Origin of the sequence: Donghicola tyrosinivorans (assembly GCF_003003355.1) — a bacterium.
Classification (GTDB): Bacteria; Pseudomonadota; Alphaproteobacteria; order Rhodobacterales; family Rhodobacteraceae; genus Donghicola; species Donghicola tyrosinivorans.
Genome location: NZ_PVTQ01000001.1, coordinates 398,778 through 504,566, shown reverse-complemented (window position 1 = coordinate 504,566; position 105,789 = coordinate 398,778). Strand labels below are relative to the sequence as shown.

General features: G+C 57.8%; 97 protein-coding genes, 3 tRNA genes and 1 pseudogene (1 of these 101 cut by a window edge). 49 read left to right on the top strand and 52 right to left on the bottom strand.

Features of this window, described 5'->3' with window-relative positions:
• The first annotated feature begins 409 nt into the window (after window positions 1-409).
• The 4 genes from CLV74_RS02395 (at window position 410) to CLV74_RS02380 (ending at window position 5,070) form a co-directional block, all read left to right on the top strand.
• The gene (locus tag CLV74_RS02395; protein WP_106262596.1) at window positions 410-661 is read left to right on the top strand and encodes a hypothetical protein; all 252 of its coding nucleotides are present in this window, start codon (window positions 410-412) and stop codon (window positions 659-661) included.
• A 53-nt stretch (window positions 662-714) separates the two neighbouring features.
• On the top strand, window positions 715-1,977 hold the full coding sequence (locus CLV74_RS02390; protein ID WP_245888431.1) for a tyrosine-type recombinase/integrase: 1,263 nt from the start codon (window positions 715-717) through the stop codon (window positions 1,975-1,977).
• Window positions 1,978-2,080: 103 nt separating this feature from the next.
• Complete coding sequence (locus CLV74_RS22530) at window positions 2,081-2,464, top strand: helix-turn-helix transcriptional regulator (protein WP_146134893.1); 384 nt, start codon at window positions 2,081-2,083, stop codon at window positions 2,462-2,464.
• Window positions 2,465-2,529: 65 nt separating this feature from the next.
• The gene (locus CLV74_RS02380; protein WP_106262594.1) at window positions 2,530-5,070 is read left to right on the top strand and encodes an AAA family ATPase; all 2,541 of its coding nucleotides are present in this window, start codon (window positions 2,530-2,532) and stop codon (window positions 5,068-5,070) included.
• Between the two features lie 991 nt (window positions 5,071-6,061).
• Here the strand turns inward: CLV74_RS02380 and CLV74_RS02370 are convergent.
• The 4 genes from CLV74_RS02370 to CLV74_RS02360 all read right to left on the bottom strand — a co-directional run bounded on the left by CLV74_RS02370 (window position 6,062) and on the right by CLV74_RS02360 (window position 9,799).
• Window positions 6,062-6,586, bottom strand: coding sequence for a hypothetical protein (locus tag CLV74_RS02370; RefSeq protein WP_106262592.1), 525 nt, complete (start codon window positions 6,584-6,586; stop codon window positions 6,062-6,064).
• 382 nt (window positions 6,587-6,968) lie between these two features.
• On the bottom strand, window positions 6,969-7,199 hold the full coding sequence (locus tag CLV74_RS22525; RefSeq protein WP_146134892.1) for a hypothetical protein: 231 nt from the start codon (window positions 7,197-7,199) through the stop codon (window positions 6,969-6,971).
• Window positions 7,200-7,818: 619 nt separating this feature from the next.
• Window positions 7,819-9,411: a hypothetical protein gene (locus tag CLV74_RS02365; RefSeq protein ID WP_146134891.1), complete on the bottom strand. Its 1,593-nt coding sequence runs from the start codon at window positions 9,409-9,411 to the stop codon at window positions 7,819-7,821.
• A gap of 298 nt (window positions 9,412-9,709) precedes the next feature.
• A tRNA-Ser gene (locus CLV74_RS02360) sits at window positions 9,710-9,799 on the bottom strand.
• Between the two features lie 256 nt (window positions 9,800-10,055).
• Here CLV74_RS02360 and CLV74_RS02355 point away from each other — a divergent pair.
• The 7 genes from CLV74_RS02355 to CLV74_RS02325 are packed head-to-tail and all read left to right on the top strand — an operon-like array spanning window position 10,056 to window position 16,405.
• Window positions 10,056-10,913 (top strand): SPOR domain-containing protein, encoded by an 858-nt coding sequence (locus CLV74_RS02355; RefSeq protein WP_106262590.1) that lies wholly within the window; start codon window positions 10,056-10,058, stop codon window positions 10,911-10,913.
• Window positions 10,914-10,940: 27 nt separating this feature from the next.
• Window positions 10,941-12,104 (top strand): D-alanyl-D-alanine carboxypeptidase family protein, encoded by a 1,164-nt coding sequence (locus CLV74_RS02350; protein WP_106262589.1) that lies wholly within the window; start codon window positions 10,941-10,943, stop codon window positions 12,102-12,104.
• Window positions 12,104-12,745: a dTMP kinase gene (gene tmk, locus CLV74_RS02345; RefSeq protein WP_106262588.1), complete on the top strand. Its 642-nt coding sequence runs from the start codon at window positions 12,104-12,106 to the stop codon at window positions 12,743-12,745. Before CLV74_RS02350 ends, tmk begins: the two co-directional genes overlap by 1 nt.
• The gene (locus CLV74_RS02340; RefSeq protein WP_106262587.1) at window positions 12,742-13,875 is read left to right on the top strand and encodes a DNA polymerase III subunit delta'; all 1,134 of its coding nucleotides are present in this window, start codon (window positions 12,742-12,744) and stop codon (window positions 13,873-13,875) included. Before tmk ends, CLV74_RS02340 begins: the two co-directional genes overlap by 4 nt.
• Window positions 13,872-14,678, top strand: coding sequence for a TatD family hydrolase (locus CLV74_RS02335; RefSeq protein WP_106262586.1), 807 nt, complete (start codon window positions 13,872-13,874; stop codon window positions 14,676-14,678). The genes CLV74_RS02340 and CLV74_RS02335 overlap by 4 nt, the downstream gene beginning before the upstream one ends.
• A complete protein-coding gene (locus CLV74_RS02330; protein WP_106262585.1) occupies window positions 14,679-15,476 on the top strand; it encodes an MBL fold metallo-hydrolase in 798 nt (265 codons plus the stop codon).
• Window positions 15,476-16,405, top strand: a complete 930-nt coding sequence (locus tag CLV74_RS02325; protein WP_106262584.1) for an AEC family transporter — start codon at window positions 15,476-15,478, stop codon at window positions 16,403-16,405. Before CLV74_RS02330 ends, CLV74_RS02325 begins: the two co-directional genes overlap by 1 nt.
• 311 nt (window positions 16,406-16,716) lie before the next feature.
• Here CLV74_RS02325 and CLV74_RS02320 read toward each other — a convergent pair whose 3' ends face one another.
• From CLV74_RS02320 to CLV74_RS02310, 3 genes are all read right to left on the bottom strand, one after another.
• Complete coding sequence (locus CLV74_RS02320) at window positions 16,717-17,349, bottom strand: recombinase family protein (RefSeq protein ID WP_106262583.1); 633 nt, start codon at window positions 17,347-17,349, stop codon at window positions 16,717-16,719.
• Window positions 17,350-17,948: 599 nt separating this feature from the next.
• A complete protein-coding gene (locus CLV74_RS02315) occupies window positions 17,949-19,631 on the bottom strand; it encodes a DUF262 domain-containing protein (protein WP_106262582.1) in 1,683 nt (560 codons plus the stop codon).
• A 388-nt stretch (window positions 19,632-20,019) separates the two neighbouring features.
• Window positions 20,020-20,424 carry a hypothetical protein gene (locus tag CLV74_RS02310; RefSeq protein ID WP_146134890.1) on the bottom strand — a complete coding sequence of 135 codons (405 nt, stop codon included), beginning with the start codon at window positions 20,422-20,424 and terminating at the stop codon, window positions 20,020-20,022.
• Window positions 20,425-21,642: 1,218 nt separating this feature from the next.
• Between CLV74_RS02310 and CLV74_RS02305 the strand changes: the two genes are divergently transcribed.
• Window positions 21,643-21,861 (top strand): hypothetical protein, encoded by a 219-nt coding sequence (locus tag CLV74_RS02305; protein WP_106262580.1) that lies wholly within the window; start codon window positions 21,643-21,645, stop codon window positions 21,859-21,861.
• A gap of 19 nt (window positions 21,862-21,880) precedes the next feature.
• Here CLV74_RS02305 and CLV74_RS02300 read toward each other — a convergent pair whose 3' ends face one another.
• The 3 genes from CLV74_RS02300 to CLV74_RS02290 all read right to left on the bottom strand — a co-directional run bounded on the left by CLV74_RS02300 (window position 21,881) and on the right by CLV74_RS02290 (window position 24,926).
• Window positions 21,881-23,278 (bottom strand): tyrosine-type recombinase/integrase, encoded by a 1,398-nt coding sequence (locus tag CLV74_RS02300; RefSeq protein ID WP_106262579.1) that lies wholly within the window; start codon window positions 23,276-23,278, stop codon window positions 21,881-21,883.
• Between the two features lie 92 nt (window positions 23,279-23,370).
• Window positions 23,371-23,457, bottom strand: a tRNA-Leu gene (locus CLV74_RS02295).
• A gap of 149 nt (window positions 23,458-23,606) precedes the next feature.
• Window positions 23,607-24,926, bottom strand: a complete 1,320-nt coding sequence (locus tag CLV74_RS02290; RefSeq protein ID WP_106262578.1) for a peptidoglycan-binding domain-containing protein — start codon at window positions 24,924-24,926, stop codon at window positions 23,607-23,609.
• Window positions 24,927-25,140: 214 nt separating this feature from the next.
• Between CLV74_RS02290 and lipB the strand changes: the two genes are divergently transcribed.
• The 5 genes from lipB (at window position 25,141) to CLV74_RS02265 (ending at window position 29,647) form a co-directional block, all read left to right on the top strand.
• Window positions 25,141-25,803, top strand: a complete 663-nt coding sequence (gene lipB, locus CLV74_RS02285; RefSeq protein ID WP_106262577.1) for a lipoyl(octanoyl) transferase LipB — start codon at window positions 25,141-25,143, stop codon at window positions 25,801-25,803.
• A 95-nt stretch (window positions 25,804-25,898) separates the two neighbouring features.
• Window positions 25,899-26,279, top strand: a complete 381-nt coding sequence (locus CLV74_RS02280) for a c-type cytochrome (RefSeq protein ID WP_106262576.1) — start codon at window positions 25,899-25,901, stop codon at window positions 26,277-26,279.
• Window positions 26,280-26,437: 158 nt separating this feature from the next.
• On the top strand, window positions 26,438-28,108 hold the full coding sequence (ctaD, locus tag CLV74_RS02275) for a cytochrome c oxidase subunit I (RefSeq protein WP_106262575.1): 1,671 nt from the start codon (window positions 26,438-26,440) through the stop codon (window positions 28,106-28,108).
• Window positions 28,109-28,199: 91 nt separating this feature from the next.
• On the top strand, window positions 28,200-28,724 hold the full coding sequence (locus tag CLV74_RS02270; RefSeq protein WP_106262574.1) for a DUF2244 domain-containing protein: 525 nt from the start codon (window positions 28,200-28,202) through the stop codon (window positions 28,722-28,724).
• Between the two features lie 8 nt (window positions 28,725-28,732).
• Complete coding sequence (locus CLV74_RS02265; protein WP_106262573.1) at window positions 28,733-29,647, top strand: hypothetical protein; 915 nt, start codon at window positions 28,733-28,735, stop codon at window positions 29,645-29,647.
• A 125-nt stretch (window positions 29,648-29,772) separates the two neighbouring features.
• On the opposite strand, the gene lpxB is transcribed toward CLV74_RS02265, so the two are convergent.
• From lpxB to pyrH, 13 genes are all read right to left on the bottom strand, one after another.
• On the bottom strand, window positions 29,773-30,936 hold the full coding sequence (gene lpxB, locus CLV74_RS02260; RefSeq protein WP_106262572.1) for a lipid-A-disaccharide synthase: 1,164 nt from the start codon (window positions 30,934-30,936) through the stop codon (window positions 29,773-29,775).
• Window positions 30,933-31,745, bottom strand: coding sequence for an LpxI family protein (locus CLV74_RS02255; RefSeq protein ID WP_106262571.1), 813 nt, complete (start codon window positions 31,743-31,745; stop codon window positions 30,933-30,935). Before CLV74_RS02255 ends, lpxB begins: the two co-directional genes overlap by 4 nt.
• 3 nt (window positions 31,746-31,748) lie before the next feature.
• Window positions 31,749-32,546: an acyl-ACP--UDP-N-acetylglucosamine O-acyltransferase gene (lpxA, locus tag CLV74_RS02250; protein ID WP_106262570.1), complete on the bottom strand. Its 798-nt coding sequence runs from the start codon at window positions 32,544-32,546 to the stop codon at window positions 31,749-31,751.
• A gap of 2 nt (window positions 32,547-32,548) precedes the next feature.
• On the bottom strand, window positions 32,549-33,022 hold the full coding sequence (gene fabZ, locus CLV74_RS02245; RefSeq protein ID WP_106262569.1) for a 3-hydroxyacyl-ACP dehydratase FabZ: 474 nt from the start codon (window positions 33,020-33,022) through the stop codon (window positions 32,549-32,551).
• Window positions 33,023-33,090: 68 nt separating this feature from the next.
• Window positions 33,091-33,675 (bottom strand): OmpH family outer membrane protein, encoded by a 585-nt coding sequence (locus CLV74_RS02240; protein WP_106262568.1) that lies wholly within the window; start codon window positions 33,673-33,675, stop codon window positions 33,091-33,093.
• A complete protein-coding gene (bamA, locus tag CLV74_RS02235) occupies window positions 33,675-36,002 on the bottom strand; it encodes an outer membrane protein assembly factor BamA (RefSeq protein WP_106262567.1) in 2,328 nt (775 codons plus the stop codon). Before bamA ends, CLV74_RS02240 begins: the two co-directional genes overlap by 1 nt.
• Window positions 36,003-36,105: 103 nt before the next feature.
• Complete coding sequence (locus CLV74_RS23345; RefSeq protein WP_281260635.1) at window positions 36,106-36,237, bottom strand: hypothetical protein; 132 nt, start codon at window positions 36,235-36,237, stop codon at window positions 36,106-36,108.
• Window positions 36,238-36,301: 64 nt separating this feature from the next.
• A complete protein-coding gene (rseP, locus tag CLV74_RS02230) occupies window positions 36,302-37,642 on the bottom strand; it encodes an RIP metalloprotease RseP (RefSeq protein ID WP_106262566.1) in 1,341 nt (446 codons plus the stop codon).
• A gap of 9 nt (window positions 37,643-37,651) precedes the next feature.
• Complete coding sequence (dxr, locus tag CLV74_RS02225; RefSeq protein ID WP_106262565.1) at window positions 37,652-38,821, bottom strand: 1-deoxy-D-xylulose-5-phosphate reductoisomerase; 1,170 nt, start codon at window positions 38,819-38,821, stop codon at window positions 37,652-37,654.
• Window positions 38,818-39,585: a phosphatidate cytidylyltransferase gene (locus CLV74_RS02220; protein WP_106262564.1), complete on the bottom strand. Its 768-nt coding sequence runs from the start codon at window positions 39,583-39,585 to the stop codon at window positions 38,818-38,820. Before CLV74_RS02220 ends, dxr begins: the two co-directional genes overlap by 4 nt.
• Window positions 39,582-40,307: an undecaprenyl pyrophosphate synthase gene (locus CLV74_RS02215; RefSeq protein WP_106262563.1), complete on the bottom strand. Its 726-nt coding sequence runs from the start codon at window positions 40,305-40,307 to the stop codon at window positions 39,582-39,584. Before CLV74_RS02215 ends, CLV74_RS02220 begins: the two co-directional genes overlap by 4 nt.
• 34 nt (window positions 40,308-40,341) lie before the next feature.
• Entirely contained in the window at window positions 40,342-40,905 is a 564-nt protein-coding gene (gene frr, locus CLV74_RS02210) for a ribosome recycling factor (RefSeq protein ID WP_106262562.1), read from the bottom strand.
• A gap of 75 nt (window positions 40,906-40,980) precedes the next feature.
• Complete coding sequence (pyrH, locus tag CLV74_RS02205) at window positions 40,981-41,715, bottom strand: UMP kinase (protein WP_106262561.1); 735 nt, start codon at window positions 41,713-41,715, stop codon at window positions 40,981-40,983.
• Window positions 41,716-41,754: 39 nt separating this feature from the next.
• Here pyrH and miaA point away from each other — a divergent pair, with 39 nt between their 5' ends.
• The 3 genes from miaA to CLV74_RS02190 all read left to right on the top strand — a co-directional run bounded on the left by miaA (window position 41,755) and on the right by CLV74_RS02190 (window position 45,504).
• The gene (gene miaA / locus CLV74_RS02200) at window positions 41,755-42,705 is read left to right on the top strand and encodes a tRNA (adenosine(37)-N6)-dimethylallyltransferase MiaA (RefSeq protein WP_106262560.1); all 951 of its coding nucleotides are present in this window, start codon (window positions 41,755-41,757) and stop codon (window positions 42,703-42,705) included.
• A 75-nt stretch (window positions 42,706-42,780) separates the two neighbouring features.
• Window positions 42,781-43,635: a helix-turn-helix domain-containing protein gene (locus CLV74_RS02195; RefSeq protein WP_106262559.1), complete on the top strand. Its 855-nt coding sequence runs from the start codon at window positions 42,781-42,783 to the stop codon at window positions 43,633-43,635.
• Between the two features lie 177 nt (window positions 43,636-43,812).
• Entirely contained in the window at window positions 43,813-45,504 is a 1,692-nt protein-coding gene (locus CLV74_RS02190) for an ABC transporter substrate-binding protein (protein WP_106262558.1), read from the top strand.
• A gap of 18 nt (window positions 45,505-45,522) precedes the next feature.
• Here the strand turns inward: CLV74_RS02190 and CLV74_RS02185 are convergent, their stop codons facing one another.
• Window positions 45,523-46,113, bottom strand: a complete 591-nt coding sequence (locus CLV74_RS02185; protein WP_245888428.1) for a lytic transglycosylase domain-containing protein — start codon at window positions 46,111-46,113, stop codon at window positions 45,523-45,525.
• Window positions 46,114-46,271: 158 nt separating this feature from the next.
• Here CLV74_RS02185 and ssb point away from each other — a divergent pair, with 158 nt between their 5' ends.
• The 4 genes from ssb (at window position 46,272) to CLV74_RS02165 (ending at window position 51,811) form a co-directional block, all read left to right on the top strand.
• Entirely contained in the window at window positions 46,272-46,781 is a 510-nt protein-coding gene (gene ssb / locus CLV74_RS02180; protein ID WP_106262557.1) for a single-stranded DNA-binding protein, read from the top strand.
• Window positions 46,782-46,903: 122 nt separating this feature from the next.
• On the top strand, window positions 46,904-48,169 hold the full coding sequence (locus CLV74_RS02175) for a tyrosine-type recombinase/integrase (protein WP_146134889.1): 1,266 nt from the start codon (window positions 46,904-46,906) through the stop codon (window positions 48,167-48,169).
• Between the two features lie 19 nt (window positions 48,170-48,188).
• Entirely contained in the window at window positions 48,189-49,706 is a 1,518-nt protein-coding gene (locus tag CLV74_RS02170; protein ID WP_106262555.1) for a site-specific integrase, read from the top strand.
• Complete coding sequence (locus CLV74_RS02165) at window positions 49,703-51,811, top strand: hypothetical protein (RefSeq protein ID WP_106262554.1); 2,109 nt, start codon at window positions 49,703-49,705, stop codon at window positions 51,809-51,811. The genes CLV74_RS02170 and CLV74_RS02165 overlap by 4 nt, the downstream gene beginning before the upstream one ends.
• 527 nt (window positions 51,812-52,338) lie before the next feature.
• On the opposite strand, the pseudogene CLV74_RS02155 reads toward CLV74_RS02165, so the two are convergent.
• Window positions 52,339-52,698: pseudogene (locus CLV74_RS02155) on the bottom strand (transposase); the annotation flags it as partial.
• Window positions 52,699-52,759: 61 nt separating this feature from the next.
• On the opposite strand from CLV74_RS02155, the gene CLV74_RS02150 reads away from it, so the two are divergent.
• A protein-coding gene (locus tag CLV74_RS02150) for an IS3 family transposase (RefSeq protein ID WP_425430962.1) occupies window positions 52,760-53,949 on the top strand; the annotation gives its coding sequence in 2 pieces (ribosomal slippage) (window positions 52,760-53,012 and window positions 53,012-53,949; 1,191 coding nt in all).
• Window positions 53,950-53,964: 15 nt separating this feature from the next.
• Here CLV74_RS02150 and CLV74_RS02145 read toward each other — a convergent pair.
• Window positions 53,965-54,465, bottom strand: a complete 501-nt coding sequence (locus CLV74_RS02145; protein WP_106262550.1) for an IS3 family transposase — start codon at window positions 54,463-54,465, stop codon at window positions 53,965-53,967.
• An 8-nt stretch (window positions 54,466-54,473) separates the two neighbouring features.
• Window positions 54,474-54,767 carry a transposase gene (locus CLV74_RS02140; protein ID WP_106262549.1) on the bottom strand — a complete coding sequence of 98 codons (294 nt, stop codon included), beginning with the start codon at window positions 54,765-54,767 and terminating at the stop codon, window positions 54,474-54,476.
• A 148-nt stretch (window positions 54,768-54,915) separates the two neighbouring features.
• Here CLV74_RS02140 and CLV74_RS22720 point away from each other — a divergent pair, with 148 nt between their 5' ends.
• Window positions 54,916-55,077, top strand: a complete 162-nt coding sequence (locus CLV74_RS22720) for a hypothetical protein (protein ID WP_170107956.1) — start codon at window positions 54,916-54,918, stop codon at window positions 55,075-55,077.
• 48 nt (window positions 55,078-55,125) lie between these two features.
• Here the strand turns inward: CLV74_RS22720 and brxL are convergent, their stop codons facing one another.
• Genes brxL through CLV74_RS02095 form a run of 9 tightly spaced genes read right to left on the bottom strand, consistent with a single transcriptional unit; the run spans window position 55,126 to window position 70,498 of the window.
• On the bottom strand, window positions 55,126-57,189 hold the full coding sequence (brxL, locus tag CLV74_RS02135; RefSeq protein WP_106262548.1) for a BREX system Lon protease-like protein BrxL: 2,064 nt from the start codon (window positions 57,187-57,189) through the stop codon (window positions 55,126-55,128).
• A gap of 9 nt (window positions 57,190-57,198) precedes the next feature.
• Window positions 57,199-59,697: a BREX-1 system phosphatase PglZ type A gene (gene pglZ / locus CLV74_RS02130; protein WP_106262547.1), complete on the bottom strand. Its 2,499-nt coding sequence runs from the start codon at window positions 59,695-59,697 to the stop codon at window positions 57,199-57,201.
• Window positions 59,694-63,203 carry a BREX-1 system adenine-specific DNA-methyltransferase PglX gene (pglX, locus tag CLV74_RS02125; protein WP_106262546.1) on the bottom strand — a complete coding sequence of 1,170 codons (3,510 nt, stop codon included), beginning with the start codon at window positions 63,201-63,203 and terminating at the stop codon, window positions 59,694-59,696. The genes pglZ and pglX overlap by 4 nt, the downstream gene beginning before the upstream one ends.
• On the bottom strand, window positions 63,203-63,694 hold the full coding sequence (locus CLV74_RS02120) for a hypothetical protein (protein WP_245888437.1): 492 nt from the start codon (window positions 63,692-63,694) through the stop codon (window positions 63,203-63,205). The genes pglX and CLV74_RS02120 overlap by 1 nt, the downstream gene beginning before the upstream one ends.
• A 5-nt stretch (window positions 63,695-63,699) precedes the next feature.
• Window positions 63,700-64,887, bottom strand: coding sequence for an AAA family ATPase (locus CLV74_RS02115; RefSeq protein WP_106262544.1), 1,188 nt, complete (start codon window positions 64,885-64,887; stop codon window positions 63,700-63,702).
• Window positions 64,887-68,405, bottom strand: coding sequence for a BREX system P-loop protein BrxC (brxC, locus tag CLV74_RS02110; RefSeq protein ID WP_106262543.1), 3,519 nt, complete (start codon window positions 68,403-68,405; stop codon window positions 64,887-64,889). Before brxC ends, CLV74_RS02115 begins: the two co-directional genes overlap by 1 nt.
• Before the next feature lie 3 nt (window positions 68,406-68,408).
• Complete coding sequence (locus CLV74_RS02105) at window positions 68,409-68,999, bottom strand: DUF1788 domain-containing protein (RefSeq protein ID WP_245888427.1); 591 nt, start codon at window positions 68,997-68,999, stop codon at window positions 68,409-68,411.
• A gap of 13 nt (window positions 69,000-69,012) precedes the next feature.
• On the bottom strand, window positions 69,013-69,621 hold the full coding sequence (locus tag CLV74_RS02100; protein ID WP_106262541.1) for a DUF1819 family protein: 609 nt from the start codon (window positions 69,619-69,621) through the stop codon (window positions 69,013-69,015).
• A 1-nt stretch (window position 69,622) separates the two neighbouring features.
• On the bottom strand, window positions 69,623-70,498 hold the full coding sequence (locus CLV74_RS02095) for a helix-turn-helix transcriptional regulator (protein ID WP_106262540.1): 876 nt from the start codon (window positions 70,496-70,498) through the stop codon (window positions 69,623-69,625).
• Between the two features lie 282 nt (window positions 70,499-70,780).
• Between CLV74_RS02095 and CLV74_RS02090 the strand changes: the two genes are divergently transcribed.
• A complete protein-coding gene (locus CLV74_RS02090; RefSeq protein WP_106262539.1) occupies window positions 70,781-71,416 on the top strand; it encodes an AbiU2 domain-containing protein in 636 nt (211 codons plus the stop codon).
• A gap of 1,098 nt (window positions 71,417-72,514) precedes the next feature.
• On the opposite strand, the gene aroB is transcribed toward CLV74_RS02090, so the two are convergent.
• Window positions 72,515-73,627 (bottom strand): 3-dehydroquinate synthase, encoded by a 1,113-nt coding sequence (aroB, locus tag CLV74_RS02085; protein WP_106262538.1) that lies wholly within the window; start codon window positions 73,625-73,627, stop codon window positions 72,515-72,517.
• 1 nt (window position 73,628) lies between these two features.
• Entirely contained in the window at window positions 73,629-74,171 is a 543-nt protein-coding gene (locus tag CLV74_RS02080; protein WP_106262537.1) for a shikimate kinase, read from the bottom strand.
• A 118-nt stretch (window positions 74,172-74,289) separates the two neighbouring features.
• Between CLV74_RS02080 and CLV74_RS22715 the strand changes: the two genes are divergently transcribed.
• From CLV74_RS22715 to CLV74_RS02065, 4 genes are read left to right on the top strand one after another with little or no spacing between them, the layout of a single operon-like run.
• The gene (locus CLV74_RS22715) at window positions 74,290-74,439 is read left to right on the top strand and encodes a hypothetical protein (protein ID WP_170107963.1); all 150 of its coding nucleotides are present in this window, start codon (window positions 74,290-74,292) and stop codon (window positions 74,437-74,439) included.
• On the top strand, window positions 74,429-75,949 hold the full coding sequence (locus CLV74_RS02075) for a hypothetical protein (protein ID WP_106262536.1): 1,521 nt from the start codon (window positions 74,429-74,431) through the stop codon (window positions 75,947-75,949). Before CLV74_RS22715 ends, CLV74_RS02075 begins: the two co-directional genes overlap by 11 nt.
• A 3-nt stretch (window positions 75,950-75,952) precedes the next feature.
• Window positions 75,953-76,882 carry a site-specific tyrosine recombinase XerD gene (locus tag CLV74_RS02070; RefSeq protein WP_106262535.1) on the top strand — a complete coding sequence of 310 codons (930 nt, stop codon included), beginning with the start codon at window positions 75,953-75,955 and terminating at the stop codon, window positions 76,880-76,882.
• A 36-nt stretch (window positions 76,883-76,918) separates the two neighbouring features.
• A complete protein-coding gene (locus CLV74_RS02065) occupies window positions 76,919-78,211 on the top strand; it encodes an HlyC/CorC family transporter (RefSeq protein ID WP_106262534.1) in 1,293 nt (430 codons plus the stop codon).
• Window positions 78,212-78,253: 42 nt separating this feature from the next.
• Here the strand turns inward: CLV74_RS02065 and CLV74_RS02060 are convergent, their stop codons facing one another.
• From CLV74_RS02060 to CLV74_RS02050, 3 genes are all read right to left on the bottom strand, one after another.
• Window positions 78,254-80,083, bottom strand: coding sequence for an ABC-F family ATP-binding cassette domain-containing protein (locus CLV74_RS02060; RefSeq protein WP_106262533.1), 1,830 nt, complete (start codon window positions 80,081-80,083; stop codon window positions 78,254-78,256).
• A 31-nt stretch (window positions 80,084-80,114) separates the two neighbouring features.
• Window positions 80,115-80,867, bottom strand: a complete 753-nt coding sequence (locus CLV74_RS02055) for a GNAT family N-acetyltransferase (protein WP_106262532.1) — start codon at window positions 80,865-80,867, stop codon at window positions 80,115-80,117.
• A 71-nt stretch (window positions 80,868-80,938) separates the two neighbouring features.
• On the bottom strand, window positions 80,939-81,391 hold the full coding sequence (locus CLV74_RS02050; RefSeq protein ID WP_106262531.1) for an outer membrane protein assembly factor BamE: 453 nt from the start codon (window positions 81,389-81,391) through the stop codon (window positions 80,939-80,941).
• A gap of 70 nt (window positions 81,392-81,461) precedes the next feature.
• Between CLV74_RS02050 and CLV74_RS02045 the strand changes: the two genes are divergently transcribed.
• The 8 genes from CLV74_RS02045 to CLV74_RS02010 all read left to right on the top strand — a co-directional run bounded on the left by CLV74_RS02045 (window position 81,462) and on the right by CLV74_RS02010 (window position 87,042).
• The gene (locus tag CLV74_RS02045; protein WP_106262530.1) at window positions 81,462-82,022 is read left to right on the top strand and encodes a YceD family protein; all 561 of its coding nucleotides are present in this window, start codon (window positions 81,462-81,464) and stop codon (window positions 82,020-82,022) included.
• Between the two features lie 174 nt (window positions 82,023-82,196).
• A complete protein-coding gene (gene rpmF / locus CLV74_RS02040; protein ID WP_106262529.1) occupies window positions 82,197-82,403 on the top strand; it encodes a 50S ribosomal protein L32 in 207 nt (68 codons plus the stop codon).
• A gap of 24 nt (window positions 82,404-82,427) precedes the next feature.
• Window positions 82,428-83,528, top strand: coding sequence for a phosphate acyltransferase PlsX (gene plsX, locus CLV74_RS02035; protein ID WP_106262528.1), 1,101 nt, complete (start codon window positions 82,428-82,430; stop codon window positions 83,526-83,528).
• Window positions 83,529-83,532: 4 nt separating this feature from the next.
• Entirely contained in the window at window positions 83,533-84,504 is a 972-nt protein-coding gene (locus CLV74_RS02030) for a beta-ketoacyl-ACP synthase III (RefSeq protein WP_106262527.1), read from the top strand.
• A gap of 84 nt (window positions 84,505-84,588) precedes the next feature.
• Window positions 84,589-84,891: an integration host factor subunit alpha gene (ihfA, locus tag CLV74_RS02025; RefSeq protein WP_106262526.1), complete on the top strand. Its 303-nt coding sequence runs from the start codon at window positions 84,589-84,591 to the stop codon at window positions 84,889-84,891.
• Between the two features lie 9 nt (window positions 84,892-84,900).
• Window positions 84,901-85,749: a MerR family transcriptional regulator gene (locus CLV74_RS23120; protein ID WP_245888426.1), complete on the top strand. Its 849-nt coding sequence runs from the start codon at window positions 84,901-84,903 to the stop codon at window positions 85,747-85,749.
• 61 nt (window positions 85,750-85,810) lie between these two features.
• Window positions 85,811-85,887: transfer RNA gene (locus CLV74_RS02015), tRNA-Pro, on the top strand.
• Between the two features lie 75 nt (window positions 85,888-85,962).
• Window positions 85,963-87,042: a 2'-deoxycytidine 5'-triphosphate deaminase gene (locus CLV74_RS02010; protein WP_106262525.1), complete on the top strand. Its 1,080-nt coding sequence runs from the start codon at window positions 85,963-85,965 to the stop codon at window positions 87,040-87,042.
• A 42-nt stretch (window positions 87,043-87,084) separates the two neighbouring features.
• Here the strand turns inward: CLV74_RS02010 and CLV74_RS02005 are convergent, their stop codons facing one another.
• From CLV74_RS02005 to CLV74_RS01970, 8 genes are all read right to left on the bottom strand, one after another.
• On the bottom strand, window positions 87,085-87,273 hold the full coding sequence (locus CLV74_RS02005) for a hypothetical protein (protein ID WP_106262524.1): 189 nt from the start codon (window positions 87,271-87,273) through the stop codon (window positions 87,085-87,087).
• Between the two features lie 82 nt (window positions 87,274-87,355).
• Entirely contained in the window at window positions 87,356-87,946 is a 591-nt protein-coding gene (gene scpB / locus CLV74_RS02000) for an SMC-Scp complex subunit ScpB (protein ID WP_106262627.1), read from the bottom strand.
• Window positions 87,947-88,004: 58 nt separating this feature from the next.
• On the bottom strand, window positions 88,005-88,817 hold the full coding sequence (locus tag CLV74_RS01995; protein ID WP_106262523.1) for a segregation and condensation protein A: 813 nt from the start codon (window positions 88,815-88,817) through the stop codon (window positions 88,005-88,007).
• A gap of 3 nt (window positions 88,818-88,820) precedes the next feature.
• Window positions 88,821-89,810 carry a glycoside hydrolase family 3 N-terminal domain-containing protein gene (locus CLV74_RS01990; RefSeq protein ID WP_106262522.1) on the bottom strand — a complete coding sequence of 330 codons (990 nt, stop codon included), beginning with the start codon at window positions 89,808-89,810 and terminating at the stop codon, window positions 88,821-88,823.
• A gap of 3 nt (window positions 89,811-89,813) precedes the next feature.
• A complete protein-coding gene (locus tag CLV74_RS01985) occupies window positions 89,814-90,890 on the bottom strand; it encodes an SPOR domain-containing protein (RefSeq protein ID WP_245888425.1) in 1,077 nt (358 codons plus the stop codon).
• A gap of 74 nt (window positions 90,891-90,964) precedes the next feature.
• On the bottom strand, window positions 90,965-92,710 hold the full coding sequence (gene argS, locus CLV74_RS01980) for an arginine--tRNA ligase (protein WP_106262521.1): 1,746 nt from the start codon (window positions 92,708-92,710) through the stop codon (window positions 90,965-90,967).
• A 52-nt stretch (window positions 92,711-92,762) separates the two neighbouring features.
• A complete protein-coding gene (locus CLV74_RS01975) occupies window positions 92,763-94,586 on the bottom strand; it encodes a cation:proton antiporter (protein ID WP_106262520.1) in 1,824 nt (607 codons plus the stop codon).
• Between the two features lie 13 nt (window positions 94,587-94,599).
• Window positions 94,600-95,781, bottom strand: a complete 1,182-nt coding sequence (locus CLV74_RS01970; RefSeq protein WP_106262519.1) for a deoxyguanosinetriphosphate triphosphohydrolase — start codon at window positions 95,779-95,781, stop codon at window positions 94,600-94,602.
• 74 nt (window positions 95,782-95,855) lie between these two features.
• Here CLV74_RS01970 and CLV74_RS01965 point away from each other — a divergent pair, with 74 nt between their 5' ends.
• Entirely contained in the window at window positions 95,856-96,179 is a 324-nt protein-coding gene (locus tag CLV74_RS01965; protein WP_106262518.1) for a HesB/IscA family protein, read from the top strand.
• Window positions 96,180-96,256: 77 nt separating this feature from the next.
• Here the strand turns inward: CLV74_RS01965 and CLV74_RS01960 are convergent, their stop codons facing one another.
• Window positions 96,257-97,264: a DUF6902 family protein gene (locus CLV74_RS01960; protein WP_146134888.1), complete on the bottom strand. Its 1,008-nt coding sequence runs from the start codon at window positions 97,262-97,264 to the stop codon at window positions 96,257-96,259.
• Window positions 97,265-97,622: 358 nt separating this feature from the next.
• Here CLV74_RS01960 and xth point away from each other — a divergent pair, with 358 nt between their 5' ends.
• Complete coding sequence (gene xth, locus CLV74_RS01955) at window positions 97,623-98,405, top strand: exodeoxyribonuclease III (protein ID WP_106262516.1); 783 nt, start codon at window positions 97,623-97,625, stop codon at window positions 98,403-98,405.
• 25 nt (window positions 98,406-98,430) lie between these two features.
• Here the strand turns inward: xth and CLV74_RS01950 are convergent, their stop codons facing one another.
• Window positions 98,431-99,615: an FAD-dependent monooxygenase gene (locus CLV74_RS01950; protein WP_106262515.1), complete on the bottom strand. Its 1,185-nt coding sequence runs from the start codon at window positions 99,613-99,615 to the stop codon at window positions 98,431-98,433.
• An 80-nt stretch (window positions 99,616-99,695) separates the two neighbouring features.
• On the bottom strand, window positions 99,696-100,169 hold the full coding sequence (dksA, locus tag CLV74_RS01945; RefSeq protein ID WP_106262514.1) for an RNA polymerase-binding protein DksA: 474 nt from the start codon (window positions 100,167-100,169) through the stop codon (window positions 99,696-99,698).
• A gap of 131 nt (window positions 100,170-100,300) precedes the next feature.
• Here dksA and CLV74_RS01940 point away from each other — a divergent pair, with 131 nt between their 5' ends.
• The 8 genes from CLV74_RS01940 to CLV74_RS01905 form a co-directional block, all read left to right on the top strand.
• The gene (locus tag CLV74_RS01940) at window positions 100,301-101,143 is read left to right on the top strand and encodes an AAA family ATPase (protein ID WP_106262513.1); all 843 of its coding nucleotides are present in this window, start codon (window positions 100,301-100,303) and stop codon (window positions 101,141-101,143) included.
• Window positions 101,144-101,359: 216 nt separating this feature from the next.
• A complete protein-coding gene (locus tag CLV74_RS01935) occupies window positions 101,360-102,715 on the top strand; it encodes a DUF2927 domain-containing protein (RefSeq protein WP_106262625.1) in 1,356 nt (451 codons plus the stop codon).
• A 47-nt stretch (window positions 102,716-102,762) separates the two neighbouring features.
• Window positions 102,763-102,933 carry an apolipoprotein acyltransferase gene (locus tag CLV74_RS01930; RefSeq protein ID WP_106262512.1) on the top strand — a complete coding sequence of 57 codons (171 nt, stop codon included), beginning with the start codon at window positions 102,763-102,765 and terminating at the stop codon, window positions 102,931-102,933.
• 3 nt (window positions 102,934-102,936) lie between these two features.
• Window positions 102,937-104,121, top strand: a complete 1,185-nt coding sequence (locus tag CLV74_RS01925) for a vWA domain-containing protein (protein ID WP_106262511.1) — start codon at window positions 102,937-102,939, stop codon at window positions 104,119-104,121.
• Window positions 104,118-104,483, top strand: a complete 366-nt coding sequence (locus CLV74_RS01920; RefSeq protein WP_106262510.1) for a hypothetical protein — start codon at window positions 104,118-104,120, stop codon at window positions 104,481-104,483. Before CLV74_RS01925 ends, CLV74_RS01920 begins: the two co-directional genes overlap by 4 nt.
• Entirely contained in the window at window positions 104,476-105,078 is a 603-nt protein-coding gene (locus CLV74_RS01915) for a DedA family protein (RefSeq protein WP_106262509.1), read from the top strand. Before CLV74_RS01920 ends, CLV74_RS01915 begins: the two co-directional genes overlap by 8 nt.
• A 69-nt stretch (window positions 105,079-105,147) precedes the next feature.
• The gene (locus tag CLV74_RS01910) at window positions 105,148-105,579 is read left to right on the top strand and encodes an OsmC family protein (RefSeq protein WP_106262508.1); all 432 of its coding nucleotides are present in this window, start codon (window positions 105,148-105,150) and stop codon (window positions 105,577-105,579) included.
• Window positions 105,580-105,713: 134 nt separating this feature from the next.
• Window positions 105,714-105,789: the beginning of a M48 family metallopeptidase gene (locus CLV74_RS01905; protein WP_106262507.1), read on the top strand. It continues 608 nt past the right edge of the window; only the first 76 of its 684 coding nucleotides appear in the window; its start codon is at window positions 105,714-105,716; the stop codon falls past the right edge of the window.

Below are 105,789 nucleotides of genomic sequence, written 5' to 3'. Positions count from 1 at the left end.
ACGGGTCTCGATGTTCGAGAAGCGGACAGGAACACGCCGCCGTAGATGGTACACGCCACCGCGTTTGACGACCGACATCGAGCGCCCTCCACTGCATCTTCGTGAACCAGATTGTGAACCAAAACAATGCAGGGGTACCGCAGGTACAGGCCGCGCGACGCTCAAGTCATTGATTTTATGGTGAAATAAAATTTCCACCGGAAATTTAATGGCGGAAGCGGTGTCCGCCCTTATAGAGGTTCACAGCGTATCACACGAACTCTTGGTAGATCAATTTATTCTGACAAAACAGACAAATAGAAGAAACACACAATCCATAGCGGATCACAAAGACTCTTGCAATTCCATCAAATAAGGGGGCAGATAAGGGGGCACTACACACAATGCCCCCTTAAAATGGACGTTCCCTATGCTTCACCCCGTGAACACCCCCGCACACACAAATTACGCCACTCTCGGCTCGTCGTTCGCCGAAGTGCTGGCGGCACTTCCCGGCCTGTCTGACGCTGCCGCCTCTGCACTTCCGGCAGAGTGGAACTCACTCGCTTCGCTTCTCTGGACGCTGATTGAAGATGAAGGCCACTCCACCGAAACGGCAGCACATGAAGCGGGCGTGCCCGCCTCGCTCGTTAGGGACTATCGCCGCCTCACCGGCCTTTGACCGCACCGCCCTGCGACAAGCCCAGCACAGGCGAGATAGAGAGAGGAAACCCGGTGACCCAAACGCAGCAATCGAAGCAGAGCCGTAGCCGCTCCTTGGCGCGGCTCACCGCCAAACAGGTCAACTCCGCCTCCGAACCCGGCTACTACATGGACGGAGGCGGACTGATCATGCACATCTCGAACAACGGCGGGAAACGCTGGCTGCTACGCTTCAACTCCCCCATCACAGGAAAGCGGCGCGAGATGGGGTTGGGCGCTGCCGGGCACGGAGGCGTTCTTTTGGCCGAAGTTCGCGACCAAGCCGAAGCCGCTAGGAAACTGGTACGTGCGGGTATCGACCCGATTGATGAACGCAACCGCAGCATTGAACAGCAACGCCAAGACGCCCAGCGCCAAAAGCCCGTGACGTTCGGCCAATTCTGCGATGAATGGATGGAGGCAAATTTACGCCAATACTCAAACGCCAAGCACCAAGCACAATGGCGCATGACCCTGACCGTTTACGCAGAACCGCTACGCTCAAAGGCAATTCAAGACATTGAGACGAACGATGTTTTGGAAGTCCTGAAACCAATCTGGGAAGAAAAGCCCGAAACCGCAAAGCGGACGCAGGGCCGGATTGAGCGTATGTTGGACGCGGCAACTGCAATGGGCATCCGCACAGGACCAAATCCAGCGACGTGGCGCGGGCATCTTTCAAATCTCCTACCCAAACAACCCAAGGGCAAACGCGGGCATCATGCCGCTATGCCTTGGCGCGCTCTGCCGGACTTCATCCCAAGCCTACGGGCACGGCAAGGGACGGCGGCAAGGGCGCTTGAATTCGCCATTCTGACCGCCGCACGGTCGGGCGAGGTTCGGGGCGCGACGTGGAATGAATTTGATCTAGACGCCCGCAGGTGGACCATTCCGGCATGGCGCATGAAGGCGAAGCAGGAACACAAAGTGCCTCTCACTGATCGTGCCATTGAAATCCTGAACGAAGTTGCAGCGCAACGGCCTGACAGTGACCAAACGGGGGCGGCACTCGTTTTCCCCGGAGCGCGGACTGGCTCAAAAATGTCGGACATGACTCTGGCCGCTGTCCTGAAACGGATGGACGTAGAAAACGCAACCCCGCACGGGTTCCGTTCTGCATTCAGGGATTGGGCCGAAGACTGCGCAGATGCACCTTATGGCGCGATCAAGGCAGCACTGGCCCATATGATTGGCGACAAGGTAGACGCCGCTTACCGGCGCGGGGACGCCTATCAACGGCGAATCAAACTGATGCAGGAATGGGCCGAATTCTTGGATAGCCGCCCGAAAAACTAGTGACGCTCAATACGAAATCCACTGTTACACGCGACACACCGACACAAGCCCTGACCACACTGTCAAAAGCTGCACCGCAGGCAACGCGGATGCAGCTTTTATTTTGCCCAGCCCTTCCCAAACCAAAGCCGTGAAAACAAAGGGGACACCGTGCAGCTTTGTCCATTTTGTCAAATATATCAATAACTTAACGAAACATCACGGCGCGGATTTCCTTGACACCAGCTTTCAAGATTCGGAATCTACGGGTGTTCACGGCGAACCATCACGCACCCAAATCGAAGGTAAACCCATGCAAAAAAAATCGCTCAAACTCTTGAAACGCTCTGATGTTATCGACCTGCTGGGCGTGTCCAAAAGCACGCTAGTCCGTTGGGTTCAGGCAGGGTGCTTCCCCCGGCCAATCTACCTGAGCGCAGACACCCCGCGCTGGGCACAGGACGACGTGAGCGACTGGCTTGCGAAACGTGAAGCCGCTTCCGCCTGAATGAAAAACGAAACGGCCCCGCCTGTGCCACCACGCACAAACAGGGCCAATTAGGATTTTACGCTATGCCGTATGATAACCCCACTCACGACACAGAACAAGAAGTTGTCGATAACAGCCACGCGCAAGATGAAATCTTGGCGTGGCTGAGTACTCTTGATGCCGCCAAGGACGCAGGAGCAATCCAAGCAGCAGACCACGGACAACTCCGCCACTTAGAAGCGGAATGCGCCATTGGTTTGATCTCGAACCAAAGCGCCCAAAGCCAAGCCGCTTCGCTTCTGGCAGGGGGTGGCGCTGCCGAATTGGCCCTGAACGCAATCGGACCTCTTTTTGACGCAGGGGACGTTGTAGAACTTTCAGCCCTTCACGCATCAAACGGCGGTGGTGCTCTTAGCCTGCACGCCCGCCTTAACGACCCGGAGGGGCGCAAAAAGGCGCTGGCCTTCATTCGCACCCATATCGGAAAACGGAACATTTATTTCGGCGCGAACCCGCGCCGGGAACACATGGACGGGACCGTAAGTCGGGCAAAAACCGAAGACGTGGCGGCTCGTCGCAGCTTCTTTTTTGACTTGGACAACAAGGACGCGCCCGCCAGCGATCCTGAATGGCGCAACACTGTGAAAGCCCTTCGCGATCTTGGCCCCGCGCTTGAATTGGACACCGGCAACGGGCGGCACATTTGGTTCCGTTTGCAGCAAAGTGAGGAAATTTCCGCAGAAGCTACCGCTTCGCTTCGCTCCCTGATGGAGACCCTTGGCGCGGACGACATGAGCGACGCGCCCCGCATTGCCCGCCTGCCCTACACTGTCAACATCCCCACCCCCAGCAAGAGGCGTCGCGGCGCAACCCCGCGTTTCACCTTGCCCGAAGCGCAGAACGCCAAGCCCAGCGCTCGGACAATGGGGGACACGCAAAGCGCTATTCAAAGCATCGCGTCGCGCCTCACGTTGCCCGGCAAGGGGCAGCCGAAGGCTGACAGCGGCAAAGCTAACTCTGGCAGCGCATCCAGCGGGTCTAAGACTGGATGGGAAGCGCCCAGCCTTCAAATCCTTGAACTCGCCCTGAGCGAACTGCCAAACAACGGCGCGTTTGATGATCGGGCCGAGTGGTCGCGGATCGGCCACGCAATCAAGGGGGCGGCTGTGGCGGCTGGGATCGACGCAGCAGCACGCGACCTCTGGCTGGCTTGGTGCGCCCGGTGGCCGGGGCACAGTGACGCCAGCGCTGATGAGAAGTTCTGGGACACTTGCGATCAACCCCACACTGGATGGGGCACGGTGATGCGGGAATTAGAGCGCACGAACCTTCAAGGTCACGCCCGCGTAAAGACGGCGACTGCGCAGCATGCATTCAGCCAAGAAGCTGCTGCAAACACCGCTGCCCTGACCTCCGCTGCTTTTACGCCTGTGACTGCAAGCACGCCTTCGCAAATCCCCCCTCGCCGCTTTCTTTACGGCAAGAGTGTGATTGGTGACGTCATTTCTATCGTCGCAGCGCCGGGCGGTTCGGGCAAATCTGCGCTCACCATGACGGAGGCTGTAGCAATGGCAACGGGCAAGGTTCTCTTGCCCGGCGACGCCCCACGTCGCCCTCTGAAGGTCTGGCTTCACAATGGTGAAGACGGAGCAGACGAATTGCAGCGCCGCCTTGCTGCGACGATGATGCACCACAAAATCAGCGACGCAGACCTCGGCGGACGCCTCTATATGACGAACGGACGCGACGAGAAAATCCTCTTGGCCCGGCAGGGGAAAGACGGGCCGGAACTCACTCCCGGCGTCGCGGAAGGGATCATTGAGCGCATCAAATCCGAAGGGATCGACGTCCTTATCTTGGACCCTCTGGGCGCATTCCACACCCTCCCTGAAAACTCCAACGAAGCTGTGAACATCCTCATGGACGGACTGCGCAAGATTGCGCATAGCACTGGCGTCGCAATCGTCCTTGTTCACCACGTCGGGAAACTTGCGGCTAAAGATATGGACGGCGCGGGTGCCGGTGCCGCACGCGGCGCGTCAGCATTTGTGGATGCGGCCCGTGTTGTCCGGCAGCTATCGCGCATGAGCGACACCGAAGCCCGCAAACTAGGTGTACCTCCGGCAGAGGCATGGCAGCACATTTGCGTCGCCAACGGCAAGGGCAACCTCGCGCCGCTCGAAGATCGGACGTGGTTCAAGCTGATCGGCGTAAAGCTGGGCAATAAGACGCGTGAATACCCCGACGGCGACGACGTGCAAACCGTCGAACGTTGGACGCCCCCCGCTCCCGCCAAGGCAACCCAAAATGATCTGGCAATTGCCCAGCACGCAATCAACGGAAAGCCCGAATTGGCGCGTGCCTCGGAACGTGCTGAACACTGGGCGGGCTACTTAATTGCGGATGCGCTGGGCTTGAACATTGGACGTCCGGGCACGCGTGCCGCGAACCTCACACAGGAACAACTTACCGCCCGTGCGCGCGTTCGGGGCATCATTGTAGAGGGGCTTGCATGCGGTGCTTTGATTGAGGTGCAAGAGTCGGACAGCGGGACGCGGAAAGGTCGCCCGTTTTTGCGGGCCGGGGAACCCGTTGTGTCGTGTGTCGGTAAAGATGAAAACTGAAAAGCCTCGTGACCGGCAGGGGCATTCTCAGTTGCGCCAGTTGCGCCAGTGCCACTGTCGCACCACTGGCGCAACTGGCGCAAACCGTCGCGAAACCAGCGCCCATGTGGGGGCCGACCTCAAGGGAGGCCCCCCATTGGCGGGTGCGACGCTCCAGTGAAACTACTTAGGAAACCACTGGAGCGTCGCAAAGAAATAAGGGTTTTTTTGCCCCCGTGCCGGGGGACTGGAGCAACCGCCGCGCTCCACCGTCGCACTGGCGCAAATACTGCTCAAAGTTCGTCGGGCACTGGCGCAATCAGCTTGAAAATGGGGGTCACAACCGAGCGGTTATGCTCCCCTTCTCCGACACATTGTCACAAAACACAGAAAGGCTGTTACAGTGTATACAGCGAAACTCCCCAACCACTTTAGCCTCGTGCGCGAATGGCACGACCTCATCACTGCGCCCTTGGCGTCCAAGCACCGCTTGGACTTGGACGTACTGCGGACACAACTGGACGCACGTCCAGACCTAGCAGAGATTGCAGTTGCTACGCAGCAAGAGAAGGAGCGCCCCTGCCCGACACTCATCGTTGCGCTACGCGTCCGCGCCTCCCTCCCCCGCGACAATGAGCCAAAGTGGACACCAGAACTGTTTGAGATTCACAACACAATCTATGCAGTGACTGAGCCTCTCGAATTCTACTGCGGATTTGCGGGCAAGTGGCCCCCGGCTACCGACGCCGATTTGGCAGGCTTCAACACGCACGTTGCACTTGGGCTTCGCAAGCGGGCAACCGAGCATTGGCAGACCTGCGCAATGTTGCGCCACATCATCCTGCCCGGTCGCACAGTGCCGCAGAACCAAGGCGACTGGCAGCGGGGGAAGTTGGACGGGCCCCACCCCGCACCAAAGCGGAAACGCCCTATGGTTTGGAAGAATGGGGATTGCTGGATGATGTAGAATGGCCGAAGCAGGTGCCAATGCGGGGGCAGCGGGTGCCCCGTATTATGTAACCCGCAACAGGCGCACATATTCGAGCCATTGCGCACGCGGGCCACTCTCTTGAGGATCGGCCTGAAAATCGCGCAACGCACGTAGAACCGCCAGACGCTCCGCTTCCCCCGCACATTGCCCAAGCATGGGGGAAAGAACTGCGCGGTTCTCCCGATAGATTTCCATCAAATCCCGCAATTCAATTTCTCCCGCATCCTGAGTTTTGGGACGCCCGCGTCGCCCATGTTTTTTAATTCGCACCACGGGAGGGGCTTTCGGCACGTCGTCACGCATGCGCGACGAACGCCCCTGTCCTGCATCGTCTTTGACCGTCCAGCAAGCGCCAGCCCCTTTTCCAAGAGGCGCGGCTTCAACATCGGCGGCGGGGCGCGGCCCAGCAGCGGCCAAACGTTCCGGCAGGCGCTCCAACAAGTCGCGCAGCCAAAGCGCCTCACTCTGCCGGTCAATTTGCGTCCTACGGTATCGCCAACGCAGCCAATCAGCGACTGCGGGCGGCATGGCTTCGACATTCAGCAAACGGCACGACAGTTCCGAACGGAAATCCTGCTCTGCCCCTGCCAGATCAACCGTAGAACCCGGCAACCACGGATTTGACCGCCAAGCACGCGCCAAACGATTGACCGCCCTGCGGGCTTCTGATCGCCTCCACGCATCCGCAGAGACCTTACCCGCCATAAAATCATCCCTTTGGCGCTGCCGGAATGCGCGTGCGGCATGCGGCCCCGCATGCCGCAAACAGCGCCCCTTACCTTCACGGATAGGAATCTGCTGGCATGCTGCCCCCGTACGCGTACGCGCCCCGCACACGGGCGCTTGGGCACCGCCACGCCGCACAAGTTCACTCGCCGATTTGAATGATTGCTCATGTTCTTGGCTATAAAACGTCATTTTAGCTTACCTAAAATCCAATGCCACTTGGCAGATCAACTAATTTTAGCATCACGACGTAAATTTTCAATTTATTACAATTAACAAATACGCCTGACATGGCTTCCAATTCACTCTGGACGGCAGCAGCAACGGGACTTGCAATGCTCAATAAAATTACAGCAACTGTCACGGCAACACAAAACACCGGCAGGGGGTTGATTTGAGCGGAGAGGTAGAAGGCAAACAGCAGACGAACCAAAAGAGTGTTTCCCGCAAGCTGAGTAAGATCAATTGGGGCAGAGGCGGATTTAGGCTCTGGATTTGCCTTGCAGTGCCTTGGACAATCTTCTTTCTAATTGCAGCGGGCGACGAACTGGCAGGTCAAAAGATCGCTCTTGCAGAACTATCAGATAAAAACTGGTGCCCATCGCACTTCAAATCCCTCCCGAAGGGCTTCGCTCCCGATAGCACAATTTACTACTTTTCATCTGAAATTCAGCGTTATTGCCACGTTACCACACCCCAATCCATGCTAAACCGTGCTTCCGGGGACGAGCCTTTGGTACGACTTACGGTAGCAACATTCCCATTCATTTTTCTACTAGGCTTCTTGATCTTGAAGCGTGTAGGCCTTTGGGTTTTCGCGGGCTTTCGCCCAACTTAGAACCCCGGCACGGGACGTTCTTTAATTTGTCTGAATCGTCAAAAAGTCCAGAACACACAAATTTTGCCGTGCTGGGGGATAAGAGAAAAACTGCGGCGTTCGGGGGAGGCCGGGGGGCGAAGCACGGTGCCCGCGACCCGACCGACCAAACAAAGGCCCAATAGCAAGCGTTCATAGAGAGGTTCCGAATATCTCACACCAGAACTTTCACCGCTCAACGAATGTCCAAACTAATATCTCTGCCCTCATTTACGGCACAGCCCAACTCTGAAAAGTTACCATTCAGCAGCACTGCATGTGGGTCGCTCAGGTTAGCCCGTACTTTCTCGAACTCCAAAACAACTAATTTTTTAAAAACTTCTATTGGCTGCCTAAAAGAAAATCGCTTCAAAATTCTTGAATTTGAGAAATAAAATACCTGCATATCATCAGCGCCACCTCTAGCCTTACATTCAAATTGGTAAATTGCGCCAATGCACCACCCGCCTACCTCCGTAAAACTATAGCCCAGCAATCCTGAGAAATTCTCGATTTCCCGTGCGAAAACGCCCTGAAAATTGAATGACCCCGCACCCACGATTGAGGCTACAAAATACATATCTTTCACGCACTTGTTAAATTCTACGTGACTTATCTCAACCTTGTCACATTTCCCCGGACCTATAATGTCCAAGATGTGAAGTCCTGCCACTGCCTGCATGTGCACCCAACTCTCCACTGGCGGCAATCCCGTCACTTCTCCGGAAAGAATTTCACCTTCTTCAATATACACTTCAAACTTGACCCCATCATCCACGCCCCAATCCAATAGGCACATAAGGCCAATTAATTGCCTCAAATTGCGTGGCTGGTTAACGTCTAACTTGTAATTAAACTCTTGCCTTTGATCACCAACAGATTGAAAAATATTGATGCCTCCGGCATCCACACGAAGGCGAAACTCTGGATCATCAACTTCGAGAAAAGAGGGGGTGAGAACAATAGCCGGTATCTCTATCGCTCGACCATCAGAAGAAACAAGCCTCAAGGTAGCGGGCATCTCCCTCCCTGAAATTTCAATGCGACCACCCCCAAGTTCGTCAGAAGTTTGGACTTCAATACCGAAGCGCCGATCAAAGAACTGGACCCTGCTCACCGGCAAATCATCAATCATTCCAAGTTGATGAGATACTAAATCCCTCAAAGAAGTCCCTGTGGGAAACTGCAACTTCCCTAGATGGGAAAACGGCTCATAGCCCACTGTCTCGACAACTTTAATCTTTGCCTTGGAGTAGCGCCCTGCACCCAAGCGCTCAACAGCTTTGAACATCCAGTCACTAGGGTGACCATCGACCATATCCCCTTGCCCAAATCGAAGATTTAAAAAAACTTTATGCAAAGGCTTTTGGGGTTCTTTCACAGAAACCTCGCGCGCCTTCTCTAGTATCCAGTTTATTTCATCTTCCCATATGTGACGACCGTAAAGCACAGGCACTTCATGCTCAGAGTATTGATGAAACAAGAATACAAAACTTGGGTTTGGCGATTTTGCAGCTTTTAGCGCGTTACTCAATTTAATGCGCGCGGCGACCTTCTCACCCCGCGTAGTTTTGATCTGCGCAAAACATTGAACCAAATGATCCGCAAGATCGGCAGGTTTATGCTTCATGGCATAAGGCACCAAGTCTACGACATGATCCCAACCATGTTCATCGTCTGAAGCCTTATTAACCACCGCCTCAACACCTGCCGATGGATTTTGGCAAAGTTCAGCGAAACGCGCCTCACCATAGCGCCCCTGTCGAGAATTACTCATCGTGACTGGCAATCGCATTTCTTTATGTGTCCCCTCAAACGAATTTGTTTAAAAAATGAACCACAAATAAGCATTCACCTGCCATGCAACCAATGCAAGCCTCCGGCAAGCTACAACAGGCAGCTGCGCCGCCTCACCTCAGCACTTAGTAGCTAGCTATTTCGTCGCTGTGTAGAAAGACAATCGCTTCACCGCAACATGTCGAAACAGCATGAGACGAAGACGAGTCCCTTAGCAATGCCAAGCAAGGGGGCACACAAGGGGGCAGACGCCAAATGATTGGTCTAAGCAATTGATTTTAAATAAGATTTGGCGGAAGCGGTGGGATTCGAACCCACGGTACGGTTCCCCGCACGCTAGTTTTCAAGACTAGAGCCTTAAACCACTCGGCCACACTTCCGCAGTCTTCGGTACCGCTGCAAAGCCGCAAGGTCCAAAGTGAAGGTCGGACTACCGCGACGGGAACGATTCGAAAAGGGGGCTCCTGCAAACTAAAGCTATTCAAAACATCAGAAGAATTCAGCCAACTGTTATCGGCAGACTTTCCAAGATCGGGGCTCTTGAGTAGAGTGCACCGCAAAGCCGCAAATCCTCAGGTGCGGCACCTGACATAAAGGTGCGAAAAGCACCGACAAAAAGGCAAAAGGGCAGTCCCGATGGCACATAACACCTTGAAATCGACCCTTGGCGGGGTGGCGATGATCGCGCTTTTGGCGGGTTGTATGGAAGGCGGCCTACCGCTTGGGCAGAGCAAGCCCGAGGCAGAAACCGCAGCGCCTTCGACCCGCATTGTCGAGCGTGATGTTGAAGCACCCGAGGTCTTTCAGGCTATGGAAAAAGGTCTATGGGACGGCCGCCCCTCGCTTGGCGGTGTTTGGGTTGCCCACCCCGACGTGTCCGAGCCCGAGCGGGTCATCATCCGCAATGAAGCAAACGGCAAGTTCGTGATCGGTGCCCTGTTCCGCCGCGAACGGGAAACCCCCGGCCCCCGCCTTGCAGTCTCGTCCGATGCGGCCGAGGCGCTGGGAATGCTGGCTGGTGCGCCTGCCGATCTGAACGTTGTCGCCCTGCGCCGTCAGGAAGTGGCCGAGCCTGAGGCCGCAATGCCCATGGATGCCGCGCCCTTGGACGGCGCACCGGAAATCGAAACAGCAGCACTTGATCCCATCGCCGCCGCCGAGGCCGCCATTGATGCGCCTGTTCCGGGCAGCGACGTGATTGCGGCCCCTGCCCCGATGGCACCTGTGGCACCGGCAGCGCCCGCGCCACAGGCGTCCTCGCTCTCGAAACCCTACATCCAGATCGGCATCTTCAGTGTGGAGGCGAACGCCACCCGCACCGCTGACCGGATGAGCAAGATCGGCATCGTCCCCAAGGTGACCAAGCACAACAGCAGCGGCAAAACCTTCTGGCGTGTCGTTGTCGGACCCGCAGCGAACAAATCGGAAAGAACGGATTTGTTGGCAAAAGTGAAGACCGAAGGCTTTACCGACGCCTATTTCGTGACAGACTAAGCAGCGACGCAGATAGGAGTTCTGGACATGCGTAAACTGGTACTGATCGCTGGCTTGCTGGCAAGTGTTGCCGCCACCCCGGTTCTGTCGTTTGAGACACGGGCGCGCGCAGCCTATGTCTATGACCAGACGACAGGCACCGTATTGCTGTCCAAGAACGCCGAGGAATCCCTGCCTCCGGCCTCGATGTCCAAGCTCATGACCCTGTTCATGACCTTCGAGGCCTTGGGCGACGGGCGTTTGACGCTGGATGAAAAGCTGCCTGTTTCGGCCCATGCCATGAGCTATGGCGGCTCGACCATGTTTCTGGATACCACCGACCGCGTGAAGGTCGAGGATTTGATCCGCGGCGTGATCGTTCTGTCGGGCAATGATGCCTGCGCGGTGCTGGCCGAGGCTCTGTCGCCGGACGGGACCGAAGCGGGCTTTGCCCGCATGATGACCGAACGGGGCCGCCAGATCGGCTTGGAAAACTCGACCTTCGCGAACTCGAACGGCTGGCCTGCTGCCGGACACCGGATGAGCATGAAGGATCTGGTGACACTGGGAAACCACCTGATGCAGGACTTCCCCCAGTACTATCCGCTGTTTTCCCAGAAAGTTTTCGAGTTTGACGGTCGTGCGCCCCAGAACAAGTACAACCGAAACCCCCTTCTTAGCTTGGGCATCGGCGCGGATGGTCTGAAGACCGGCCACACCGAAGAGGCGGGCTATGGTCTGGTCGGTTCGGCCAAGCAGAGCGACCGTCGCATCGTTTTCGCTATGAGCGGTCTTCCCTCGCAGCAAGCCCGCGCAGAGGAGGCTGAACGGATCGTTACTTGGGCCTTTCGCCAATTCGCAGAACGCCACATCGCCGCCCCCGAAGCGCCCCTAGCTACCGCCAAAGTCTGGATGGGAAACGAGACAACCGTTGATCTGGTCGCCGCCGAGGACGTGAAACTGCTACTGCCGGTTCTGGCGGGCAACGACATCCCCGCCGAGGTGATCTACGACAGCCCGATCGAGGCTCCGATCCAAAAGGGCCAAGCGGTGGCCGAACTGGTCCTGCGCCCCGAGGGTCTGCCTGAACGCCGCCTGCCGCTGGTCGCCAGTTCCAGCGTGGACCGCGCGGGCTTTGTAGGCCGCGTGCGCACCGCCGCGCAGGTGCTGCTGCGCCAGCTTGGTGAACAGGCCGAGGCTGCCGCGAACTAATGACTGACAAGACGACACGCGGCGGACTGTTCGTGACCTTTGAAGGGATCGACGGGTCCGGCAAATCCACGCAGGCCCGCCTCTTGGCCGAGGCACTGCGCGCTGAAGGCCGCGATGTGGTGCTGACCCGCGAACCGGGCGGTAGCCCGGGGGCCGAGGAAATCCGCGCACTTGTCCTGCAAGGGGACAAAGACCGCTGGAGCGCCGAGACCGAAATCTTGCTGTTCGCCGCCGCCCGCCGCGATCATCTGGAACGGGTGATCTGGCCCGCGGTGGCTGCTGGAAAAACTGTGATCTGTGATCGCTTTGCCGACAGCACCCGCATGTATCAGGGCCTCAGCCGTGGCGATCTGCGCGAAAAGGTAGATGCGCTGCACAGCCTGATGATCGGCCAAGAACCTGATCTGACGGTTCTGGTGGACATGCCACCAGAGGTGGGCCTTGCCCGCGCCTTGGGCCGTCAGGGCAGTGAAGAGCGGTTCGAAAGCTTCGGGGTGGAACTCCAGCAGAAAATGCGCGACGGTTTTCTTGGCCTTGCCCGCGAATTCGCGGATCGCTTTCGCATTGTGAATGGCGATCAACCGATTGACGATGTGGCCCGCCAGATCCGCACCCTTTTCGACGCTGCCGAGGACCGATGAAAGCGCCCGAAGCCGAACAAATCCCAGAGCCCGACCGCGTTGAGGGTGCGCCGCATCCGCGTGAGACCCTGCGCCTGATTGGCCACCCCGAGGCCGAGGCGGCGTTTCTGGATGCGTTCAACAGCGACCGTCTGCACCACGGCTGGATGATCACCGGCCCGCAAGGGGTCGGCAAGGCAACCTTTGCTTGGGCCATTGCACGGTTCTTGTTGTCCCAACCTGCCGATGACGGCGGCGGCCTTTTCGGTGCGCCTCCCCCTGCCACATCCTTGGCTGTTGACCCCGAACACCCCGTTGCCCGCCGGATAGCCGCCCTATCAGAACCGGGCCTCTTCTTGCTGCGCCGTGGTTGGAACGACAAGACGGGCAAGCTGCGCGCCCAGATCACCGTAGATGAGGTGCGCAAGCTGCACGGGTTCTTTAGCCTCTCTGCCGTTGATGGCGGTCGCCGCGTAGTGATCGTGGACAGCGCTGATGAGATGAACACGCAGGCCGCCAACGCTCTGCTGAAAATGCTGGAAGAGCCCCCCGCCCGCACCACAATCCTTCTGATCAGCCACCAGCCCTCGCGCTTGCTGCCGACCATCCGGTCGCGTTGCCGCGAATTGCGGTTGCGTCCCTTGGATGCAGGCACGATGGCGCAGGCGCTGGAACAGGCCGGTGCCGATGTGGCCGAGAATACGGATGCGCTGGCCGCGCTGTCTGGTGGCTCGGTCGGCGGGGCGATGCGCCTTTTGCAACTGGACGGCCTGCCCATGTACCGCCAACTGGTGGAACTGATGGGCACCATGCCCCAGATGGATCAGCACCGCGCCATCAAACTGGCCGAGGGCCTTGGCGCCAAGAACGCCGAAGCCAAGCTAGAGCTGTTCGGCACCCTTCTGGATCTGGCGTTTGCCCGCCTTGCCCGTCACGGCGCCCTTGGCCCTTCGCAAGTGGCCGCCGCCGAACTAGAGCCAAAAGCGTTCGACCGGCTGGCCCCCGATGCCTATTCCGCCCGCAAATGGGCCGACACCGCGCAAGAGACTCTGGCCCGCTTCCGTCATGGGCGGGCGGTGAACCTTGACCCTGCCGCTCTCATCCTAGATACGCTGTTTCACATGAACAGAACGGCGGCAGGTGCCCAATGAGCGCAAAAGCACACATCACCGATAGTCACTGCCATCTGGATTTCCCCGACTTTGAAGGCGAGTTGGACGCGGTCATCGCCCGCGCCACAGAGGCGGGCGTCACCCGGATGGTCACCATTTGCACCAAGCTGCACAAGCTGGCAGAGGTGCAAAGGATCGCGGACACCTATCCGCAGGTGTTCTACGCCGCTGGCATCCACCCCATGAGCGTGGCCGAACATCCCCCCGTGACCTTTGATGATCTGATGGAACTGACCAAGCACCCCAAGATGGTGGGCATTGGCGAAACCGGTCTGGATTATCACTACACCGCCGACAGCGCCGAAGCGCAGAAAGTCAGCCTGCGCATCCATATCGCAGCGGCCCGCGAAAGCGGCCTGCCCCTGATCATCCACGCCCGCGATGCGGATGACGACATGGCCCGCATCCTGACCGAAGAATACAAGAACGGCGCTTACTCCTGCGTGATGCACTGCTTCTCCAGCAGCGCCGAACTGGGCCGCGCCGCGCTGGATCTGGGCTTCTACCTGTCCATGTCCGGCATCGCGGCTTTCCCCAAAAGCCAGGACCTACGCGACATATTCGCCAGCGCGCCGCTGGACCGTATTCTGGTGGAGACCGACAGCCCCTATCTGGCCCCGCCTCCCTACCGAGGCAAGCGGAACGAGCCTGCCTATAGCGCCCACACCGCCGCCAAAGGCGCGGAAGTGTTCGGCATCAGCTATGAGGAATTCGCCGCCGCCACGGAGGCCAACTTCGAGCGTCTGTTCTCGAAGGTCACCGCCTTCCAGAAGGCCGCGTAAATGGCCGAGCTGCGCTTTACCATTCTGGGCTGCGGATCGTCGGGCGGGGTTCCTCGCCTTGGCGGCCATTGGGGCGAATGCGACCCTAACGACGCGCGCAACGTGCGCCGCCGCTGCTCATTGCTGGTCGAGCGTGAGACCGAAGACGGCACCACCCGCGTTCTGATCGACACTACCCCCGACATGCGGGACCAGTTGATCTCGGCCGGTGTCGGTGAATTGGACGGCGTGGTCTACACCCATGCCCACGCGGATCACACACACGGGTTGGACGATCTGCGGCAGGTGGTCTTTAACATCGGACGGCAACTGGATGTCTGGGCCGACGGGCCGACGCAGGATAGCCTGCTGACACGGTTCGGCTATGCCTTTGTGCAGCCTGCAGGCTCGCCCTATCCGCCCATTCTGACGATCCACAGCATCGACGGGCCGATCACCATCAGCGGCGCTGGCGGGGACATCACCCTGACCCCGTTCGAGGTCGAGCATGGCAGCATCGACGCACTCGGCTTCCGCATCAAGGATGTGGCCTATCTTCCTGATGTTTCAGAGATAAAGGCCGAGGCTTGGCCCGCACTGGAAGGGCTGGACTGCTGGATTCTGGACGCATTGCGCCGCAAGCCCCATCCGACCCACGCCCACTTGGCCAAGGCCTTGGAATGGATCGAGAAAATGCAACCCCGCTATGCAGTCCTGACAAACATGCATATCGATCTTGATTATTGTGACGTAGAGGCAGAAACACCTTCACATGTCACACCAGCCTATGACGGGCTGATCTTAAGGTATCCAGACTGATGCAGGCACTATTCGAAGTCATCCTTCCCGTATTTATCGTGATTGGCTTCGGATACCTGGCAGTTTGGAAGGGCCTCTTTTCCGACAACGCAACCGACGCTTTGATGAAGTTCGCGCAGACCTTTGCGGTCCCGTGCCTGCTGTTCCGTGGCATCGCGACGCTGGATATCGGAGACAAGTTCAACTTCAACCTCTTGTCCAGTTTCTACGGCGGCGCGGTCAGTTGCTTTATCATCGGCATTCTGGTGGCCCGTTACGTGTTCAAACGGGACATGCAGGACGCGGTGGCGATCGGCTTTTGCTGCCTGTTCTCGAACTCATTGCTGCTTGGCATTCCGATCACCGAGCGCGCCTATGGGGCCGACGCGCTAGAATGGAACTACGCGATCATCGCCATGCATTCGCCCTTTTGCTACGCAATCGGGATCACCGCGATGGAACTGGTCCGCGCCGAAAACCGCCACCCCCGCTTTCTGGTGCCCAAAGTCCTGAAAGCGATGTTCCGCAACCCGTTGATCATCGGCATCACCTGCGGGCTGTTCGTGAACCTCAGCGGTCTGACCCTGCCCGGTCCGCTGAAGGAAGCCATCGATATGATGATCCGTTGCGCGGTTCCTGCGGCGCTGTTCGGTCTGGGGGGCATTCTGGTGCGCTACAAACCCGAGGGCGATCTGCGCATCATCCTCTTTGTCTGCTGCATGTCGCTGATCATGCATCCGGGCATCGCATGGGTTCTGGGCCACTTGCAGCACCTTGGCACCAATGAAACCCGCTCGCTGATCCTGACCGCCTCGATGGCGCCGGGGATCAATGCCTACCTCTTTGCCAACATGTACGGGCGTGCGCGACGGGTCGCCGCCTCTAGTGTGTTCTTGGCAACCGGCGCCTCGATCCTGACGATCTGGGGCTGGCTCTCGGTCTTGCCATAAACAGCCCTGCCAAGCGAATACTTAGTCGCTGACCGAAAGGTTTGCGCTTTTTCTTTGCAACGGGCATTGAGAAAAACAAAAAGCGCCGACGACTGTCAGCGCTTGTCCGGTCTCCGCATCGGAGAAATGGTGCGGCCGAGAAGATTCCACGGACACCAAAGCAGGCTCAATAAACACTTTATTTCAAGTACTTACAAAATCAGCGCCCATCCAATGTGTCCCACACTGTGCCCCTTTTGTGTCCCAAGGTCCAGCGTTTCAGTCCCCGAGTTTGAAAAACACTGATAGTGATACATTCAAAACCAAGAATGTCAGAGGCCCCATCTAGCTAGGGCAGTGTCCGCTCCAACTGGGTCAGCCTTCACACGCAACACCGCTTGGCGGGATAGGCCAGTCTCACGGCTAATCTCACTCGTCCCTGTGCCCAGTGATAGCAACTCCATCACCCGCTCAAGGGTCGCTCGGTCATAGCTAGGTTTCTTGCCAAGGTACTTGGTGCCTTCACCTTTAGCGGCCTCTATGCCCGCCTTCTGGGCCTCTTTCGTTGCCTCAGCCTGTGCCTGTGCAGTTGCCGCCATAAAGGCTATCAGCGCGTCTCTGACGGCTTCCTGCATCGGGTCTTTGGTTGCACCATCGAAGGTCAGCCCATTGATCACGGTACGGATGATGACACCCTTCCGCATGAACTCCCGAATGGTGTCCGTCACGTCTTGGTAATTGCGCCCCAAACGGTCCACCCAACGGACCACTAAAGTGTCTCCCGTTCTGAGCATATCGAACAGGCGGCGTCCTTCAGTTCGTTCACGAAGAGGGACACTCACACCGGATACACCGTGGTCTGAGACAACTTCATCAATCACAAAGCCAGCGGCTTCAGCTTGGGCCTTCTGGTGACCAATCGTCTGTTCGGCAGTTGATACGCGGGCATAGAGAACGGTGACCATCGGGCTTCTCCTTGGGTGTCCGTAAGGGTTCTGCCCGATGTGTATATTGTCCGATAGATCAAATCAACCCCAACGGACACCCTTTAGCGGACACGATAGCGTGACCGTTGAGGTATACCCTAGCGGACAAAAAGGGGGAGATGACAGGGGTACCCCCCATCACCTCATCCCAATCATCCATCCCTACCTCGCAGGCCCTGAGCGGGCGCGTAGGGTCTTGCCTTTGCGTTGCGCTAGGCTTCCCTGAACAACTCCCCTTCGGTGCCTGTATGGTGCCCTTGAGGCCCCCCACGGGGGAAACGCGCGTCTGTATATATGATCTGGGCTTCTCAGATTTTTGCAGCAAATTTTAGCGGCAGTCGCCTAGTTAGCAATTAATCTGTTTTCAGAACTCACAATCATCTTCTCGGTCTTGTTCATCGCGGGACGCGCCATGAAGTTCTCCTTAAGCCACTGCAAAAGGGTCACTTCCAGTGTCTACTCAGGGACCACCTCATTAGCTTCCCTTCGTGCAGTGCGCGGCTACAGTGCTTAATAGGCAGGAAGATTGCGCTGACTTCTCAAGAGCAGTTTCCTCAAACCAGACGTAGTATCTCAATCTATACAGTTGGCCATGTCTTTAGCGCTAGCTCTGCCATAGATCGCTGTCGTTCATCTATGACCTCTGGTGACCAGCTTTCGTATTCGGCTAGTGCGGCAGTCACAACAAGGCTGCTCTTTTCGAAGAATGGTCTCTTGGTAGCGAAGCTATCGTTTGGCATTTCGTTGTTTTCGCTCCTCTTCAAAAGGCAGAGGTTGCCAAGGCGAGTCTTATTCTCTGCGTGCAGATCAGCATCAAACTTCTCCCAACCAGAGATTGGGCGAGTTTTGGGAAGAATGTGTTCAAGGGTGATTTGCTGAGGGTCGGTATTGACCCACTCTGCTTCACCCTTTTTCGGTGATGCAGTGTGCTCCAATTCCCTCAAAATATATCTAGCTAGAGCTGACTTCGAAACCTTCGCATTTGCAAATACCTCATAGAAATCTTTGTCTGTAACGAAGATTTTTTTCAAGGAGTCAACGAGTTCTTGGTGCTTTGATATCTCATCTCGGGTGATTTTTATTGCAGCATCCGCGAAGGCTTGTTCATTGGAGCCACTTCGCGTCCTAGCGGACAATACAAGGCGCAAGCTGAGCGACGTCAGATACCTAATGGATTTTTCAAATTCTTTCTGGCTGAATTTCGTGGAGATCGCCAGCAGAAGGGGTCTCATCGGCTTCAAGTCAAAGAAGTTGAAGTCTTTAAGATATTTACGCGCACTGGCTGAATAGCTGTCCCAATATTCATTCTCAGAGTTAAAGGTCGCAGTGTAGGTCCGCGAAGTTTCCGCCAAGGATGTTAGGAAAGAGAGCGATGTTCCCTCATTCTTAAACCTCGTTTGAATAGCCTCATAGACACCGTCTGCACGAACGAATCCAGAAAATGCGATCAAGTAGTGTCTCAAGAATGAAACTTGCGGGTCGTCATCTCCGAGTTCCCGCAGATTTTCCAACATATTAGACCATTTGGATTGCGCTTCACCGATCTTCCTATCTGAGAGGCCGAACAAGTAGCTTTTCACCAGATCAGCCTGTGAAGTCCGAAGTCCTCGGTCGTTCAGAGTTTCAAACATCTTGAACGCGCGTGCTTGGTCGTGCGCACGTAAAAGAATGACTTGGGCGGAACGCTCAAGGTAGTCAATCCAGTTGTTCAGCGTTTCAGGCGCATCAACACCTGTAACCGACTTCGCAATTCCTTGAACGCGCTTTTCTGCTAGAAAGTATGCCGATTTGAGAAGTCTGTGAGAGGTTCGGCTTTCTTTCGGCGGCCAGTGTTCCTCAGAGTTTTTTGAAGTAAGTTTCTTGAAATAAGCCCTGTCATCAGTATTAAGCGAAAGACGCTGCTTGAAGCCTTCACGCCGGTCACTGCTGAAGAGGTAACTATTTTGAAGAGAGATTGATATCTCTTTGCCGATTTCGTTCTTGTCTAGATAATCTCTAATAGCAGTAAGTAGCAAATAGGTGGTGGTCATCCGTTGTTGGCCATCTACTACGCTCAGACCACCTGTTGACTTATCCTCAATCGCAACAATAGTTCCGAGGAAATATTCAGAACTGCCGCGATAAGCTGCTTCGATATCTGAAAAAAGCTGCTCGACCTCTTCTTCAGTCCACGCATAGTCGCGTTGATGTGGGGGGATGCTCAGCGAAAAATCAGCAAAAATCTTTGCAATACCAATATCGTCGAAGCTGAAGGTTTTCATAGAACTCTCTAGATAAATAGTTTCCTCGCAAAACTAAGTCGATGATGCCTAGTGTGCAAGCCATCCTCAAACAAAGACCCGATTAGTTGTCTCCTAACCAGAAATTGGGGCGCGAGTAGAGCGCCGCTTCGCTGAAGCCGTGAGAAGCACTCCGAAACATCATTTTGAATAGCCCAGAAACAGGTGAGATTGCCCTTAGCCTTGGCCGCTGGGCATTGCTTGGGGTCAACCACAACAGCCTCCCTATGGTGCCCGTAAGGCCCTCTGATGTGCCGCAAACGGTGCCCTTGATGCCCGAAGGGGGGATTTTCATTGTTCTATAAACAATGATTGGGTCTCAAATTTTTGCAGCAGATTTTAGTTGTGATTGGCGAGGTGGCATTCCCCGCTAGGCAGCAAGCGGTTTAATCGTTCCGTCTTTGAGTTTCTTCGCTCGGTCTTCCCGTAGGCGTTCCAAAAACTCCCTAGCATCTTGTTCGACGTATTGCCCATTCTGATCACCCAGTGGTCGAGTGCCGCGATGTTTAAAGGCGACTGGGAACTCTTCGTTCAGCGTCTGGAACTGAGCCTGATGAATGTAGGTCTTGATCGACACCCCAAAGAACTTCCGTGTGTAGGTTGACGCGGCTTTGGCGATATTCTTGCGGTAGCTGTACTCTGTGGGTTCTTCGTTGAGCAGCAAGGGGTCCGTTAGGATGCGCCGTAAGCAAGCGTCATGCAGGCAGTGGTCCAATATGGATTTCATGACCCCTAACCGCTCGTTGGGAATGGTGGAGTAGATAAGTTCCTCCAATCGCCGCGCTCGTTCGTAATGCTCATGTGATGAACGCTTATTCTCGTTGGCACGGTCGCCTCGTGACGCGTTCCGGGATTTGTGCTTTCGACAATTGCTGCTGCAATATTTCTGGTCTTTGCGCGTAGGTAGAAACTCGGTGCCGCATACGGGGCACTGAGGTTGGACTAGGTCCATCTCGGTCATAGCTTGTTCCTTGATTGATTGGGCATGACCAAGCGGGACAGCGTTCACTCCACCCCTCAGATAGATGGACTGGTGCAAAGTATCGTGAGGCGAACTCTGCAAGATGTGGTCATGTATCGGTGAGTGCGGGGGCGAATTGTCACCCATGAGCCTGACGCGAACTGTTCGCTTTGGCTTCGGCTGCACTTGCTAGGTGACCCGTGAAAACGTCCCTCCGTATATGAAATAGGGGCATGATCAGGGGCAAAGCGGGTGAAATAATGGGACCACTGGGGTTAGGTGAACATCATTCCCACCTTCATATCCACCCAACAGCGAAGCTGGGGAACGACCATTCATTGTTGGGTCTGTACATGTTCGGTCCAGCCCTATGTGGTTGAGACCCAAACAAGAATGATGATCGTTATCTCGGGCTTCGCCCTAGGGGTGTGGATGGGATGATGGTGGTCATTAAACCCCTACAGGCATGTTCAGTTGCCCGTTAAGTTCCCTACTACGTATACGGAGGGACGTTTTAATCACGAGCAATGCGGTAGGACTGGGTCAGCCTTCATGGTGCGGTCGAACACATCGTAACGGTTCAGCCTATCGGGTCTTGTAAGGGTTAACCTTAGTGTGTGGGTGGTGTGATGGGGATGATGTGATGATGCACGTAAGGTGCCTGTTAACAGTAACCCTGAAGGTACGATTAATCACACCATAACCATCATCTCTATATACGCTATATATAACCGTCCGTCATACCTACCCTAGAGTGTGTCTTTTATTAATAGTGTTATTTATCAATGCCTTGGTGGTCGCTTGGAAATGTAAGCTCTTCCCCCCCTAACATGCCCTGATCAAGCCCCTGATCACCACCACCACCCACATCATCCCCAGCATCGGTGCCCGTTACGTGCCCGTGAGCAAGCCCTGATCAATGCCCTAACAATCCCACTCACGGGATAGTCCCCACAGTGGAAGTTTATTGTTTATTTACAATGCATTAAAACATGATATCCATAGGGAAGACCCTACCTAGGACCCCTACTCATGCAGCTTTCTATCCACTTCGAACACCACCCCACCTTCACCTCATTCCGCATCGGTGCCCTTGAGCTTCACCTTGAACGGGAACCCGAATGGGCTTCATCCAAGCCCCTTGAGGTGACCCGCCCAGCAGCAGGTGAGATTGCCCTTAGCCTTGGGCGCTGGGCACTGCTTGGGATGAACCATAACAGAACCCGCTACAGTGCCCGTAAGGCCCTCTGAGGTGCCCAGAACGGGGGCGCTAGGGCATGAGCTTATGCGCCGCCACCATTGCCTCTGTAGCCCTCGCTAATCTGCCCTCATCACCTCCATAGCTACGGCTACCTACGCTACCCAGATCGTGCCCCAAGATAAGGTGCTCATCCCTTTCACCCACCCCAGCTATCATGAGATAATCCTTCATGTTATGCCGAAGCGAATAGACCACATGCCGCTTATTTTTCGTAAACTTGCGTAGTTTCACCATAAGAGCCTGAGATACCGCATTTGGCCCGCCTTCATAGGCATATTTCTCAAACAACATCTTAGACTTACCAGCTCTCTTTACCGCTTCTTGGGCAGCAGCCAGTGTATCACCAACAAGCGGTACATCGCGTACTGATGCGTTCGTCTTAATCCGACGCCCTTCATGCCATTCGACGACCACATGAGGGTACTCATGGTTCAACCGTACGTCTTCGACTCTCAGGCCAATTATCTCACTTCCTCGACATCCTGTTCCCTCTAGCAGCCGCCAAATAAGGCTCAACTCAGGTCGCCTTATCCGTGGCCCCAGCAGCTTTGCCCGCATTTGCAGGATTACCTCGGCTGGTAACGGGTCTCGGTCTTCGGATGCGCTCTTGCCTACTCTACCTTCTCTATTCCCCACCGTGAGGCTGTTGAAGTTCTTGAAAGGGTTAAAAATCTTCCCCTCTAAATCATGCTCCTCAATTGTACGGCTGATCATCACACTGAACCTTTGCAGCTCACGTGCGATTGTACGGTCCGAAAGCGGCTTATTCTTGCCGTTGGCTGGGGTAGCCTGCAAATGTTCCACAAAATCACGGGCAACTGAACGCTTTAGATAACTGAGCGGGAAGTTCTTCAATGGACCATAAAATTTCACCCAACGCTTGCAGGTGCGATCTAAACCATCGACGTCCGTCTTCGATGCGCCTTTCTGAAACACCCGCACATAGAAGTCTTTGGCATCTTGCAGGGTTAGCTCAGGTGCTCGGCCAGTCGGCTGAACAAGCGCCTTAAAGAGCAGCGGGTCACCCCCTGCCCCTTCAATCTGTGCAGCGGCGAGACGCCTTGCTTCGACCTCTGGGTCATATTCATCAAGGTCATCATCGCGATCAAAGCCAGACGCACCCCGAACGAGTTTTTCAGCATCCTTCAATGCCTCGGCCCATTTTGCACTCTCTGATAAGTTCTCTAGCTCTTCAGCGGTACGTGACGCCCTAGCCACCTCTGCATCAAAAGCCTTAGTGAGCTGGGCATACTCCGATAGAAATTCAGCACCTTCACGGGCTTTCATCGCCACCTGAAAAAACTCAGTCCCTAATTTCTCAATCAATTCGGTTGGGTAGCGCCGCCTGAATCTCTTTCGACCACCGGAAAGCTCTTGCACATACTTCAATCTAATCACCAAAACCATATGACGTGCCCCAAATGTGTCCCAAAATGTGTCTCGGGAGGGGCGCTAAGTTGATGATATGCTTGAAAAACAACAGCCTCAAGAGCTGTAAATGGTGCGGCCGAGAAGACTCGAACTTCCACGGGAGTTACCCCACAGCGACCTCAACGCTGCGCGTCTACCAATTCCGCCACGGCCGCACTGCCTAGGCTTGGTGGGCGGGTCTTACCCAAGGCCGCGCGGGAAGAAAAGGGAATTTTGCAGCGAAGCCGAATATTTTTCCCAAACCCGTGGCGGGCATACAAAGGGGCCCGACGTGGGCCCCTTCGACCAGATGACTTTAAGAACTTCAGTTTTTGGCCGCAGCCGCAGCAGCTGCACCAAAATCGCCCAAAGTCAGGGTTTTCGGAGCCGCCTCGCCGTTCATCTGGCGGGATGCGGCCAGCACCAACTCTGCCCCTTCAGCCTGTTCCATAGGCCGGATGGTTTCAGCATTGGCCTGCGTCGTGCCCGAATAGGCGCTGTCATACCAGACGGCGGCCAGATCGGGGCGCATCGCGCCGCCGACGCCGGTTGCCAGATGGTGGCCCACCAGCTCCTCATAGGCGCTCAGGTTCAATGCCGACAAAGCCAAAGCCGAGGCCATCGCCGTTTCCATATTGTCCGTGCGATACCCGACCCCAAGGCAGATGCGGGCCGTCCCGTTGATCTGCTCGGCGGGCATGCCTAGATCGCGCAGACGTGTCGCGACCGCTGCAAGGGCGGCATCGCGGCCCCCCGTGCCTGTCGCCGCTATGGCTGCGGTCAATTCGGTCGCGAAGCCTTCGCACTGGGTGGCGATTTGCTGCGGGGTAAAGCCCTCGATCTGGGCCAGCATCTGTTCGCTCTGATCGATCGTGATGTTGCGCAGCAGACAGAACTGTTCGCCAATGGCCTGCGCGGGGCTGCTCATGCTGGCCTGTGTGGCAGGCCCGCCCGCCTTTGCGGTGTTCACCGCGATACGCGAGCAGAAAGGCGCTGCGGTTTCCGAGACGCTGACCGCCTTGGGGGCCGGAAAGAAGTTGGGCACGTTCTTTGTGGGGGCTACCGCCAGTTCCGCAGGCGGAGCCGCAGGTTCAGGCTGGGGCGCAGGACGGATTTCTTCCAAAGGCACCGGCTGCAACGCCTGCTGTGTGGGCATGCCGAACATCTCGTCCCGTTGCTTCAGCAACAGCCCGCGCCGCCCTTGCGGGTGGGTCGAAACGGTCTCGGTTACCCAATAGCCGCCCGCCATCGCGCGCTGATGGGCCGTGACTAGAATATCGCGTTCAACCTCGGTCAACTGACCGGTCGCCGGATATCCCAGCATCATCTGGTAATCAGAAATCGCAGAGCGGGACTTACGGCCCAGAACGCCGTCCTCAACACCCACATGGTAGTTAAAGAAATTCAGCGACCGCTGGACGTCCCTGTTCGCCTCGCGCTGCGCCGAGGACATCGTGGGCTTTTTTGTATAGGTTTTGGTCTGGGTCGTCTGCCGTTTGGAGTTTTTCACACCGTCGACAATGATGGCGCCTACGACACCGCCGAGTACACCTTTTGCGAAACTGTCATCTGCGAGCGCAGTTGTCGCCATAGTCAGAGATAAAGCACCGGCAATCGCGCCAGTCGTGAGGGAACGTTGTGCCATTTCAGGCCCTCCGTTTGCGTCACGTCTAGGCAGTTCAACCTCAAGTCACACAACAAACAATGCCTGCCAGACGTAAGCCTTTGATGTTAAATGTAAATTACGAACTTCTTGTTGGTTTAGCCCCTCAAGTATCCCCCGAATCATGCTTGAGACAAAGTCATGAACCCCTTACATCCAACGCAAATACCCCTCGTGCACAGGAAAAGGACTTCTCATGGTTGAGTGGATCATCACCGACGGTCTAACCGATTACCGAGAGGCCGAAGCCTTCATGGAAGCCCGCGCCGCGCAGATTGCAGCGGGCGAAGCGGATGAGCTGATCTGGCTGGTCGAGCACCCGCCGCTCTACACGGCGGGGACCTCGGCCAAGATACAGGATCTGACCGATCCGGACCGTTTCCCTGTCTATGAGACCAAGCGCGGCGGACAATATACCTATCACGGTCCCGGCCAGCGGGTGGCCTATGTGATGCTGGACGTGGGCAAGCGCGGGCACGACGTGCGGGCGTTCGTCAAGAGTCTGGAAGAATGGGTGATCGACACCCTCGACCAGTTCAACATCAAAGGGGAAATCCGCGAAGGCCGCGTCGGTGTCTGGGTTGCCCGCGACGACAAGCCCCTGACCATCACCGGCCAAAAGCCCGAGGACAAGATCGCCGCCATCGGCATCCGTCTGCGCAAGTGGGTCAGTTTTCATGGGATTTCCATCAACGTCGAGCCTGACCTAAGCCATTTCACCGGCATTGTACCCTGCGGAATCACCGAACACGGGGTGACATCCTTGGTCGATCTTGGCCTGCCAGTGACGATGGATGATCTGGATGTGGCGTTGCGCCACACATTCGATCACCACTTCGGCGCTATCTCAGGGGTCTAAGCGAAAGGTCGCATTTGATTTCCCCGTTGCAGATGGCATCTGTGTAGGTGATCTTGCGGACCAAACGCGCAAGCCACGTAAAAAGGGGGAACCTCATGAAAACCATCCTGACCGCAGCTGCCACTCTGATCGCTCTTTCCGCGCCTGCCTTCGCTGAAGGCGACGCCGCCAAGGGTGAAAAAGAGTTCAAGCGCTGCAAAGCCTGCCACACCATCGACGAAGGCGGCGCCAACAAGACCGGCCCGAACCTTTATGGCGTTGTTGGCCGCGCCCCCGGCGTCGTGGCAGAGTTCGGCTACAGCAGCGATCTGCTGGCATATGCTGAAAACAACCCCGACGCGGTGTGGGATGCCGAAACTCTGGCAGCCTACATCCCCAACCCTTCCGAGTTCATCGGCGGCAAGTCCAAAATGACCGCGCAGCGCGTCAAGAAAATGGAAGACCTGATCGCATATCTGGATTCGGTCGACAACTAAGACCCTAACGGGCCTGTATGCACCTTTTCTGAGCAGATTTTTTTGATCTGCGTCAAAGTCGTCCATTGCTCAATGGCGAGGTGCATTCTAAAACCCGAATGGAATCCGGGCGCGGAGGTAACTCTGCGCCCTTAAACTCACCAGCAGGAGGCAAGAGTATGGCGGACGCAGCCATTCACGGCCACGAGCATGAAGACAACCGGGGCTTCTTCACCCGGTGGTTCATGTCGACCAACCACAAGGACATCGGGATCCTCTACGTCATTACCGCGGCGTTTGTAGGTCTGATCTCGGTCGCCTTCACCGTTTATATGCGCTTGGAGCTGATGCACCCGGGCGTACAATACATGTGTCTTGAAGGCGCACGCTTCTTCGCCAGCGACGAGGTCTGTACCCCCAACGGCCACCTGTGGAACGTAATGATCACCTACCACGGCATCCTGATGATGTTCTTCGTGGTGATCCCCGCGCTGTTCGGCGGCTTTGGCAACTACTTCATGCCGCTGCAGATCGGTGCTCCGGACATGGCGTTCCCCCGTCTGAACAACCTCAGCTACTGGCTCTATGTTGCCGGTACCACACTTGGCGTGGCATCGCTGCTGTCACCCGGCGGTAACGACCAGCTGGGTTCCGGTGTTGGCTGGGTTCTGTACGCGCCTCTCTCGACCAACGAAGCAGGCTACTCGATGGATCTGGCGATCTTCGCCGTCCACGTTTCGGGTGCTTCGTCAATCCTGGGTGCGATCAACATCATCACCACCTTCCTGAACATGCGCGCGCCAGGCATGACCCTGCACAAGGTTCCGCTGTTCGCATGGTCGATCTTCGTGACCGCATGGTTGATCCTGCTGTCGCTGCCCGTTCTGGCCGGCGCTATCACCATGCTGCTGACCGACCGTAACTTCGGCACTGCCTTCTTCCAGCCTGCTGGCGGCGGCGACCCGATCCTGTACCAGCACATTCTGTGGTTCTTCGGTCACCCCGAAGTGTACATCATCATTCTGCCCGGCTTCGGTCTGATCAGCCACATCATCGCGACCTTCTCGCGCAAGCCCGTTTTCGGCTACCTGCCGATGGTCTACGCAATGGTTGCAATCGGTGTTCTCGGCTTCGTCGTGTGGGCACACCACATGTACACCGTCGGCATGAGCCTGCGTCAGCAGTCCTACTTCATGATGGCCACCATGGTTATCGCGGTTCCCACCGGCGTGAAGATCTTCAGCTGGCTGGCAACCATGTGGGGCGGCTCGATCGAGTTCAAAGCACCCATGCTCTGGGCTCTGGGCTTCCTGTTCCTGTTCACCGTTGGTGGCGTGACCGGCGTTGTCCTGTCGCAGGCAGGTCTGGACCGTGCATACCATGACACCTACTACGTTGTAGCACACTTCCACTACGTGATGTCGCTGGGTGCGGTGTTCTGTATCTTCGCAGGTATCTACTACTACTTCGGCAAAGTGACCGGCCGTCAGTACCCCGAGTGGGCTGCCAAGCTGCACTTCTGGATGATGTTCATCGGCGCTAACCTGACCTTCTTCCCCCAGCACTTCCTGGGCCGTCAGGGCATGCCCCGTCGTTACATCGACTACCCCGAAGCATTCGCGACCTGGAACTACGTCTCGTCGATCGGCGCATTCCTGGCCTTCGCTTCGTTCCTGTTCTTCTTCGGCATCATGTTCTACTCGCTGTTCTTCGGCAAGAAAGAGACCCGTGCCAACTACTGGAACGAGTACGCAGACACCCTGGAATGGACCCTGCCTTCGCCGCCGCCCGAACACACCTTCGAGCAGCTGCCCAAGCAGGAAGACTGGGACAAGGGCCACGCCCACTAATCCCGGGATCCAGATCCTGAATTGCAAAGGCCCGGGGGAAACCTCGGGCCTTTCTTCTTGCCGCCAGACTTGGCTCTCCTAGGTTCCGCTCATGCCATATGAATGGGTCACCCCCCTTCCCGCCGATCCCGCAACGCCCCACCCCAAGGGCCCACTGGCCGAGATGCACCTCTGGCCCTACCGCTCGCTGCCAAGACGCGGCTTTGCGGCCTTTCTGGGGATTACAGCGGCTTTGGTCTTTCTACCTCTCGCAGCGGTGCTGGGATCGGCGGTACTCTGGGGCCTTCTGCCCTTTGTCGTGATCGCCTTCGGCCTCACGTGGTACCTGATCGAGCGCAGCTACAAAGACGGCGAAATCCTTGAGACGTTGATCATCCAGAACAGCGAAATCCACCTGCTACGCCAGTCAGCCAAAGCACCGGACGCGGAATGGCGCAGCAATGTCTACTGGGCACAGGTCTCGCTACATCCACGCGGCGGCCCGGTGCCGAACTACGTGACCCTGAAAGGCAACGGACGCGAGGTTGAGATCGGCGCGTTTCTGAGCGAAGAGGAACGCAAAGCTCTTTACGACGAGCTTCTGCTCACCCTGCCCCGCGCCACGCATTTCTACTAGGACATCCCATGGCCCAAGTCCCCGCCACCCCAAAGCTCCGCCGCCTGATGCTCCGGACATGGGCAAAGCTGATCGGCCCCGCAGCGCTGGCCCGCAGCGCGGACCTGCAAGCCTCGGAAAGAGCCGCCCTCGACCTGCGCGCGGTGCAGCCCGCATCCGCACCGGAAAACCCCACAGTGGTCTTTCTGATCCCGCTGGTGGGCCAGCACCACGTTGGCAACTGGCAAGAGGTCAAAGACCGCCTCTCGGCCACCCTGCGCAGCTTCATCGCCCAAACCGATCCAAACTGGATTGCGGTGATCTGCGGACAAGACGCCCCCGATCTGCCCGATGATCCGCGCATCCGCTTCCAGCCCTTCAGCACCCCGATCGAAGGGAACGACAAATGGGCCAAGCTCCGCCAACTGACGGAAAACCTCGCCCAATACGCAGCCCCTTCAGGCTATGTGATGACATTTGATGCGGATGATCTGGCCCACCCTGAACTCGTCGCAGAAATGCGCAACCGTAAAGCCGGAGGCGGCTATCTGATGACCGAAGGCTACGTCTATGACGTGGGCAACACCCGCATCGCTCGCGCAGCCCCACCTAGCCTTGCCACCCCGCTCCGGAAACCCTTCTGGAAACTCTGCGGCAGCTGCTGCGCCTATGCCTTCGACCTGCGCCAAAACCCTGCCGAACAGATCGCCTTCCTAACCGAGGCCACCCAGCACGAACACCGCATGTTCCCCTACCTCGGCACCCTTGCGGGCCGCACGCTCACACCGCTCAGCGCCCCCAAAGCCCTCTACATGCTGAATCACGGGGAAAACTTCGGCGCCCGCCGCGGCCGCGTCAGTTTCAAGCAGCGCTTCACCCAGCGGTTCGAAATCACTGACCCCGCAAGCCTGAAAGAAATCCGCAGGGACTTCGCCCTCGACTAACGCCCCATAGGCTTCTTTATTGCAAAAATACTCACGGCGCAGGGCTCTCCGCCCCGCGCCGCATGCATTGCTTCTTCTTGATCCAAATACTCACCGACGGGCCATCACCACCGGCGCAACAGGCGTCAAACGTCCCGCCCAAGGCCCCGCAAAACAGCGCGGGCAGCCCGCAGGCCCGGAGCTTCACCGCCCGCGCCCAACAGCGCCATTGTCCGTGCCATAGCCTCATACTGGGCCTCGGGCTTCTCCAGCACCTCCAGCACCGCATGGGCGATGGGTTGGGGTTGGCAGGCGTCTCCGATGAACTCGGGCACCACGCGGGTATCCGAGACCAGCGACACCAGCGTCGTCGTATCCACCAACAGCATCCGGCTGATAATCTGGCGGCTCAGCCAGTTCATATCATAGGCAATGACCATGGGCGTTTCGGCGGCGGCCAATTCCAATGAAACCGTACCAGAGGCCGCCAAAGCCACCTCAGCGGCCGCAAAGGCCCCGCGTTTCATGGCGGCCATGTCGTAACCCAAATCACGAGGGTCCAGCACGATCATATCCTTGGGCCAGAGCGCACGTTCGGCCTGCAGCAGGTCTGCTACGGGGCCTGCGGCGGGCAACACCAGACGCAGATCGGGCCTTGCCGCCCGAATAATATCCAGCGCCGACCGGAACACCGGTCCCAAACGCGTCACCTCGCCCCTGCGCGAGCCAGGCAGCACCAGCAGCACCGGATCCTCGCCCAGATCATAGCGTTCGCGGAAGGCCGCGATCTCGGCCACAGTTGCCTGCGGTTGCGCGGCCACCGGATGGCCAACGAAATCGCATTCCATCCCCGCCGCTTCCATATAGGGCGGCTCGAACGGCAGAAGGGCCAGCACCTGATCGATGTGCCGCGCCATCTTGGCGGCCCGCTTTGGTCGCCATGCCCAAACCGACGGCGCCACATAATGCACTGTCCGTATATGAGGCGCCTTTTCACGAACGATCTTCGCAACACGCAGGCAGAAATCGGGGGCGTCGATGGTGATCATCACGTCGGGGGCCATTTCGATCACCGCCTCGGCGCATTCGCGGATGCGACGCTTCAGTTCAAAGTACTTGGGCAACACCTCGGCGATGCCCATCAGGCTCAGCTCGTCCATAGGGAACTGGCTGGTCAAACCTTGGTCCTTCATCAACGGGCCGCCGACCCCTTGATAGGTGACAGGACCGGCCAGTTCATTCAGACCAGCCATCAACGCGCCACCTAGCGCATCGCCCGAAGGCTCACCCGCGATGATATAGACCTTCATGGGGCGGTTCCTTCGACCAGCAGAAAGAGGTTCAGCTCTTCCGCCACAGCTTTGAGTTTCGCGGGCTCTAGTACCACCACATTGCCAGCGGTGATCACCACACCATTCAGGCCGGCAGCCGCCGCACCGCGCAGGGTGTCAGGCCCGACCGCAGGCATATCCACCCGCAAATCCTGCCCTGCCTTGGGTGTTTTCACCAGTACCCCACCCCGCGCCCTTGCGCGCAGACGATCCGGTGTCTGCGCCACAAAGCGCAGCATGGCGTCGGTGCCTTGCAAAGTCTCGAACCCAAGGCAAAGCCCCTGCGCGACAACGCAACCCTGCCCGATGTCCAAAGGCGCGGTCTCACGCAAGATTTCAAAGCCGCGCTTAGCGTCCTGCGTGTCCGCATCCGTCGGCTCAGGGCCTGCAAACAGCCCCGCCTTTGCGGTCAGGCCGGGCAACAGCTCATGGGCACCGCGAACGGTAAACCCCTCGGCCTCGAAAGTCTCGACCACCAGCCGCAGGATGGCATCGTCCCCGCGCTGCATGGCCGCCAAAAGGCGTGGTGCCAAAGCGATCATTGCGGGGTCGAACTGCTCGGGGTCAAGGGGCGGGCGCGACAAGGCACCGGCGAAGACAACGTCTGTCACGCCAGAATCGCGCAAAGCCCCGTAAAGGCTGCCGATCTTTTCAAACGGAAAGGCCGGTGCCGCGTCCCCCATCTGGTGCGCAACACCGGCAAAAGTCACCACGAACGCATCCGGATGCGCAGCATGCAGAGCGACGGGCAAAGCACCTCCGCCCGCCAATATCCCAAGCCGCGCCATTGTTCAGCTCGGTGTCAGGAACGAGCGATCGGACGCGCCAAGGATGAACTCGGCCATCTGTTTGACGTATTCGCTCTCGCTGTCTTCGGTGATGCGCTTGGCGCGATCGATGAAAGGACCGTCCCCTTGGGCAAGGGTCTGGAAGGCAGCACGCAGGGCAGTGATATCCTCACGCGCCACGCCGCGCCGCTTCAGGCCCACAAGATTGAGACCATCCAGCTTACCGCGCGGCCCCTGCACCAGACCGTGCGGCAGCACATCGTTGGTCACCATGGTCACCGCGCCGATAATTGCGCCGCGCCCGATGCGCACCCACTGATGGATACCCGACAGGCCGCCAATGATCACATCGTCATCAACGATACAGTGACCGGCCAGCGCCGACTGGTTCGCCATGATCACGCGGTTGCCCACATGCGCATCGTGCCCAACATGGGCACCGGTCATGAACAGGCAGTCATCGCCAACGCGGGTGTAGTTCCCGCCACCGGCTGTGCCGGGGTTCATGGTCGCGCCTTCGCGGATGCGGTTGCGCTTGCCGATGATCAGGTATGTCTCTTCACCGTCGAACTTCAGGTCCTGCGGCACCTCGCCAATGCAGGCGAAGGGAAAGATCACAGTCTCATCGCCGATCTCGGTGTTGCCCGCCAGTACGACGTGGGATTTCACGATCACACCCCGTCCCAGCTTGACCTTCGGACCGACGACCGAGAACGGGCCGATCTGGCAATCGGGACCGATCACCGCGCCCTCTTCGATCACTGCCGAGGGGTGGACCTGTGCAGATGCATCAATGGCCATGCTCAGGCCTCTGCGCCCTTGGGCATATCCATCATGGCGGTGAACTCGGCTTCAGCGGCCAGTTCGCCTTCGACGGTGGCTTCGCCTGCGAATTTCCAGACCTTACCGCCGGGCTTGCCGCGCACCAGTTCCACCTTCATTTCCAACACGTCGCCGGGGCGGACCATGCGGCGGAACTTACACTTGTCGATCGCCATGAAGTAAATCTGCATGTTCTGATCTTCGAGGCCCAAAGTGGTGCCAACCATCACAGCGGTGGTCTGCGCCATGGCTTCGATGATGGTCACGCCGGGCATAATCGGGTTGCCGGGGAAATGGCCCTGGAAGTGCGGCTCGTTCATGGTGACGCACTTGATGCCTTTGGCTGACTGGATGCCGTCGATCTCGACCACTTTGTCCACCAGCAGGAAAGGGTAGCGGTGGGGCAGCAGGCGCTGGATCAGGTCGATGTTCGCTTCGGTGCGGGGCTCAGTCATGGCTGTACCTTCTATCTGTTATCCCCGGCTGAGTACCAATTTGGAGGGCACTGGGCAAGCACTGCACCTTACTGTTGCTGGCCGCTTTCCGCCTTTGATCCATCGCCAATGCGGGCATTTATTTCAGCTATGGCTTCGTCTGTAACATCCGCCGTATCCAGCGCGATGAGAATGGCGCGTAAATCCATCAGGACCGCCGCTTTATAGCGGTCCATGATGGCCCGCAACACGGGACGGGCGAGTTCACGAAAGCGGGTTTCGCCTTTTTGGCGCAAATCGGTCAGCTCGCGCTCTTTGGTCAATTGTTCGGCGCGGATACGTTTTACCTTTTCATCAAAGGTATCCGCCTTGGCGCTGAATTCCTGAATCGACAGCTTGTCCCGTTCGACGGTCAGCGCCTTTTCCTCAGCATCCAGTTCTGTCGAAAGCGCGGTATTTTCGGCAGCCAGTGCCCGCGCGGCGGCGTCCACTTCGGCTGCGACACGCTTGCCGAACGCCGATTCGGCGAACAGGCGGTCCGCATCGATCACCAGAACCGAGCGCGCCTCGGCCTCGACCCCGACGCCTTGGCCGAAATCAAGCTGCTGCTGCGCGAAAACGGGCGCCCCACACAAGGTGGCGACGCCCATCAAAACTGCCAAAGGCAGACGCATTAGAATTCGGCCGAGATGGTGAATTCAAAGCCGCGCGGCTTGTCCTCGGCGCGGGATTCCAGCGCCTCGGTCCAGTTAAAGCGCAGCGGGCCAATCGGCGTGGTCCAGAAGATCGAGACACCGGCCACCTGACGGATGCTGGCATCCTGATACAGGATGTTGGCGCCATAGGTCTTATCCAGACCCCAGAGCGAGCCGACATCGTAGAATACACCACCCGAGATGCCGTATTCCTCGGGCAGACCAAGGGGGAATTCGGCCTCAAAACGGGCCACAGCAAAGCTGTTACCACCCAGTGCGTCGCCGGTATCCGCATCGCGGGGACCGATACCACCACCTTCAAAGCCCCGCATCACACGGCTGCCCATGAAGTAACGGTTGGCCACGCGGCTGGTGCCTTGGGCGAAGGCAAGGTTGCCTGCCTCAAAGGTGGCGCGCAGTTCGACCTCTTCGTTCATGATGGCTTTGAACGCCTGCGCACGAACAGTGGTTTCCATATACTGCTCGTCCGCGCCGCCCATGAAGTCCTGGCTAATCGCGAAATAGTAGCCAGCCGCAGGGTTCAGACCCGAACGGCGGTTATCGAAGCTGTAGGTATAGCCCAGACCGCCAGCGGTCAGTGCGCCCTCTTCGCCCTCGTTCTTGACCACGGTGCTGGCGCTGTCATCCACGTTGTAGATGTCGGTCTGCGCCGCCTTGGCGCGCACTTGCAGGTTACCGTGCTCGCTGACCGGGAAGGTCAGCGACGGTTCAAACAGGCCGCTGCGGGTGTCATATTCCGCGTAGGTCGGCGTGCTCTCCACGTAGTTTGCGGTCAGGCCGAAGGCCAGATCGCGGCCAAGGAAGTTCGGCTCGACAAAGCTGACGCCATAGTTGCTAGAACTATCCGAGTTACCGACGCTGATGCGCAGCGACTGACCACGGCCAAGGAAGTTCCGTTCAGAGAACGAGCCCACCAGACCCACACCGTCACTGGTCGAATAGTTCGCACCAAAGCTGATCGCACCGGTCGGCTGTTCGGTCACGTCCACATCGATGATCACCTGATCGGGGCTAGAGCCTTCACGGGCATTCACCTCGACATTGTCCTCAAAGAAGCCAAGGGCGCGGATGCGTTCAGCCGCCTGACGGATTTCACGCGGGTTGAAGGGGTCGCCTTCGACCACTTTGAACTGGTTGCGGACAACGCGATCCAGCGTGGTGGTGTTGCCTTCAATGTCGATCCGCTCAACAAAAATACGCTCGCCGCGCGACAGAACCCATTCCACATCCAGCGTCAGATCGCGATCATTGCGGGTGATGCGCGGCTCGATCCGGACGAACTGAAGCTGGTTCTTGATGGTCAGGCGCTCAAGACGCGCGATGACGGTCTCAACGGCGGTGGGCGAGTAGATTTCGCCCGCTTTGACGTTCAGCGCAGCCGCGTAATCGTCGGGGTCCACGTTGGACAGCTCGCTGGAAATGGTAACGTTGCCGAAGCGGAACTGCTGGCCCTCTTCCACATTGAACTGAAGGAAGACACCATCGCGTTCGCGGGTCACCTGCGGGGTCACACCGGTCACACGGAAATCCACGTAGCCCCGCGAGTTGTAGAAGTCCGTCAGCACCTGACGGTCGAAGGCCACGCGGTCTTCGATATAGGTATCGCGGCGGATCAGGCGGCGCAACAGGCCAGCCTGTTTGGTCTCCAGAACGCGCTTCAGACGGCGGTCCGAATAGGCCTTGTTGCCCACGATGCTGATACGCTCGATCTCGGTCACGTCGCCTTCAAAAATCTCGAAGACCAGATCGACGCGGTTGTCCGAGCGTTTGATGATCCGCGGCTGCACGCGGGCTGCGATGCGGCCCTGCTGGCTGTAGCCTTCAGCGATCAACTGCGCGTCACGGGTCACCGACGCAGGGTTCAGAACGCGGCGCGGTTGGCTTTCGATGATCGCTTGCAGCTCATCATCGTCCAGACGGCGGTTGCCTTCAAAGCTAATGCGATTGACGGTCGGGTATTCCACAACGGTAACGACCAGCGTGTTGCCGCGCGGCTCGACGTTGATGGATTCAAACAGGCCACTTTCTTCCAGACGGCGGTAGCCGGCGTTCAATTCGCCTGCCGAGATGCTCTGCCCCCGTGCAACGCCCAGATAGCTGAGGATCGTCGCGGTTTCGATCCGCTGGTTGCCTTCGACAGACACCGAATTGAAAGAATAGCTCTGCGCCTCGATAACGCTGGGGACAGTCAAAACAAAAGCGCCTGCGCCAAGGGCGGCGGCGCTGACCATAAGACGTGCAGCGGTAAGAACACCTGCCGACGTGCGGCGCGAAAATTCGGTCATGGCTACGACCCCGTGAATACAACCCAAGTTGCCGAAGTCAGTATCGGGATTGTGGTTGGTTGTCAAAACCAACCACCCGTTTTGAGGCCAAGATGATGTGTATTTACGACAGCTGACCACCAAGGAAGGCACCCAGTGCCAAACCGCCAGCCGTCGCAGACAGAAACAGGATGCGGTCCCAGTTCATACTAACCAACAATCCAAAGCCCTGATACCCGTGCACTAGCGCAGTCATAACCTTATCCCGTCAAAAAGTTTCGTAAGCAATACTTACGAATTAGGGCGGGATTGGGGCAGTATCAGGGGCAGAAGATGTCATTGCCCAAGGCAAAGACCATCAGCGACAGCACCAGCGCCAGACCGGCCGCCATCAACACGCGCAGGACTTTGTCACTGGGCGCACGGCCTGCCACAGCCTCATAGGCATAAAAGGCCAGATGCCCCCCATCCAGAACCGGAACAGGGAAAAGGTTCAGAAGACCGACCGCCGCCGAGAGCGAGCCGATGAACCAGACAAAGTTCTGCGCCCCTTGGCTGGCCATCGCGCCGGACACTTCGGCAATGCCTACGGGGCCAGACATGTTACAGGTGCTGATCGCGCCGGTGATCATGTGCCACAGACCACTGATAGAGCCCTCGATCAGGAACCACAGTTGGCGCACGCCGCTGTTCAGCGCGGCCAACACACCCACGGGGGCGGTTGCGGGCTCAAAGAAAACCTTGCCCACAACGCCGATCCGCCACTGGGTGGTGAAGCCGCCGTCAAAATTCGGCTCATCCACACGCTTGGGGGTCAGGGTCACATCCATATCGGTGCCGTCGCGCCAGACCTTCAGGGCCACAGGTGCTCCGTTCGAGCCTTCAACCGCGTCCACGAGCTGCTGGAACGTATAGGCAGGCGCACCGTTGATCTGGGTGAAAACATCGCCCGGGCGCAGTCCGGCCTCATAGGCGGCAGAGCGCGGACTGACCTGACTAACCAGCGGCAGGAACGGATGAGGCCCCTGAACGGTGATCTCTTGCCCGTCACGCATGACGTCGTAATCGACCAACGCGGCGGCGGGCAGTTCCTGCTTTACCTTCGACAGGCTTGCCAGATCGGTGATGGGCTGTCCGCCCACGGCCAGAATGGCATCCCCTTCCCGAAGCGTAATCGCGGGGTTCGGCAGTTCCTGCATTTGATCAACGGTCAGCGGCGCTTTCGGCTGGCCTTCCCAAAAGATCACGGTCGAGAAAATGGCGATCGACAGGACAAAGTTGAACACCGGCCCCGCCAGAACCGTCAGGAACCGCGCCCAAAGTGGCGCACCATGCATGGTGTGGCGACGGTCGGATTCGCTGAGCGCATCAATAGCAGCCTCGTCCTTGCCCGCAGACGCGGCATCCGCATCCCCAAGAAACTTGACGTAGCCGCCCAAGGGCAACGCGGCGATCTGCCAGCGCGTGCCATGCTTGTCCACGCGCGAGGCAAGCACAGGCCCGAACCCAAGTGAGAAGACCTCGGCCTTGATCCCGCTCCAGCGGCCTACGATGTAGTGTCCGTATTCATGAACAGCGACGATGACGACAAGCGCCAGAATGAAGGACGCCACAGTGTAAAGCAGGCTACCAAGTTGCGGGGCCAGCGCGAGAATATCCAAAGTCGCCTCTTATGTTACTAAGTCCAGTGCGATGCGGTCAGCCGCCTCTCTAGCCAGATGGTCCAACTGGCGCACGTTATCAAGTGTGACTTCCAAATTGATAACATTCTGTCGCATCAATTCTTCAAGCGCGCCTGCCACAAGGGCGGCCATATCCGTGAACCGGATGCGCTCGGCGATGAAATGATCCAGCGCCCGCTCTTTCGCGCCGTTGAACACCGCGCCAGAAAGACCGCCGGTCTTCATCACATCCTGCGCCAGTTGCAGCGCGGGATAGCGGGCATCTTCGGGGGCGCGGAAGGTCAGCTGTCTGATCTTGGCCAAATCCAGACGGTCCACCGGCAAATGACCGCGATCTGGCCAATTCAAGGCATATCCGATGGCGTGACGCATATCGGGGGGGCCCACATGGGCCATCAGCGCGCCGTCGTTGAAGCCGACCAAAGCGTGGATCAGGGATTCGGGGTGAACCAACACCTCGATCATCTCAGGCGGGGCGCCGAAGAATTCTTTGGTCTCAATAACTTCCAGCGCCTTATTGAACATGGACGCGCTGTCGATGGTGATCCGCTGTCCCATATCCCAGTTCGGGTGGGTCGATGCCTGCGCCAGCGTGGCATTCGCCAGCTGATCAACCGGCCAATCGCGGAAAGCACCGCCCGAGGCGGTGATGACGATGCGTTCGACCGCATCCATTTCCTCGCCCACGAGGGCTTGGAAAATCGCGGAATGCTCACTGTCCACAGGCAGGATCGTGGCGCCATAGCGGCGGGCGGTTTCCAGCAGCAACGGACCAGCGGTCACAAGGCTTTCCTTGTTCGCGAGCGCCAGCGTGGTCCCCTGCTCTAGCGCCTTCAGACCGGGGGCCAGACCGGCAACACCGACAATCGCGGACATGATCCAGTCGGCGGGACGGCTTGCAGCCTCGACCAGAGCCTCTTGCCCTGCGGCGCATTCGATCCCCGTGCCCTCCAGCGCGGCCTTCAGATCATCCAGCTTGTCGGGATAGGCAGTCACGACCACATCAGGACGGAACCGTTTGGCGTCGTCTGCCAGTTGGGCGATATTCGCGCCGCCAGTCAGAACCACCACTTTGTATTGCTCAGGGGCGCGACCGATCAGGTCCAGAGTGCTCTGGCCGATGGAACCGGTCGCACCGAAAATGCTGATGCGCTTCACAGAGCCCCCACAACGAACATCGCAATCAGGCAGGCGCCGCATAGACCGTCAAAGCGGTCCATAAATCCACCATGCCCCGGAATAAGGCGCGAGCTGTCTTTGACACCGGCGCGGCGCTTCAGAACGCTCTCACCAATGTCCCCAAGCTGCGCCGCCAAAGCCATGACTGCGCTGACAGGCACCAGAATCCAGCCTGCCTGCGTCGAGGCCCCGAAGACAGCGCCAACGATGCCAGCCGCGACCCAGCCGCCAATCGTGCCGGACCATGTTTTAGACGGGCTGTAACGGGGCCAGAACTTTGGCCCGCCCATGATACGGCCCACGAAGTAGCCCGCTACGTCCGACGCGATTACCACGAAGATCAGCCAGAAGACCCAAGCGATCCCGAAATCTGTGCGCAGAGCCACCAGCACATAACCGGCGTTCATGATCACAGCCGCCGCAACGGCGATATGCCACGGCGGCTTGATCCCGCCCGAGGCCGCAGCCATCACGCCGACCAGCACCGGCAACAAGGCCGCACCAGGCAAGGACGGCGTGAACCAAGTCACCAGCGCGCCCAGAACACCGATTGCCACCGCATATGAATAGTCACCGGCTTTGCCCAACAGGCGCAGCTCATACAGCATAAAGCCCACAGCCGCTGCGATCAGCGCGGTGTAGTAAACGCCCCCCAGCCAGATACAGCCAAGACCGAGCACCAGCATAACAACAGCTGAACCCGCTCGCGGGATCAGGTCGTTCCATTTTGCAGCATTACTCATGCGACCACACCGCCATAGCGCCGTTCGCGCTTGCAGTAGCTCTGAATGACTTCGGCGAACACCTCGGCGCTGAAATCAGGCCACATGGTGTCAATGAATTCATATTCCGCATAGGCGGACTGCCAGAGCAGAAAGTTCGAAATCCGTGCCTCGCCGCTGGTGCGGATCACCAGATCGGGATCGGGCAGCACGCAGGTGTCCAGATATTTGCCCAGAGTGTTTTCGTCCACGTCGTCAGGCGACAGGCGGCCAGCGGCCACATCCTCGGCCAATGCCTTGGTGGCGCGGCCCACCTCATCACGGCTGCCGTAGTTCAGCGCAATGGTCAGATGGACGCGATCATTGTGGGCGGTCAAACCCTCAAGCTCGTCCATCATGGTTTGCAGCTTGCTGTCCAGCCGCACGCGGTCGCCAATGAAACGCACCCGCACGCCTTCATCCCGCAGGGCGCGTGCCTCTTTGGTGATGTAGCGGCGGAACAGGCTCATGAGACCGGCGACTTCGGTCTGGGTCCGCTTCCAGTTCTCGGTCGAGAAGGCAAAGATCGTCAGGTATTTCACACCCAGATCAGGGCAGGCTTCAACCACTTCGCGCACGCGACGCGCACCGGCGTGGTGTCCGAAGAGGCGGGGTTTCCCCTTTGCCTGAGCCCATCTGCCGTTGCCATCCATAATAATGGCCACATGTTCGGGGGCGCGCTTGGCTTTGGTATCGAGCGCCATACGCACCCTCCCTAGTTGAATCACGCGAGTCTGATCAGACCTGCATGATCTCTTCTTGCTTGCTTTCCAATGCAGCATCCACAGACTTGATATACTTATCTGTCAGGTCCTGCACCTCGGATTCCCAATATTTCTGGTCATCTTCGGAAATAGAGCTTTTCGCCTTTTTCACTTGATCCATACCGTCGCGACGAACGTTACGAACAGCGACTCGGGCGCTTTCTGCGTATTGTGCAGCCACACGGCCAAGCTCGCGGCGGCGTTCTTCGTTCAGCTCGGGGATCGGCAGCATGATGATGGTGCCGTTCAGCTGGGGGTTGATTCCCAGACCACTTTCACGGATCGCCTTCTCGACCTTACCGACCATGCTTTTGTCCCATACGTTGATGGTGACCATGCGCGGCTCGGGCACGTTGACGGTGCCAACCTGGTTGATGGGGGTTCGCTGACCGTAGGCCTCGACCATGATCGGCTCGAGCATCGACGCAGAAGCGCGGCCCGTCCGAAGCGAAGCGAATTCGGTCCGCAGCGAGGCCATCGCGCCATCCATGCGGCGTGTCAGATCATCCAGATCCAGTTCAAATTCTTCATCAGCCATGTTCTTGCTCTTTCTTTTCGGGGCCTCTCAGACCCGTGATACCTTACTTTGGCAGGATGTGCATCCCAAGCCGCGTTAACCGTGGACGCGGGTATAGGTGCCCTGCCCCGCCAGAATGCCGCGGAAGCCGCCCGGCTCATCCAGCGAGAAGACGATGATCGGCAGGTCGTTATCGCGGGCCAGAGCAATGGCGCTGGCGTCCATCACACCCAGATGCTTTTGCAGCACTTCGTCATAAGTCACGACGTCATAACGCTTTGCATCCGAATGTTTGACCGGATCCTTGTCATATACGCCGTCCACTTTGGTGCCTTTGAAGATGGCTTCGCAGTTCATCTCGTTGGCGCGCAGGGTCGCGGCAGTGTCGGTGGTGAAATAGGGGTTGCCGGTGCCAGCAGCGAAGATGCAGACGCGTTTTTTCTCAAGGTGGCGCACCGCACGGCGGCGGATGTATGGCTCGGCCACTTCATCCATGCGGATCGCGCTGATCACACGGGTAAAGACGCCCAGCTCTTCCAGCGCCGACTGCATCGCCAGCGCGTTCATGATGGTGGCCAGCATGCCCATATAGTCAGCGGTGGTCCGCTCCATCCCCTGCGCCGAGCCAGATAGCCCGCGGAAGATGTTGCCGCCCCCGATCACCATGCAGATCTCGACGCCCAGATCGTGGACAGTTTTCACTTCGCGCGCAATGCGCTGGACGGTCGGCGGATGCAGGCCAAAGCCTTGGTCACCCATCAGGGCCTCGCCCGAAATTTTCAAAAGCACTCGCTTGAATGTAACGTTCTGGGTTTCCTGAGCAGCGTCCATTTCGGTTCCTCGGGTCAAGCTCTTTCAGTCCGGCGCAAAATGTCGGAAAACACCGTCAGTTTCAATGGACAACCCGCCCTATTCCGAAAGGCTCTACTTTTGACCACCCGCCTTGATGATTTTGACCCTGATAGCCTTGATCCGGCCAAGCCGGTTCTGATTGCGGGGCCGACCGCCAGCGGCAAGTCGGAACTGGCATTGCGGATCGCCGAGGCGCAAGGCGGGATCGTGATCAACGCAGATGCCCTACAGGTCTTTGACGGCTGGCGCATCCTGACGGCGCGGCCAGATGACGCCGATCTGGCGCGGGCGCCCCACGCTCTTTACGGACACGTTCCATATGATGCCGACTATTCGGTCGGTGCATGGCTGCGCGATCTGACACCGCTGCTGCGCGGACCTGAGCGGCCGATCATAGTGGGGGGCACGGGATTGTATTTCACCGCCCTGACCACAGGGCTTGCCCAGATCCCTGCCACTCCGCCCGAGGTGCGTGCGCTGGCCGATGCCCGTATCCGCGACGAAGGTTTCGAGGCATTGCTGGCCGAGTTGGACCCCGAAAGCGCCGCCCGACTGGACCGGAACAATCCGGTGCGCGTCCAGCGCGCGTGGGAAGTTCTGACCAGCACCGGCAGGGGCATCGCCGCTTGGCAGGACGACACGCCACCACCCATAATGCCGCTAACGCAGGCACAACCCTTGTGCATCATGCCTAACAAAGAATGGCTGAATGCGCGAATCCGGAAACGATTTCACCTGATGATGGAAGCCGGCGCTTTAGCCGAGGCACAGGCGATGCTTCCTCTTTGGAATCCGAATCTGCAATCATCAAAAGCAATCGGCGCACCGGAACTCATCGCAAAGTTGCAAGGTGAAATGAGCGAATCTACAGCAATCGAAGCTGCAATCATTGCATCGCGCCAATATGCAAAGCGTCAGCGCAGTTGGTTGCGCGGTAAAATGGCAGCATGGCACCAGATCACGGCATGAATCTGCCGGTTTGTTAACTTTTCGACCGTCTTTTTGTTTACATACACCTCCCCATTTGGTGTTACAGATATCCCTATGAACAGGGCATTGCTTTATAACCCCATGAAGGCCGGTGGCTGGACGCTTGCAGACGGAAGCGAGCCGATCCGCACCTCGACGCTGAACCAGTTCACTCAGGGACCTGAGTGGAAACGGAACGCTTTGCGCGGCTACAACGACCACCTGCTGATTTGGATCACCCGCGGTCAGGGCCGCATGATCCTTGGTGGTCTGCGCAGTGGTTTCGGGGCCCATAACGCCATTCTGGTGCCCGCTGGCACCATGGTGCGCTTTGAAACCAGCGGCCAGTTGTTCGGCACTGTAATCCGCATCGCGCCGGTTCTGGACGTGGAGCTGCCCGTCGATCCGGTCCACATGCGCATCCGCAACACCGTGGCTCAGTGCGAGATGACCAGCTTTGTCGATGCCCTCGTCGCCGAGCAAGAGCGCAAGAGCAACGGACATGAACGGGCCTCGGCTTGTCTGTTGGGACTGATTTCGGTCTGGCTGTCGCGCCAGATGATCGAAGACCCCCAGTGCGATCCGCGCCTGCAGGAAAACGATGTTCAACTGATCCGCGCCTACAGCCGTATGGTTGAAACCGACCACTGCACGGACAAGACCGTGGCAGATTATGCCGATGTCTTGGGGATCTCGACGGAAAAGCTGGATCAGATCTGCCTGACCAACGCCGAACAAAACGCCGAGACCATCCTGAAAAACCGGAAACATCTGTGCGCATGCGAGCGTTTGGCTGAATCCGACGTGGAAATATGCAAAGTTGCCGAAACTTTAGGGTATGGCTCGGAAACCAGCTTTGCCGAATTGTTCCTGAATCAAAGCGGCATCTCGCCGGACAGTTTCCGGCAAAAGTTCCGCGAAGCGGCCTAGCGCGGCACCTCGACTAGGCCAACCGCACTGCAATCTGCACAGTGATTTTACACACCAAAGATGGTCGGGCAGTTGACCTTTGGTCCGGCGACGTGTGCTATTCCAGAAATAGATCCGGACCCGCGCGTCGCTTTTGCGCATTCTCCGGTGCCGCCCATTTGCCTACCGGAGAGCTCAATGCGCAAAGACAAACGCGCCCCCTCGGCCCTGCACCCCGTGATTCCCGCGCTGGTCCGCGATTGCACGGAAGGACGGTTGGAGAGGCGTGAGTTTCTGGCGTTGGCCTCGACCTTCGGGGCAAGCACGGCCATGGCCTATGGCCTGATCGGCCTGCCCGTACCTGCCGAGGCGCAAGAGGGCCTCCCTGACCTTCCGAAAGAAACAACCCTGCGCTGCCAGATGCGCGTTCTGGCCGTCGATGATCCGCGCCTGTTCGACTGGTCCGAAAAGGGAAACATCGCGCGGGGTATCTGCGAAAACCTTGTCCGCTGGCGCAGCGACTACACCTTTGAGCCTTGGCTGCTGGAAAGCTGGGAGGTCAACGACGATGCCACCCAATACGCCTTCAACCTGCGGGAAGGTGTAAGTTGGTCGAACGGGGATCAACTTATAGTTGAAGATTTGGCCTACAATTTCGAGCGCTGGTGCGATCCGACTGTCGAGGGCAACTCGATGGCGGTGCGAATGGCCGCCTTGAGAAACAAGCAGACCGGAAAACTACAGGATGGCGCGATCCGATTGGAAAGCGCCCATCGCATGACACTGCGTCTTGCCTTTCCAGATACAGCCCTGATTGCCAATCTGACCGACTATCCCGCTCTGATCGTCCATCCCAGTTTTGACAAAACCGGCGCGAGCCTTAGCGCCAATCCAATCGGGACCGGCCCCTACACGCTGGCCGCACTAGAGGTCGGCAAGCGGGCCGTTCTCAAGCGCCGCCCCGGTTGGTGGGGCGGCGACGTCGCGCTGGACCGGATCGAGTATCTGGACTTTGGCACCGACCCTGCGGCCTCGGTCAAAGCCTTCAAGGAAGGGCTGATCGACATGGTCCATGAGAGCAGCGCAGATTTTATCGAGACCTTCGACGCGCTGGGGTTAAAGCGGTCCGAGGTCCAGACAGCCTCGACCCTGATCTGCCGCGCCAATCGCAACCAGATGGTGAACGGCGTGCCGCTGTTTGCCAATGTGCGGGTGCGCAAGGCGCTGCAACGGGCCGTGGACAACGGGATCGTGCTGGAACTGGGCTATCGCAATCGCGGAGTGGTGGGCGAGAACCACCATGTGGCACCAATCCAGCCCGAATACACGCCCATGCCCCCTGCCCCCCGCGATCCGCAGGTCGCCCGCGATCTACTGGCTGAGGCGGGCGCGAGTGCCGCGACGTTTGAACTGGTCACACTAGACGATGACTGGAACCGCGCCTCGGGCGATGCGATTGCGGTGCAGATGCGCGATGCGGGCATCAATGTGACGCGCAAACTGCTGCACGGACCGATGTTCTGGGACAGCTGGCGCACCCATGCCTTGTCTTGCACCCAATGGACGGCGCGGCCTCTTGCAGTTCAAATACTCAGTCTGGCCTATACCTCTGACGGAGCGTGGAACGAGACCGGTATCAAAAGCCCTGTCCTTGACGGGCTGATCCAGCAGGCGCTGCAAACACCGGACACCGAGGCACGGCGCGCCATCGTCGCCAAGATCCAAGCCTTCCTGCAAGAGGACGGAACGATCATCCAGCCCTTCTGGCGATCCGTATTCCGCCATGCGCGGGCAAATGTCCTTGGTGCCCGCGCCCATCAGGCGCTGGAACACCACCACGACCGCTGGTCGCTGATCGAGACGGATAATCAACCAGCAAAGGCGGATTAACCCGCCTGATACAGCCCGTTACTTGCCCAGAATGGCCGTCACATAGGCGCGTGTTTCCTCATAGGGGGGCACGCCGTTGTGCTTTTTCACTGCCTGCGGGCCTGCGTTATAGGCAGCAAGAGCCAGACGCCAATCGTTGAACTCTCGGTATTGCTCGGCCAGATAGCGGGCGCCGCCTTCAAGGTTTTGCTTGGGGTCTTTCGGGTCCACGCCCAAAAGCTGCGCGGTGGACGGCATCAACTGCGCCAACCCCAACGCGCCCTTATGAGACACCGCACCGGGGTTCCAGCCGGATTCTCGCTGGACCAAACGGGCGAACAAATCCTCAGGCACCCCATGCTTGCGTGCTGCCGCGCGCGCCATGGCAAGGTACTGGCCTTTGTATTTGCCCGAATAGGTCGGATTGTCCCACTTGGTGGGCGTCACAAGCGGTGTCGGCTGAAGCCGGACCGAGTCATTGTATTGTACAGCCGCCCGCCGATCCAGAACCCCTGTCTGCGACGTAAACATTGCCATCCGCGATTTAGACGAGGCCATATCGGCCATGGCTGGTGCGGCAATTGCCGCGCTGAAAAATGTGATTGTCCCAATAAAAACTAGCTGTCGCATCGTACACCCTCGGGTAAATCTGCGGGGACCATAACGGTGGCGGGGGAATTTTCCAACCCGTTGCGACGCCGCGCCCCCATGCCCCCCTCGCGCATCAGGTGAGCTTTGTGTAAGCCTGCTGTCAAATTGGACACGAACAGAGAATCGAAAGGAACACCATGGCCGGATCCGTGAACAAGGTTATTCTGGTGGGCAATCTGGGTCGCGACCCCGAGGTCCGCAGCTTCCAGAACGGCGGCAAGGTGGCAAACCTGCGCATTGCGACCAGTGAAAACTGGAAAGACCGCAACACCGGCGAGCGTAAAGAGCGCACCGAATGGCACACCGTCGCGATCTTCTCGGAGCCGCTGGTTCGTCTGGCCGAGCAATATCTGCGCAAGGGCAGCAAGGTCTATATCGAAGGCCAGTTGGAGACCCGCAAGTGGCAGGACCAGTCCGGTCAGGACCGCTACTCGACCGAGGTTGTCCTGCGTCCCTACCGCGGCGAGTTGACCATGCTGGACGGACGCGGTGAAGGTGGCCAAGGCGGCGGTGGCGGCAACTACGGCGGCGGTCAAGGCGGCGGTGGCGGTTACGGCGGCGGCTACGACAGCGGCCCGTCCGACAACGGCGGCAGCTATGGTGGCGGCGGCGGTGGCCGTGATCTGGACGACGAAATCCCGTTCTAGCAAGGAACATCTCGCACTTTGTAAACTAAATGACCTAAGTGCTAGATTTCTAATAAAATAATGATTGACTCCCCGCAACTGCGCATAGCAACATCGCGCTCAGTAGCGGGGAGTTTTTTATTTTGGAAACTAACGAGAGAAACTACCTTGTTATTCGTTGGTCAAAACTTGCAAACGGCGAAAGACTACCCCTACTTTTTAGACGTTCTTCAGGTCTCCCTATCCAGTCGGTTACCTTCTGGTCCATAGCGGCACGACGTACTTTGGGTATGCAGCCCAATACCCTGTTTAATGAACTCAGATCCTTAATGGTCCTATTTATTTGGGCTGACAGTCGGAAGGTTGATATCGACCAAAGGATTAGAGAAGGTGAATTCCTCACCTTGTCAGAGATTATCGATTTAGTTGGGTTTTGCGAAGGGCATTTGCAGGATCTTCTTGCAAGTAGTTTAAAGTGGCGTGTCGATGTTGATCGTCAAGCCGTTAAAACGTGTTATCGAAGCAGAGTTGTTAAGCCCGGATTGAAGCGTGATCGATTATCTAATATCCGTAATTTTCTCGAATTCTTGAGTGCTGATCAACTTTCGACACTCCAGAGCTGGGACTCCAAATGGCTACTTTATAATGACAGACGTAACGCCTGCTTCTCAATACTTGATAGGCATATCAAGGCCATAAGAGGAGGTGCGATACATCAGCTGGATCTCAAAGAGGGAGTTGATCCTGAGATAGTCAAAGAATTGTTGACCATCACTGCGCCTGACCACCCTGACAACCCATTTAGCAAGAATGTTCGCCTTAGAAATCACTTGATTTTCCGCTTATTTGCAGAGTTGGGAATACGTAGAAGTGAGCTTTTGAACATCTATGTCCTAGACTGCTCGATAACTGACAAAAATGGAACCGTCACGATACACAGGCGTCCGGATGATATTAACGATCCGAGGACTGAAAAGCCCGCGAACAAAACTTCCGCTCGTGTACTGCCCATTAGCAATCGAACATCAGAACTAGTTCATGAATGGGTAGTGAGACACCGCTCGAAGCTCCAGGAGGCCAAGAAGCACCCCTTCTTGATCACCTCGACGCCAAGCGGAGCCCCGATGTCGTTATCGAGTATCAACAAGATATTTCAAGCCCTCCGTGGACGAGTTGATGGTATACCCGACAATCTGTCGCCGCACTTACTACGCCATTCTTGGAATGACGCGTTTTCAAACCTCATAGATAGCAAAAGCAATATTAGCCCAGAAGAAGAGATCAAATGGCGTAAACGTCTTATGGGGTGGAGCAGTGATGAGACGGCAGGAATATATTTGCGTCGAACTGTCAGAAAACGATCTAATGAATTCTTAAAAAAGATGCAAGACGGACTAATTAAAGACTAGAACATAAAGTAGTACGCCCATGCAAAATCCCAGAATAACCGTAAGAAAAGAAAAATTCGATTTACCAGACCGTTCTTTTACGCGAGACGGTGTGGAGTTTTCTCCGCGGGAAAACGTATGGAGGATCTCGGGCCTATCACGTCAACAATCGTTCGATTACAAGAAACTTTTGCGCCTTTCCGCCACATTGGACCTAAAACTTAGAAAATTCTTTATCATTGCCTTAAAAAATTATTCTTTCACGCACGCTTGCAACCTTTTTTCAACTTTTCAAAGATTTCTAGATTGCATCGCCGACCCCAACATTCCTTGCATCAGTCAAATCGAGCTTCACCACATATTTTCTTACAAAGTGACACTCGACAACAAAACTGAATGGAAGCTTGGCGTGCTTCGCATCTTGTTGGTCGAGATGGATAATTTGGGTTTCGGGATCACTTCAAGAGAAGCAATTGACTATCTTAAAAGTTCTAAAATCCGGGGCAACATCAAGGGAACGTCGATCAGGACACGAGACCCTAATGCAGGCGCGTTCAGTGATCTCGAACTCTACGCTATCCAGTCCGATCTCAATGCAGCCTATGCTGACGGCAAAATCGACCTTTATCGTTTTGCCATATCATGGCTTCTGCTCGCTTACGGAATCCGCCCCATCCAGATTGCTGCCCTGAAGGAGAAGGACCTCGTCGTTTCAGAAGGATCCGAGGGGGCAACTTACGCGATCCGTATACCTAGAGCTAAGCAGCGCGGTGTGGGTCATCGCGACCTATTCACGTCGCGATACTGCAGCAAACAGGTCGGTCAGCTACTTGAGAACGTCATCAAGTCCAATGCTGACAAGCGCACAGCCTACGAGTTAAGTGCAGGTGAAGCGCCGCTTTTCATCGCTGACGAGATTGGCGTTTTGCCAGATTTTCCATTCCATATGGCTGCAAAGAAGGTTGGTGTCTTGATAAACAACACTATCGGAAAAGTCAGTAAACTGAAAGGCAACTCTCGCCGGTTCCGGATCACGCTTGCGCAGAGAGCTGTCGACGACAGTAAGGACAAATGGACAGTTGCGGAGCTCCTAGATCACTCGGACACACAGAACGTCGAAGTCTATTACGAAGCCAGCCCTTCGATGGTTTTGCGACTTGACCGTCATCTAGCAATGGAACTCGCACCACTTGCTCAAGCCTTCGCCGGTGTGGTTGTACAGACTGAAGCAGAAGCACAGCGTGGTGAAGATCGCTCAAGCAGGATTTATGACAGGTCTCTCATTGATAACATCAACGATCGCTTGGGCAACTGCGGGCAGATGAGCTTCTGCGGCCTAGCTGCCCCCTTCGCTTGCTACACCTGCCGACACTTCCAGCCTTGGACTGATGGTCCCCATGAGGCTTTCATGGAAGCAATGATCGCCGACAGGAAGCGCCTAGAAGACAACGGAATATCGGCGAAGATCTACTCGATCCGAGATCGTGCAATCCTGGCGGCTGCCGAAATCATCCAGCTTTGTGATGCGGCGAAGCTCAGCGGAGGCATCGATAATTGAGTATCAACGTAGTTCGGTTTGACCACCCTGACATAGAATATCCAGTAGATCGGGTAAGTGCTTTCATTAGGCTATGCCAGTCGATTGATACGCTAATCCCCTATGATGAATGGGGTTCGGATATCTGGCATGTTGGTGACTCGTTCCGGACTAAAGCCCAGAACCGCGATCGTCGCGTGTTCGCTTTCTACAACCTAGAGCGCGTTCAAGGCAGAAACCAAGAGATATTAAGCGGAGAACCTCTGCCTTCACCCTATCGCGACTTCGCCAAGTCCTACATGAAATACACCCATTCAACTTCTCCCGTTGCGTTTGAAAACGAGATAAAAAGATTGAATGCGTTGCAGTTTATCGAGGCGGCCTTTCGGTCATTCGGTTTGACGCCAAAGATCGAATTCCTAAACGTCAATGTACTGAACGAAGCGGTTTCATTGGCGGCAAAAGGCGTCGGCCCCGCCCGGCACTACCAATTCGCTATCTACATCCAACAAGTGCATCGCTTTTGCATGAACAGGAGGCTACTGGCTGCGCCCTTTCAATGGAAGCATGGTATCAGAAAGCCGAAGGATCAAAATGAGCGCCTGGGGCCGCAAGCAAGCGCGAAAAGGAGTGCCAAACTTCCAAGCGTCGACGCTTTCCACGCGCTTGCACATGTATTCAGAAATGCTGAATCTTTCGAAGACAAGCTCTTCTCGGCAATTAGTGCGATCCTCATCTCGATACCTTTGAGGGCCCATGAAGTTTTGCAGCTGCGGTTAGAATGCGAGGTCTTCGAAAAGGTAAAAGACCCAGAAACCGGTGAGCTGAGAGAGGCTTACGGTATCCGAGTTTTTCCCGGAAAAGGTAATCCTCCACAGGTAAAGTGGGTGCCGACGCAAATGGTATCCATTGTCAAGGAAGCCGTGGATAGGATACGTGGCATTTGCAGTACTGCCAGGTCAGTAGCTGCATGGTATGAAATGAACCCCGGTGTAATTTGGCTTCCCGAATGGGCACAACCGCAGCGCAGTTCTGAATGGCTGACGCAGGGAACGCTTTCTTCCATTGTTCCGTCCGCTTCCAAATACGGCACGACGGTATGGGCCAAGGCAAAGAAAATCAAAACAAAGAAAGAAAACGGCTCGACGAGCTTTAACCTACCAGAACTAACGCAAGAAATCCTTGGTATGTTACCGCGGGACTTTCCACATTTTAACGGCGATAATGACCAGAAATACTCGGAAACCCTAGCGTTATTGCACCGAAATCAACTTCATAAGACAAGGGCGGAATATCCATGCGTTGTCGAGCAAGTCACCATTATTGCCCTTGATCGATGGCTTTCCGGGCACCGCAGCGGCACCACCCCAAGTGTTTTCCAGAGATGGGGCTTCACTGAGCGAGACGGAACAGAGATAAAAATTACAACTCATGCTTTCCGTCATTGGTTAAACACCATTGCCCACATCCGTGGCATGAGCGAGCTCGATATCGCGAAATGGAGCGGCCGTCATATCGCGCAGAACAAGGCATACGACCATGTTACGCCTGAAGAAACGTTAAGCCAAATTCGTGCAGCCCTTGATAGTGGCGATTCAGTCGGCCCCATGTTCGAAGCGGGCCGGATACACGGTGTCAATTCGCCTGTCGAAAAGAGCGAGTTCCTTTCTTCCCAGATCGGTGCAGCGCTCACGACGGAGCTTGGAATCTGTGTTCACGACTACTCCCTATTGCCATGTCAATCGCATGGCGACTGCTTGAACTGCACTGAAAACGTATTTTTCAAAGGCGATCATAAACACCTGACACAAATCGAGGGTCGTCGCGCTTTGACAGAAAAGCAGCTGTCTGATGCCCATCACGCGATGGGCGAAGACAATTTCGGAGCAGATAAATGGGTCCAGTCTCACCAAGCATCACTGGCAAAACTGAACGAAATAATTTCGATCCATCAAGACAGCAACATCAAGGATGGAACTGTTGTGAACCTTAGTGGCGCGTCGAGAGACAGTGATCTTGCGATGTCGCTCCGCGATCGACGCTCCCTGCTTGGGCAATCGCTGCTCAGCAATGATAGAGATGATCTAGACGACGAGTTGCTAACCGACATGTGGGGTGAGCTATAATGGCAAAGGCACGACTGACAGACTCGGAAATCAATCAGATCATTGACCTTCTGTCCGCTTGGAAAGGTCCTCTTAACTGGGAGGTCCTATTGGCGCGGACCCACATTCTACTAAAGCGCCCCTTCACTCGTCAAGGCCTAGCGAAGCAGGAGAACATACTCATTGCCTTTCAGCAGGCTAAAGACCGCATTCGAACGCAAAAGCCTGTTGCAAAGAAATCACCGCCAGAGATCGAGTTAATGCAAAACACGATCGATAGTCTTCGAGCCAAGATTTCTGTCTTGGAAGCGGAGCGCCATCGGTATGACGAGCAGTTCGTCACATGGCTTTATAACGCGCGCAGCCGGGGTATCTCCGAGATAGACCTGAACCGCCCTCTTCCAACAGTTAATAGGAACGCTAGCACAACTGACTAGCACTCTTTAGCGGTTAATATCCTGACTAACCATTCGTTGGAGGTCACCGAGAACTGATGGGGTGGATACCCCTGAGCTACTCCCCATCTATTGGACAGGATCTGGCGTAAATTAAGCTACTCGTTGCACCTGCTGATCGGGTTGGTTGATATCATTTCTCTGCCAATAGACCAGCGCCGGTGGCCTGCCTGCCAACGCTGAATGTGGGCGCTTATGGTTTTAGAAGGTCATCCATTTTCGGATGGCCGCCTTTGTCTCTGAACCGGTCTCCCAAGCATGCAGGTAGACACACTCGTATTTCAGGGTGCGCCACAGCCTCTCGATAAAGATGTTATCGAGGAACCGACCTTTCCCATCCATCGAGATCCGCACGCCAGATCGACGCAGCCTGTCCGTCCAGGCGAAGGACGTGAACTGGGATCCTTGATCAGTATTCATGATCTCGGGCGGGCCGAACTTGTGGATGGCCTGACCTGCCACGGGATTTTTCCTCCATCATCGATTAGAGTCTGACCCAATTTGAGGACAGATTATGAAGCGCACACGATTTACGGACGAACAGATCATCGGGATTTTGACTGAGCATGAGGCCGGCGCAAAATGTGCCGACCTTTGCCGCAAGCACGGCATGGCCGAAGGCACTTTCTACAACTGGAAGGCCAAGTTTGGCGGGATGACTGTGTCCGAAGCCAAGCGGCTGAAGACGCTTGAGGATGAGAACGCTAAACTCAAAAAGCTGCTGGCCGAGCAGATGCTGGACTTGGCAGCGATGCGAGAGTTGGTTTCAAAAAAGTGGTAGCGCCCGTCGCGAAGCGCGAGGCTGTCGCGCTGCTGAGAGGCCAGTTCGGCTTCTCGGAACGACGGGCGTGCCGGATTGCGGGCGCGGATCGCAAGATGGTCCGGTATGTTGCGCAGCGAGCACCGGATACGGCCTTGCGTGGTCGGTTGCGGGAGTTGGCCAACGAACGGAGGCGGTTCGGCTATCGCCGCTTGTTCGTGTTGCTGCGCCGTGAAGGTGAACCGTCGGGCATCAATCGGATTTATCGCCTCTACCGCGAAGAGGGGTTAACGGTCCGCAAACGCAAAGCCCGACGGAAAGCGGTAGGGACGAGGGCGCCGATCTTGGTCGAAGCGCGGCCCAATGCACGTTGGTCTATGGACTTCGTCCACGACCAGTTCGCCAACGGTCAGCGGTTTCGCGTAATGAACGTTGTCGACGATGTGACGCGGGAATGCCTGGCTGCGATCCCCGACACATCGATCTCGGGGCGCCGTGTCGCGCGTGAACTGACAGCCCTTGGCGAACGGCGTGGAAAACCCGGGATGATCGTCAGCGATAACGGCACCGAACTCACTTCAAACGCCATCCTGCGCTGGTGCTCCGAACACCGCATTGAATGGCATTACATTGCGCCGGGGAAGCCAATGCAGAACGGATTTATCGAAAGCTTTAACGGCCGCATGCGTGATGAACTGCTCAACGAAACAATGTTCCGCAACCTCGCCCATGCCCGCGTGGTGATCGCAGCGTGGGCTGACGACTACAACACAGAACGCCCGCATTCCGCGTTGGACTATCAGACACCACGCGACTTCGCACGAACCATGAAATCAGCAATGGCCCGACCCGCTCCGAGAGATGAAAGCTCCGCGCGCCGGGCCATTGCACAGACCGACAAGACCAGCGTAAACAACCCGCAGGCTCATATCGCCGCTGGATGAATGTTCAGTGGCAGGTCAGGCCTCGTTCAGCGCGTCGACGCAGAAGTCCGCCTCCAGTGTGTTCGAGATCCGCCAAGACAGAACCTTGCGGGTATGCCAGTCCATGATCGCCACCAGGTAGAGGAACCCGCGCCGCATGGGCAGATAGGTAATGTCTGAACACCAGACCTGGTTTGGGCGTTCTACCCGCAGACCTCTGAGCAGGTAGGGATAGGTTTTGTGGCCCTTCGCCGGACTACTCGTGTTGGGCTTCTGGTAAATCGGCATCAAGCCCATCAGCCGCATTAATCGCCGGATGCGCTTCTCGTTCACCATCTGGCCGTCGTTGCGCAGGTGCCAGGTCATCTGCCGAACGCCGAAGAATGGGGTCTCCAAGAACTGCTCGTCGATCTGCCGCATCAGGTCGAGGTTCTGTTCGGTCTCGCCCTTCGGCTCGTAGTAATAGGATGAGCGTGCGATCGCCAGCAGCTTGCATTGCTGGCCGATCGACAGATCCGGGTGGTCCGGCTCGATCATGTCACGCCTCACTTCCCGCCCCAAGGCTTCAGCTTTCGCTCCAAAAAAGAGTTGGCCACCGCCAGCTCCCCAATCTTGGCGTGAAGTTCCTTCACCTGCTCTTCATAAATCGCAGCCTTCTTGCTGCTCCCGCGCTCGAACACACCAGAAGCGCCTTCGAGTAGAGCGCGCTTCCACTGATGGATCATCGTCGGATGCACACCAAACCGGCTCGCAAGCTCGGCGGCCGTCTCCTCACCCTTCAAGGCTTCCAGCGCGACCTTCGCCTTGAACTCAGGCGCATGCTGTTTCCGCTTCGACATCTCTGATCTCCTTCTCGTCGAAGATCAGCAGACTGCAAATAGTAGCTTATGTCAGTGTCCGAATTTCGGGGGGTAGCTCACCCCCTCCCGACGGCATCGCAATGTGCCAAGGTGATGTGAGCCACATCACATGAATCAGGAAGCATCCATGGAACAAGTTAGCATCATCGGCTTGGACTTGGCAAAAGGGGTTTTTCAAGTCCATGGCGCCACTGCGGATGGTGGCCTGCAAACGCTTTCCGAGCTTGAGATAAAGCTCTACCGCGCACATTCGATCTTCATAGCTGTACATGAACTATCTCCAGAGTAGTCCAAGTTTTCGTCCGCACCCCCCTGTTCCAACCTCGGGATCTGGCATTCATTGCCGCACATAGGTGACGTAGAAGCCCTTCGCCATACGGTGCTCTTGCAACCGATCTCCCAGATTGAAGCCCTCGCGGCGCATGGGAGGCTGGAAGATGTCGAGGCCGCGGTCAAGCACGATCTTCCAGCCGGTATCGGTAACGATATCGCGGGCATGAGCGGTGCCGGACGTATCGAAAGCCCAGGTGAACTCGACCCCGGTGCCGATGATCGCGTCCGAGATACTTTCCAACAATTCCCTCTGTATCTGGATCTCGCCTTCATTGGGTGCGGTCACTAGGTGGATTGCGACCTGATCTTCCGGTGCCTTGCGCCGGATGATCATTTCAACAAACTCCATCATGTTGCGCACCTGATAGCGCAGGCGGACATAGGGATCGGTGACGATAATCCGGCGGGCGCCGTCGATATAAGGGCCGAAGAGCTTGTCGTAGCTGACGCCTTTGCGGTTTTCGGCAAAGACATGGTGGCCTTCTTCGAGGGCGGGTTTCGCGGACGCGGTTGGAGGGGCAAGCGGAGCGCCATCGTCACCTTCGATGACATCGCCATCTTCAGCCGAGGTTTCTTGGTCCTTCGGATCTTGGGCAGGCCTGCGGTGATAGAATTGCGGGAACTCCTGCTCTTCGACTGTCTGCACTCGACGCTTTTGGCCATCGCTTCCAAGGTAATAGAAGTCGACCTCCGGGTAGGTCGCATCGATGCGGAACAGCTGATCCTTGACCCGCTTGCGGCTCTCAAGTGCAAGCTGAAGCAGCTCCTCGAGATCCTCGGCGCTTTCACCACCGGCAGGGAAAATCACTTTCAGAAGGCCGGACATCGTCTTGTAGATCGCATCACGGTCCCGCGTCGAGATCTTCTCGCTTATCCGGAAATGCTGGTCGGGGCGGTTGGAAAAGTCCTCCTGGCGCAAGTGGCGCAGGATCTCGGCCAGGTAATCAACGATGAAGCCGTAGCCGCGAGTGAACATCTCGCCTCGGATCACGTCGACCTCCCAACCAGGAAGATAGGCGTGCAGGCGGTCGATGAAGGCGCTGTCGTGGAACTGCGGCGGCAGGACCTCGAACAGGTCCGAATTCTTTAGCATGTAGGGGACGTTATGATCGGTATTACCAACGAAAGCAAAGCTCGCCTCGGCGCCCATCGGATTGACCCCGCGCGAGAAGGTCTTGTTGGCCATGTAGTTTTTCATGATGTCGACCAGCGCCTTGTTGGCGGTCTTCTCGCGCCCGGCGAATTCATCAAAGGCCACGACATCCCAGTAGCCGACCAACCCGATCCGGCCATTGGAATTGTTCACGAAGAGCTTGGGGATGGTGACCTCACCGCCGGAGATCAACTGACCGTGGGGAGAAAACTCCGAATAGATATGCGATTTGCCAGTGCCTTTGGGGCCCAGCTCGATGATGTTGTAATTGCGTTCGACAAAGGGGATCAGGCGCATCAACTGCAACAGCTTGCTGCGGCGACCGAAAGCATCGGGGTTGAAGCCGATCGACTGCATCAGCAGGTCGATCCACTCATCCTTGGTGAATTGCCCGCGCGCCGCTTTATAGCCCTCATAGTCGACACGGGCGATCTGGATTGGCTTGATCGTTTCCAGCATCCAAGGCGAGGTGCGAGCATCTTCCGAGAATTCGTATTGCACATCCGCGATACACCAAACACCGGTCACCAACAGCTTGGGGTGGGCCTTGATCGTGCCGCTATCGACCGCGACTTTCTTGATCCCGAGGTTGTCGAAGGTCGCCTCGTAGCTGTCGGTCTTTTCGTTCAGGGAAACCGAGATCTGATCGATGACCTTGTATCGCCCCTTTTCCTTGATCGTGGATTGGATCAGGCCCGCCTCGCTGCGATGGACATAGTGCTTGCGCAAGATCTCTTTGACCGTCTCGATCCCCGTTTCGATCGAGGCTTCGTCATCGGTCGCGCAATACTGTCCAAGCAGATACTCCAGCACATAGGTCGGCACGATTGCATTGCCTTTGACTGCCTTCACCAGGTCCTTGCGGACGACAAAGCCGGCGAAGTGTTCATTGATCTTGTCATCAAGCGTCGTCATGGCCTGTCCTTAAAAGATATCCAGATCCATTCCACGGCTAAGGTGGAAGCGATGGCTGGTGTAGTCGTCGAAGTGGCTGGTTTTGCCACGTTGCTCTGCGAGCCTGAGGTAAACGTCCTGGTTGTTGAAGCTGTCCGCCGTGCGCGAGAGCAGGAACTTGATCGGCATCTCGCGTTCGCGGATGTTCTCTGAGGTATAATCGAAGGTCAGGGTATGCTCATCCGAGATCAGCGTGCCATCCTCCGCGTAGATGCCCGCCCGGAGCACGCGCTGTTGTTGCTTCTCTGAAACTGGCTGGACCTGATAGAGTGTGACCGCTGTCTGCCCAGTAGAGATTTTGCTGCGCCCCGTCACAACGATTTGCACCTCGACCTTGCCGATATCCTCTTCACGGCGTTTTCCGACGCGAAGAATAGGGATCACCACCTCTTGCAGCGTCGCGCCACCATGCACGAAGCGGCTGCCGGAGCCTTTCACGCGCAGGCGGTTGATCGAGTTCGGGATCAGGATGTCGAGATCACCGGCAAGGCCAAGGGCCTCTGGTGAGAACCTCTTCATGCCTGCCGTCTCGTTCAGGCCTCGGCCGATCATGAACCGGCGGTTACGGAACAGGATCTCGTCGCCGGTCGGGTCGGCGACCGAGAAATCTGTCTCATGCAACTCGCGGTGCTGATAGATGAAGCCGTGATCGGCGGTGATCAGGATGTTGGAGAAGTTCGCACTGGTCAGTTTGCGCACCAGCTTGGCCAGATCTTTGATTGCATCCTCGGCAGCCTCGACAACCCGTTCTTCGGTGGCAAGCTTGTCGCCCACGATATCGATGCGGTTATGATAGAGGTAGAGAACATCGTGGTCGCGGAATAGCGCCTTGCCCTCATCCGTGCGCAGGCTCATGAAGGCATCTGTCTTCATCGCCTTCATGCGGTCGCCCTCGCGCCCCATGCCCAAGACCTTCTCCCGGTTTACAGTGCCCTGTGTTGACATGTCGAAGGACGTGACGCCGCCATCGCTGCAAATGGTCAGATCTTTGTTCGGCAGCAGGGCCGCCATCCCCAACTGGGTGTAGCTCGGCAGAGTAGAGATCATTGGGGTCAACTCAGCGTCGAAACGGTTGAGCTTACGGATTTCGCGCAGGCACTCCTCGGCCACTTCGTACCGTAGCGCGTCAGACACGATGACGACGACCTTCTGCGGGGACTTCAGGCGCCGAAACTCGGCAGTTTGATCAATGTAAAAGTCGCGTTGCTGCGGGTATCCGGGGATCTTCCAAGCATCGAGCTTGGCGATCTGATCCTGCCAGGCATCGTTTACCGCGAGCAGGAAGTTCGTCGTGTATCGGTTTTCGATGCTCTCGAAGAGCGCGCCCAACAGCGAGGCCTGACCGCTGCGTTGCATATGGTAGATGAACTTGCGGTAGGCTTGGTCGATCTTGAACCACGAGGTCGCATAGCGCTTCACGCCGTCAGCAGGCGACGACATGGTGAGATTGGCCTCGGCCAGCGCTTGCTGAAACTGTGCAGCATGGGCAAGCGCCAAATAAATGTCCTCGTAAGTTTCATACCAATGGCTTTGGCGTCGTTCGCGCGTGATGGTGACGACGTCCGCCGCGGACACCGTCTGGCTCGACATCGCCTCGACCAGCATCCGAATGACTTGTCGGTCGATTGCTTCGAAGTGATCGAGGGGGCGCAGCGCTTTCAACGTGCGGCCCTTCACATCGGCGTCGATCTTCAACAGGTCCTGGTATTCGCTGCTGAGCGCCCCGAAGGCCACGGCCCCAAGTCGGTTGTTCTTCCAGCGGCGGAACATCAGCAGCGCCTCGCTGTTCAGCTTGCCGTCTTCGCCCATCGCTATCAGGTAGCTGGACTGGAACAGCGTGATCGCGAAGTCCTCGAAGTCCGGCGCGTCCGGGGCATAGCCGTAGGCGTTCTTGATCTGGGTCCAGAAGAAGTCGCTCAGGTTGGCGCGTTCGATCAGCTTCAGCCCGTCGTCACGCCTGGCCGCTAGCTGCCCCAGCAGCTCCTCGACCACCGTGTCCAACTCACCCTCGGCCCCCACGCAGACCGCCAGCATCCGGCGCAGGACGTCGGATTTCTGGTCGGCAGGGCGGATCAGGCGTTTCAGCGCCTCGATTCGACCGCCCGAGCGGTAGAATTCCATGTGGTCGCGCACCACGGTTTCGAACTGGGCGGGCAGGCCCAGTTCGGACAGCCAGATCGCGGCCTGATCGGCCTTGAACACTGCCGTGGCCAGTTGAACATCCAGCAGCCAGTTGTCCGCCATCGCGGGTTCGGGGCCGTCCTTGAACACCAAAAACTTCTGCTTCGGTTCCTGCCGCAGCATCCGATACTTCAGCCCGAACTCGTTGTTTGCCACCTCGACCTTCTCAACGCCTTCCAAATCCACGGCATCAAACTCGCCTCGCATGTCGCGGGCGGCGTCGTACCAGAAAACGATCCGGTGTTCATCGAACAGCCGGGTCAGCCCGGCGTGGATGCGTTCGCTCATGACAGGCCCACGATCTTCTTCAGCGCGGTGCCGAACTTCGGGTAGTTCGCCTTCACCCCGTCATCCAGGTCGATCTCGATCTTCTGCTGTGCCAGCGGGAAGATCACCTCGCGCTCCCATTCGTTCAGCTCGTCGATCTGTTTCGCCACGACGCCCGCCTCCTTCAGCGCCTTTGTCTTCTGGCCTTGTGTCGCCGTCGGATCGTCGGACAGCTTTTCCAGCCGCTCGCGCTCGGCGATCAGCTTGAAGATGAACTCGCGCAGGTAGTCGTTCAGCAGCACCGACACCGTGTCGGGGCGGTAGCGGTGCATGTAGATCAGGGCGTTGAACGTCCCCTTGGGGCTGGAGAACATCCAGTAGATCGGGCGCTTCTTGTACCGCTGCACGTGGCCCTGGTAGAAATCCTTGGTGAAATACTTGCGGATGTCCTTGCCCAGGGACTCCTCGACATAGCGCAGGTTCTCGCGGAAATGCGCCTCGCCGAAGGTCACGCGCAGGAACAGGCGGAAGCGCTCGGTGATGTCATCGGCGAACCAGTCACCGTCGAGCACGGGGATCACGTTGTCCGCATCCGGCATGAAGGTCGGTTCAGGGATGCGGGCGAGGTAATCCTCCAGCCGCTCGCCCTGGTTGGCGAGGATCAGGCCGGGCGCGTCGAGGCTGTAGCGCCCGAACATGCAGCCCACGGCATAGCTGAGGAACTCGGCCATGGTGTCGGCGCGCAGGCGGGTTTCGCGGTCCTCCTCGGTGCCCTTCACGCCATAGCGATAGGCGGGGTTGCAGGTGAGGGTGATCTCTTCCAGCGGCACTTGCGCGGACAGCTCGTCCTTCAGACCATAGGCGTCGATGAAGATGCGGTTGTTCTCTTGCTCCAGGGCCTGCATCTCGTTCGTCATGGACTGCCAATGGGCGCGCAGCGTGGCATAGCTGTCTGCCAGCGTCTCGCCCCGGTGAGCGGGCGAGAGCAGCGGGAGCGTGGTGAAATCCCAGGAGGTTTCGTAGGCGTCCCAGTCTGCTTGAGCGGTACCAATACAATTCTGGGCTATAGCGCCGGTACCTGAGGGCAACGAAACTGGAATGTCCGCAAGGTTTCCGGGGTTGACATTGAGCGTTGGGTTCAGCGCTCCCAACGATGAGTAGACGACTGGCGAGTTGAGCAATGCAGCAAACTGCGCCTGCGTGGAGGCGTCGTAAATTGGGCAAAGACCTGAAGCATCGTCAAAAAGAAATCCATGCTCTGTGGATCTAAAGCTGACCAGTCCGGTAGTGATTTTCGTCCATGACAGTGCGGGCTTGAATATATACTCAAGGTTGTGGTTTGTTGACCCGACTTTATAACCGTTGCCCTTCATGTTGAGCAGCTCAGCGCCGTCATTCTCCCAGTTCACCACGCACTCGACGTTACCATACCACCTCCTGAAGGGGCCTCCCTTCAAGTAAGGAAACCACTTCGCCCCTGACACCTTAGCAGCGTCACGGCTTTTTAGCCCTCGCTCAAATTTCGCGCCTTCCACCTCGTACCATTGCCTAATGAAGCGTGGATTATCAGCTGTTACCATACCTTTCCTGGGATTCGCGAATTCCCTTAACGGTTTCGACTTCGAGAAGGTTTCTCGAAGTTTATCACTTGCCCAATAAGAAATCGGCGCCCCGGGGAGTTTTGAGAAGTTATCAATTTCGGCCACAAAGAAATATGGAGCACAGCGGCTTGCTTTCCCTATTGAGAAAAGCTGCGCTTTTTCCGCCTCATTGGCCCCCTCGACCAGTCTAAGGAACTCTGATTTTTTACTTTCTTTCTTCCCGTTCTCGAAGATGAACGCCGTGGTGGAGACGACATCGCCGCCGATGGTATCAAATGCGTTCTCTCCGAGATGGGCCATCGAAAGCAGCGTATTTCGTGCAAGCAACTTGCTCCGTAATTTGAGGAAGGAGGACAGGAACATCCACGCTTGCATGTTGATCATGGATAGCAACCCATTTTGACGCGTGGCTCTAAGTCCGCGCTCCATGAAAAGTGCGAAAAGGTTGGCCGAACTATCCGGGTATTCATCGAGCGCCCAACCCTTCAAAACAGGATTGGCGCTGCTAATATCCATATAAGGCGGGTTGGCCACCACCACGTGATACTTCGGCGACAGCGCCTCGGCCATACGCAGCACGATGGTGACGCGCGCCTGCACGTCCTTCAGCAGCAGGTCAGACCCGAAATCCCGCGCCTCGACCACCCGCAGTGTCTCTGCCGGATCGCGCAGTTTCGGCACGATCAGCGAGCCGAAGTTCTTGGCCTGCTCGAACTGCCCCAGCGTCTCGCGCAGCTCATCGGTGAACAGATCCTTGCCCACCACGGCGGCGACGTCCTGCATCTCGGCAGGGGTAAAGCGCACATCCTGCAACACGCAAATGTCGGGCTTCGCCTCCATCCGCAGGAACCGTCGCCGCCCGAGCTTGTCCGCCGCCTTCATCATCAGCGCGAATGCCGCCAAGGCGCCTGCGCGGTCGTCGATCTCGACCCCCGTCAGGTTGTGCGTCAGGATCAGCGCGGGGATCTCGGTCGCGTCATAGCCCTCTTCCTCGTAGATGGCGTGGAGCAGGTCGAAGGCATAGGTCAGCATGTGCCCCGAGCCCGCCGCCGGATCGCAGATGCGGATCTCTTCGGGGCGGGTGATCTTCAGGAAGTCCGTCTCGGGCTCTTCGGGCGCGATGTAATAATCCATCCGCTCCGCCAGGCGGCTGTCGGGGCGGTTCAGCAGCCAGAGCCGCCCCAGAGAGTTCTCCACCAGGTAACGGACGATCCAGTGCGGGGTGAAGAGCTGCGTCGCGGCGGGGATGTTCTCGGCGGTGATCTTGACGTTCTTCTTGAGGCCCGCGAAGACCTGATCCTTCTTCTCCGAGATGTAGAACTGGTAGAGCCAGCCGATGATCTCGACATCGCGGCAGGCGTCCGGCGTCATGGCCTCGCGCAGATAGGCGAGGATTGAGGTGTTGGAGAGCAGGTCGGCGGGCAGCAGAAGCTCGGTGTAGTCGTCGATCCGTTCGAACAGGAACGGCATTGTGTTTTGCCAGGAGTTGCAGATGGCGACGAGGAGCAACTGAAACGCCTCGGCTTGTGGATCCTGACTGGGGGTCAGTCCCTCCAGCAGGTCGCGGACCTTGCGTTGGGTCGCCTCCGGCAAGAGCTGTTCGTTGATGTTTCCGGCTTTAGCTTCGGCAAGGATCTCGGGCTGGAACTGTCCAGGCAAAGGAGAAACGACGCGAACCGAGTTTAGTTCGTTTACGTCGAGGAAACGCAAGGCGGTGAAGCGGTTGAACCAGATATAGGCGACCTGTTCGATGATCGCTTCGGCGCCGTGCTGGGAGATGCTGGCCTCGAGCTTCTTGAAAGCAGCCGGATACTCACGTTGAGCGGCGGCGCCGTCCGCGCGCACGGCCTCCAGCTTAGTAGCGACCTGTTCGATGAGTGCGCGCCGCGCGAACAGGGCGAACTTTCTGAGTTTCGTGGTGTCCATCAGGTCGCCCCCTCGCTAATTCGGCGAAGCGACTGCTCTCCGAATTGTTTTTTCCATTGCTCAAAGTTCAGGATCATGCAGCTCGCGGCGCAATCGTCTGCCCAGTCCGCATGCCTGATCGGAATCGCTCTCTGAAGCTCTTCTTGTTTTGTAAGCAGCAAAGCAGGCTCCATGCTTCGCATCGAAAGCAGGACGATATACTGGACTTTTCGGTCATTTTTGCCCTGTGCCGCCCGAAAGAACTGAGTGTCTCTAAATTTACCCGCAAGACTCTGGACCAGCTTTCCAGATCTCAACTTTTCGAGAAAAGCAGCCGAGTTTGCGGCCCCGGGAATGTCAGGGTCCTTGATTTCGACATACAGATAGTGAGCCTCGTATTCTGCGATGAAATCAACGCGTTGAACAGTGCTACTCGCATGGTAGTTGCTGTCATCGAAATGAATTACCTCTTGCGCCCCCGGAAAAGAGAGCTCCAAGTCGAATTCCTGCACAGTCGTCAAAGTTCAATACCCTTCAAAGAACGCTCAATTTCCGCTTCGTAAAGTTCTCCGAAGGTCTTCGATATGCCCGTCGTCACAAGCTGTCCGTAGTCATCCGTCGAGTAGACAGACATTTGTCCATCTTCTTCGCACCTTTGCAGCACGTGATATCGGACATGGTCCTCCTTGCCCTTCTTGTCTATCAATAGGTCGAGCCATTTCAGCAGGACGTAGTCGTGGGTGGCGACAACAATCTGCTGACCATTTCGGGATAGCTCCAAAAGAACCTGAACCACCTCTTTCATCAGTTTCGGGTTTAGGTTCGCTTCAGGCTCGTCCCAGAGAAGGACCCCGGTTTCTCCCGGATTTATCGACCCGTTGCTCAGCAGTCGGTGAAGGACGCCAATTTTCCGATATCCTTCAGCGGTCATTCCAGTTGGGAACGACTGACTGCCATTCGAGACAAAGCGGGTTTGCGTCGAATCCTGATAGGCCCTTGCAGTCTGCGACTCAGACCGTGATGGGTCAGTCTTGGGCTTGGCCTTTTCTTCATAGCGCCCTGGCTCGAAATTGAAGCCGCCGTCGTCCCTCAAACGATACCTGCCTCCCACAAGATCAACCAGTTTGCGGATAACGTTAGACAGGCGCGGATCCTCAATTGAGCCAGTTGTCTCTTCGTCAGAGCCGGGCTGCACAAGAAGTTCCGCCAAATTCACGTAGCCATCATCGAAAATCATCTCGACGGTCGCACGGTCATGTTTCGGGTGTCGAATGCCACGAACCAAGGAAAGCACTTCTTTGGTCGGAATGTAGACAGGCGTATCAGAGGGCTTAGGGTCAGAAGCCCCTGAAGCGAATTCCAAATATTGTGACCTAACGCCGAAAGTCACCTCGACGGCGGCGTCATCACTGCTCACCAGACTTAGCCGCGTCGGCGATTGGGCCCCTTTGGATGCTAAAGTGCCCACCCTGTCGTCTTCGGTCGAAAAGATACGCAGGAATTTTCCTGATGCAGTGGCCGCGAATCCTTCATCTGAGCGATCAGGATATTTGCTTCCCGCCAGTAGGCTAAGACCATATATGGCCTTCAGGAAATGAGTTTTTCCCGTCCCATTTGACCCAATAATGACATTGATTCTAGGGGAAAAAGAAAGTTCCAATTTTTCAAACGCGGTGAAGTTCGCAAATTTCAGATTGGTCAGCATTACACAATTACCTTCTTGCCTGCGCGGATTTCATCCAGCAGGGTCTTCTTCAATTCGGTCAGGTACTGGTCGACATCGGCCTCATCCGACAGGATCGGCTTGGGTTTGTTGACCTTGAGGGTTGACGCCACGACGGTCGCGGGCGGTTGCGGCGGCGCAACGGGCCTTTCAGCAAATCCGTTGCCCGGCGTCACGGGTTCTGGTTGCGGCGCAGGCTGCGCCAACTGGCTGACCTGGGTCACCAGTTCCGGCAGGAGCTGGGTGCGCACGGTATTGGCCCGGTCCCGCAGGGTCGGGATCAGGGTGATGCCGTCGAGCCCGGACTTGTGGCGGTCGATCCTGGCAGTGACTTGCGCCTTTTTGTCGTCATCCAGCCCCCGGAATTCCGGCAGCTGCGCTATGGCATCGGCAACGGTGGACAGTTCGGCGACGACGGTCTTGCGTTCCTCGATCACCTTCAGGGCGACCTTGTTCTTCAGCTCGTACAGGTCGTTCTTCAGGGTCTGGATCGCATTCCCCTTGAAGCAATCGGGATCGTCCAGAACGGAACGGAAGTGGTTCAGGGCTTCGGGCGCGACATAATCGATATTGGCGCCGTCGCGCATCAGCGTGTCGCGCGCATCGTCATAGATGTCCCGCTGCGCGCCGCCCATGAAGCTGCGGATCTTGTCCAGCAGGTCTTCCTTGGCGTCCAGCAGGTCGTCCTCATGCGCAGGTGCATCCGAGATGTACCAGTTGGCAGGCTTGCCTTTCATCGACCGCAGCAGGGTTTGCAGGGGGGCAAGCCGCGTGACGAACGGATAGGCGTGGGCCTGCCGGGTCAGGCTGTCGACCTCGGCCTCAAGCTCATCGATGCCAGCCGCCCATTCCGACCCGAGGCTGCGGGCATCGGTGCCTGCGGCTGGCTGGGAGAACAGCTCCTGGTACAGATCCTTGGCATTGCGTATTTGGCTCTGGGAGAATTCCAGTTGAGGGGTCAGCAGGATGTTCGCGATGGCCTGAGAGTTGTTGAGGGCCTTCGCCAGAGGCGTCCCTTCGACCAGGCTGCTGTCCATACGCGCCTCGACCTTGCCCTTGGCGACAAGGCTGCCGGTGATGCAGAGCACCGCCGTGGTCGGCCAGCCATAGGGCTTCGAGGTGAAGCGCTCGGTCAGGTATTTGACCGTAACCTTCATGCCGTTGCGGGCCTGGGCGTTGATGACGTTGAGCACCTCGAGCTCGGACTCGACCAGTCCGGTGCCATCGGAGCCGAACAGCCCGCTGTCGCCCTGAACCGATTTCGGGATATCTGCTTCGGAATAGTTCACCCCGCGCAGCATCGGCAGGTTCTTGTAGACCTTGTCGACGAGGGTCTGGAACGCCTTAGTGATCCGCTCCTGAGGGTCTTCGCCGCCGACCTCGACTTCGATACCTTGAACGTAAAGGTTGGCCTCGCCGATCAGTTTGCGCAGACGCATCTCGAGATCTTTGAAGCGGCGGGAATTCTGCTCTCCCTTTTCGGAAACGATCCTGTCGCGCCCAGGCTGAGGGGAGCCGGTGCGGGACTGACGGATGAACTTGTCTGTCTGCTTGTAGAGGATCAGATCGCGGTAAAACCCGGTATTGGCTCCTGTCACGATTGCCAGTTCATCGGGCGACATGCGGACAACCTCGACCTTGTCGGCTTCAGGATTGAGAGGCGAGATCAGGTTGATTGACAGTTCGTATTCCCGGCCATGGGTGTGATCGTCGAGCTTCTTGGTGAAGGGATAGTCGCTGCCGGTTGCCGCGTGCTTGATCCGGGGCTGGCGCAGGATCGTACCGAACGCGAGCGCGCTGAGTTCATCAGACAGCTCAGACGGATCGATATCAAGGCTCTTGATCTCCGCCTCGACGTCCTTCTCCTCGTTTGTCAGGAATTCGTAGACTTCGCCGTTGCGCTGGATCAGCGTATTGCGTTCCAGCGTCGCGAGGGCTTCCTCGATCTGCCGACGCTGTTTCGTCTGATCCGTGTCGAACCGCGACAGAAGCAGGATGCTGATATTGCGAACCGAGGGTTTGAATTCCTTGACATATTTGACAAGGAAAAGCACCTTCAACACACGCACGGCAAAGGGATCGTCGAGGTTCTTCTCGGCGATATGGATGCTCTGCTGGACCGAGGATTTCAGGGCGGTGCGGATGCCTTCGAACATCAGATCGAAGGTGGCCAGATCGCCAACTTCTTGATCCTTGAGCTTCTTCGAGACTTCCTGAAAGACCCCCAGCATAGAGCGTTCGCCGACCGAGCTGTGCTTGCCCTCGAACGCGTTATGCTGCGACAGCGAAGTGATCGCCATCTGGAACAGGTCATACTGGTAGGGCGGGAAAGGGTAGCTGGAGATGAATTGGCCGCGGTCGCGGTAGTTCTTCAGCTTGATCGAGCCATCGGCGAAATCGAATAGGGTCTTGAGGTTGTTTTCCTCGCGGTCATGCAGATTGCCGAGCGTGGCGCGGCCTTCTTCCGTCTTGGCCAGCAGACGGCGCTGGATCACCTCGGCGACATCCGCCGAGTTCAGCGGCATCCGATTAGAGAAGCGTGCCTGAATTTTCGAGAAGTCGTTTTCCTGCTGGAGGGTCATGTCACCAATGACCGAGGCCATGTCCTGTTGCGCGGTGACGATGATCCAGGCTTGGCCCTTGCACTTGGTGTTCAAGCTCTCGGCGATGGTCTGTAGGTTGGTCATAAGCTTGACGTTGTCGGCGATGTATTGACCGACCTCGTCGACGAAGAAGTTCAAGCGGAACCCTTTCGCCTGCTCGTCGATCCAGGTCTTGATCGTGGTCGCGAAATCCTCGATCGAGACGCGGGTATCCTTGCGGTATTGGCTCAGGATATTCATGGCGTCGGCGGCGTCATCGCCCGTGGCCGCTGCAAAGGCTGTCGCGATGTTCTTGCCTTCGAGAAGCGCCTGTTCGCGCCCGCGCTCCCACTCCTTGCCAGAAGCGGCCTTGAAGGCCTTCTTGAAGGTCTCGAAGAGGCCGCGGCCGTGGAGATCCCGTTCAAATTGCGCAATATGAGGCTGCTTGCCGTAGAACCCGCAGGCTTCGTCAAAGACCTTTTGGAACACTGCCAGCAAGGCATCGACGTCGGATTTCGAGATCACATCGGCCTTTTGGTCGATGTTGAACAGGATCGATTTCGACGGAATCGAAACAGCCTTGTTCAGCGCGCCGGCCAGCATCGGTTCCTTCTTGAGTTTTTCGGCGAAGATCTCATGTGCCGTTTTGCCGTCGACCTCGCGGTTCTCCAGCAGCAGGGCGAGCATCTTCAGGAGGTGCGATTTACCCGAACCGAAAAAACCAGAGATCCAGACCCCGTTCGAGGTGTCGTAATTGTTGTATACCTCGAGGAACTGTTCCAGCCGTTGGCCGATCTCGCCGGTGATGACGTATTCGTCGAGTTCGATCCGCAGGCTGGCTTCGTCATCCGCCTTGATCACCCCGTCGATGGCGCGGTCGACCGGCTTTTCGAAAATGTCTTTGAGCAGGAGAGCCATGGGTCAAACCTCGTAATTCAAAATGTTGAAGGCGCGATAATATTTGTCGCCATGTAGCTCGCCGAAGAGATCGAGCGAGGCACCTGTCGCAAGCGCATGGGTATAATTGCCGGGAAAGAACAGCACGGTCGGCGCTTCCTTGGCAGTGCTTTGAAGGTTATTCAGGACGTTGTGCGTACGGATGTAGGGGTAGACCTCGCCCACGCCGGACAGGAAGATCACCTGATGGTCGGTGGCGGCGATGGCCTCGCCGATTTTCGGGATCAGATGGGCCTGCGGATCAACAACACCTTGCAGCAGCTCTTTGATCTCGGCTTTGTCGCTGTCAGCTTCCACCTCAATGATCTGGTCCAGGATCTCACGCTCTTCCAATATCTCGAGTGCCAGATCGTATAGGCTCAGATCCAGCACTTTCACGCCGGCGTGGGAGATTCGTTCGACTAGATTCTTGCGATCTTCGTGCATGCTCAGCCCATCCCGCGCAGGGAACGGGCAGATGAAGAAGGGCACCTCGTTGCCAAGGCCCTGTTTGGTCAAAAAGCGGTTGCTGGTGATCACACGATACAGGTGCTCGGCGCGCTCCTTGCGGTTCATTTCAGGCTTCACTTCAAACTCCATTGACCGGAATGCCGGGGAAGAGCGCCAGCTCTGCCGGATTTTGGTCTTCGATCATGGTTTTCAAACGAGTTGAGAGAATGGCTGTCTGAATGCGGTTCACATCAGAAATGATCCCAGCCTCGCGCATGATCCGGAACGCAATCTGCTGCAACTTCGACCTTGTGCTTGGTTTGATCTCTGAAAGCCCGTCATCCCATTCGGCTTTGGCTTCAAACAGTTGATCAAAGCTCTCGCGCGGCAGATCCAATTGATAAGAAAGATAGCGCTCGCGGATGACTTCGAGCGCAAATTCTCGAATGAACCGGTAAGCGCGACAGGTCGCAAGCCAAAGCAGTGCCTGTTGATCGGCGCGATCCGCAGTTTCTACCAAGAAGCCACACTCTTCCTCTGAAAGCATCCGCAGTCGATTTGTGATTTCTCGAACCGTCCGTTGATTTGAGGCGACCTTTGGCAAGGAGGTCATGCCTTCTGCTTTCGCTCGTTGGATGGTCTCATTCCAATCGGAATTCTCTGCATAAAGCCGCGCGATCTCGAGGCTTTCATTGAGGAAAAGCCCACCAGTCGAAAAGGACATTTTGTAACTTTGGCTTTTACTCATCTCACGGCGCCTTTCTGCCCAAGACGGCAAACGCCTCATCGGCATTTCGCAAGACGATGTGTTGATCTTGGGGCGCGCGCGTGTCGGGCCTCGTGTCTAGACCGAGGCGCTTGAGATTGTAATAGAGCATGCATTTCCGAACGACAAGTTCTGCGATGCCGTCGGTCATTCCGTAGTCGAGTTCAACAATCCGCCGCTGTCCTTCTGGCAGGTCGGGATGCGCTGAAATGCGAAGCGTAATCGTTTCTCGCCAGTCGTGATCTTCGACAGGGGTACTTTCGGAACCGCCGCTTTGGGTTGCATCTATCATGCGGCTCAGAACGAAATCCTTGAACACATTGTCCTTCAGGCAAAATGCACGCGCATGCCAGCGAAAGCCATCATGTGCCAATGCATGCGGCTCGATCTCACGCAGGATCGCAGCGGCTGCGCTCATCGATTGATAATGGATTTCAAGCCGCTGTCTTTGAATACAGGCGCGGATGACTGTCCTCACTATCTCAGGGCTGAGCCCCGGCGAGGGTAGAGCAAGGCTCAAGATATCTGGCTGGCCAACGATCCAATCGGCGTTCTTCGTCGGTGCCCCCTTCGCTACCGCCGCGAGGCGGTCAAGATACTCGGCAGGGTCAATCAGCATGTAATGTGGCGTGAAGGCTGCGCCCATCACATAGGTTCTTGCACTCTTGTCATAGAATAAGTGATCGGGATGGTCAGCGATGTAGGCGTTGATATCTTTCGACGCCTGCGCGCGGCTGATCTCCATCACAGACATCAGATCGGCCAAGCCGATAGATCCATGCCAAAAAATCCGGTGCTCGAGGAAAGCGCGCCTGTCGCGCTGCCATCTTGTCAACTGAATTGGATCGCAATCTACCATGTCGCACTGGTAGTGTGATTTCGAAGAAGGGTCTACAAAAAAGAACTGCCTGTGTGGGGATTGTAGGTGACAATCCCCCGTGCCGCACGCCCTTTTCACAAACGCGAATTCAGCACCAGAATGACATCCAACACTGCTAACGTTGGCGAGTTTGACAACTGCAGTTTATGGCTGTCTCTTAGTGGCTTCCTAGCCCGCTACTGCAACCGCGATTTCGCAGTAGCAGGCAACGTTATCGCGAATAGTTTTTAGGTATTCGACGAACAGAGAAGGGTCCGTGCATTGGAAGCGTTTTTAAACGTTTATGAGAAGCTTAATGGACAGTGCCGCTACTATTCGCGGCACCTAGGGCATCTGAAGGCACTCATAGAAAACAGTGATTATTGTAGGGTAGTCGATGGCTCAATGACAGGGCGCGTTTTGCTGCTAGGGAACAGCGAAATAACTAACGCCTTAGTGTTATTTAATACTCGTATGCTCGACACAGATCGTGATGCGATCTCGATTTTTAAGTTGGCTAGGCACTTGCCAGAAAACAAAGCAATCCAACAGCATCATAATGCTAGGATGATCGCAAGCGGGATGAAATATTCTATCGATCGCTACTTCTTGGCTAGAACCAAGTTCATCGCCGCCCAAAGGAAGCTACGCAGCGACGATACGGTTTCAAAGCTGAGGTCTTTAAGAAACTACACTTTGGCCCATCACATTGAACCCGAAGTTGAACCAGAGCGCGCAACTCTCAATGATCTTTTGCAGCTAACGGAGGCGGTGATAGGTCTGGTGGAATTGGCCGGATACATCGTGACCAGCTCTCTGGGCGTGTATCGAGATTTTTCGGCGCGGGCAGAGAAAGAAACTAAGATGCTTTATGCCGCACTTCCGACCCTCGCGAATGTAGAGAAAGAACTGAACTAGAAGGAGCTTAGTTCCGCACTGCAGGCATGAGGGTCGAAAGCCAAGACTGCGAGTAACCGCGGAAAACCGTTTCGGAGATGTTCCGACGTAATGGAGCCATCCTGGTGAATCCCCACAAAAGGCCGACGATACCGAACTCAAGTTGCCAACTAACAGAGATATCTCAGGTAAGGTCAGATTCATCTTCTTCAATCGTCCAGCCCATCGCTTTCATCGAGAGCGGCGACCCAGAAATGAAAAACACGAATTCCAAGAACCAGAAATGAATGGAAAATCTGGTTTGCATTGGCGCTACGCGCTAACTTAGAACCCCTGCCGCATGAGGGAAGTCGGTTAAGTCCGGAACTAGATGCACCGTTTACAGCCAAGGCACCTGCGCATCTTTTGCGCACATTGCTCCGGCCATGCTTGGGGCTGTTCTCGTAGACTTCCCGATAGGCAAGACCGGGCCGGGTCAGCATGCAACTCGAAAACGACTGCTGACGAAGCTCAATAGCCTTTGCGAAGCGCTCCTGACGAAACTGACGCCCAGGCAATCAGTAGTGCTTTCGCAGTAGCTAAAAAGCTACTGTGCATTCGAAAATTGGAGCCGCCGCGCCGCGAGAAAACCCAGCGTCAAAAAAATGGAAATGACATTAATCCTTTTCCTTAAAAAGTGCCAACATTGAAACTCGCGGCAATAAGGAGCGGCCGCCCTATCAAACAGGGCTGTAGGTCGCTCCTTATTGCATGCCGCAAAGCGGCATTTTTGTAAACTTATGACCCTTGAAGAGAATAGCCTGAGAAATTAGTTGTCATTATTGGGAATCTACATTAATTTTTATATTGTTTTATTATTAATATCAATGGCTTACATTTAAGTTTGCGCTCAAATTTTCCATACAACCGTTCTAAGTTATTGGAATGCTGGAATGATGGAAGGGCTGCGGGAGCGGCCCTTTTTTCTTGGGCGGGTCTTTGGGCGGCGATCGGAGTGCCGTGAGTATTTTGGTCAAGAAGAAACGGGATGCGCGTGCCCAAACGGCAACCGCCCGCGCGGTTGGGCGCGGGCGGGTTTTGAGTATTTCTGCAATAAAGAAGCGGGTAGGGCCGCGTCTATTAGCGGGCGGCGAGTGCGTCTTGTAGCAATGTGCGGACCATGTCGCGCGGCACATCCGAGGTCACGAAGGCTTTGCCGATGCCTTTGGCAAGGATGAAGCGCAGCTGGCCATCGATCACCTTTTTGTCCTGCCCCATAAGGGTCAGCAGGGCATCTGCATCCGGCAGATCGCCGGGGATGTCAGCAAGATCGGTCTTCATGTTCATCGCCTTGAGATGTGCGCGGACCCGCGAGGGGTCTTCCTGAGCGCAAAGACCAAGACGGGAAGAGAGTTCAAACGCCAGAGCACAGCCGATGGCCACGCCTTCCCCGTGCAGGAGGCGGTTCGAGTAATCCGTCGCGGATTCAAGGGCATGGCAGAAGGTATGGCCGAGGTTCAGGAGAGCGCGGTCGCCCTGTTCGGTTTCATCCCGCAGGACGATTTCGGCCTTCATCTCGACCGAGCGGCGCACGGCGTAGATGCGGGCGGCACTATCGCCAGCGGCCATTTTGGGGGCGTTCTGTTCCAGCCATTCGAAGAAGTTAGCGTCGCCCAGAAGGCCGTATTTCACAACTTCGCCGTAGCCGGCGAGGAAATCCCGTTCCGGCAGCGATTGCAGGGCGGCAGTGTCTGCGAGGACCAACGAGGGCTGGTGGAACGCGCCCACAAGGTTCTTGCCCTGTTTGGTGTTAATGCCGGTTTTACCCCCGACCGAGCTGTCCACCTGCGCCAGAAGGCTGGTGGGGATTTGCACGAAGCGGACACCGCGGCGCAGGACGGCAGCAGCAAAGCCTGCCAGATCGCCAATCACGCCGCCGCCAAGGGCCACGACCACATCGCGACGCTCGACCTGCTGTTCCAGCAGCCATTCCACCGCCTGCGAGAAATGGGGCCAGCTTTTGGTGGATTCACCAGCGGGCAGCTCCAGCGCGGTCATTGTGATGCCTTCGGCGGCAAGCCCGGTGCGCAGCGCCTCAAGATGGGCTTTGGCGACGTTGGTGTCCGTCAGAACGGCTACCCGCTTGCGATGCAAGAGTGGCGCGATTTCCTGACCTGCCTGAGCGATCAGACCTTCGCCGATGCGCACATCATATTCACGGCCCGGCAGAGGAACGGATACGGTCTCAGTCATCTCAGGTCTCCAATACGTCAGGGCGCTGTTTCAGTGTCTCGATCACCTTGTCCACCATACGGTCGATGGACTGGCGCGGCTCGGACGGGACGCGCAGGTCGGCTTTTGCGTAGACCGGCACGCGGGCGTTGTAGATGTCTTCCAGCGTCTTGCGGGGGTTCTTGGTGCGCAAAAGCGGACGGGTTGTCTTGTGACGCACCCGGTTCCACAGGGTCTGCAATTCCGCATCCAGCCACAGGGATACACCGGATGTGGTGATCACCTCACGGTTGCGCTCCTGCAGGAAGGCGCCGCCGCCGGTGCTGAGAATAGCGCCGTTGGTCTGGACCAGACGGGCGATCACTTCGCTTTCGCGGGCGCGGAAGAATGCTTCGCCGTCACGCTCGAAGATTTCGGGGATGCTCATGGCCGCCGCGCGTTCGATTTCTTCGTCGGAATCCATGAATGGCACATGCAGCCGGTCCGCCAATGCACGGCCCACTGCTGACTTGCCCGCCCCCATCATGCCCACTAGCACAACCGTCTTTTTCAGCCTGTTGGTCATCGTCCCCGGTCGACGCAATCGCGCCAATTTGAATTTCGTGCCCTTCAATGACGTGAACTTACCGAAATTGCCATATATAATCGGCGGGAAAACCCAAACGCATGAGAATGAGGGACCTATGGGGCGTCTACTGAAGTGGCTTTTTTATTTGGCGATTCTGGCCGTGTTCGGCCTGATTGCCTATGCTTATGTCGGTCCGTTTCTCGGGGCTGATTTTTCGGCTCCGGCCACGCCAGTCAGCCAAGAGGTGATCCTGCATGTGGAATAAAGCCGCGTTCCTTGCGGCTTTTCTGCTGTCGGGTGCGGCCTCTGCGCAAGAGCCCATGTCAGCCATTGACTGGCTATCCCGATCCATCGAGGCCCCGCCTGTGGCCCCTGCAGCCCCTTGGAAAGAAGGGGATGAGGCCGGTGTTCATACCTCCGAGATTGAGGTCACGCGGCTGGACCGGTCTCCCCCTGACGCAGCGGGTCTTTTGGCCAGCAGTGTGACGGGGCTGCCCAATTCGCTTTGGTCGGCCAGCGATGCGACAACCCTGAGCCGTTTGATGCAGATCGCCGGTCGGGCAGAACTGCCAGCGGTGCGCGCCCTGATGTACACGCTGCTGCTGGCCGAGGCCGATCCGCCACGGGCGATTCCCGTATCGGGCGACTTCCTGCAGCTGCGCGTGGACCAGTTGCTGCGCCTTGGTGCGGTGGAACAGGCCGAGGCTTTGCTGGAACGTGCCGGACCCGAAACCCCTGCCCTGTTTCAACGGGCTTTTGACGCAGCCCTACTGACCGGAAACGAAGACGCCCGCTGCGCCGATCTGGATAACCGCCCCGAAATCCAGGTCCGCTATCCCGCGCGAATCTTCTGTCTTGCTCGTCGTGGAAAATGGAGCACCGCTGCGCTGGTGCTTGGCACCGCAGAGGCCTTGGGCGATCTGACGCCTTATGAGGACGCGCTGCTGTCGAAATTCCTTGATCCGGATGTCTATGAAGAGGACGACCCTCTGGAATATCCGGAAGAGCCGACGCCGCTGGAATACCGTCTGTTTGAGGCCATCGGCGAGCGGATGCCAACGGCGCCCCTGCCCCGTGCGTTCTCATTCGTTGACCTGCGCCCCGTTGCAGGCTGGAAAGCGCAGCTAGAGGCGGCAGAGCGGTTGGCTGCCGCTGGGGCACTGTCCGAAAACCGCTTGCTGGGGATTTATTCCGCGCGATTGCCTGCGGCCTCTGGCGGGGTCTGGGATCGGGTCGAGGCGTTGCAGCGTTTTGACACTGCTCTTTCGCGCCGAGACAAGCAGGCGATCATGCGGACCATCCGGCCGGCGTGGCAGGCGATGGCCGAAGTGAACCTGCAAGTGCCTTTTGCCCGCCTCTATGGCCCCTCATTGCTGACAGTGAACCTGATCGGCGCCCATCAGGACTTGGCGTCCGAGATTGCGCTGCTGTCTGCCGCCTATGAAGAGGCGGCGCGCGCGATTGATCCGGTGACCTCGACCGATTCCATGCTGATCGCAGCCGCTACAGGGCGTTTGCCGGACACGCCGCCCGTACAGGCCCGCCTGCGGGCGATCTATGACGGTTTTCAGCAATTGCCCTCGACCGAGTTCCAGCAGTTGATCAAGGATGGCGCTTTGGGTGAGGTGATCCTGCGCGCTATAGGCAAGCTGGCCAATGGCACAAATAGCGATCCCCGTCAGGTGGCCGAGGCACTGGCCCTGTTCCGCGCTGTCGGTCTGGAAGAGACTGCCCGCACGGTGGCCCTTCAACTGATCTTGCTGCCGACGGACTAAGCCATGAACGATCACCGCAGGATCAGCGCCTTTCTGGACGCCCAAGCCGCCGAGAAAGATGCGGCCGAGAACACGCTGCTTGGTTACGGGCGTGATCTGAAAGACGTTGCGGAATGGCTGGCGGGTAAGGGAAAGGACTTCCTCAGCGCCTCGCAGGACGACCTAGAAGCCTATCTGATCGATTGCGACACGCTGGGGTTGGCCAAGGCGACACGGGCGCGGCGGCTGTCCTCGGTCAAGCAGTTGTACCGGTTTCTCTATGAAGAAGGCCAGCGCAGCGATGATCCGGCGATCCAGATCTCCGGCCCCGGCAAATCCAAACGCCTGCCCAAAACCTTAAGCGAAGAAGAAGTCTCGCGCCTGATGGAGGCCGCCGCCCAGTCGGGCCGGACCGAGGCCGAGCGGGACCGCAACATCTGCATGATGGAAATGCTCTATGGCACCGGCATGCGGGTGACCGAACTGGTCAGCCTGCCGGTGGCGGCGGCTAGGGGTGATCCACAGGTTCTGCTGATCCGCGGCAAGGGGAACAAAGAACGGATGGTTCCCCTGTCCGAGCCAGCCCGCGATGCGCTGATCCTTTGGCTGGATCATCGGGACGCCGCAGAAGACGTGGCAGAGGCCAAGGGCAAGGCGCCCTCGCCCTTTCTGTTCCCATCCCGTGGCAAAGAGGGTCATATGACCCGCGTGCGGTTCTACACCCTGATCAAGGAACTGGCGGTGCTGGCGGGGATCAGTCCGGCCAAGGTCACGCCACACACAATGCGGCACGCTTTTGCCACACACTTGCTGGCGCACGGGGCCGACCTGCGGGCGATCCAGACGCTTCTGGGCCACGCCGATCTTGGAACCACCGAAATCTACACCCATGTTCTGGAAGAACGCTTGCGGGCTCTGGTATTCGAACACCATCCGCTGGCAAAAGACGATTGACGCCCGACCGGCCCCTGCTTTGACAAGAAGAGACCAATGGACAATTTGAACCTAGACCCTGCCCTGTGGATGACAGTTGGCGCGATCCTGCTACTTCTGGTGCTATCCGGCCTGTTTTCCGGCTCGGAAACCGCGTTGACGGCAGCCTCGCGCGGGAAACTTCGATCACAGGCAGACCGGGGATCGAAAGGGGCCGAGCAGGCGCTGAAGATCACCGAGGACAGCGAACGGCTGATCGGCTCGGTCCTGTTGGGCAACAACATGGTCAACATTCTGGCCACCTCGCTGGCAACAGCACTGTTCACGCGCCTGTTCGGGGAAAGCGGCGTTGCGCTGGCGACGCTGGTGATGACCTTCCTTGTTCTGATCTTCGCCGAAGTGCTGCCCAAGACCTACGCCATCACCAATGCCGAGGCCGCCGCCGCACACGCTGCGCCCTTTATCACGTGGATCGTGCGCATCTTTTCTCCTGTGGTCTCTGCCGTTCGCGTGCTGGTGCGTCTGGTGCTACGGGTGTTCGGCGTGAAGACCGACCCTGACAGCCAGATTCTGGCCGTCCGCGAAGAAATCGTCGGCGCTCTGCAAATCGGCCATTCCGAAGGCGTCGTCGAAAAGGAAGACCGTGACCGTATCCTTGGTGCGCTGGACCTGTCGGACCGCTATGTCGAAGAGGTGATGCTGCACCGGTCCTCGATCGAGATGATCGACGCCGACGCGCCGGTCGAGCAAATCCTCAGCCAGTGTCTGGAAAGCAACCACACCCGCCTGCCCCTTTACAAAGGCGATCAGGAGAACGTCATCGGCGTCATCCACGCCAAAGACCTGATGCGGGCGATGGACAACTTCCTGCGCGACCCGGCGGCCATGAAGACATTTGACATCACCACCGTCGCGATGGAGCCCTACTTTATTCCCGACACCACCTCGCTGGACGAGCAGATGCGGCAGTTCCTGCGCCGCCGTACCCACTTTGCGCTGGTGGTGGACGAATATGGCAGCATCGAAGGCCTGATCACCTTGGAAGACATTCTGGAAGAGATCGTCGGCCAGATCACCGACGAATTCGACGCCGACGCCGAGCTGCCCGTGAAAAAGGCCGAGGATGGCAACTATCTGGTCGAAGGTGCGATGACGATCCGCGACCTGAACCGCGCGACCGACTGGAACCTGCCGGACATCGAGGCCAACACCATCGCGGGCCTTGTGATCCATGAGGCGCAGACCATCCCCACCGCGGGTCAGGTCTTCAGCTTCCATGGGTTCCGTTTTCAGGTGATGGAGCGTGAAGCCAACCGGATCACCAAGCTGAAAATCCGCCCGCTTCAGTAAGGCGCCCCTTAAGACGCACCTGCAAGAAAGACCAAAGGCCGCTTATCCAGCGGCCTTTTCTTCTAGTTCCATCCACTCTTCTTCGGCGGCAGACAGTTTTTCCTGCCGCTCGACCAGTGCCTCGGTGGCTTTCTGGAATTTGAGCGGCTGCTTGGTGAAAAGCTCTGGATCGGCCATGAATTCTTCCAGCTTCTTGATCTCGGCCTCAAGGCGTTCGATCTCACCGGGCAGTGCCTCAAGACGGTGCTTTTCCGTGTAGGACAGACCGTTCTTGGCGGGGGCCGCTTTGGCCGCAGGCTCGGACGGTTTGGCCTCGGACTTGGGCTTATCCGCCTTCGGTGCGGCCTTAGCCTCGCCCTCGGTCAGGGATTTCTGGGTCTGGTAATCGCTCCAGCCGCCTGCATAGACAGTGGCGCGGCCATTGCCTTCCATGACGATGGTGGTCGCCGCCACACGGTCAAGGAAATCACGGTCGTGGCTGACCAGCAGCACGGTGCCGTCGTAACTGTCCAGCAGCTCTTGCAGCAGGTCCAGCGTTTCCACGTCCAGATCGTTGGTCGGTTCGTCCAGCACCAGAAGATTGCTTTCACGGGCCATGATCTTGGCCAGCAGCAGACGCGCCTTTTCGCCGCCCGAGAGGCTGCGGACAGGGGCCCGTGCCTGCGCCTCGGCAAAGAGGAATTCCTTGAGATAGCCAACAACATGCTTTGGGTTGCCGCGCACCATGACCTGATCTGCCTGCCCGCTGACGCGCATGTCCGGATCGCCGGTCAGGCTGTCCCAAAGGCTCATGTCAGGGTCCAGTTGCGCACGGCTCTGGTCAAAGATCGCAGGCAGCAGGTTGGTGCCCAAAGTGACCGTGCCGCTGTCAGGCTGTTCCTGCCCCATCAGCATCTTCAGCAGCGTGGTTTTACCGACACCGTTCGGGCCGACAAAGGCCACGCGGTCGCCGCGCTGGATCTTGATGGAAAAGTCCTTGAGGATCACTTTGTCCCCGTAGGTCTTTGAAATCTTTTCGGCTTCGACCACGCGCTTGCCCGACTGGGGACCAGCCTCAAGGGCCATAGCTGCGGTGCCTTGACGTTTGATCTGGCTGGCGCGCTGCGCCCGCAAGTCTTGCAGGGCACGCACACGGCCTTGGTTGCGCTTGCGGCGGGCGCTGATGCCTTCGACGGCCCAACGGGCCTCGGACTTGATCTTGCGGTCCAGCTTGTGGCGCTGTTCGTCCTCGTCGTCCCAGACCTTGTCGCGCCACGCCTCAAAGTTCTCAAAGCCCAGTTCCTGACGGCGCACCTGCCCGCGATCGATCCACAGCGTCGCCTTGGTCAGTGCACGCAGAAATGCGCGGTCGTGGCTGATCAGCACAAAGGCAGTGCGGGTGTTGGCCAGTTCATTTTCCAGCCACGCGATGGCTTCGATGTCCAGATGGTTGGTCGGCTCGTCCAGCAACATCAGTTCGGGGGCTTCGGCCATCAGCTTGGCCAGCGCCGCACGGCGTCGTTCCCCACCCGAGGCCACCGCGACCTCACGGCTAGGATCGAACTTCAGCCCTTCAGCCACGATCTCGACCTTGTAGGATTCGCTGGGGTCCAGACCGCTGGCGGCATATTCGCCAAGGGTGGTGAAGCCCTCCATGGTCGGGTCTTGCTCCATGTAGCCAACGGCAGTGCCGGGCGGGACAACGCGGTCACCGCTGTCGGCTTCGACCAGACCGGCCATGACCTTCATCAGCGTGGACTTGCCCGAGCCGTTGCGGCCCACAAGCGCCACCCGGTCCCCCGGTTGCACCGTCAGGGACAGGTCGTTGAAAACAGGATCACCGCCGAAAGTCAGCGAGATGTCGGAAAGCTGGAGAAGAGGAGCGCGTGCCATGGCGCTGCGCTATCCCTGCGCCGCGTCCCGGTCAAGAGGGACTGTTGGGCTCGGCCCCTGCAACCGCCCGCAACAGGCGCTTTCGCGTCTCTGGGATCGCGGCAATTTCAACGCCCGTGAAGACATGCAACGTGTTCATCTGCCGGTCAATGACCGCATGATCACTAACCCAACCGCCCATCATCAGATAGGTTTTCAGCAGCGGCGGCATCTGACGCATCGCGCGCTTGGCGTCCGGATTGTGGGTCAGGGCTGTGCCAAAGGCAATGACCTCGGGCGCTTTGGGTTTCGGGGCCCATGTGGCGGGGGCCAGATGGCGGGCCTTAAGCAGCGCCAGACTATCCAGAAAATCCGCAGGACTGGTGCCCTTGAAGGACGAGCAACCAAAGAGCAGCGTGATCCCCTCAGCGTCCACATAGCGGGTCAACGCAGCCCACGCGACGCGCAGGATATCAGGATCGTTTAAGGCAGGATCGATGCAGAACCGGCCAAGCTCTAGCCCGTGGCCGTCGTAACCGGATAGCGCGGCCAAATCGTAGAACTGGCCCGAATAGCTATTCCCGATCCCTGCGCACGGCAGGCGCAGGAGACGAAAACAGCCCGCCAATATGCCGGTCTGCACTTCTTCAATCAGGATATGGGTGCATCTGGGATCAAAATCGTCCCCGTCCGACCGCTCGGCGCTCCCGTGGAACGCCAAAGACCGCAGGCGCAGGGCTGCGGTCATGTCTTCGGGGCTTGCAGCAGGACGGGCGCGATACCGGCCCATCTGAAAGCTTTGCATGTTGGACGTCCGGCGTCAGCAGCGGTCAGGGTGGCGCGGGACAAGTGGCCCCGCACCGTCTGGCAAAAGCGTTACTGGAACGCCTGCGACAGGTCCAGTCCGCCGATGTTGCCGAACAGCTGTTTCAGGAACGGCGTATCGTTGACGTTCGAGCCGGTTACGCGGCGCGACAAGGTGACAACACGGCCATCATCCAATGTGTAACGCTCGATGTTCGAGACAACGCCAGCCTGATCGAACCGGATCGCCACGATCTGGCGATCTACGGTCTGCGGCGGGCGAATCCCGTAGTGGCGGACATTCTTGGACACGTAGTAGTAGGCGTCCGAACGCGCGACACCGGCGGTGCTTGGCGGTCCGACAAGTTCTTCCACGCTGTCACGGGTGTCTACTCCGACGACGATTCCGGCCAGATCTTCATCCGACGGCGTGTAACCGTGAAGATTGTATTGTGCGACGCAACCAGCCACAGTCAGGGCTATCGCCAGCACAGCAGACCGCCCTATCCATTTCACTACCCGCATGTTGCCCCTCTTGAACTCTGCCTCGTTTGGCTTTTATCCCGATTACAGAAGGAAAGGTCCCGGTTCAAGAATGCAAGACAATACACCCCTCCCTCGTCACATATTACGCGTCGCTGATTTGCCCCAACGCAAGCCCACTCGGATTTCGCTGCGTCCCGAGGCACAAGAGCTGGCCGCGATCGCTGCCGACCTTGGTCTTCTGGGCCTGCGCAAGCTGAGCTTTGAGGCCGAACTGGCCCCCGCAGGCAAGCGGGACTGGCGTTTGACCGCCAAGATCGGGGCCACTGTGATCCAGCCCTGCGTCGTGACGCTAGAGCCAGTGACCACCCGTATCGATGAACCGGTCGAGCGTCTTTTCATGGCAGAGATGCCTGAAATACAGGACGAAGAAATCGAAATGGCCGAGGATGACAACATCGATCCCCTGACCTCTGAGTTGGATATTGCGGGAATCATGATCGAGTCGCTGGCCCTCAACCTGCCCCTATACCCCCGTGCCGAGGGCGCAGAAGCCGTGAACATGCAAGTGACCGAGCCCGGCAAGGCCGCGATGACCGACGAAGATGCCAAACCCTTTGCCGGATTGGCAGCTTTGAAGGCCAAATTGAACGGTGGAGAGGGAACGCACTAGCGAATCCCCCTTGCACTGATCGCGAAAAAGCGTATTTTCCGCGCCTCATCGGAATTTTGGGTTGGACACCGATTGCGCCTGCACGTATAGGCCGGTCAACCCGCGAATGACCGCCGGGCAGAGTCCCAGACTGACAACTCGGGCGTCGCCCGCACAACGGAATAGAGGTAGGACATGGCCGTCCAACAGAACAAAGTTTCCAAATCGCGCCGCAACAACCGCCGCGCTCACGACGCTCTGGTTGCTGGCAACCCGAACGAATGCACCAACTGTGGCGAGCTGAAGCGCCCCCACCACGTGTGCCCCTCGTGCGGCCACTATGATGACCGCGAAGTCGTGGCTCTGACTGAAGAAGTCGACCTGGACGAAGACGCGGCATAAGCCGGAAAACCTACGGGCGCCCGAATGACTTCGAACACTATGAGTGATCAAACGGACGCCCGTATTGTGACCTTGTCCATTGATGCAATGGGCGGTGACCAAGGACCGGCAGCGGTCATTGGCGGCCTGGCACTGTCCGCCGAGAAAAACCCCGACATCCGCTATATCGTGAACGGCCCGCAAGACGAGCTGGAACGACTGATCGCCAAGCATAAAGTGCTGCGCGGTATTTGCGAGATTCGGGATGCTGGCGGCGTTGTCAGCATGGAAGATAAACCCAGTCAGGTGATGCGTCACGGCAAGGGAACATCCATGTTCTCGGCCATTGATGCGGTGCGGGCTGGCGATGCGTCTGTCTGCGTCAGCTGCGGCAACACCGGCGCGCTGATGGCGCTGTCGATGGTGCGCCTGCGCAAACTGCCCGGCATCAACCGCCCTGCAATCGCGGTGCTTTGGCCCTCGCGCAATCCCGGTGGTTTCAACGTCATGCTGGACGTAGGCGCTGACGTGCGTGCGGATGAACAGGACCTGCTGCAATACGCGATGATGGGCGCATCCTACGCCCGCAACGGTATGGGTCTGGAACGTCCCCGCATCGGCCTGCTGAATGTGGGCACCGAAGAACACAAAGGACGCGCCGAACTGAAGGCTGCCCACGACCTGATCTCGCTGGCAGCCGAAGACGCGAACTACGAATTTGTCGGCTTTGTCGAAGGGGGCGATATCCCCTCGGACCGTGTCGACGTGATCGTCACCGACGGCTTCACCGGCAACATCGCCCTGAAGACCGGTGAAGGCACTGCCAGCCTCATCAGCAGCCTGCTGCGTGAGGCCTTTGAATACTCTCCCCTTTCGCGTCTGGCAGCCCTTCTGGCGCTGACCTCGCTGAAACGTCTGAAAAAGCGGATCGACCCGCGCCGTGTGAACGGCGGCGTCTTTCTTGGCCTGAACGGCACCGTTGTGAAATCCCACGGGGCAGCAGATGCCATGGGGTTCTCGGCCGCGGTCAAACTGGCCTTCCAACTGGCGCAGTCGGGTTTCTCGGACAAACTGGCCGCACGGGTTGCATCTGCTGCAACGCTGCAGCAGGATGCGGCAACAACAAGCGATAACAAAAGCGGTTAGCAATATGACTCTCCGGGCAGTGGTCAAAGGTGTCGGGCATTATTTGCCTGAGCGCGTTGTCCCAAACAGTGAATTCGAAGCGACAATCGAAACCAGTGATGAGTGGATCCGTTCCCGTTCCGGCATCGAACGACGCCATTTCGCAGCCGAGGGGCAAACCACTTCTGATCTGGGCATCCGTGCCGCGCAAGCCGCGCTGGCCGATGCGGGCCTTGAGGCCAATGATCTGGATGCGATCATCGTCGCAACCTCGACCCCTGATCTGACTTTCCCGTCGGCAGCCACCATGATTCAGGCCGGTCTTGGCATGGAAAAGGGCTTTGCCTTTGACGTGCAGGCCGTTTGCGCGGGTTTCGTGTTTGCCCTGACCAATGCCAACGGGCTGATCCTGTCGGGTCAGGCCAAGCGCGTGATGGTGATTGGTGCAGAAACCTTCAGCCGCATCATGGACTGGGAAGACCGAGGCACCTGCGTGCTGTTCGGTGACGGGGCCGGTGCCCTGATTCTCGAAGCGCAGGAAGGCAACGGCACAAATGCCGATCGCGGCATTCTGGCGACCGATCTGAATTCCGATGGCCGCTACAAGGACATCCTTTACGTGGACGGCGGGGTCTCGACCCAGTCTACCGGCTTCCTGCGCATGCAGGGCAAAGAGGTGTTCCGCCACGCCATCGAAAAGCTGGCGCAAACCGCCCATACCGCTCTGGATAAGATCGGCATGACCAGCGATGAGGTCGATTGGATCGTCCCCCATCAGGCAAACCTGCGCATTATCAAAGGCACCGCCCAGAAGATGGGCCTGCCGATGGAGCGGGTCGTTGTGACCGTGCAAGATCACGGCAACACTTCGGCGGCATCGATTCCCCTCGCCCTCTCGGTGGGCAAGCAGCGCGGCCAGATCAAGGAAGGTGACGTTGTCGTCACCGAGGCGATCGGCGGTGGTCTGGCTTGGGGCTCGGTTGTGCTGCGCTGGTAACGGAAACAACCACTTCCAAGTTGTTGATATTGACTCGGAAAATTGAAGCGCCCTATTGTTCGTGAAGCAATGGGGAGAGCAACCATGGGTGAAAAGACCCTGACACGGATGGATCTGAGCGAAGCCGTCTTCCAAGAAGTCGGTCTGTCGCGTAACGAATCCGCGCAGTTGGTAGAGAGCGTGCTGGAACATATGTCCGACGCGCTGGTGCGCGGCGAGCAGGTGAAGATCTCGTCCTTCGGCACATTCAGCGTCCGCGAAAAGGCGGCACGCATCGGCCGCAACCCGAAGACCGGCGAAGAGGTTCCGATCCATCCCCGCCGCGTTCTGACGTTCCGTCCGTCCCATCTGATGAAAGACCGCGTTGCCGACGGCAACAAAGGCTGACACTGACTGATGGCCAGCAAGTCCCGCGACGCCTTCCGCACGATCAGCGAAGTTGCAGATTGGTTGGACACGCCAACCCACGTTCTGCGCTTCTGGGAAAGCAAATTTGCCCAGGTTAAGCCCGTAAAACGGGCAGGCGGGCGTCGCTACTACCGCCCCGCGGACATGGAGCTGCTTGGCGGCATCAAAAAGCTGCTGCACGAAGACGGGATGACCATCAAAGGCGTCCAGAAGGTGCTGCGCGAAAGTGGCGTCAAGCATGTGGCGTCTTTGTCTCCTGCGCTGACCGCACAAACCGACGACGCAGAGACTGACGCGTCTGAGGCCGAAGTGACCGTTGAGGCCGTCGCAGAAGTGCCCGCAGAGGCAACCGTACCCGAGGTACAGGAAACACCTGACGCTCCGGATGAGCCGATCCCCCTGCCCCAAACCGCGCCTCGCAAGGTTTTGGATGCGCCGCGTCCCAAGGATAACCTCTTTGCTCAAGGCAGCCTCTTCGACTTTGACGAAGATGATGACGGCGACCTGTTCGAAGACGCGCCAGAGGCACCGCCTGAGGCACAGGTGTTTCCCCTGCGCAAACCAGTAGATGCGGCAGAGCCCGCGCCCGAGACGCCCGCCGAAGCGCCTGAAACCTCCGAGTCCCAGACTGACACCGCACCCGAGTCTGCCCCGCAGCCTGACGCAGCCCCTACGCAGCCTGTCGTGTTGCCTGAAGATCCGGAAGATTCGCAGGTCCTGCCCCGCAGATCGGCCTTGGCCATTGCGCTGGAAATGCCCCGCGAAAAGCGTGCGGCCCTTACTACATTGGCTCCGCGCATCATCGAAATCCGGGACCGTTTGCTGGCTGCAAAATAATTTCATTTTTCTGTCAAACGGCACTTGCGCCCGCCGTCCAGAACTGTAGAAAGCCCTCATTCGGGCTATAGCGCAGCCTGGTAGCGCGTCCGTCTGGGGGACGGAAGGTCGCAGGTTCGAGTCCTGCTAGCCCGACCATTACAACGCCCGTAGGCTTCTAGCCACGGGCGTTTAATGCATCTAAGGGGTCCATTCCCCGGGACGGAGGGTGAGATGACCGAAGCCGCAGGCGTACTGCCAAGTCAGGCAATTTCCGAACTGGTTACCAATGGTGCGATCACCATCGACGCGCCGCTTCTGGATGGCCAACTACAACCCGCCAGTCTGGATTTGCGTCTCGGGACAGTGGCTTACCGGATTCGCGCCTCGTTCCTTCCCGGTCACGGCACCGCTGTTCTGGATCGCGTGAACGACTTTACCATGCACCGCATCGACCTGTCGGATGGCGCTGTGCTGGAGAAAGGCTGCGTCTATCTGGTCCCTCTGATGGAAGGTCTGAACCTGCCCCACGGCATCACCGCTGTCGCCAACGCCAAAAGCAGCACCGGCCGTCTAGATCTGCTGACCCGCGTTGTGACCGATGGCGGGACCGAGTTTGACCGCATTCCCGCGGGCTACAAAGGCCCTCTCTACGCTGAGATTTGTCCGCGCAGTTTTTCGGTCCTAGTACGACCAGGAATGCGTCTGAACCAGATCCGTTTCCGCAAAGGTCAGAGCGTTCTGGATGACGCCGAACTGGCGACGCTGCACGCCTCAGACACACTTGTAGACGGGGTTCCGGTGATCTCGGACGGTCTGGGCTTTTCGGTGGATCTCAAGCCTGCTCAGGGCGATCTGGTGGGCTACCGCGCCAAGCCGCATACCGGCGTCATCGATCTGGAGAACATCGGTTACTATGATCCGGCCGAGTTCTGGGAAGAAATCCGCACCACCACGGGCCGCATCATTCTAGACCCCGGTGCCTTCTACATTCTGGTCAGCCGCGAGGCCGTCCACATCCCCCCCGCCTATGCCGCCGAGATGGCGCCCTATCTGGCGATGGTGGGTGAATTCCGCGTCCACTACGCGGGCTTCTTCGATCCGGGCTTTGGCCATGCAGCCGTTGGCGGCAGCGGTGCGCGCGGCGTGCTTGAGGTCCGCTGCCATGAGGCGCCCTTTGTGCTGGAACACGGCCAGGTCGTGGGTCGCCTGATCTATGAGAAAATGTCCCAGACGCCAGAGACCCTCTATGGGGCGGATCTGGCCTCGAACTATCAGGGACAGGGTTTGAAGCTGTCCAAGCACTTCAAATAACGCAAAGCGGCCCTCGGGGCCGCTTTTCAATTTAATAACAGATCAGAACCGGCGCATGAACCGTGCCGCTTGGCGGGCGCGCTTCACCATATCTTTGGCCTGCCGCGCCCCTTGCGGGTTGGGTGCGCCGCCGCGCTGGCTGAACTTGTCGATGCCAGCGTTGATGCCCTTGTTCATCAGCTTGCGCATGATCATGCGCACGGCCATGTTGATCATCTGATTGGCGTTCATCGCGCGTCTCCGTTGCCCTTTCCACAAAGGTACGCAAGTTCAGCGCGTTTTCAACCAGAGCGTGGAAACAATTACCGCAGGATCAATCTTCGAACAGTTCCGACTGGCCCAAGACATCATCTTCGTCATCGTCACCCGAGTTTGGCATCGGCATGTTGCCAACCCCAAGCATCCGGCTGTCCAAGAGACCCGCCGCACGCAACTCTGCCAACCCTGGCAGATCGCGGGCGCTTTCCAGACCGAAGTGATCCAAGAACTGCTGCGTCACCACAAAGGTCACAGGCCGACCAGGCGTCATCCGGCGGCGGCCAAAGCGAATCCACTCCATCTCCAGAAGCTGATCGATGGTGCCTCGGCTGACGGTCACACCGCGAATCTCTTCGATCTCGGCACGGGTGGCGGGCTGGTGATAAGCGATGATGGCCAGTGTCTCGATCGCGGCGCGAGACAGTTTGCGGGTCTCGATCCGTTCCTGCTGCATCAGGAAGGACAGATCCGGCGCAGTGCGGAATGCCCAAGCATCGCCCACGCGGACCACACGCACGCCCCGCCCCTCATAACGCTTGCGCAGGTAAGCCAGAGCCTCGGCAGCATCACAGCCGTGGGGCATCCGCTTGTTCAGATCGGCCACGGTCACTGGCTCGGCGCTGGCAAACAGAATCGCCTCGACCATACGTTCTTGTTCGGCGATGGGCGGCGCGTCGAAAAGGATCGGCTCGTCAGTGTCGCGATCAATGCTCACGGGGGCGTTCCCTTCTTCTTAGCTGGATCGGGGCAAAGGTTTCAGTCTGGCGAATGTCGGCCTTGCCCTCTTTCACCAGTTCAAGCGAGGCGGCAAAGGTCGCAGCCGTTGCCGAGCGGCGGCGTTTGGGGTCTTCGGACCAGCCGTCTGGCAGATAAGAGGAAAGGTCCACCCATTCCCCCACATAGCCGATCAGGCCGCGCATCCGTTCCAGCGCCTCTTCCATGGTAAAGATCGCATCACGGTCCAGCACGAAGGGACGAAAGTCATCCTTGGTGCGGATACGGGCGTAACCCTGCATCAAGTCAATCAGCGTGGCCGAGTATTTCACCCGCCGCACCCGCTCCATGTCTTCGGGCAGGCCACGAGCAAAGAAATCACGGCCTAATTGGTCACGGGCCATCAGTTGCGCCGCGGCGTCGCGCATGGCTTGCAGGCGTTCCAACTGGAACGCCAGATGTGCGGCCAGTTCCTCGCCCGAGGGGCCGTCCTCGGTGGGATCTGGGGGCAGCAGCAGGCGCGATTTCAGGAATGTCAGCCACGCCGCCATCACCAGATAGTCGGCGGCCAGTTCGATCCGCAGCCGCTTGGCCTTTTCCACGAAGGCCAGATACTGCTGCGCCAGCCGCAGAACGCTGATCCGGCGCAAGTCCACTTTCTGGGTGCGCGACAGGGTCAGCAGCACATCCAGAGGGCCTTCAAAGCCCTCAACGTCCACAATCAGGGCTTCGGCCGCCAGCCGGTCCTCGACCGAGGCGCCGTCACCGCGGCCCCGTGGATCATCGCTGAAGAGGTCGTCCATGCCTCACCCTTTCACAAGGGTGGAAAATTCGGCCTGAAACGCCTCTTTGTCAATATCACTAGCATAGTCGCGCAAGGCGAGCGCCCGTTCGGCGCGGGTCTGGCCAGCGTCGGACAGATCGCCAACCACATCGGCAATCGCCTCCATATCGGCCATTTCGCCGTTACAATGCAGCACCAGATCACAGCCTGACAGAATCGCCCGTTCCGAGCGGCGGGCCACGGTGCCGCTGAGGGCTCCCATACTGATATCATCGGTCATCAGCAGACCGTCAAAACCAATATCCTGACAGATCATCCGGATCAGCTTGGGCGAGAGGGTCGCGGGACGGTCATCCAGCGCCTCATAGACCAGATGGGCCGTCATACCCAAAGGCAGATCGTTCAGCGCCTTGAACGCGGCAAAATCCACATCACGCAAAGACGCCTCATCCGCCGTCACGCGGGGTAGGTCCAGATGGCTGTCCACCTGCCCGCGCCCGTGACCGGGGATGTGCTTTAGAACTGGCAGCACGCCGCCATCCAAATGCCCCTGCGCACTGGCGCGGGCATTGGCGGTCACTGCCTGCAATGACGTGCCATAGCAACGATTGCGCAAGAACGGATGGGTCTGGTCATTCGCCACATCCGCCATCGGGGCGCAGTTCACATCGATGCCATAGGATTTCAGTTCCGCCGCAATCAGGCGATAGCGCAGGTAGAATGCCCGCTCTTGGTCCGCACCCGCCGCCGCCGCCATGTCCAAGGGGGGCAGCCATTCACTGGCCAGAGGCGCCCGCAGTCGGGCGACGCGGCCCCCTTCCTGATCGATCAGGATCGGCGCGTTCCAACCAACCGATTCCCGCAGATCCGCAGTCAAGCGGCGCAGTTGATCGGCATTCTCGATATTGCGGGCAAACAGGATAAAGCCCCAAGGTTGGGCCACCCTGAAAAAGTCACGCTCGGCGCCTGACAGTCCAGGCCCCGAGCATCCAAAGATTGCAGCGAGATGCATGGGTTAGCGCACGACCACCGGAATACAGTCGTCCTTGCCCGACACCAGAACCGAGCAGAACCGGCGTGCGTCCGACAGATCGGCAAAGCCGTGAACCCGCAGGCGGTAGAACACACGGCCACCGCTTTCGGCGCGTTCGATCACGCGATCTTTTCCTGTGAAGAACTCGGCGTACTGACCTGAAATCTTTGACCATTCCGAGCGGGCCACATCAGCACTTTCATAGGCGCCAAGCTGCACCAGACGGGTACCGGAACCCAGCGTGGCGGGGTCCAGTTCGCGGGCTGCATTGGCCACAGGTTGCGCGGCAACCATATCGCTGGCCGAGGTCGAGGCCAAGCGAACGCCGGCAGGACGCTGCTTGGGACGAACCGATTCTGCGATTCCACCGGTGACAGCGTTGGCAGTCTCGGTGCGGGCGTCGGTAACGCTGGTCTGCACTTCGGCCACATCACTGAGGTCCAGTGCTGACAGCGGCGTCACGTTCATCGCCAACTGGTTGGCCAGCGCCATGATGCCATCTTCGGTATCCAGCGATGCATTGGTGATGACCGCTTCGGGTTGCGCGGCCTCAATCGCGGGCTGGGGCACGATGGCCACGGCCTGCTCGACCTGCATATTCTCAAGCGCTTCGGCTTCCAAAGCTTCGGCTTCAAAGGCGGCCATCTGGGCCAGCGGCGCGTCTTCTTCGGTTACATTCTGCGGATCGGGTGCCAAGGTGACCTGCGCGACGGGCGCGTCATTGGCCCCTTCGGCGATCACTTCGTTGACAGAAAGTCCAACGTTTGCAGTTAGTTGCCCGCCGGGGTTCTCAGGCTGGACACGCACCGGCTCTTTGCTGGCGGCGACAACGGGAATGCCGCTCACATCACGTACGATGGTGTTGTAGCCCCATGTCATCACACCGGCGACCAGTGCAATCGACGCCACCGAGCCAACAACATTCATTAGTTTCCGAAGGGGCGGCTGGTCGGCTTGCGCAAGAGCTGCATCCAGCTCATCCACATCGTCCCAGCCAAACTGTGCGCCATACTGATCGAAGGGCGTGTAACCGCCCTGCATGGATTGGTAATCCGCCATCACTGCCTCTCTGGTCCAACGATCCCGGTCGTCGGTTATTTTTAACTGCTCAGGTTTGCCTGCGGGCTGCGTACTTAGCGCAATTCCTCTGCTGGCTTGACCCCTAGGATACCCAGACCGGCTGCAATAACAACGGCTGTCGCACGAGCGAGCGAAATTTTTGCTTGCGATGTGGCCGAATCGTCGTCCTGAATGAATCGCAGGGCCGGAACATCGTTCCCACGGTTCCACAATCCATGCAAATCCGACGCCAATTCATAGAGATAGAACGCAATACGGTGCGGTTCATTGGTGCGGGCAGCGATTTCCACCAGACGAGGCCATTCGGCGATCTTCTTGATCAGGTGTAGCTCGGCCTCATGGTCAAGCTTGGTCTGATCGGCCGAAATCAGGACGTCATCGCTGACGGTGATTCCCGCCTCGGCGGCTTTGCGCAGCACCGACGACACCCGTGCGTGTGCGTATTGGACGTAGAACACGGGGTTCTCTTTCGACTGCTCCAGCACCTTGTCGAAATCAAAATCCAGCGGCGCGTCGTTCTTGCGGGTCAGCATCACAAAGCGGGTGACATCGGGGCCCACCTGCTCGACCACGTCCCGCAGCATGATAAAGGTCCCTGCCCGCTTGGACATCTTGAACGGCTCGCCGTTCTTGAAGAGCTTCACCAGCTGGCACAGCTTGATATCCACCGGCACACGGCCACCGGACAGAGCGCTGACAGCAGCCTTCATCCGCTTGACGTAGCCGCCGTGGTCGGCACCAAAGACGTCAATCAGCAGATCAAAGCCGCGCTGCACCTTGTCGTAGTGGTAAGCGATATCGGGGGCGAAATAGGTCCATGCGCCGTCCGATTTCATGATCGGGCGGTCTACGTCATCGCCGTAGTCGGTCGATTTGAAGAGGGTCTGTTCACGGGGTTCCCAATCCTCGGGCAGCTTGCCTTTGGGGGGCTCAAGCGTGCCACGGTAGATCAGGCCCTTGTCGGTCAGATCCTGAATGGCACCTTCAATGCGGCCCGTGCCGTAGAGGGATTTTTCGCTATAGAAAACATCCATCTCAACGTTCAGCAGACGCAGGTCTTCGCGGATCAGATCCATCATGGCGGCGGTCGCGAATTCGCGCACTTCGGCCAGCCAGACGTCTTCGGGCTGGTCCACATAGGCCTCGCCCACTTTGTCTTTCAGGGTTTGACCGACCTCGATCAGGTATTCACCGGGGTATGTACCGTCCTCAAACGCCACTTCCTGACCGTGAGCTTCCAGATACCGCAGGTAGACAGAGCGAGCCAGAACATCGACCTGCGCACCACCGTCATTGATGTAGTATTCGCGGGTCACGTCGTAGCCGGCGTAATCCAAAAGGCTTGCCAGCGCGTCGCCAAAGACCGCGCCACGGGTATGACCGACGTGCAGCGGACCCGTGGGGTTCGCCGAGACATATTCCACGTTCACCTTCTTGCCACCGCCCATGGACGAGCGGCCAAAGCTGGTGCCACCCTTCAGCACCGCCTCGACCACGCCCTGCCAGACGCCGGGGGCTAGACGCAGGTTGATGAAGCCGGGGCCAGCAACCTCTGCGCTGGTGATCCGGTCATCGGCGATCAGCTTTTCCACCAGCTTTTCCGCGATGTCGCGGGGCTTGGCTTTGGCAGGCTTGGCCAGCACCATCGCGGCGTTGGTGGCCATGTCCCCATGCAACGGATCGCGCGGAGGCTCGACCGTGACGTTGGCGAAATCTAGGCCCTCGGGCAGCGCGCCCTCGGCCTGCATTTGCTCCAGCGCGGCAAGAACAACAGCGTGAATGTCGGTAAAGAGGTTCATGGGTCCAATCCTGTCTGCTTGGAGACGGGATGTATCAGGCCCATGCCCCGCGTCAATCCCGCGTGTCAGCTTCCTGTTTCGGTGGCAGCATCGCGATCACCGACCAACCGGCCTTGGCACGGGGCGGATGGTCTGGCCCGATCAGGCGGATATCGCCCTTTTCCGACAGTTCGATCAAGGGGATGCCCTCTGGTCGATCGGCGTGCCACTGTTCTAGACCGTAGTCGTCGGTCAGAGTGGTCATGCCAAAGCGCCAGTTCTGCAAGATCAGGCTGCTAAGTTGCAGATAGCTTTGCCCGTCGCCCAGTTCGCGCCCGCCAAGGGTGGCGGGCAGAGCGTGACGCGCGCGCTCTTCCTTGACGCGGGTCAGCTGCCAGACGTTGTCGCGGCCGAACTCTGGCGCAAGGTCAGTCGCGACCAGCGTGTTATAGGCGTCGTTGTCCGTGGCGCAGATGACTTTTTCGTACTGCACCATGTCTACCTGCTGGTGGGCGGTCTCGGACAGGATGTCACCGTAGTAGATCGGAACCCCTGCCTCTCGCGCACCGCGCAGGCGGGCACGGTTGGGGTCCATGATCAGCGTCGGGATTTTAGCCTCTTGCAGGGTCTTGGCCAAACCGACCCCCCAACTAGAGCCGCCCACGATGATCACCCCCGGCTGCCCCGTGGCCGTCAGTCCCATAAACCGCGCAAAAGGTGCCAGCGTGAAGCCGTGCAACACCACGGATGCCGCCACCAAGGCAAAGGCCAGCGACGGAATTTGCGCCGCATCCTCATAGCCAAGGCCAACCAGCCGTTCACCAAAAAGGCCAGCAACCGCCACTAGCACCACGCCGCGCGGACCAGTCAGCGCCACCAACCAACGTTCGGCCCAAGGCACATCCGTCCCCAGAAGCGAAATCAGAACCGTAATGGGACGCGCCAAAAGAATCACCGAGACGACGAACAGCAGGGTTCTGAAATCCAGAGCCATCAGCGTCTCGCGGTCCATATTGGCCGCCAGCAGGATGAACACGCCCGAGACCAACAGCACGGTGGCGTGCTCCTTGAAACGGCGCATCTCGGTGTAACTGGGCAGTTCCTGATTGGCGATGTAGACGCCCATGACCGTTACTGCCAACAAACCGCTTTCATGCAGCACATAGTCCGAAACCGCGAAAACGCCCAAGACAACGGTGAACAGCACCGGCACCTTCATATACTCGGGCACTTTCCCGTTGATGAAACTGTAGGTGATCAGCCATCCGGCAAAACCGCCCAAAACGCTGGCGGTGAGGACACCGATGGCAAACTCGACCGCCGCTTCGCCGGGGGTCTGCGTGTCAGCGGTGACCAGCACCACCGTATAGGCCAGTACCGCCGCCAGTGCGCCGACGGGATCGTTCAGGATCGCTTCCCACTGCAACAGCTTGGCGGGACGGCTTTTCAAACGGGCCTGCCGCAGCAGCGGAGCAATAACAGTCGGGCCAGTGACAACCATGATGCCGCCGAATACAGCCGAGGACGCCCACCCGAGGCCCGCCGCATAGTGCAGTGTCAGTGCCGAGGTCAGCCAACCCACCGGCGCACCGATCACCACAAGGCGACGGACGCCTTGGGTCGCTTCGCGCAAGGAATGGAAATCTAGGGTCAGCCCCCCTTCAAACAGGATGATGGCCACAGCTATGCTGACCATGGGCTTCATCAGCGGGCCGATGTCTGTTTGCGGATCAAAAAGACCAAGACCGGGACCGACAGCCAAACCCGCCAGCAGCATCAGAACAATCGCGGGCATCCGCAGACGCCACGCCAACCACTGGCTGCCCACACCCAATGCGCCCACCAGCGCAAACGCGGTCACGGGCCCAAGGCCCGCCACTTCACCAGCTACAGCCATTATTTACCGCCCCTTAACGCTGTGCAGGTCCGTGCAGGCCACCAAGGCCCGTCCCGCCGCACAGTCTTTGATGTTCCAACAGAGCAAACCGGTCGGTCATGCCTGCCACATAATCAGCGATGCTCCGCGCGATCTCGACCTCGCCCTCTGACGAGACCAACGCCATTCGGGCCTGCCAGTTCCCAGGCAAAAGCGAGCGATCGGAAAGATAAATCTGAAACAGGTCTTTTACAACCTGTGTCACATGCTTGCGAACCTCGACCACCGACGGAGCGCGGTACATGCGGGTGAACAGGAACTTGCGGATCACCGCCAACTGGCTATGCACATCACGCGAAAAGACCACCACCGGCTTGCCTAAATGGCGTAGATCGGCAGCGGTTTCCGCCCCGCTGGCCTCCAGATTGGCGCGGGACTGGTCGATCACATCGCCCACCATGAAACCAAAGACACGGCGCAGCGCCTCGTACCGGCGGCGGCGCGCCTCAAGTCCCGAATATTTGCGATCAACCTCAGCGTAGGCTTCGCTGACCATAGGCAGTTCGGCCACTTCTTCTTCGGTGAATAGACCTGCCCGCAGGCCGTCCTGAAGATCGTGGTTGTTATAAGCCACATCGTCCGCAAGAGCAGCCACCTGCGCCTCGGCGCTGGCGTGGGTCAGCAATTCCAGATCGTGGCGCTGGTTGTATTCGGACAGAGCATAGGGCAGCGGCGGCTTTACCGGCCCGTTGTGCTTGGCGATCCCTTCCAGCGTTTCCCACGTCAGGTTCAGACCGTCGAAATCCGCGTAGTGGGTTTCCAACTGGGTCACGATCCGGATCGCCTGCGCGTTGTGATCAAAGCCGCCGTAAGGGGCCATCAGTTCCGCCAGCGCATCCTCACCGGTATGGCCAAAGGGGGTGTGCCCCAGATCATGGGCCAGCGCGACCGCCTCGGTCAGTTCCTGATTCAGGCCCAAAGCGCCTGCGATGGTGCGGCCCACCTGCCCCACTTCCAATGAATGGGTCAGCCGCGTGCGGTAGTAATCGCCCTCATGTTCGACGAAAACCTGTGTCTTGTGTTTCAAACGCCGGAATGCGCTGGAATGCAGAATGCGGTCGCGATCCCGTTGAAAACACGAACGGAAAGTACTGCCTTCTTCCGGATAAAGCCTGCCACGGCTTTGGTCCGGATCACATGCGTAGGGTGCGGTCATGCCCCCTCCTTGTCGCCTTGTCCCAAGGCACATATATTCGGTTTAGGCAAAAGACGAAACACCGGAGATGATTGATGAATCTGCCCCCAAAGGTCACACCCCGCGCATTTGAGCGCCTGACCGAGATCGGCGCAGCCGCATCGGGAAAGGCCCTGCGGGTCGCTGTTGAAGGCGGCGGCTGCTCCGGTTTCCAGTACGAGATCAAACTGGACGACCCCGCCACCGACGATCTGGTTCTGGAAGGCGCCGGAGAGAAAGTGGTTGTGGACAGCACATCGCTGCCGTTTCTGGCAGGCGCCACGATCGATTTCACCGAAGAGCTGATCGGCGCACGCTTTGTGATCGATAACCCGAATGCCAGCAGCAGCTGCGGCTGCGGCACCAGCTTTTCGATGTAACTCACTGGCAACCCAAACAAAAAGGCCGCCCCTGCGATCTGCACGGGCGGCCTTTTTCTATTCCATGAAGACTGATGTCAGAACTGCTCGAACGGGCGGGCAAAGACCTCAAAGAAAGCCTCAAACCCAGCGGTGCGCGAAGTGCGCAGCAGCAGTCGGGTTTCTTCTTCACCCAGATGACCGAACAGCATGGCCTGCATGTCAGCCCATTCGCCCGAACGCTTGGTCGAGATCTCGGCCAGTGCAGCCTCAATCTGGGGCAGCGCGTTCAACGGAGGCGTATCACAGATGAACCACGCACCGGTTTGATCCGACACGCGGGCAAATGCAGGACGGCCAGCCGCCGACAGCATCCAGTTCGCAGCGACAAAGCCTTCAAAGCAATCAGCATCGTGGGGCTGAGGCTCATCAGTGACGGTCAGCGCATCCAGATAAGCGGTGACCAGTGCCTCCCACTCTTGCGGCGGGGCAAGGCGGACAAAGCGATGGGCCACGCAGATCAGCGCCAACGTTTCGATGTCGCCGGACAGCAGCGCATAGAACCCTGCATTGCGCAGACTATAGCGCACCGCACCGGGCAGGATCACCGGCAGCCGACCGAAATCGGTCAGGTACCCAAGGGCACGGAACAGTTCGCGGCCACGGGGCGATTGGGCAAACAGATCCGCGCGTGCGATATAATTCTGCACGCGGTTCTGCATCTCTTTCTCGGCGCTGTAGGGCAGCGCACGGCGTCCACGGCGAGCCATCAGCCAAGAGGCTTCAAGACGATCGATGTCGTTCATCTCGCCCGTCGGCAGATCGCGCGAGAGGATCCAGTTCATCATCCCATCGGCTTCTGCATCGGCACCGGTCAGCTCTTCAAAGCTAAGCGCAAGCGACAGGTAGTCCTTGTACGCTTGCGGGTTCAGCTGCAGCCGACCCGCGAGAGATTGATAGTAAGACGTAAAAATCCCGTCATCGCTGATGACATTATGCTGCTGGGACGTTTCCAGCATCTGCATCAGGAACGACGACTCGGTTAGCCACTGCTGCGATCCGACAGAATGACGATCGCGCAACATTGTCTCGAGGAAGCCAGTCAAACGACTCACCCCGCCCCGAGGAGCAAAGAAATACACAACATTTGAACTCGCACTTTTCGGACTAATCGCCTGTACGCGCTGGGAGGCCCGCATCACGCACTCCATTACCTAAAAAAAATTAACCTACGAAATCGCCCCCAAGCCAAAACGAACCGGAAGGCATCTAAAATAGGCCATAATCTTGCCACATCAGGATACTCACCAAAATCGGTGGCCCGTGCAACCTAAAGATTAATTCGCCGTTAATAATCTCGTTATTCACGAATACCTGACCTTGCACCCGAAACCTGACCTGCCGCGGGGTTGCCACATTTCACCCGATGGGCAATATCCGGTTGAGAGGCGACAGGAGAGTGTGATGCAAATTGTGACTTACAACATCAACGGCGTAAAAGCGCGGATCGAAACTCTGCTGACATGGCTGAAAGAGTCCTCGCCGGATGTGGTTGCGGTGCAGGAAATCAAGTCCGTGGATGAGGCCTTCCCGCGTGAGTTGATCGAGGATCTGGGTTACCGGGTCGAGACCCACGGCCAGAAAAGTTTCAACGGTGTGGCCCTGATTTCCAAGCTACCGCTTGAGGATATCCGCCGTGGTTTACCCGGTGATGACAGCGACGAACAGGCCCGCTGGATTGAGGCAACCGTGATCGGGGACAAGCACCCCGTCCGCCTGTGCGGCCTGTATTTGCCCAACGGAAACCCCGTTCCGGGTCCGAAATACGACTATAAACTGGCTTGGATGGAAAGAATGTGCCGTCATGCAGCGGAATTGTTGCGCGACGAGATGCCAGTGGTCATGGCGGGCGATTACAACATTATCCCCCAAGACGAAGACGCCGCCCGCCCCGAAGCATGGCAGAAAGACGCGCTGGCGCTACCCGAAAGCCGCGCCGCATTCCGCCGGATTCTGGATCTTGGCTTTACCGAAGCCTTCCGCGCCCGCACCCACGGCGGCGGCCATTACAGCTTTTGGGATTATCAGGCAGGCGCGTGGCAGCGGAACGACGGCATCCGCATCGACCACTTTCTGCTGAGCCCCGAGGCGGCCGACTTGTTGACCGATTGCCGGATCGAGGCCGAGGTACGCGGCCGCGAAAAACCCTCGGACCACGTTCCTGTGTGGCTAACTCTGGACGCATGAGGCCCGCGAATCTGAGTTTTTCCCGTCAGGCTTTAATAGGCTGACGGGTCACATCGTATTCGTAGAGCCAATCAAAACTGCCCACCATTTGTGCAGGCATGAGACGGCTAAAGAGTCCCATTCCGATATGTGCCCCGAACCGAAGCGGTTTGGACGCCAAATGGTATTTCCACGCGTTGCCATTTGCGGCCTCGATGATTCGATTTACGCGGGGTGCGCGAATCGATTGATAGGCATCGAATGCCTCGGCCTCGGTGGCGTAGGATTCGAGGCAGCGCAGAAGAATGTGCGAATCCTCCAGCGCCATATTCGCCCCCTGCGCCAGAAACGGCAGCGTAGGATGGGCGGCGTCGCCCAATAGGACCGCCTGACCATTGTGCCAGTTCGGCGCAATCCGGTGACGGAACAGACCCCACAGGTGAACCTGCTGAACCTGATCCAACATCTGCCGCACCTCGGGGTGGAACTGGTGGAAGGTGGCACGAAGATGGGCGGGATCGTCTTCAAAGTTCCAGCCCTCGCTGGCCCAAGCGGCGCGTTCTTTCACCGCGACGATGTTCAGACTGTTGCCATCCCGCAGCGGATAGCAGACCAGATGGCGTTGTGGCCCCATATAGACCCGTGCCTCAGGCCCCTGCCCGATCACGTTCGGCACAATCGCCCGCCACGCAACCTGCCCTGTGAAAAACGGAGCCTCGGTCCCGTTCAGCGCCTGACGGATCACCGATTTGACCCCATCCGCGCCGATAACAACATCCGCATGGATCACCGTCCCGCAGGTCATGACCAGCTTTTGGCTCGGGCCGTCCTCATAGCGGGCCACTTGCTGCAACAGACGCACCTTCGCCCCTGCGGCCCGTGCCGCGCGGGCCAGCACGTCAATCAAATCGGCCCGATGGACCAGCAGATAGGACGAGCCCGAGGCGTATTTCTGAAGATCCAGCCGCGCCACAGTTGGCCCGCGGCGATAATCCCGCAGGACAACCGCCTTCGCCTTCTGGCTGAGCGCCGCTAATTCGTCCGCCACACCTAGAGATTGCAGCACCTTCAGACCGTTGGGCGATATTTGAAGACCCGCACCGACTTCGGTGATGGCTTCGGCCTGCTCCAGAACGGTAACATCCGCCCCCCTCTGCAGCAGCCCCAAGGCCATAGCCATACCAGCGATACCGCCACCGGCCACCACGAATTTCTTTTGCAGCACAGACATCAATTGCGTCCTTCAGAAATAAAAAACGCCAGACCATAGGGGTCCGGCGCCTTTATCAATTTCGGTCTACAGCCACCGGATCAATCGTCACGGTGGACTTTTTCACGGCGCTCGTGACGCTCTTGCGCCTCAAGGCTCATGGTGGCGATCGGACGTGCGTCCAGACGCTTGAGAGAGATCGGCTCGCCCGTCACTTCGCAGTAACCGTATTCGCCGTTTTCGATCCGGCGCAGGGCCGATTCAATCTTGGCGACCAGCTTGCGCTGACGGTCACGGGTGCGCAGTTCCAAGGCGCGATCGGTTTCTTCACTGGCGCGATCGGTCAGATCAGGAATGTTACGCGTGCTACCTTGCAAGGTTTCGATCGTCTCGCGGCTGTCTTCGAGAATCTCGTTCTTCCACGTGACCAACTTGCGCCGGAAATATTCCAGCTGGCGATCATTCATGAACGGCTCGTCTTCAGCCGGCTGATAATCGTCAGGCAGAAAAGACTCTGCTTTCATCTCCGCTCCCTCAATGTAGCCCTCGTCTGAGGTGCTTGAATTATCAGACATATGGGCCCCCTTTCCGTGCATGCAATTAGCCTACCAATCCGCCCTTGTCACTACACAATACAGACCGCGTTGCTACCCGATTGCTTTCTGATAGCTTCAGTCACGATTGAGGAAAGATTAGGAAAATACTGATGAAATTCACCTCGACCGACAAATATGTCGCGCCGCCCGACCTGACAATTGCAGTAAACGCAGCAGTTACATTGCAAAGACCACTTCTTGTGAAAGGAGAGCCCGGTACAGGCAAAACCGAGCTGGCCCGTCAGGTTGCTGACTCTTTGGGCCTTCCGATGCTGGAATGGTCTATCAAATCGACAACACGCGCTCAGCAGGGCCTTTATGAATATGACGCCGTGTCCCGCCTACGCGACTCGCAACTGGGCGATCCGCGCGTTGAAGACGTCGGGAATTACATCCGCAAAGGGAAACTCTGGCAGGCTTTTGACGCGGACCAGCGCGTTGTTTTGCTGATCGACGAGATCGACAAGGCGGATATCGAATTCCCGAACGATCTGCTTCAGGAACTCGATAAAATGGAGTTCTTCGTCTACGAGACCGGCCAGACAATCAGGGCGAAACAAAGGCCCATCGTCATAATTACGTCCAACAATGAGAAGGAATTACCTGACGCCTTCCTGCGCCGGTGCTTCTTTCACTACATTACTTTCCCCGATGCGGAAACAATGCGTAAGATCGTGGATGTCCATTTTCCGGGCATCAAATCGTCTCTGCTGACCGAGGCCCTGACCCAGTTCTACCAAATCCGCGAGACCCCCGGTTTGAAGAAAAAACCATCTACTTCCGAAGTGTTGGACTGGCTCAAGCTGCTTTTGGCCGAAGATCTCGGACCCGAGGATCTGCGCCGCGACGGCAAAAGCGCCCTGCCCAAAATGCATGGTGCGCTTCTGAAGAACGAACAGGACGTTCACCTATTTGAAAGGCTGGCTTTTATGTTAAAAGGGAAACAACAGTAATGTAGCCTTACAAATTTCCTAATCTTAGCATGATGTGGCCCGCTTCCTGAAACACACCTAAGTCAGCAACAAAATAAGGACTGCTGACGTGTTTCTTAACGATTTCCGCCCCCGCGCCGGACTGGTGCAAGGCAGAGCAAAGCGGGCCCCACAACCTAAGAATGATTCGGACGAAGCAGGAATTTACGGGCGCAGTAGCTTTGCGGGTGCCGTATGATGTTTCGACCTTTGCTCTTGTCTGCCCTCCTGTTCCTAGGGGCTTGTGGCGCAAGCATTCCTGATCAAAACACTGCTTCCCGTGCATTTTCTGCTGCGCCGGACATGCCACAGATGCGCGTTTTCTCGCATCCGCAGGCCACGCCTGCCTCGCGATCGAACACCGAAATTGCCCGCGATTTTCTGGATCTGACCTTCCGTATGGAAAGCGGACGCCACCTTAAGGCGATGACCCGCTTTGAAGGGCCGATCAGTGTGACGGTAAAGGGCGACCCCTCAAGCACGCTGGTTCCCGATCTGGAACGTCTGCTGCTGCGACTTCGAAATGAGGCCCACCTGAATATCAACAGAACTTACGAACCTGACGCCAGCATCACCGTCATGGCTGTAAGACGTTCTGACATTCAAAAGGCGATCCCTTCGGCGGCGTGTTTTGTGGCCCCGAATGTAAGTTCTATTGCCGAATACCGCCTGACCCGCCGGACCAAAATCACCGATTGGGGCAGCCTGGACACGCGACGCAAGATTACAATTTTCGTCCCGAACGACACCAGTCCGCAAGAGACCCGCGACTGTCTGCACGAAGAGTTGGCGCAGGCGCTGGGGCCGCTCAATGACCTCTACCGTTTGCCCGACAGCATCTTTAACGATGACAACATCCATACAGTGCTGACCGGCTTTGACATGCTGGTGCTGCGCACAACCTATGCGCCAGAGCTGTCCAGCGGCATGACGCGCACGCAGGTCGCATCCAGGTTACCCGGCATTCTGGCCCGTCTGAACCCTGCGGGCGAAAAGGCTCCTGGCCCCAACCTGCCCTACACCCCTGATGAGTGGAAACGCGAGATGATCGCCGCACTGGGTGTTGGCACACCGATGGCGCAACGTCTTCCCGCCGCCGAGCGCGCGCTGCATATCGCCCAACTGTACGGGCTGAACGATGTGCGCATGGGCTTTACGTGGTTCTCGATCGGGCGGCTGGCCCAGCGGACCGACCTAGATATGGCGATGAAGGCCTATATGAACGCGGACCAGTATTTCGCTGCCAACGCTGGCACTGAACTGCACCGCGCCCATGTGGCCAGTCAGGTTGCCGCACTGGCGCTGCGGCAGGACAATCCCATGCTGGCCCTGCAATATATCGAGGCCAACCTGCCCACCGCCAATCGCGCAGAAAACGCCGCGCTGCTGTCAGCCCTGATGCTGCTGCGCTCGGAAGCGCTTAAGCAGGCCGGCATGGCCACTGACGCCCGCAGCGCACGGGTGGACAGTCTGGCGTGGGCGCGGTACGGCTTTGGCTCAGAGCGGGAAACCCGCCAGAGACTGCGTGCCATGACGGGTTTCAGCCCGCTTTGATCACCACAGTGTCGGGCCCCGCGTAACGACATGCGAAGGGGCCTGATATGCTGCTAGTGCTGGGTTTTGTCATTTTCGGTGCGGCCATCGGCGGCCTAAAAGCCAAGCGCGGCAAAGGCACAACTGCCGACAAGCTGCACTATATCGCAACCTACGGGGTGATTTTCGCGCTCCTTGGTGTCATCGTGCAAGTCATCCTGATGCGCAACGCGATGTAACCCATGTTCCTGCCCTTCTTTGAAAGTCTGCGCAAACGCGGTGTCCCCGTCTCTTTGCGTGAATATCTGTCTTTCCTAGAAGGGATGCAGGCGGGTCTGACCACCTACGACATCGAAGCCTTCTACTATTTCGCCCGCACCGTCATGGTGAAGGACGAACGCCATCTGGATCGCTTTGACCAAGCCTTTTCCGAAAGCTTCAAGGGGATCGAGAATATCCCCAATGATGCTGTTCTAGATGCGCTGGAATTGCCGGAAGACTGGCTGCGCAAGATGGCTGAAAAGCACCTGACCGAAGAGGAAAAGGCCGCGATCGAAGCGATGGGCGGCTTTGACAAGCTGATGGAGACGCTGAAAAAGCGTCTTGACGAACAAAAGGGCCGCCATCAGGGGGGCAACAAATGGGTCGGAACGGCGGGCACCTCGCCCTTCGGGGCCTATGGCTATAACCCCGAAGGCATCCGCATCGGCCAGCACGAAAGCCGCCATCGCCGCGCGGTCAAAGTCTGGGATAAACGCGAATTCCGCAATCTGGACGACTCGGTCGAACTAGGCACCCGCAACATCAAGGTCGCTATGAAGCGCCTGCGCAAATGGGCCCGCGACGGCGCCCATGAAGAGCTGGATCTGGACGGTACCATCCGCGCAACCGCCGAACACGGCTATCTGGACGTCAAAACCCGACCCGAGCGGCGCAATGCCGTGAAGGTCGTGCTGTTTCTGGACGTCGGCGGGTCCATGGACGACCACGTGAAGGTGGTGCAGGAGCTGTTCTCGGCGGCGCGGGTCGAGTTCAAGCATCTGGAATACTACTACTTCCACAACTGCCTCTATGAAGGGGTCTGGCGCGACAATGCCCGCCGCTGGAACCAACAGATCCCGACGTATGAAGTGCTGAACACCTACGGGCCGGACTACAAATGCATCTTTGTCGGCGACGCCAGCATGTCCCCCTATGAGATTGCCATTCCCGGTGGCGCGAACGAGCATTGGAACGAAGAGGCCGGACAGGTCTGGTTGCAGCGGGCTCGCCACCACTGGCCCAACCATCTGTGGATCAATCCGGTGCCGGAAAACTACTGGCCCTACACCCAGTCGATCCAGATGATCCGTCAGATTTTCGAAGACCGGATGGTTCCCATGACCCTTGAAGGGATCGAGCGCGGCATGAAAGAGCTTGGCCGATGAAACGCGCTTTGACGGTCTGGAAACGGCACCCCTTGGCGACTGCGGTCTTTGTGGGGCTGCTGGCGTTGGTGATTTTCTTCGGCTGGCGCACCTTTCACAAAGCACGGGATTTCTGGGATCACCCGATAGCCGAAAACCAGCCCATCCAAGGCTGGATGACACCGCGCTATGTGGCCGAAAGCTGGCACATCGACAAACCCGACATGTTTCAGATCATGCATGAACTGACCGACATGCCGCCCCCCGATGGCAAGCCGCAGCCTCTTGACGGCATCGCCACCGCCGCGGGCATCCCGCCGCAAGAACTGATCGAAAATCTGACTGCTGCCCTTCAGGACTACCAGAGCGGCAAGCATGACTGAGTATCTCTTCGGCCTCGTCACCGACTATGGCGTCTGGGTGATCTTTGCCTCAACCTTTTTGTCGTGTCTGCTGGTGCCGATGCCAAGCTCGCTCATGATGCTGGCCAGCGGCGCGATGGCGGCAGTTGGTGACATGGTGCTGTGGCAAGTCGCGGCCAGCGCCTTCGCCGGTGCTGTGCTTGGGGATCAAAGCGGCTATCAGATCGGTCGCCGTGCAGGTGCGGGCCTGCACCGGCTGACAAAAGGCAGCCATAGCCGCCAGCAATTGCTGGAGCGTGCGCACACCACAGTCGACAAGCATGGCGGGATCGGCGTGTTCCTCAGCACATGGCTGTTCGCGCCTTTGGGGCCTTGGGTGAACATGGTCGCGGGCGCAACACGCCTGTCTTGGCCCCGCTTCACCCTGTGGGACACCCTGGGCGAGACGATTTGGGTCACGATCTATGTGGGTCTGGGTTTCGCCTTCTCGACCAGCTTTAGCGCGGTCGGCGAGATCCTGAGCAACGCCATTGGTTTTGTCACCTCGCTCGCGGCGGCGATTGCACTGGGGGCTTGGTTGCTGCATCGGGCCAAACGGGCGAAAAAGCACACATAGCGGGAACCTTTCCGCCCGCCCTGCATTGTCTTTGCGCAACGCGAAGACACGACAGGACGGAGACGACCAATGATCAACAAAAAAGGTTCGGCCCATTGGGAGGGCAGCTTGGAAGAAGGCAAGGGTACGGTCTCGACCGAATCCGGCGCGCTTTCGCAGCAACCCTACGGCTTTAACACCCGCTTTGAAGACAAGGTCGGCACCAACCCCGAAGAGATCATTGGCGCGGCGCACGCAGCCTGCTTTTCCATGGCTCTGTCGATGATCCTTGGCGAAGATACGCCTGACGCCATCGATACCACAGCAACGGTTAGCATGGACAAAGATGGCGATGGTTTTGCCGTCAAGAAAATCCATCTGGATGTGACAGCCAAGGTCCTCGGCATTTCCGAGGACACCTTCCAAGAGGCCGCCCGCACCGCCAAGGAAAACTGCCCGATTTCGCGCCTTCTCATGGGCGGCACCGCAGAGATCACGATGGATGCCAAACTCATCAGCTAGCAATCACCAGTGCCTCATAAGTTCGAGTAAATCCGCAGGGCCTCCCCCGCCCGCCCTGCATAACGAAGCGTCCGGCCCACTCCTCCCTTGGCCGGACGCTTTTCTTTTTGCGTGAAAGACCCCATCTTTCACTCATGTTGAAATTCACGCCCCTTCTGCTTGCGATCCTATACGGGCTGGTCATGTACCAGTTCAGTGCTTGGCGCACCC

Bases quoted from the DNA above. Each gene is read 5' to 3' on its own strand.
- CLV74_RS02395 (WP_106262596.1), top strand. From the start codon at position 410: ATGCTTCACCCCGTGAACACCCCCGCACACACAAATTACGCCACTCTC.
- CLV74_RS02380 (WP_106262594.1), top strand. From the start codon at position 2,530: ATGCCGTATGATAACCCCACTCACGACACAGAACAAGAAGTTGTCGAT.
- CLV74_RS02355 (WP_106262590.1), top strand. From the start codon at position 10,056: ATGGCACATAACACCTTGAAATCGACCCTTGGCGGGGTGGCGATGATC.
- CLV74_RS02350 (WP_106262589.1), top strand. From the start codon at position 10,941: ATGCGTAAACTGGTACTGATCGCTGGCTTGCTGGCAAGTGTTGCCGCC.
- tmk (WP_106262588.1), top strand. From the start codon at position 12,104: ATGACTGACAAGACGACACGCGGCGGACTGTTCGTGACCTTTGAAGGG.
- CLV74_RS02340 (WP_106262587.1), top strand. From the start codon at position 12,742: ATGAAAGCGCCCGAAGCCGAACAAATCCCAGAGCCCGACCGCGTTGAG.
- CLV74_RS02335 (WP_106262586.1), top strand. From the start codon at position 13,872: ATGAGCGCAAAAGCACACATCACCGATAGTCACTGCCATCTGGATTTC.
- CLV74_RS02330 (WP_106262585.1), top strand. From the start codon at position 14,679: ATGGCCGAGCTGCGCTTTACCATTCTGGGCTGCGGATCGTCGGGCGGG.
- CLV74_RS02325 (WP_106262584.1), top strand. From the start codon at position 15,476: ATGCAGGCACTATTCGAAGTCATCCTTCCCGTATTTATCGTGATTGGC.
- CLV74_RS02320 (WP_106262583.1), bottom strand. From the start codon at position 17,349: ATGGTCACCGTTCTCTATGCCCGCGTATCAACTGCCGAACAGACGATT.
- CLV74_RS02315 (WP_106262582.1), bottom strand. From the start codon at position 19,631: ATGAAAACCTTCAGCTTCGACGATATTGGTATTGCAAAGATTTTTGCT.
- CLV74_RS02305 (WP_106262580.1), top strand. From the start codon at position 21,643: ATGCAGCTTTCTATCCACTTCGAACACCACCCCACCTTCACCTCATTC.
- CLV74_RS02300 (WP_106262579.1), bottom strand. From the start codon at position 23,278: ATGGTTTTGGTGATTAGATTGAAGTATGTGCAAGAGCTTTCCGGTGGT.
- CLV74_RS02290 (WP_106262578.1), bottom strand. From the start codon at position 24,926: ATGGCACAACGTTCCCTCACGACTGGCGCGATTGCCGGTGCTTTATCT.
- lipB (WP_106262577.1), top strand. From the start codon at position 25,141: ATGGTTGAGTGGATCATCACCGACGGTCTAACCGATTACCGAGAGGCC.
- CLV74_RS02280 (WP_106262576.1), top strand. From the start codon at position 25,899: ATGAAAACCATCCTGACCGCAGCTGCCACTCTGATCGCTCTTTCCGCG.
- ctaD (WP_106262575.1), top strand. From the start codon at position 26,438: ATGGCGGACGCAGCCATTCACGGCCACGAGCATGAAGACAACCGGGGC.
- CLV74_RS02270 (WP_106262574.1), top strand. From the start codon at position 28,200: ATGCCATATGAATGGGTCACCCCCCTTCCCGCCGATCCCGCAACGCCC.
- CLV74_RS02265 (WP_106262573.1), top strand. From the start codon at position 28,733: ATGGCCCAAGTCCCCGCCACCCCAAAGCTCCGCCGCCTGATGCTCCGG.
- lpxB (WP_106262572.1), bottom strand. From the start codon at position 30,936: ATGAAGGTCTATATCATCGCGGGTGAGCCTTCGGGCGATGCGCTAGGT.
- CLV74_RS02255 (WP_106262571.1), bottom strand. From the start codon at position 31,745: ATGGCGCGGCTTGGGATATTGGCGGGCGGAGGTGCTTTGCCCGTCGCT.
- lpxA (WP_106262570.1), bottom strand. From the start codon at position 32,546: ATGGCCATTGATGCATCTGCACAGGTCCACCCCTCGGCAGTGATCGAA.
- fabZ (WP_106262569.1), bottom strand. From the start codon at position 33,022: ATGACTGAGCCCCGCACCGAAGCGAACATCGACCTGATCCAGCGCCTG.
- CLV74_RS02240 (WP_106262568.1), bottom strand. From the start codon at position 33,675: ATGCGTCTGCCTTTGGCAGTTTTGATGGGCGTCGCCACCTTGTGTGGG.
- bamA (WP_106262567.1), bottom strand. From the start codon at position 36,002: ATGACCGAATTTTCGCGCCGCACGTCGGCAGGTGTTCTTACCGCTGCA.
- CLV74_RS23345 (WP_281260635.1), bottom strand. From the start codon at position 36,237: ATGACTGCGCTAGTGCACGGGTATCAGGGCTTTGGATTGTTGGTTAGT.
- CLV74_RS02220 (WP_106262564.1), bottom strand. From the start codon at position 39,585: ATGAGTAATGCTGCAAAATGGAACGACCTGATCCCGCGAGCGGGTTCA.
- CLV74_RS02215 (WP_106262563.1), bottom strand. From the start codon at position 40,307: ATGGCGCTCGATACCAAAGCCAAGCGCGCCCCCGAACATGTGGCCATT.
- frr (WP_106262562.1), bottom strand. From the start codon at position 40,905: ATGGCTGATGAAGAATTTGAACTGGATCTGGATGATCTGACACGCCGC.
- pyrH (WP_106262561.1), bottom strand. From the start codon at position 41,715: ATGGACGCTGCTCAGGAAACCCAGAACGTTACATTCAAGCGAGTGCTT.
- miaA (WP_106262560.1), top strand. From the start codon at position 41,755: ATGTCGGAAAACACCGTCAGTTTCAATGGACAACCCGCCCTATTCCGA.
- CLV74_RS02195 (WP_106262559.1), top strand. From the start codon at position 42,781: ATGAACAGGGCATTGCTTTATAACCCCATGAAGGCCGGTGGCTGGACG.
- CLV74_RS02190 (WP_106262558.1), top strand. From the start codon at position 43,813: ATGCGCAAAGACAAACGCGCCCCCTCGGCCCTGCACCCCGTGATTCCC.
- CLV74_RS02185 (WP_245888428.1), bottom strand. From the start codon at position 46,113: ATGCGACAGCTAGTTTTTATTGGGACAATCACATTTTTCAGCGCGGCA.
- ssb (WP_106262557.1), top strand. From the start codon at position 46,272: ATGGCCGGATCCGTGAACAAGGTTATTCTGGTGGGCAATCTGGGTCGC.
- CLV74_RS02170 (WP_106262555.1), top strand. From the start codon at position 48,189: ATGCAAAATCCCAGAATAACCGTAAGAAAAGAAAAATTCGATTTACCA.
- CLV74_RS02145 (WP_106262550.1), bottom strand. From the start codon at position 54,465: ATGATCGAGCCGGACCACCCGGATCTGTCGATCGGCCAGCAATGCAAG.
- CLV74_RS02140 (WP_106262549.1), bottom strand. From the start codon at position 54,767: ATGTCGAAGCGGAAACAGCATGCGCCTGAGTTCAAGGCGAAGGTCGCG.
- CLV74_RS22720 (WP_170107956.1), top strand. From the start codon at position 54,916: ATGGAACAAGTTAGCATCATCGGCTTGGACTTGGCAAAAGGGGTTTTT.
- brxL (WP_106262548.1), bottom strand. From the start codon at position 57,189: ATGACGACGCTTGATGACAAGATCAATGAACACTTCGCCGGCTTTGTC.
- pglZ (WP_106262547.1), bottom strand. From the start codon at position 59,697: ATGAGCGAACGCATCCACGCCGGGCTGACCCGGCTGTTCGATGAACAC.
- pglX (WP_106262546.1), bottom strand. From the start codon at position 63,203: ATGGACACCACGAAACTCAGAAAGTTCGCCCTGTTCGCGCGGCGCGCA.
- CLV74_RS02115 (WP_106262544.1), bottom strand. From the start codon at position 64,887: ATGCTGACCAATCTGAAATTTGCGAACTTCACCGCGTTTGAAAAATTG.
- brxC (WP_106262543.1), bottom strand. From the start codon at position 68,405: ATGGCTCTCCTGCTCAAAGACATTTTCGAAAAGCCGGTCGACCGCGCC.
- CLV74_RS02105 (WP_245888427.1), bottom strand. From the start codon at position 68,999: ATGAACCGCAAGGAGCGCGCCGAGCACCTGTATCGTGTGATCACCAGC.
- CLV74_RS02100 (WP_106262541.1), bottom strand. From the start codon at position 69,621: ATGAGTAAAAGCCAAAGTTACAAAATGTCCTTTTCGACTGGTGGGCTT.
- CLV74_RS02095 (WP_106262540.1), bottom strand. From the start codon at position 70,498: ATGGTAGATTGCGATCCAATTCAGTTGACAAGATGGCAGCGCGACAGG.
- aroB (WP_106262538.1), bottom strand. From the start codon at position 73,627: ATGACTGAGACCGTATCCGTTCCTCTGCCGGGCCGTGAATATGATGTG.
- CLV74_RS02080 (WP_106262537.1), bottom strand. From the start codon at position 74,171: ATGACCAACAGGCTGAAAAAGACGGTTGTGCTAGTGGGCATGATGGGG.
- CLV74_RS22715 (WP_170107963.1), top strand. From the start codon at position 74,290: ATGGGGCGTCTACTGAAGTGGCTTTTTTATTTGGCGATTCTGGCCGTG.
- CLV74_RS02075 (WP_106262536.1), top strand. From the start codon at position 74,429: ATGTGGAATAAAGCCGCGTTCCTTGCGGCTTTTCTGCTGTCGGGTGCG.
- CLV74_RS02070 (WP_106262535.1), top strand. From the start codon at position 75,953: ATGAACGATCACCGCAGGATCAGCGCCTTTCTGGACGCCCAAGCCGCC.
- CLV74_RS02065 (WP_106262534.1), top strand. From the start codon at position 76,919: ATGGACAATTTGAACCTAGACCCTGCCCTGTGGATGACAGTTGGCGCG.
- CLV74_RS02060 (WP_106262533.1), bottom strand. From the start codon at position 80,083: ATGGCACGCGCTCCTCTTCTCCAGCTTTCCGACATCTCGCTGACTTTC.
- CLV74_RS02055 (WP_106262532.1), bottom strand. From the start codon at position 80,867: ATGCAAAGCTTTCAGATGGGCCGGTATCGCGCCCGTCCTGCTGCAAGC.
- CLV74_RS02050 (WP_106262531.1), bottom strand. From the start codon at position 81,391: ATGCGGGTAGTGAAATGGATAGGGCGGTCTGCTGTGCTGGCGATAGCC.
- CLV74_RS02045 (WP_106262530.1), top strand. From the start codon at position 81,462: ATGCAAGACAATACACCCCTCCCTCGTCACATATTACGCGTCGCTGAT.
- rpmF (WP_106262529.1), top strand. From the start codon at position 82,197: ATGGCCGTCCAACAGAACAAAGTTTCCAAATCGCGCCGCAACAACCGC.
- plsX (WP_106262528.1), top strand. From the start codon at position 82,428: ATGACTTCGAACACTATGAGTGATCAAACGGACGCCCGTATTGTGACC.
- CLV74_RS02030 (WP_106262527.1), top strand. From the start codon at position 83,533: ATGACTCTCCGGGCAGTGGTCAAAGGTGTCGGGCATTATTTGCCTGAG.
- ihfA (WP_106262526.1), top strand. From the start codon at position 84,589: ATGGGTGAAAAGACCCTGACACGGATGGATCTGAGCGAAGCCGTCTTC.
- CLV74_RS23120 (WP_245888426.1), top strand. From the start codon at position 84,901: ATGGCCAGCAAGTCCCGCGACGCCTTCCGCACGATCAGCGAAGTTGCA.
- CLV74_RS02010 (WP_106262525.1), top strand. From the start codon at position 85,963: ATGACCGAAGCCGCAGGCGTACTGCCAAGTCAGGCAATTTCCGAACTG.
- CLV74_RS02005 (WP_106262524.1), bottom strand. From the start codon at position 87,273: ATGAACGCCAATCAGATGATCAACATGGCCGTGCGCATGATCATGCGC.
- scpB (WP_106262627.1), bottom strand. From the start codon at position 87,946: ATGGTCGAGGCGATTCTGTTTGCCAGCGCCGAGCCAGTGACCGTGGCC.
- CLV74_RS01995 (WP_106262523.1), bottom strand. From the start codon at position 88,817: ATGGACGACCTCTTCAGCGATGATCCACGGGGCCGCGGTGACGGCGCC.
- CLV74_RS01990 (WP_106262522.1), bottom strand. From the start codon at position 89,810: ATGCATCTCGCTGCAATCTTTGGATGCTCGGGGCCTGGACTGTCAGGC.
- CLV74_RS01985 (WP_245888425.1), bottom strand. From the start codon at position 90,890: ATGGCGGATTACCAATCCATGCAGGGCGGTTACACGCCCTTCGATCAG.
- argS (WP_106262521.1), bottom strand. From the start codon at position 92,710: ATGAACCTCTTTACCGACATTCACGCTGTTGTTCTTGCCGCGCTGGAG.
- CLV74_RS01975 (WP_106262520.1), bottom strand. From the start codon at position 94,586: ATGGCTGTAGCTGGTGAAGTGGCGGGCCTTGGGCCCGTGACCGCGTTT.
- CLV74_RS01970 (WP_106262519.1), bottom strand. From the start codon at position 95,781: ATGACCGCACCCTACGCATGTGATCCGGACCAAAGCCGTGGCAGGCTT.
- CLV74_RS01965 (WP_106262518.1), top strand. From the start codon at position 95,856: ATGAATCTGCCCCCAAAGGTCACACCCCGCGCATTTGAGCGCCTGACC.
- xth (WP_106262516.1), top strand. From the start codon at position 97,623: ATGCAAATTGTGACTTACAACATCAACGGCGTAAAAGCGCGGATCGAA.
- CLV74_RS01950 (WP_106262515.1), bottom strand. From the start codon at position 99,615: ATGTCTGTGCTGCAAAAGAAATTCGTGGTGGCCGGTGGCGGTATCGCT.
- dksA (WP_106262514.1), bottom strand. From the start codon at position 100,169: ATGTCTGATAATTCAAGCACCTCAGACGAGGGCTACATTGAGGGAGCG.
- CLV74_RS01940 (WP_106262513.1), top strand. From the start codon at position 100,301: ATGAAATTCACCTCGACCGACAAATATGTCGCGCCGCCCGACCTGACA.
- CLV74_RS01935 (WP_106262625.1), top strand. From the start codon at position 101,360: ATGTTTCGACCTTTGCTCTTGTCTGCCCTCCTGTTCCTAGGGGCTTGT.
- CLV74_RS01930 (WP_106262512.1), top strand. From the start codon at position 102,763: ATGCTGCTAGTGCTGGGTTTTGTCATTTTCGGTGCGGCCATCGGCGGC.
- CLV74_RS01925 (WP_106262511.1), top strand. From the start codon at position 102,937: ATGTTCCTGCCCTTCTTTGAAAGTCTGCGCAAACGCGGTGTCCCCGTC.
- CLV74_RS01920 (WP_106262510.1), top strand. From the start codon at position 104,118: ATGAAACGCGCTTTGACGGTCTGGAAACGGCACCCCTTGGCGACTGCG.
- CLV74_RS01915 (WP_106262509.1), top strand. From the start codon at position 104,476: ATGACTGAGTATCTCTTCGGCCTCGTCACCGACTATGGCGTCTGGGTG.
- CLV74_RS01910 (WP_106262508.1), top strand. From the start codon at position 105,148: ATGATCAACAAAAAAGGTTCGGCCCATTGGGAGGGCAGCTTGGAAGAA.